Annotated in this window: 84 protein-coding genes, 1 tRNA gene and 1 other RNA gene (1 of these 86 running past the window's edge); 54 read left to right on the top strand and 32 right to left on the bottom strand. The window is 60.9% G+C overall.

All coding sequences use genetic code 11. The features are described from left to right. Nucleotides 1-1,007, bottom strand: the 5' portion of a protein-coding gene (locus tag O3675_RS02985) for a magnesium transporter MgtE N-terminal domain-containing protein (protein WP_049337302.1). Its footprint begins 322 nt before the window's first position; 1,007 of the gene's 1,329 nt are visible here — the first part of the coding sequence; its start codon is at nucleotides 1,005-1,007; its stop codon lies off the left edge, out of view. 130 nt (nucleotides 1,008-1,137) lie between these two features. Here O3675_RS02985 and O3675_RS02980 point away from each other — a divergent pair, with 130 nt between their 5' ends. Then, nucleotides 1,138-2,154, top strand: a complete 1,017-nt coding sequence (locus O3675_RS02980; protein WP_005505251.1) for a hypothetical protein — start codon at nucleotides 1,138-1,140, stop codon at nucleotides 2,152-2,154. Nucleotides 2,155-2,301: 147 nt separating this feature from the next. Here O3675_RS02980 and O3675_RS02975 read toward each other — a convergent pair whose 3' ends face one another. After that, a complete protein-coding gene (locus O3675_RS02975) occupies nucleotides 2,302-3,831 on the bottom strand; it encodes an aminopeptidase P family protein (RefSeq protein ID WP_005505257.1) in 1,530 nt (509 codons plus the stop codon). A 215-nt stretch (nucleotides 3,832-4,046) separates the two neighbouring features. On the opposite strand from O3675_RS02975, the gene O3675_RS02970 reads away from it, so the two are divergent. Continuing rightward, on the top strand, nucleotides 4,047-5,015 hold the full coding sequence (locus tag O3675_RS02970) for a PHP domain-containing protein (protein WP_371570879.1): 969 nt from the start codon (nucleotides 4,047-4,049) through the stop codon (nucleotides 5,013-5,015). Nucleotides 5,016-5,105: 90 nt separating this feature from the next. Here the strand turns inward: O3675_RS02970 and O3675_RS02965 are convergent, their stop codons facing one another. The 4 genes from O3675_RS02965 to O3675_RS02950 all read right to left on the bottom strand — a co-directional run bounded on the left by O3675_RS02965 (nucleotide 5,106) and on the right by O3675_RS02950 (nucleotide 10,323). Continuing rightward, the gene (locus O3675_RS02965) at nucleotides 5,106-6,377 is read right to left on the bottom strand and encodes a site-specific DNA-methyltransferase (protein WP_371570876.1); all 1,272 of its coding nucleotides are present in this window, start codon (nucleotides 6,375-6,377) and stop codon (nucleotides 5,106-5,108) included. Between the two features lie 8 nt (nucleotides 6,378-6,385). Continuing rightward, nucleotides 6,386-8,116: a DEAD/DEAH box helicase gene (locus O3675_RS02960; RefSeq protein ID WP_371570873.1), complete on the bottom strand. Its 1,731-nt coding sequence runs from the start codon at nucleotides 8,114-8,116 to the stop codon at nucleotides 6,386-6,388. A 517-nt stretch (nucleotides 8,117-8,633) separates the two neighbouring features. Continuing rightward, entirely contained in the window at nucleotides 8,634-8,861 is a 228-nt protein-coding gene (locus O3675_RS02955) for a DUF3107 domain-containing protein (protein ID WP_005505268.1), read from the bottom strand. A 199-nt stretch (nucleotides 8,862-9,060) separates the two neighbouring features. Beyond that, nucleotides 9,061-10,323 (bottom strand): glutamyl-tRNA reductase, encoded by a 1,263-nt coding sequence (locus O3675_RS02950; protein ID WP_371570871.1) that lies wholly within the window; start codon nucleotides 10,321-10,323, stop codon nucleotides 9,061-9,063. A gap of 221 nt (nucleotides 10,324-10,544) precedes the next feature. Here O3675_RS02950 and hemE point away from each other — a divergent pair, with 221 nt between their 5' ends. The 7 genes from hemE to hemB all read left to right on the top strand — a co-directional run bounded on the left by hemE (nucleotide 10,545) and on the right by hemB (nucleotide 19,127). Continuing rightward, nucleotides 10,545-11,726, top strand: a complete 1,182-nt coding sequence (hemE, locus tag O3675_RS02945) for a uroporphyrinogen decarboxylase (RefSeq protein WP_371570869.1) — start codon at nucleotides 10,545-10,547, stop codon at nucleotides 11,724-11,726. 138 nt (nucleotides 11,727-11,864) lie between these two features. After that, entirely contained in the window at nucleotides 11,865-13,415 is a 1,551-nt protein-coding gene (gene hemG / locus O3675_RS02940) for a protoporphyrinogen oxidase (RefSeq protein ID WP_371570866.1), read from the top strand. Between the two features lie 134 nt (nucleotides 13,416-13,549). Beyond that, on the top strand, nucleotides 13,550-14,371 hold the full coding sequence (hemQ, locus tag O3675_RS02935) for a hydrogen peroxide-dependent heme synthase (RefSeq protein ID WP_303937259.1): 822 nt from the start codon (nucleotides 13,550-13,552) through the stop codon (nucleotides 14,369-14,371). Then, nucleotides 14,368-15,807 carry a ferrochelatase gene (locus tag O3675_RS02930; protein WP_371570864.1) on the top strand — a complete coding sequence of 480 codons (1,440 nt, stop codon included), beginning with the start codon at nucleotides 14,368-14,370 and terminating at the stop codon, nucleotides 15,805-15,807. The genes hemQ and O3675_RS02930 overlap by 4 nt, the downstream gene beginning before the upstream one ends. 175 nt (nucleotides 15,808-15,982) lie before the next feature. Further along, on the top strand, nucleotides 15,983-17,131 hold the full coding sequence (locus O3675_RS02925; RefSeq protein ID WP_371570862.1) for a hydroxymethylbilane synthase: 1,149 nt from the start codon (nucleotides 15,983-15,985) through the stop codon (nucleotides 17,129-17,131). A gap of 5 nt (nucleotides 17,132-17,136) precedes the next feature. Then, a complete protein-coding gene (locus O3675_RS02920; RefSeq protein ID WP_371570860.1) occupies nucleotides 17,137-18,057 on the top strand; it encodes a uroporphyrinogen-III synthase in 921 nt (306 codons plus the stop codon). 68 nt (nucleotides 18,058-18,125) lie between these two features. After that, nucleotides 18,126-19,127, top strand: coding sequence for a porphobilinogen synthase (gene hemB / locus O3675_RS02915; protein ID WP_371570857.1), 1,002 nt, complete (start codon nucleotides 18,126-18,128; stop codon nucleotides 19,125-19,127). A gap of 91 nt (nucleotides 19,128-19,218) precedes the next feature. On the opposite strand, the gene O3675_RS02910 is transcribed toward hemB, so the two are convergent. The 6 genes from O3675_RS02910 to O3675_RS02885 all read right to left on the bottom strand — a co-directional run bounded on the left by O3675_RS02910 (nucleotide 19,219) and on the right by O3675_RS02885 (nucleotide 26,787). Next, complete coding sequence (locus O3675_RS02910; protein WP_371570855.1) at nucleotides 19,219-20,403, bottom strand: transcriptional regulator; 1,185 nt, start codon at nucleotides 20,401-20,403, stop codon at nucleotides 19,219-19,221. Between the two features lie 58 nt (nucleotides 20,404-20,461). Further along, nucleotides 20,462-21,655, bottom strand: coding sequence for a carboxylate transporter (locus tag O3675_RS02905; protein WP_371570853.1), 1,194 nt, complete (start codon nucleotides 21,653-21,655; stop codon nucleotides 20,462-20,464). A gap of 145 nt (nucleotides 21,656-21,800) precedes the next feature. Continuing rightward, a complete protein-coding gene (locus tag O3675_RS02900) occupies nucleotides 21,801-22,982 on the bottom strand; it encodes a sugar dehydrogenase (RefSeq protein WP_371570850.1) in 1,182 nt (393 codons plus the stop codon). A 32-nt stretch (nucleotides 22,983-23,014) separates the two neighbouring features. Continuing rightward, a complete protein-coding gene (gene hemL, locus O3675_RS02895; RefSeq protein WP_049327651.1) occupies nucleotides 23,015-24,364 on the bottom strand; it encodes a glutamate-1-semialdehyde 2,1-aminomutase in 1,350 nt (449 codons plus the stop codon). A 209-nt stretch (nucleotides 24,365-24,573) separates the two neighbouring features. Then, nucleotides 24,574-25,941, bottom strand: a complete 1,368-nt coding sequence (locus O3675_RS02890; protein ID WP_371570847.1) for a threonine/serine exporter ThrE family protein — start codon at nucleotides 25,939-25,941, stop codon at nucleotides 24,574-24,576. A 150-nt stretch (nucleotides 25,942-26,091) separates the two neighbouring features. Next, nucleotides 26,092-26,787, bottom strand: coding sequence for a 3'-5' exonuclease (locus O3675_RS02885; protein WP_070737546.1), 696 nt, complete (start codon nucleotides 26,785-26,787; stop codon nucleotides 26,092-26,094). A gap of 171 nt (nucleotides 26,788-26,958) precedes the next feature. Here O3675_RS02885 and O3675_RS02880 point away from each other — a divergent pair, with 171 nt between their 5' ends. Together O3675_RS02880 and O3675_RS02875 are read left to right on the top strand one after the other, a co-directional pair. Beyond that, complete coding sequence (locus tag O3675_RS02880) at nucleotides 26,959-30,828, top strand: PD-(D/E)XK nuclease family protein (RefSeq protein ID WP_371570845.1); 3,870 nt, start codon at nucleotides 26,959-26,961, stop codon at nucleotides 30,826-30,828. A 79-nt stretch (nucleotides 30,829-30,907) separates the two neighbouring features. After that, nucleotides 30,908-35,677, top strand: coding sequence for a UvrD-helicase domain-containing protein (locus tag O3675_RS02875; protein WP_371570843.1), 4,770 nt, complete (start codon nucleotides 30,908-30,910; stop codon nucleotides 35,675-35,677). A 1,048-nt stretch (nucleotides 35,678-36,725) separates the two neighbouring features. Here the strand turns inward: O3675_RS02875 and O3675_RS02870 are convergent. Continuing rightward, nucleotides 36,726-37,727, bottom strand: coding sequence for a phosphotransferase (locus tag O3675_RS02870; RefSeq protein WP_371570840.1), 1,002 nt, complete (start codon nucleotides 37,725-37,727; stop codon nucleotides 36,726-36,728). 327 nt (nucleotides 37,728-38,054) lie between these two features. On the opposite strand from O3675_RS02870, the gene O3675_RS02865 reads away from it, so the two are divergent. Continuing rightward, nucleotides 38,055-40,013 carry an ATP-dependent helicase gene (locus tag O3675_RS02865; protein WP_315355302.1) on the top strand — a complete coding sequence of 653 codons (1,959 nt, stop codon included), beginning with the start codon at nucleotides 38,055-38,057 and terminating at the stop codon, nucleotides 40,011-40,013. Beyond that, nucleotides 39,997-40,629 carry a M48 family metallopeptidase gene (locus tag O3675_RS02860; RefSeq protein ID WP_371570838.1) on the top strand — a complete coding sequence of 211 codons (633 nt, stop codon included), beginning with the start codon at nucleotides 39,997-39,999 and terminating at the stop codon, nucleotides 40,627-40,629. Before O3675_RS02865 ends, O3675_RS02860 begins: the two co-directional genes overlap by 17 nt. A gap of 155 nt (nucleotides 40,630-40,784) precedes the next feature. On the opposite strand, the gene O3675_RS02855 is transcribed toward O3675_RS02860, so the two are convergent. Next, on the bottom strand, nucleotides 40,785-42,248 hold the full coding sequence (locus O3675_RS02855; RefSeq protein WP_371570837.1) for a zinc-dependent metalloprotease: 1,464 nt from the start codon (nucleotides 42,246-42,248) through the stop codon (nucleotides 40,785-40,787). Between the two features lie 319 nt (nucleotides 42,249-42,567). Here O3675_RS02855 and O3675_RS02850 point away from each other — a divergent pair, with 319 nt between their 5' ends. From O3675_RS02850 to O3675_RS02820, 7 genes are all read left to right on the top strand, one after another. After that, nucleotides 42,568-43,791 (top strand): PDZ domain-containing protein, encoded by a 1,224-nt coding sequence (locus O3675_RS02850; RefSeq protein WP_303941225.1) that lies wholly within the window; start codon nucleotides 42,568-42,570, stop codon nucleotides 43,789-43,791. Between the two features lie 273 nt (nucleotides 43,792-44,064). After that, nucleotides 44,065-47,181 carry a UPF0182 family protein gene (locus tag O3675_RS02845; RefSeq protein WP_371570834.1) on the top strand — a complete coding sequence of 1,039 codons (3,117 nt, stop codon included), beginning with the start codon at nucleotides 44,065-44,067 and terminating at the stop codon, nucleotides 47,179-47,181. A gap of 333 nt (nucleotides 47,182-47,514) precedes the next feature. Continuing rightward, nucleotides 47,515-47,591, top strand: a tRNA-Met gene (locus tag O3675_RS02840). 654 nt (nucleotides 47,592-48,245) lie between these two features. Continuing rightward, nucleotides 48,246-49,481 (top strand): IS256 family transposase, encoded by a 1,236-nt coding sequence (locus tag O3675_RS02835; RefSeq protein WP_371570832.1) that lies wholly within the window; start codon nucleotides 48,246-48,248, stop codon nucleotides 49,479-49,481. Between the two features lie 98 nt (nucleotides 49,482-49,579). After that, nucleotides 49,580-50,173: a protoglobin domain-containing protein gene (locus O3675_RS02830; RefSeq protein ID WP_371570830.1), complete on the top strand. Its 594-nt coding sequence runs from the start codon at nucleotides 49,580-49,582 to the stop codon at nucleotides 50,171-50,173. Nucleotides 50,174-50,497: 324 nt separating this feature from the next. Beyond that, nucleotides 50,498-51,130: a site-specific integrase gene (locus O3675_RS02825; RefSeq protein WP_314684801.1), complete on the top strand. Its 633-nt coding sequence runs from the start codon at nucleotides 50,498-50,500 to the stop codon at nucleotides 51,128-51,130. 1,473 nt (nucleotides 51,131-52,603) lie between these two features. Continuing rightward, a complete protein-coding gene (locus O3675_RS02820; protein WP_371570829.1) occupies nucleotides 52,604-55,057 on the top strand; it encodes an S-layer homology domain-containing protein in 2,454 nt (817 codons plus the stop codon). A gap of 121 nt (nucleotides 55,058-55,178) precedes the next feature. On the opposite strand, the gene O3675_RS02815 is transcribed toward O3675_RS02820, so the two are convergent. The 4 genes from O3675_RS02815 to O3675_RS02800 form a co-directional block, all read right to left on the bottom strand. After that, on the bottom strand, nucleotides 55,179-55,943 hold the full coding sequence (locus O3675_RS02815; protein ID WP_298699053.1) for a PspA/IM30 family protein: 765 nt from the start codon (nucleotides 55,941-55,943) through the stop codon (nucleotides 55,179-55,181). Nucleotides 55,944-56,208: 265 nt separating this feature from the next. Continuing rightward, nucleotides 56,209-58,278, bottom strand: coding sequence for a TPM domain-containing protein (locus tag O3675_RS02810; protein WP_371570826.1), 2,070 nt, complete (start codon nucleotides 58,276-58,278; stop codon nucleotides 56,209-56,211). Nucleotides 58,279-58,531: 253 nt separating this feature from the next. Further along, the gene (locus O3675_RS02805) at nucleotides 58,532-60,910 is read right to left on the bottom strand and encodes a non-ribosomal peptide synthetase subunit (RefSeq protein WP_371570823.1); all 2,379 of its coding nucleotides are present in this window, start codon (nucleotides 60,908-60,910) and stop codon (nucleotides 58,532-58,534) included. 315 nt (nucleotides 60,911-61,225) lie between these two features. Further along, on the bottom strand, nucleotides 61,226-61,393 hold the full coding sequence (locus tag O3675_RS02800; RefSeq protein ID WP_005505344.1) for a hypothetical protein: 168 nt from the start codon (nucleotides 61,391-61,393) through the stop codon (nucleotides 61,226-61,228). Between the two features lie 379 nt (nucleotides 61,394-61,772). On the opposite strand from O3675_RS02800, the gene O3675_RS02795 reads away from it, so the two are divergent. Next, nucleotides 61,773-63,101, top strand: a complete 1,329-nt coding sequence (locus O3675_RS02795) for a S1C family serine protease (protein ID WP_371570820.1) — start codon at nucleotides 61,773-61,775, stop codon at nucleotides 63,099-63,101. A gap of 206 nt (nucleotides 63,102-63,307) precedes the next feature. Here the strand turns inward: O3675_RS02795 and O3675_RS02790 are convergent, their stop codons facing one another. Together O3675_RS02790 and O3675_RS02785 are read right to left on the bottom strand one after the other, a co-directional pair. Next, on the bottom strand, nucleotides 63,308-63,955 hold the full coding sequence (locus O3675_RS02790; protein WP_371570818.1) for a uracil-DNA glycosylase family protein: 648 nt from the start codon (nucleotides 63,953-63,955) through the stop codon (nucleotides 63,308-63,310). A gap of 1 nt (nucleotide 63,956) precedes the next feature. Further along, complete coding sequence (locus O3675_RS02785; RefSeq protein WP_005508556.1) at nucleotides 63,957-64,424, bottom strand: tRNA (cytidine(34)-2'-O)-methyltransferase; 468 nt, start codon at nucleotides 64,422-64,424, stop codon at nucleotides 63,957-63,959. A 180-nt stretch (nucleotides 64,425-64,604) separates the two neighbouring features. Between O3675_RS02785 and O3675_RS02780 the strand changes: the two genes are divergently transcribed. The 10 genes from O3675_RS02780 to secA all read left to right on the top strand — a co-directional run bounded on the left by O3675_RS02780 (nucleotide 64,605) and on the right by secA (nucleotide 78,417). Beyond that, nucleotides 64,605-65,852 carry a cysteine desulfurase family protein gene (locus O3675_RS02780; protein WP_371570816.1) on the top strand — a complete coding sequence of 416 codons (1,248 nt, stop codon included), beginning with the start codon at nucleotides 64,605-64,607 and terminating at the stop codon, nucleotides 65,850-65,852. Between the two features lie 190 nt (nucleotides 65,853-66,042). Then, complete coding sequence (gene mnmA / locus O3675_RS02775; RefSeq protein WP_303937321.1) at nucleotides 66,043-67,266, top strand: tRNA 2-thiouridine(34) synthase MnmA; 1,224 nt, start codon at nucleotides 66,043-66,045, stop codon at nucleotides 67,264-67,266. 101 nt (nucleotides 67,267-67,367) lie between these two features. Then, nucleotides 67,368-67,766: a chorismate mutase gene (locus O3675_RS02770; RefSeq protein ID WP_070634482.1), complete on the top strand. Its 399-nt coding sequence runs from the start codon at nucleotides 67,368-67,370 to the stop codon at nucleotides 67,764-67,766. A gap of 67 nt (nucleotides 67,767-67,833) precedes the next feature. Beyond that, entirely contained in the window at nucleotides 67,834-69,138 is a 1,305-nt protein-coding gene (locus tag O3675_RS02765; protein ID WP_005505358.1) for a hypothetical protein, read from the top strand. Nucleotides 69,139-69,193: 55 nt separating this feature from the next. Beyond that, nucleotides 69,194-69,895, top strand: a complete 702-nt coding sequence (gene mtrA, locus O3675_RS02760) for an MtrAB system response regulator MtrA (RefSeq protein ID WP_005505360.1) — start codon at nucleotides 69,194-69,196, stop codon at nucleotides 69,893-69,895. A 34-nt stretch (nucleotides 69,896-69,929) separates the two neighbouring features. Continuing rightward, nucleotides 69,930-71,681: an MtrAB system histidine kinase MtrB gene (gene mtrB / locus O3675_RS02755; protein WP_005505362.1), complete on the top strand. Its 1,752-nt coding sequence runs from the start codon at nucleotides 69,930-69,932 to the stop codon at nucleotides 71,679-71,681. A 234-nt stretch (nucleotides 71,682-71,915) separates the two neighbouring features. Then, complete coding sequence (locus O3675_RS02750; RefSeq protein WP_371570812.1) at nucleotides 71,916-73,622, top strand: LpqB family beta-propeller domain-containing protein; 1,707 nt, start codon at nucleotides 71,916-71,918, stop codon at nucleotides 73,620-73,622. A 40-nt stretch (nucleotides 73,623-73,662) separates the two neighbouring features. Beyond that, the gene (locus O3675_RS02745) at nucleotides 73,663-74,547 is read left to right on the top strand and encodes a ComF family protein (RefSeq protein WP_371570810.1); all 885 of its coding nucleotides are present in this window, start codon (nucleotides 73,663-73,665) and stop codon (nucleotides 74,545-74,547) included. Nucleotides 74,548-74,756: 209 nt separating this feature from the next. Further along, nucleotides 74,757-75,398, top strand: coding sequence for a ribosome hibernation-promoting factor, HPF/YfiA family (gene hpf / locus O3675_RS02740; protein WP_230457231.1), 642 nt, complete (start codon nucleotides 74,757-74,759; stop codon nucleotides 75,396-75,398). A gap of 403 nt (nucleotides 75,399-75,801) precedes the next feature. Further along, nucleotides 75,802-78,417: a preprotein translocase subunit SecA gene (gene secA, locus O3675_RS02735; RefSeq protein ID WP_371570807.1), complete on the top strand. Its 2,616-nt coding sequence runs from the start codon at nucleotides 75,802-75,804 to the stop codon at nucleotides 78,415-78,417. A gap of 128 nt (nucleotides 78,418-78,545) precedes the next feature. Here secA and O3675_RS02730 read toward each other — a convergent pair whose 3' ends face one another. Both O3675_RS02730 and O3675_RS02725 read right to left on the bottom strand, forming a co-directional pair. Continuing rightward, nucleotides 78,546-79,223 carry an Rv3235 family protein gene (locus O3675_RS02730; protein ID WP_371570804.1) on the bottom strand — a complete coding sequence of 226 codons (678 nt, stop codon included), beginning with the start codon at nucleotides 79,221-79,223 and terminating at the stop codon, nucleotides 78,546-78,548. A gap of 109 nt (nucleotides 79,224-79,332) precedes the next feature. After that, nucleotides 79,333-80,265, bottom strand: coding sequence for a LysM peptidoglycan-binding domain-containing protein (locus tag O3675_RS02725; protein WP_371570803.1), 933 nt, complete (start codon nucleotides 80,263-80,265; stop codon nucleotides 79,333-79,335). A gap of 208 nt (nucleotides 80,266-80,473) precedes the next feature. On the opposite strand from O3675_RS02725, the gene O3675_RS02720 reads away from it, so the two are divergent. Further along, complete coding sequence (locus O3675_RS02720; RefSeq protein ID WP_005505376.1) at nucleotides 80,474-81,142, top strand: hypothetical protein; 669 nt, start codon at nucleotides 80,474-80,476, stop codon at nucleotides 81,140-81,142. A 191-nt stretch (nucleotides 81,143-81,333) separates the two neighbouring features. Here O3675_RS02720 and O3675_RS02715 read toward each other — a convergent pair whose 3' ends face one another. Continuing rightward, nucleotides 81,334-81,567, bottom strand: coding sequence for a helix-turn-helix domain-containing protein (locus O3675_RS02715; RefSeq protein ID WP_005505378.1), 234 nt, complete (start codon nucleotides 81,565-81,567; stop codon nucleotides 81,334-81,336). A 362-nt stretch (nucleotides 81,568-81,929) separates the two neighbouring features. Here O3675_RS02715 and O3675_RS02710 point away from each other — a divergent pair, with 362 nt between their 5' ends. From O3675_RS02710 to O3675_RS02700, 3 genes are all read left to right on the top strand, one after another. Beyond that, on the top strand, nucleotides 81,930-82,622 hold the full coding sequence (locus O3675_RS02710; protein ID WP_303987085.1) for an SAF domain-containing protein: 693 nt from the start codon (nucleotides 81,930-81,932) through the stop codon (nucleotides 82,620-82,622). Beyond that, a complete protein-coding gene (locus tag O3675_RS02705; protein WP_371570796.1) occupies nucleotides 82,619-84,298 on the top strand; it encodes a CpaE family protein in 1,680 nt (559 codons plus the stop codon). Before O3675_RS02710 ends, O3675_RS02705 begins: the two co-directional genes overlap by 4 nt. 349 nt (nucleotides 84,299-84,647) lie before the next feature. Continuing rightward, entirely contained in the window at nucleotides 84,648-86,222 is a 1,575-nt protein-coding gene (locus O3675_RS02700; protein WP_070687513.1) for a sensor histidine kinase, read from the top strand. A gap of 154 nt (nucleotides 86,223-86,376) precedes the next feature. Here O3675_RS02700 and O3675_RS02695 read toward each other — a convergent pair whose 3' ends face one another. Continuing rightward, entirely contained in the window at nucleotides 86,377-86,625 is a 249-nt protein-coding gene (locus tag O3675_RS02695; RefSeq protein ID WP_005505386.1) for a WhiB family transcriptional regulator, read from the bottom strand. A gap of 475 nt (nucleotides 86,626-87,100) precedes the next feature. Here O3675_RS02695 and O3675_RS02690 point away from each other — a divergent pair, with 475 nt between their 5' ends. Continuing rightward, on the top strand, nucleotides 87,101-87,541 hold the full coding sequence (locus O3675_RS02690; protein WP_049337847.1) for a hypothetical protein: 441 nt from the start codon (nucleotides 87,101-87,103) through the stop codon (nucleotides 87,539-87,541). A 34-nt stretch (nucleotides 87,542-87,575) separates the two neighbouring features. Here the strand turns inward: O3675_RS02690 and O3675_RS02685 are convergent, their stop codons facing one another. Next, nucleotides 87,576-92,060: an FtsK/SpoIIIE domain-containing protein gene (locus O3675_RS02685; protein WP_371570793.1), complete on the bottom strand. Its 4,485-nt coding sequence runs from the start codon at nucleotides 92,058-92,060 to the stop codon at nucleotides 87,576-87,578. A gap of 619 nt (nucleotides 92,061-92,679) precedes the next feature. On the opposite strand from O3675_RS02685, the gene glf reads away from it, so the two are divergent. From glf to O3675_RS02595, 18 genes are all read left to right on the top strand, one after another. Next, nucleotides 92,680-93,867, top strand: a complete 1,188-nt coding sequence (glf, locus tag O3675_RS02680) for a UDP-galactopyranose mutase (RefSeq protein ID WP_005508581.1) — start codon at nucleotides 92,680-92,682, stop codon at nucleotides 93,865-93,867. Nucleotides 93,868-93,869: 2 nt separating this feature from the next. After that, on the top strand, nucleotides 93,870-95,876 hold the full coding sequence (locus tag O3675_RS02675; RefSeq protein WP_371570790.1) for a glycosyltransferase: 2,007 nt from the start codon (nucleotides 93,870-93,872) through the stop codon (nucleotides 95,874-95,876). Further along, on the top strand, nucleotides 95,873-96,754 hold the full coding sequence (locus O3675_RS02670) for an ABC transporter permease (RefSeq protein ID WP_005505397.1): 882 nt from the start codon (nucleotides 95,873-95,875) through the stop codon (nucleotides 96,752-96,754). Before O3675_RS02675 ends, O3675_RS02670 begins: the two co-directional genes overlap by 4 nt. A 4-nt stretch (nucleotides 96,755-96,758) precedes the next feature. Then, nucleotides 96,759-97,532: an ABC transporter ATP-binding protein gene (locus tag O3675_RS02665; protein WP_049327692.1), complete on the top strand. Its 774-nt coding sequence runs from the start codon at nucleotides 96,759-96,761 to the stop codon at nucleotides 97,530-97,532. Between the two features lie 466 nt (nucleotides 97,533-97,998). Beyond that, nucleotides 97,999-99,261 (top strand): ATPase, T2SS/T4P/T4SS family, encoded by a 1,263-nt coding sequence (locus tag O3675_RS02660; RefSeq protein ID WP_314363599.1) that lies wholly within the window; start codon nucleotides 97,999-98,001, stop codon nucleotides 99,259-99,261. Next, nucleotides 99,261-100,115, top strand: a complete 855-nt coding sequence (locus O3675_RS02655) for a type II secretion system F family protein (RefSeq protein WP_005505400.1) — start codon at nucleotides 99,261-99,263, stop codon at nucleotides 100,113-100,115. The genes O3675_RS02660 and O3675_RS02655 overlap by 1 nt, the downstream gene beginning before the upstream one ends. Beyond that, nucleotides 100,112-101,044: a type II secretion system F family protein gene (locus O3675_RS02650; RefSeq protein ID WP_049345773.1), complete on the top strand. Its 933-nt coding sequence runs from the start codon at nucleotides 100,112-100,114 to the stop codon at nucleotides 101,042-101,044. The genes O3675_RS02655 and O3675_RS02650 overlap by 4 nt, the downstream gene beginning before the upstream one ends. Before the next feature lie 106 nt (nucleotides 101,045-101,150). Then, nucleotides 101,151-101,378, top strand: a complete 228-nt coding sequence (locus O3675_RS02645) for a hypothetical protein (RefSeq protein ID WP_005505403.1) — start codon at nucleotides 101,151-101,153, stop codon at nucleotides 101,376-101,378. Next, complete coding sequence (locus tag O3675_RS02640) at nucleotides 101,378-101,833, top strand: TadE family protein (protein WP_371570786.1); 456 nt, start codon at nucleotides 101,378-101,380, stop codon at nucleotides 101,831-101,833. Before O3675_RS02645 ends, O3675_RS02640 begins: the two co-directional genes overlap by 1 nt. After that, complete coding sequence (locus tag O3675_RS02635) at nucleotides 101,799-102,305, top strand: pilus assembly protein TadE (protein WP_371570783.1); 507 nt, start codon at nucleotides 101,799-101,801, stop codon at nucleotides 102,303-102,305. The genes O3675_RS02640 and O3675_RS02635 overlap by 35 nt, the downstream gene beginning before the upstream one ends. Continuing rightward, a complete protein-coding gene (locus tag O3675_RS02630) occupies nucleotides 102,292-102,837 on the top strand; it encodes a pilus assembly protein TadG-related protein (RefSeq protein WP_371570781.1) in 546 nt (181 codons plus the stop codon). Before O3675_RS02635 ends, O3675_RS02630 begins: the two co-directional genes overlap by 14 nt. Nucleotides 102,838-103,099: 262 nt before the next feature. Next, on the top strand, nucleotides 103,100-104,227 hold the full coding sequence (gene prfB, locus O3675_RS02625; protein WP_049327697.1) for a peptide chain release factor 2: 1,128 nt from the start codon (nucleotides 103,100-103,102) through the stop codon (nucleotides 104,225-104,227). A gap of 19 nt (nucleotides 104,228-104,246) precedes the next feature. Continuing rightward, nucleotides 104,247-104,741 carry an SsrA-binding protein SmpB gene (gene smpB, locus O3675_RS02620; RefSeq protein WP_005508591.1) on the top strand — a complete coding sequence of 165 codons (495 nt, stop codon included), beginning with the start codon at nucleotides 104,247-104,249 and terminating at the stop codon, nucleotides 104,739-104,741. 129 nt (nucleotides 104,742-104,870) lie between these two features. Beyond that, nucleotides 104,871-105,326 carry a DUF4190 domain-containing protein gene (locus O3675_RS02615; RefSeq protein WP_049345767.1) on the top strand — a complete coding sequence of 152 codons (456 nt, stop codon included), beginning with the start codon at nucleotides 104,871-104,873 and terminating at the stop codon, nucleotides 105,324-105,326. A 239-nt stretch (nucleotides 105,327-105,565) separates the two neighbouring features. Continuing rightward, the gene (locus tag O3675_RS02610; RefSeq protein ID WP_371570779.1) at nucleotides 105,566-106,462 is read left to right on the top strand and encodes a DUF4190 domain-containing protein; all 897 of its coding nucleotides are present in this window, start codon (nucleotides 105,566-105,568) and stop codon (nucleotides 106,460-106,462) included. A gap of 290 nt (nucleotides 106,463-106,752) precedes the next feature. Beyond that, nucleotides 106,753-107,125: a transfer-messenger RNA gene (ssrA, locus tag O3675_RS02605) on the top strand. Between the two features lie 248 nt (nucleotides 107,126-107,373). Further along, nucleotides 107,374-107,553, top strand: a complete 180-nt coding sequence (locus O3675_RS02600) for a hypothetical protein (RefSeq protein WP_371570777.1) — start codon at nucleotides 107,374-107,376, stop codon at nucleotides 107,551-107,553. A gap of 875 nt (nucleotides 107,554-108,428) precedes the next feature. Next, on the top strand, nucleotides 108,429-109,034 hold the full coding sequence (locus tag O3675_RS02595; protein WP_371570775.1) for a hypothetical protein: 606 nt from the start codon (nucleotides 108,429-108,431) through the stop codon (nucleotides 109,032-109,034). Between the two features lie 113 nt (nucleotides 109,035-109,147). Here the strand turns inward: O3675_RS02595 and O3675_RS02590 are convergent, their stop codons facing one another. The 7 genes from O3675_RS02590 to O3675_RS02560 form a co-directional block, all read right to left on the bottom strand. After that, nucleotides 109,148-110,089 carry an inositol monophosphatase family protein gene (locus O3675_RS02590; protein ID WP_371570773.1) on the bottom strand — a complete coding sequence of 314 codons (942 nt, stop codon included), beginning with the start codon at nucleotides 110,087-110,089 and terminating at the stop codon, nucleotides 109,148-109,150. An 81-nt stretch (nucleotides 110,090-110,170) separates the two neighbouring features. After that, entirely contained in the window at nucleotides 110,171-111,298 is a 1,128-nt protein-coding gene (gene rsgA, locus O3675_RS02585; protein ID WP_012903240.1) for a ribosome small subunit-dependent GTPase A, read from the bottom strand. After that, entirely contained in the window at nucleotides 111,299-112,810 is a 1,512-nt protein-coding gene (gene aroA, locus O3675_RS02580; protein WP_371570772.1) for a 3-phosphoshikimate 1-carboxyvinyltransferase, read from the bottom strand. A gap of 247 nt (nucleotides 112,811-113,057) precedes the next feature. Further along, nucleotides 113,058-113,372, bottom strand: a complete 315-nt coding sequence (gene rsrA, locus O3675_RS02575) for a mycothiol system anti-sigma-R factor (RefSeq protein WP_371570770.1) — start codon at nucleotides 113,370-113,372, stop codon at nucleotides 113,058-113,060. A gap of 88 nt (nucleotides 113,373-113,460) precedes the next feature. Further along, entirely contained in the window at nucleotides 113,461-114,201 is a 741-nt protein-coding gene (locus O3675_RS02570; protein WP_371570768.1) for a sigma-70 family RNA polymerase sigma factor, read from the bottom strand. A 157-nt stretch (nucleotides 114,202-114,358) separates the two neighbouring features. Next, a complete protein-coding gene (locus O3675_RS02565; protein WP_095343185.1) occupies nucleotides 114,359-114,433 on the bottom strand; it encodes a 50S ribosomal protein bL37 in 75 nt (24 codons plus the stop codon). 230 nt (nucleotides 114,434-114,663) lie between these two features. After that, the gene (locus tag O3675_RS02560; protein ID WP_005505446.1) at nucleotides 114,664-115,263 is read right to left on the bottom strand and encodes a GDSL-type esterase/lipase family protein; all 600 of its coding nucleotides are present in this window, start codon (nucleotides 115,261-115,263) and stop codon (nucleotides 114,664-114,666) included. Nucleotides 115,264-115,343: the final 80 nt, after the last annotated feature.

The raw sequence follows: 115,343 nt of genomic DNA, 5'->3' as shown, positions 1-115,343 counted from the left end.
ACCATGACGGCAGCCGCCATCGCCGGAGGAATCTCCTCGGCGCGGATGTGCGCGAGCGCCTCCGCAACGGTCGCCTCCGGGGAGAGGATAATCGGCACCGGGTTCATGAGCGAACCGGCGGTACCTTCGTCGTATTCGAGCAGTCGACGCACGTCGTCTGCTTCGTCGGGTTCCATGAGCTCGAGCAGCTTTTCACGCTGGGCATCGTCCAGTTCGATGAGCAGGTCGGCGGCGTCGTCCGGTTCCATCTCTTCGAGGACCTGCGCGGCACGCTCGTCGTCCAGGTGCGACAGAATCTGCACCTGGTCCTCGGCAGGTAGCTCCTGCAGAACGTCCGCGAGGCGTTCATCCTGCAGCTCGGCGGCGATTTCGACCATGCGCTTATCGCTCATCTCGTGGATGGCGTCCGCAAGGTCGGCGGGCTTGGAGTTCTCGTGGTTCGCGACGAACGCGGTTGCCGCCTGCGGTTCCACGTCGGTGGAGAGCACCGCCTCGTCCCAGTCGACGATGAGGGTCTCCTTGGAACGGCGGCGCCACGTGCTGGAGGAGGAGCTGACGCGGGAAACGAACAGCTCGGTCACGCCCCAGTCGCCGTTGCGGCGCTGCTCAATCGCGACGTCCTCAATAACGGCGTCGCCGCTGCCGTCGAGCAGACGCACGCGGCGGTCAAAGAGCTCACCCACGATGAGAGTCTCAGAGTTGCGCTGTTCAAAGCGGCGCAGGTTCACCAGGCCGGTCGAAATGATCTGTGAAGCGTCGATACTTCGCACACGGGTCATGGGCATGAACACGCGTTTCTTGCCGAGCACCTCAACGATGATGCCGACAACAATGGGTTCGGTGCCCTTGGCGGGGCGGGCGCCCGCAATGGATGCGCCCAGGCCGCGTTTGAGCACGACGACGTCTCGGAGACGGCCGAGGCGGTCACCGAAGGGGTCAAAAACGTCGAGGCCCAAAAGGCGGGCAATGTAAATCTTGCTGGGGGTGCTGAACTTCGAATTGCTCACCTCTCTAGGGTACGCCCCGCCGCGGGGATTCGCACTTTGAGAAGCCGAATTGAACAGGTGTTTGCTACGCCTGTAGAAGAGCTGACTGCCCACCGGGTCCAGGGTTAGGGCGGGCGGTAGAATAGGAGCCATGACTTCTAACCTGCCGAATATTCCCTCGACCCCGCCTTCTTCATATCTGGCCTCGCGCCTAGCGCAGGCTCAGGGCAAGCCCCTGCCCGCCGGTGAGGCGATCGCCTCCTTCGTTCGTCACGATGATGCGCTCGCCGCTTTCGATGTGCTCAGCGAGCAGGATTATCCGGTCACGGCGCTGTACCTGGTCAATGACGGTATCCGCCAGGTGGAGTACCCGGTGCAGCCCGGTTATGGTCGTGCCCTGATTTCTGCGGCGATTCAGGGCGCGTCGATGGGCCTGGTGTTTTCGGTGCTGTTGACTCTGACCGGTGACTCTTTTACGTCGGTGGCGCTAAGGTACGTGCCGCTGTCGGTGGCTGTGTTTGTGCTGTGGCAGATGTATATTCTTCGTCGTAATCGCGGTGTTCGTTACCCGATGCGTACCGAGGCGATCCCCTCGCGTACCGTGATGTACGCTCTGCCGGAGTACGCTCAGGATGCGCGCCGCGTGCTGGGTGCGCACCCTCGCTTCTCGGCGGCGGTTGCGGCTGCTCGTGCGGCGGCAGCCCCGGAGGCTTCGCAGGCGCGTGCCGCTCAGAGTACCGTCTCGATGAATGGCGCACCGGTTCCGACCGGCGCCCCGAAGGCTCCCTCGTACCGTGCGCAGGCGGGTAGCCAGCCGGCGCCGAACCAGAACCTGCCCGAGCGTGATGCGACCGCGCAGAACGCGGTGGCTCAGAGCGCGGCGCAGAACATGCCCGCGCCCACCCAGCCTACGCAGACCGTTCAGCCCGCTCAGCCTTCTCAGCCTGCTATCCAGGAGCCGGCAACCACTGAACCGGCGACCGCCCTGAAGTCGGATGCACAGAAGTCGGAGCCGCAGAAGCGCCCGGCACAGCGGTACGGTCTGCGCGTGGACGACCCGGAAGAATACGCGAAGCTGATTCAGCCCAAGCCGCAGCGTCCGACCCCGCGCCCGCAGGGCCTGCACGATAAGTCCTCGCACGATAACTCCTCGCAGGACTCCGAATAACCGAACCTGCAATGGCGGTAGCCACCCACAACGGCGGGAAACCGGCATAGAAGACAGCACTTAGAAGACACGCGAAAGCCCCTCACCGAACGAATCGGTGAGGGGCTTTCCCTATAAAACGTTACTAACGTAACTGAGAGCTAGACGTTACTTCGCCAGCTTCGCCATCCACTCCTCAATGCCCTCAACGGTGCGGGGCAGTGCAGCGGAGAGGTTCACGTTGCCGTCCTCGGTGCAGAGCACGTCGTCCTCCAGGCGGATACCGATACCGCGGTACTCCTCGGGAACCGACAGGTCCTCGTCCTTGAAGTACAGGGCCGGCTCAATGGTGAAGACCATGCCCGGCTCCAGCTCAGCCCACATGTACAGCTCAGCCTTTGCCTGCGCGCAGTCGTGCACGTCCAGACCCAGGTGGTGGCTGGTGCCGTGCGGCATCCAGCGGCGGTGCTGACCGCCCTCAACGGTGAGCGAAACATCAGCGGAAACCGGCAGCAGGCCCCACTCTTCCAGACGGTGCGCCAGAACGTTCATGGCAGCTTCGTGAATCTCGTAGAACTTGGTACCCGGCTTAGCCACAGCGAATGCGGCGTCAGCGGCATCCAGCACAGCGTTGTAGACCTTCGCCTGAACCTCGGTGAACTTACCGTTCACGGGGAAGGTGCGGGTCACGTCTGCGGTGTACAGGGTGTCGTCCTCAACGCCTGCGTCCAGCAGCAGCAGCTTGCCGTCATCGACGGTGCCGTTGTTACGGATCCAGTGCAGGATGGTTGCGTTGTTACCGCACGCTGCGATGGTGTCGTAGCCCAGGTCGTTACCGTCGGTACGTGCCACGGAGAAGAACGCAGTCTCAACGACGCGCTCACCGCGGTGGTGCTCCTTAGCCTTCGGCAGTGCACGAATGACCTCTTCGAAGCCCTTGACGGTCATGTCAACGGAACGCTGCAGGTTCTCAACCTCGATAGCGTCCTTAATCAGGCGAGCCTCGGAGAGAGCCACAGCCAGCTCGGAGTCCAGCTTGTCAGCCTGCTCCAGCTCCACGCCGGTGTTGTAGCGGGAGGTGTCAACCAGCGCGTCAACAGCCGGGTCAACGTTGCGGACCAGGCGGATGTTCACGCCGCCCAGGCCCTGGTTACCGGCGTTCTTGGTGATAGCAACCTCAAGCTCGGACAGGTCGCGGGTACGCAGACCGAAGCGCTCGGAGAATTCCTTCAGGGTGGGGCGGGGACCAACCCAGAACTCGCCGTAGCGTGCATCCGCGTAGAACTCGGTGGTGTCGCGGCCAGCCAGCGGGCGGAAGTACAGGGTGACCTCGTGGTTGGAGCCGTTGTCGCCGGTACCCTCTTCGACGGGCTCGAAGATCAGCACGGCGTCAGGCTCGTGGTCGATGCCCAGGCCGGTCTGGTGCGCAAACGCCGAGTGGGGGCGGAAGCGGTAGTCGCAGTCGTTGGAGCGGACCTTCAGCGGGCCTGCAGGCAGGACGAGGCGCTCGCCGGGGAATGCCTTGGAGATCTTGGCGCGGCGCTCAGCTGCGTAGTCTGCTACGGGCTCGCGGGTGTAGCCGTCATCTTCGGCCTTGGCCCAGTCCTTAGCAATGAATTCGGTGAACGCAGACGCCTTAGGGGTGCTGCGGTGGTCAGTCTTCTGAGCTTCGGTGCTCTTCTCGTTGTTCTCAGTCATGGGTTAATCATATCGCCTTCACCACAGGTGGGCAGGTGTATTAGCGCTTTTGACCATAAGAGAGGGTGCGGTGGGACAGAATATATCTTTGACCTGCGACCGGGTGCCCGATATTGTGCCGCCGATATTGGTAGGGTTGAATCAGAAGAGTAGATGACATGCCTTAAACCCCGCTGAGGCGGCGATGAACTAGCAGGGGCGGGGAAGGAGAGAATATGACGCAGACAGAACACCGAAATAGTGCACCTAATGCGCAGCAGGCACCGCAGCCCGCTGAATCGGGCGCGCCTGAAAACCTGAACCGTGCCGGGCGTTACGATCTGCATATTCACTCCGCTATTTCTGACGGCACGCAGAGCCTGACCGAGCTGGTGCCGCTGATTGCTCGCGCCGGGTTGGCGGGTTTCGCGCTGACTGATCACGATACGACGGCTGGTTGGGCGCAGGCGGCTCAGCTGGCGGGTGAGTACGGTCTAGATTTTCTGCCGGGTGCCGAGTTCTCCTGCCGTTACCGGTACACCGACGGTGAGGGCCGCGCACGCACGAAGACTATTCATCTGCTCGCTTATGGTTTTGACACGGTGGGTTCGGAGTTGGCGCGCCGTGTGGAGGCGATTCGTGCCAGCCGTGAGGGCCGTGCGCAGGCTATTGTGGGCCGTCTTGCCGCCGACTACCCGCTGACCTGGGATGACGTGTTGGCGCAAGTGGGGGAGGGGAACACGGCGGTGGGCCGTCCCCATATTGCTGATGCACTGGTTGCTGCCGGTGTGGTTGCTGATCGTTCTGAGGCTTTTGCGAAGCTGCTGTACACGGGCAGCCCCTACTATGTGCCCCAGGATGCGCTGGACCCGCTGGAGGCGGTGCGTCTGGTGCGTGAGGCTGGGGGTGTGCCGGTGATTGCGCATCCGATGAGTACGATGCGTGGACCCGCGTTGAGCCTGGAGTATCTGGGTTTGATGGTGGATGCTGGCCTGGCGGGTGTGGAGGTGTATCACCGTGAGAACTCTCCGGAGGACCGGGCGCGTCTGCTGGAGTTCATTGAGCGTCAGCGTGCGGCGGGCCGTGAGGTGCTGGTGACGGGTTCGAGCGATTATCACGGCGCGGGTAAGCCGAACCTGCTGGGTGAGAATACGACGGATGCGGTGACGGTGGCGCGTATCCGCGAGCAGCTGGCGGCCCAGTAGTAAGACGAAAGAGTGTGGGGCGGGTTCCCGGTAAAGGAACCCGCCCCACACTCTTAACACGTGCTCTCACGAACGCGCAGAAAAGACAGCCTAGACGCTCTCACGCGACGCATGATGCTGCAACACCGCACCCGCAGCCGCCGCATCCATCTGAGCAGCCGCCCGCGCCGCACGAGCCTTAGCCCGCGCCTGATGCTGACGCTGACGACGCAACTCATCACGGCCATCAATACGCATCTTCTTATCCACCGCATCCATCGACCGGTGACGCACAAACCGGCACGACGCACCCTCAACCGGCTGCGTAGTCTCCGTGAGCGTATCCAACACAGCCTTCAGCGCATGACGGCTCGCCGCCGTCAACGCATCACGACTCGTACCGCCACGAACACCCACCGTACGCTTCGGCGTGAACAACACACTCGCCCCACGCGGCACACCGCGATACTCAGCGAACGACACCGGATCCACACCCAGACGCTTAGCCATCACCTCAATAGCCGGCGGATTCTGATCCACACACACGAACTTACGACCCAGCTGAGCCGCCGCCGCACCCGTAGAACCAGAACCAGCGAAGAAATCCAACACCCAATCACCCGGGCGGGAACTCGCCGCAATCATACGACGCAACAAACCCGTAGGCTTCTGCGTGGGATACCCCGTCTTCTCCTTACCCGTCGGCGACACAATAGTATGCCACCACACATCCGTAGGGAGCTTACCGCGAGAAGCCTTCTCCTCAGTCACCAAACCGGGAGCCATATACGGTTCACGATCAACCTCCGCAGTATTGAAGTAATAGCTGCGGTGATCCTTCGCGTACACCAAAATATTGTCGTGCTTCGTCGGCCAGCGGCGCGTAGACTTCGCACCGTAGTCGTAAGCCCAAATCAGCTCATTAATGAAGTTCTCACGACCAAAAATCATGTCGCACATAATCTTCACATAATGAACCTCACGCCAATCCAGGTGCAGGTACAGGGTGCCGTCCTGCGCAAGCAGACGATGCGCCTGCTCAATACGCGGCGCTAGGAACGCCCAATAATCCTCGAACGAGTCGTTATAGCTCGCCAGAGTCTGCAGGGTGCTCGAATAGCTCTTGCCCTTAAAACCGGTGCGGTCACCCTTCTCAGAAGCCTCCGCGCTCAACGTGCGGCGCGTCTGCTTCTTGCCCGTATTGAACGGCGGGTCAATATATATCACGGTGAACGCACCATCGGGTAGCTCACGCAGATACTCCAGGTTATCTGCCTGCACCAGCAGCGACGGGCCCTGCGGATCGAAAACCGTCGAATCCGTGCGGTTCGCCTCAGCAGCAGGGGAGGGCGCGGCGGGCGCCGGGGATGCTGAAATACCCAACCCCGGCCCTAGCCTTCAGAACCAGCACGGTCAGCGCCACGGCCCTTACCGCGAGAACCCTCAGAACGAGAACCCTCAGCACGCGAGCCTTCAGAACGGCGGCGGGTACGGCGGCGGCCCTCACTCTCCACGGGCTGGCCCTCAACACGGCGGGTACGGCGACGCTGACGAGGCGCACGCTCAGAACGCTCCGAAGAACGTTCGGCACGCTCGGATGCGCCCTGCTCGTTACGCTCCGCACGCTCAGAAGAACGCTCAGCGCGCTTGCGGCCCTCGGAACGGCTACGGCGCTCGCCGCGGCCCTCACCAGAACGACCCTCGCGGCCACCGTCACGACCGCCGCGAGAACGGCGCGAACCCTTCTCACCGTCACGACCGCCAGAACGGCCACCATCGCGGCCACCGCGAGAACGAGCCGAACGGCCATCACGCGAGTCGCGGGCGCTCTCAAAGAACTCGTCGCCCATACCCTCAGCCACACGCTCCTCGCGCGGCAGGCGGCCCTTAGTGCCAGCCGGAATGTTCAGGTCATGGAACAGATGCTCAGAGGAAGAGTACGTCTCAACCGGCTCAGGAACACCCAACTCCAGGGCGTCGTTAATGACCTTCCAGCGCGGCAGGTCATCCCAGTCAACCAGGGTCACAGCGGTACCCTCATTGCCGGCACGACCGGTACGGCCGGTACGGTGCAGGTAAGTCTTCTCATCCTCGGGAACGCGGTGGTTAATCACGTGGGTCACGTCTTCAACGTCAATACCGCGAGCCGCCACGTCGGTCGCAACCAGAATGTCGACCTTGCCGGTGCGGAACGCCTTCAGCGCCTGCTCACGCGCAACCTGGTTCAGGTCACCGTGCAGGGGAGCGGCAGCGAAGCCACGGTTCACCAGCTCCTCCGCCACGCGGGCAGCGTCACGCTTGGTCTTGGTGAAGATGACGGTGCGGCCGCGGCCGGTAGCGCGCAGAATGCGGCCAATCATCTCGTCCTTGTCCAGGTGGTGCGCACGGTAGACGACCTGGCGGATCGACGCCTTAGTCTTCGAGGCGTCCTCGGGGTCAGCGGCGCTAATGCGCATGGGCTTGGTCATGTACTGGCGTGCCATTGCAATGACCGGGCCGGGCATGGTTGCGGAGAACAGCATGCTCTGGCGGTCCTCCGGCAGGTAGCTGAGGATCTTCTCAACCGACGGCTGGAAACCCAAATCCAGCATCTCGTCTGCCTCATCGAGGACCACAATCTTAACCTGCTTCAGGTTCAGGAAGCCCTGCTGGTACAGGTCGATAATGCGGCCGGGGGTGCCCACCGCAACCTCCAGGCCGCGGCGCAGCAGCTCAGCCTGAGGCTCAATCGGCACACCACCGTACAGGGTGGCGACGCGGGCGTTGCGCAGCTTCGCGGCAATCGCCAGGTCCTCACCCACCTGAATAGCAAGCTCACGGGTCGGAACCAGAATCAGTGCCTGAGGTGCACCGGGGTACTCCAAATCAGCCCAACCCTCATCGTCGCGGCCGACCACACGCTGAATGGTGGGCAGACCGAAGCCGAGGGTCTTACCGGTACCGGTCTTTGCCTGACCAATGATGTCCTGGCCAGACAGAGCCACGGGAAGAGTCAGCTCCTGGATGGGGAAGGGGGAGGTAATGCCAACCGCCGCGAGGGCGTCGCTAATATCCTGGCGAACGCCGAAGTCGGCGAAGGACTTTGCAGTCTGAGTGGTTTCCTGCGTGTTCGTTTCAGTCACTGGACCGTATCTTTCTACCCCTGCTCGGGGTGTGTTTCTCCCCGAAACGGGGTGTACCAGCCAGCGCCTCAATGGTGGAGGCGGTGACGGGCGGGCGTCGAAAGCCGGCCGCGGGAAATTCTTACACGGGAAATTCTTACACGGGAAATTCTTACCGAGACGCCGCCTGCACGCATGATTAATACTCATGGTTCATTCATGATGAGAAAGCGGTGCAGCCTCGGGGTCTTGAAAGGGGTACGACCGGTCATTCACTTAACCCCTCAATATTAACCTGGATTTGCTTTCGGCGCACCCCCGACCGGTTGTGGTGTGCGCCCGTGATGGGCGATATACCGCCTCAAAACCGGGTACCGCGAGGTTTTTGTGCGGGCGGTTTAAAATGCAAACCCCCGCATTCGGCACGGCGTAACCACGTGGCGCATAAAGCGCACGCACACGGCGCATAAAGCGCGGTTACGCATCGTGACGGATGCGGGGAAAGCTCAAGCTAAAGGGTAAACAGCTACCGAACTAATTAGGCGCCGATACCGAAACCAACGTGACGCTTAGCGTCAGAACCCAGCTCAACGTAGCCAATCTGAGCGCCAGAAATCAGGGTGGTGTTGCCCTTATCATCCATAATCTGCAGCAGCGAGCCGTCCTCAATAGCCTTCGAGACCTTCTCCATGAGGATTTCCTTAGCCTCACTGGTCTCAACAACGATTTCACGAGCAATGTGGCGAATGCCAATCTTGATTTCCATGAGTCTCCTCGCAGAATAGTCCGGTGCAACCAAACGTGCGCCGGGTATTGGAACTGTCTTATCTAGCATCTACTCTAGCGTGAATACGCCCATCGGCACCGTGAACGGGCGGTACTTCGCCGGGGGCTAATAAAATACTCGCCGCCGGATGCGTGAAAATGCGCGTGAAAAACGCCGGGAAGAGGGGAGGGGGAGACTCCTAAGACTCCTCCACCTGAATGCCGTAGAGGGTCTCCAGCGCCTGCACGTAATCCTCTGCGCGGCCCTCCGACGCCAGCTTCTTGGCGCGCACTGTCGGGGTGTGCAGCAGGGACTTCACCATGCGGCGCATCGCCAGCTCGAACTGCTCCGTCGCCGCACCGCAACCAAACTGGTTACGTACCTTCTCCAGCTCAGAATCCAGCACATCCATAGTGTGCGAGCGCAGCGCAACAATCGCGGAGTCAATCGTGCGGGAACGCTGACGAGACACAAACGCCGCCAGCTCAGACTCCACAATGCGCGTAGCCGTCGCCACGGATTCCTCGGTCTCCTCGGGGGCGGCAAGGCGCACCGACTCGAGCGTAATCAGCTCAACATTCGGCAGGTCAGCGACCGAGGGGTCAAAGTCACGTGAAAGAGCAAGGTCAAGAATCGTGTGGTGACCAGCCGGAATCTGCTCGGGAAGCAGCGGGTCGGATCCGCCGGAGCAGCCAATAATGACGTCGGCAGAAGCCATGGCCTGCTCCATGCCGTCCACCGGCACCGCAGAAACCTCGCGCTTCGCGGCGAACTCGGCGGCACGACCCGAACGGGAATTGACCCAAATATCGGTGCAACCGCGCTCACGCAGAGCCGCAATGGTTGCACCCGCGTAGGCGCCGGTACCAAAAATCAGGGCGCGGCGGGTCGACCAGTCCTTCTCGGCAACCTCATCCGCAAGATCCAGGGCAACAGACACAATCGAGCGACCCTGGGCGCCAAGCGCCGTGTGCTGACCTACCTGACGAGCCGTATGCGCCGCATGCTCAAACAGCTGCACCAGCTCACCGGGAAGAGTCACGCCCTCCTCCTGAGCCTTCGCCTGCGCGGCAGCCAGGGCGCGGCGTACCTGACCGGCGATTTCGCGCTCGCCAACCACGGCAGACTCCAGGCCGGAGGCGACCGTCAGCAGGTGGCGTGCCGCCTCATCATCGGCGTACACATCGAAGCTGGAATTGACCAGTTCTTGATCCAAGCCGGAGGTGCGCGCAATCGAATCAACAATCAGCTCACGAACCATGTGCACATGCGCGGATACGTGTAGCTGAACATACATTTCAAGACGGTTACAGGTGGCAAGAACGACTGCACCCTTCACGCCCAGCTGGCGTGCCATATCGCCCGCCAGAACATCGGGTACGCCGGAGGCACCGGCGCTCAACGCAGCGACGGTGGTCAGATCAACGGTGTGGTGCGATGCCACAAATGCATAAGTACTCACTAGAGATTAATCATAACCACGCCGACTAAGCCCCTGTAAAGCTCACAGAACCTAAGTTCCATCATCGTAGGGGGCAAGAAAATCTGCACGGTGGGGGAGCGGGCACGAAGAGCAGGCACGAACTAAGGTTTCCCTCACCGCTAAGAAAGCCATCATTAGGTAAGAGTCACCATGACATAGTGTCGCAAAAACGCCCACATAAACCTGTCACACTAGAGACTATGAGCGAAAACCAGCACACTACCCCCGCGTCGGCACAGGGCACCGCACAGGCACTCTCCCTGCCCGCACACCCCACTGACGCCCAGCGACCCCTGCTCACCGACGAACAGCTCGCACACCTACCCGCCAACCACCCCCTGCGCGCAGGCACCACCGCCGACTCGCCCATGCTCCGCGCCCTCACCGGCCGCCCCTCCAGCCACCGACCCGTCTGGTTCATGCGCCAGGCAGGCCGCTCCCTACCCGAATACCGCCAGGTACGCGAAGGCATCCCCATGCTTGACGCATGCCTCACCCCCGACCTCGCCGCAGAAATCACCGTGCAGCCCGTCCGCCGCCACAAGGTCGATGCCGGCATCTTCTTCTCCGACATCGTCATCCCCATGAAGCTCGCGGGCGTCAACGTCGACATCGTGCCCGGTAAGGGCCCGGTCCTCGACCAGCCCGTACGCACCCTCGACGAGGTGCGCGCCCTGCCTGAACTCAAAGACAGCGACCTCGACCCCATCCGCGAAGCCGTCGCCGCCACCGTAGAAATGCTCGGCGACACCCCGCTCATCGGCTTCGCCGGCGCACCCTTCACCGTCGCCGCCTACATGGTCGAGGGCGGACCCTCCCGCGACCACCTGCGCCCGCGCACCATGATGCACGCCGACCCCGCCGCCTGGCACGAACTCGCCGCCTGGGCAGCCCGCACCGCAGGCCAGTTCCTGCGCGCACAGATCGAGGCAGGCGCATCCGCCGTGCAGCTCTTCGACTCCTGGGCTGGTTCCCTCGGCGAAGGCGACTACCGCCGCTACGTGCAGGCACACTCCGCAACCGCCCTCGATATGGTGCGCGAATACGGCGTGCCGCGCATCCACTTCGGCACCGGCACCACCGCCCTGCTGCCCGCCATGCACGAAGCCGGCGCAGACGTCATCGGCGTGGACTACCGCCTGCCGCTGTCCGCAGCGAACACCCTGCTCAACGGCGCCGTACCCCTGCAAGGCAACATCGACCCGGCACTGCTCGCCGCAGGTCGCGAAAACCTCTACGCACACGTAGACGAAGTGCTCGCAGAAGGCAGCGCCGCCCCCTCGCACGTGGTCAACCTCGGCCACGGCGTACCCCCGACCACCGACCCGCAGGTGCTCACCGACCTCGTGGCATATATCCACGAACGCACCGCGCAGGCATAGGATAAATAACGATAAATAGACGGCGCAGATGCCGGAAACCCTCCGGCATCTGCACCGAACATCTGCACCCCGAACCAACCACCACACCCGTTACCGCAATGGGCAACTCCACTGCACGCAGACCAAAGGAGAACCACCATGGGCCACACCAACCAGGCACCGCACCGCACCGCACAGGTCAGTTCCTCCGCCGCGCCCCAGAACGCACGAGCTTTCACCCGCAACGAGAAGGCACCCACCGCCATTGTCATCGGCGGCGGCCCCTCTGGCCTAATCTCCGCACGCCGCCTCGCCGCAGCCGGTATGCGCGTCACCCTGCTCGAACAGCGTCACCACCTTGGCGGTGCCGTTGGTGCCCATGAAGTTGGCGGACTGGTACTGGACTCCGGCGCAGAATCCTTCGCAACCCGCAGCCCCATTGTCAGCGACCTCGTCAAGGAACTCGGCCTGGGCGACCAGATCGTCACCCCCAACTCCTACGGCTCCTGGCTGTACCTGCCGCAGGGCGCCCGTCGCACCCCCAGCACCGGCATCATGGGCATCCCCGGCAATGTGAACGATAAGTCGCTAATCCCCGTCATTGGTAAGAACGGTCTGCGCCGCGCCCAGGTGGACAAGTTCCTGCCCGTCTCCGCAGGCGAGAACGCGAAGACCCTCGGTGAGCTCGTGCGCATCCGCATGGGCCAGAAAGTGCTCGACAACCTCGTCGCACCCGTAGTCTCCGGCGTGTACTCCACCCACCCCGACAAGCTCGACGTCGATGCGACCATCCCCGGTCTGCGCGAAGCCTTCCGCAAGCACCGCTCCCTCGCCGCCGCAGCGCACGCTTTCCGCTCGGCAGCCCCCGCAGGCTCACAGGTCGCCGGTATTGTGGGCGGCATGAACCAGCTGTCCGAACGTCTCGTCGAAGACCTGTACGCCTCCGGTGTTCGCATCGTCACCGGATTCGACGTCATCGCCGTTGACCGCGACGAATCCACCGGCCAGTGGTTCATCATCCAGCGCCACACCACCGACGGCGAAAACACCCCCCTCTATGCCGACTACCTGGTGCTCGCCACCGACGGCCCGACCGTGGCACGACTCATCGGCCCGCACGTCTCCACCGCCCTACCCGCCCTGGAACCCGGCCCCGAAGTCGCCCTCGTCACGCTCGTCGTCGATGCCCCCGCCCTGGACAAGCACCCCCGCGGCACCGGCCTGCTCGTCTCCGAAGAAGCCACCGCCGTACGCGCCAAGGCACTCACCCACGCCACCGCCAAATGGCAGTGGGTCGCCGAGGCCGCAGGCCCCGGACGTCACGTGGTACGCCTGTCCTACGGCCGAGGCGGCGAAGACTCCCGCTTCTCCGAAGTGGCACTCGCCGACGAGCAGCTCATCACCCTCGCCCTGCGCGACGCAAGCCGCATGATGGATGTAGCCCTCACCCACAGCAACCTCGTTGACGCGGACGTCGTACGCTGGCGCGGTGTACTGCCCGCCTCCACCCCCGGCCACCGCGACCGAGTCAAAGAATTCCGCGAACGCGCCAGCGAACTCGGAACCCTCAGCACCGTCGGCTCCTGGGCGGCAGGCTCCGGCCTGGTCTTAACCGTCAAAGACACCTACGAGCAGATCGACCGCCTCATCTACCACGCGGCACAGGACTGGGAGGGCGTCACCGCACCCAAGGCCGCAACCGCCAAGTAGACGGCGTAGCGGCGGCAGAAGCTCAGCCAATAACTCAGATCAGCCAGTAACTAGACCAAAAAATTGAGAAAACGCGCAGCTACGGAAGCCGCGCCTCCAGCACAGCGAACCCTCGCTGAAGAAAGGAACACACAATGTCTCACGATCACGCAGCACACGGCCACGGCGGCGCACACGGCGCAGGTCAGGGCGGCTACACCCACGCAGGCCACGGCTACGGCGGTGCACCCAAGGGCTACGCAGTCCAGCACTCCGCAGCTGACGAGAACCGCCGCGGCCGCGAAGAGGGCGAAACCCTGCACTACGCCCTGTACACTGTGTTCGCACGCTCCGGCGCACGCCCCGCAGAGTCCAACACCGACGAGGCACGCGCCGAATTCGAGCAGGTCGTTGAAGCACTGGCAGCCGAGGGCGTGACCCTGCGCGGCATCTACGACGTCTCCGCAATGCGCGACAACGCAGACGTCATGATCTGGACCCACGGCGCAACCCCCGAAAAGCTGCAGGCAGCAGTCCGCAAGATCCGCCGCACCGCACTCTTCGCAGGCACCACCATCGTCTGGTCCACCATGGGCGTACACCGCGAAGCAGAATTCACCCGCAACCACGCACCCGCCTACGCACGCGGCAAGGCACCCGAAGCGTGGGTCTGCGTCTACCCCTTCGTACGCTCCTACGACTGGTACTACATGAACCCCGAACGCCGCGCAGAAATGCTCAAGAACCACGGTATGAAGGCAATCGACTTCCCGCAGATTCTGGCAAACACCGTCGCAACCTTCGGCATGAACGACTACGAGTGGGTCCTCGCCCTCGAAGCACCCCAGCTCGTTGACCTCGTCGACATGATGCGCCACTTCCGCAACACCGAAGCACGCCTGCACGTACGTGAGGAAACCCCCTTCTACACCGGCCGCCGCATCGGCGCAGACGAAGTAGCAGAGGTTCTGGCGTGAGCCATCAGCCGCACAACGGCGTAACCCTCAACGGAACGCTCCTGCCGGACGACGTGGTACCCAACCGCACCGACCCGGCGAACACCGCCTCCAACGGCCCCGCCGCGCTCAACGAGCAGACCCTCGGTGACTACCGAAGCGAACGCAGCATCACCCGTGAACGCGCCGAAGAGGCGCGCCCCTACGACCTGGTGATCCTCTCCTCCTTCGGTGGCCCCGAGGGGCAGGAGGACGTCATCCCGTTCCTGCGCAACGTGACCGCTGGCCGCGGCATCCCGGATGAGCGCCTCGAAGAGGTCGCCACCCACTACCGCGCCAACGGCGGCGTCTCGCCGATTAACGAGCAGAACCGTGCCCTGCTCGCCGCACTGCAGCAGGCGCTCGCCGAACGCGGCCCGCACATCCCGATCACCTGGGCGAACCGCAACTGGAAGCCCTACGTGAAGGACGTACTTGCCGAAGCCTACGAGAACGGCCACCGCAACGTGCTCGTGCTGGCGACCAGTGCCTACCCCGGCTACTCGAGTTGCCGCCAGTACCGTGAAGACTACGGTATGGCGATCGAGCAGCTCGGCCTGGAAGGTCGCGTGCACGTGGGTAAGATTCGTCAGTTCTTTGACGTGCCCGGCTTCTCCCGCGCTTTCGCTGACGGGCTGAAGGACGGCCTCGCCACGGTGCGTGAGCAGCTCGCCGCACGCGATAGCGGTTCGCTGAACCCGCGCCTGCGCATCATGTTCTGCACCCACTCGGTGCCGACCTCCGCGGCGAACGAGGCAGGCCCGCGCGGCGTGAACTACGAGGGCGGCTCCGCCTACGTGGAGAAGCACCTGCAGGTCGCCCGCGCCGTGCTTTCCCTGGTTCGTGATGAGGCCCCGCAGCTTCTGCAGAACGTCGAATGGGAGCTGGTGTATCAGTCCCGTTCCGGCCCGCCGTCCATGCCGTGGCTGGAACCGGACGTCAACGACGCCCTGGAGACGCTACCCACCCCCGCCAACCCGGCGGAGGACGGCGAAGCCCCCGTGGAAGGCGTCGTGCTGGTACCCCTCGGCTTCGTCTCCGACCACATGGAAGTCAAGTGGGATCTGGACACCGAGGCGCTGGATACCTGCGAACGCCTGGGCGTGGTTGCCGTGCGAACCCCCACCCCCGGCACGCATCCGGCGTACGTGGAGTCGCTGCGCCGCCTCATTGAGGAGCGCGTGGAGAACGGCGTTTCAGCCGACCTGCGCCCCGACCGTGAGAGCGTCCTCGCCCCGAGTGCGAGCGGTCAGTACGGCTGGTTCGACGAGTGCGAACCCGGCTGCTGCAAGCCGGGTCGTGGCGCGCCGAAGCCGGTCATCGCCGAATACGCAGCCGGTGCTGATACCGCCGAGCCTGAGGAATCTCCCGCCAGCCGCTCCGGTGGATGCGGCTCCGGCGGATGCTGCTCCCACTAACACCACCTGTAGCTCCGGCTCGCCCCAACACCCCTAACCGGGGTGAGCGGGGCGGGTCGGAGCGCACGTGCCTACAAGCCCACACACAGCTGCAGTGCACACAGTTGCAGGCGCAGCTCAACGCACAGACACACGCACCTACGGGCTATCACACACATCACCGACAAGGAGAGATATGAGCCATCACGAGTACATCTTGGGCACCCGCGGGTCTGCCCTCGCCCTGACCCAAAGCCGTATCGCTGCTGAAACCGTCACCGCCCTCTACACCGAACACCAGGCACACCACGGCACCGCACAGCACGGCACTGAAAAGCCCGAGGTCGTGGACTTCACCCTGCGCACCGTCAAAACCGAAGGTGACGTGCTCACCGGCCCTCTGGCAACCCTCGGCGGTACCGGCGTATTCGCCGCCGCCCTGCGCCAGCGCCTGCTCGACGGCGAGAACGCCTCCGAAGAAAACCGCGTGGACATGGCAGTACACTCCCTCAAGGACCTGCCCTCCGCACCCTGCCCCGGCCTGGTGGTCGCCGCAACCCTCAAGCGTGAAGACCCCCGCGACGCCCTCGTGGCACGCGACGGCCTGACCGTCGACACCCTGCCGGAAGGCTCCCGCGTGGGCACCGGCTCACCGCGCCGCGCCGCCCAGCTGCGCGCCCTGCGCCCCGACCTGGAAATCGTGGACATTCGCGGTAACGTGGGCACCCGCATTGGCCGCGTGAAAGGCCTGGAAGAGCACGCCGGCAAGCAGGTCGTACTCCGCCAGAACGCTGAAACCTCCGAACGAGCCGACCACGGTGTAGGCACCGAACGCAGCGGCGACTGCGACGCCGTGGTGCTCGCCGTCTCCGGACTCAAGCGCCTGGGCAAGGAAGAACTCATCACCGAGTACCTTGACCCCACCCGCATGCTGCCCGCCCCCGGCCAGGGTGCGCTCGCCCTGGAAGTGCGCGAAAGCGAATTCGAGAACCCGGACCCCGCCGTGCTCGCCGACCCCGAGGTAGCGCGCCCGGTGCGTGCCCTCGGCCGTGCCCTGCTCGCCGCAAACCACCACGAAACCCGCCTCGCCGTCAGCGCCGAACGTGCCCTGCTGCGCCGCCTCGAAGCCGGATGCGCCGCGCCCATCGGCGCGTACGCGCACGTGGTTGAAGGCGACCTGGTGCTTAACGTTGTGGTGGCGTCCCCGGACGGCACCGACATGCTGCGCCACACCTCGGCAACCGCCGAACTGGATGTGCCCGGCGCCGAACGCCTGGGCGTGCGCGTGGCAGAAGACCTGCTGCAGATGGGTGCCGCCGCCCTGGCCGGATTGGACCTGAAGTAGGCGCCATGTCTGCCCCGCCTTCTGATACCCCGCGTTCTGAATCCCGGCAGGTTGATGCCCCGCAGGCTGATGTCCCGCAGGCTGATGTCCCGCGCACGGTTCTGCTGACCCGCTCCGCTGCCCAGGGCGCCGCCTTTGCACGAGCCCTCGCCGAAGAATGTGCACAGAATGGGTTGGGGGAGCCCCGGGTACTCTTCGCCCCGCTACAGCAGGCACGCACCGTCAAACCGGGCGCAGACCACGCCGCCGCGCTGGAGGCGCTCGCCTCCGGTCACTATGCGTGGGTGAGCTTCACGAGCGCCAACACGGTTCGCGCCTGCGCCGAGCTGTGGGGTACGGAGTTTGCCCGCGCCTGCGCGAGCGGGGGAGTGCGCATCGCCTGCGTGGGTGCGGCAACCGCCCGCGCCGTGCACACCCAGCTGGGGCTGGGCACAGATTTTCAGCCGCAGGTGCAGAGCGCCGCCGGTATGCTCGCGGAGTTTAAAAAGCCTGCAACCGAGCCCGCCGCCGTGCTGGTTCTGGAGGGTTCCAACGCCCGCCCGACCCTGCGCGAAGGCCTCAAAAACCTGGGCTGGGATAGCCGCCGCTGCGTGCTCTACGACATGGTGCCCGCCGAACAGGTAGCACCCGGCGAGCTGAGCCTCAGTACCGCCCGCGCGCTCGTACAGGGGAATGCCGTAGATGCCGCCGACCCGGAAATCACCGCCCCGGAAACCTCCGCGCCGGATGTGCTGGTGGTGACCGCCCCCTCCCGCCTGTACGCCCTGCTGGACGGCACCCCCGCGCTACCGCCTGAATCCGTGCCGCCGGTGGTGGCGATTGGGGCGAGTACCGCCTCCGCATGCCGCGCCCTGAACCTGCGCTACGTGCAGGCTGATTCGCCGTCACCGCAGGATTTGGCGCGCGCCGCTGCATCCCTCATTTAGGCGCATCCCTCATGCAGGTTCCCCACAGCTAAGACCACATATTTCTATCGAAGTTTTCAGGAGAGATCATGAACCTCACCCGCCGTCCCCGCCGCCTGCGCACCACCGCAGCCATGCGCTCCCTCGTCGCCGAGACCACCCTGCGCCCCTCGCAGTTGATTCAGGTGTTCTTCGTGCGCGACGGCATTGACGAGAAGCAGCCGATTCGCTCCATGCCCGGCCAGTACCAGCACACCCTGGAGAGCATCATCCCCGCCGTGCGTGAGGCGTACGAGGCGGGCATCCGCTGCATTGACCTGTTCGGCATTCCCCGCGATGAGGATAAGGACGAGATTGGTTCGACCGCGTGGGATCCGCAGGGCATCCTGAACCGTGCCATTGCGGTGTGCCGCGAGGAGTTCGGCGATGACCTGGTGGTCATGGCTGATACCTGCCTGGACGAGTTCACGAGCCACGGTCACTGCGGCGTGCTGGTTGATGACGGCTATGGCACGCTCGTGGTGGATAATGACGAGACCGTGGAGCTGTACTGCAAGATGGCGGTTTCGCAGGCGCGTGCGGGTGCGCACACGGTGTCCCCGTCGGGCATGATGGACGGCCAGATCGCGGCGATGCGTGCCGCCCTGGACGAGGCCGGCTTTGAGGATGTGTCGATTCTGGCGTATTCGGCAAAGTACGCTTCGGCGTTCTTCGGCCCGTTCCGTGACGCGGTAGAGTCGACCTTCAAGGGCGACCGTAAGACGTATCAGCAGGACCCGGCGAACCGCCGCGAGTCGCTGCTGGAGGTGCGCGCTGACCTGGAGGAGGGCGCGGATATGGTGATGGTGAAGCCTGCCGGTAGCTACCTGGATATTGTGCGTGAGGTGGCGGAGTTTTCGCCGGTGCCGGTGGCGGCGTATCAGGTGTCGGGTGAGTACGCGATGATTGAGGCTGCTGCGGCGAACGGCTGGATTGACCGTAAGGCTGTGGTGTTGGAGGCGCTGCGTTCGATTCACCGCGCCGGTGCGGACGTCATCCTGACCTATTACGGTACGGAGGCGGCAGGCTGGCTCCGCGAGCTGGACGCCTAACCCCCTCCCTCTTTGAACGCTGAGAAGCCACATGTGTTTCGAAAAGCCACGTCTTTGGTGGCTTCTCGAAACACATGTGGCTTTTCGCCGTTTATGGTTGTTCTTCGCTGACGGGTTTGTACCCGAGGGAGGTGCACACAACGTTGCCGTTGGTGAAGTATTCCCCGAGTTTCTCACGGTCGGCGGGGGAGCGCAGGTCCGCCCAGCGTTCCTGCTCCAGGTAGAACGCAACCTGGGAGGTCAGGCAGACGACCCGCTCATCGTGCACCGCCACAATGTGCCTGCGCAGCCACGGCATGCGCTTGGCAAGGTTCGGCGGAATCTTGGACGGCACCTTGATTTCTATCTGCCATTGCGAGGGCTCGTAGAAGGTCGGCTTGATTTGTTCGGGGTTCTTCGGGAAGACGCAGAACTCCTCAATATCGGGGTAACTGTACTTCTTCGCGGGGAGGAAAAGCCGCCCGACGTAGAACGAATCGGGGTTGAACAGCAGGTACCGCCTCATATAAACCCACCGAGTTACTACAGTTACGGTGGTAACAATTGCCAGCGTTATGGAAGCTCCACCAATGGGCATTGGCGGGGTGTACAGAATCTCTACACCGACCAGCGAGTAGAGGAAGACGACGATTGCCAGCACCAGCGCCACCACCACGGTCACGCAGAGCCCCATGTGGAGTCTAGGCGTCGAACGCACCGGTTTGGCTTGGGGATGTACATCCTGCGGAGCAAAGAACGCGTCAATACGGTTCAGCATTTCGCCCAGGACGCGGGGCATACCCGCGGTGTGGTTATCGAGGTTGAAGTAGCGGGAACTACGCCAAATGAAGCGGCTCCAGCACTCACCCAGGTAGACCATGTAGAACGGCAACACTAGTGCCGGTAGTAGGATGCCGTCACGGGCAATGTCCTTGTACAGCAGAAAGACGGACCGCGCGACAACGCAAGCCCACAGGTACATGACGGCGTGCATCCACGCCTCAAGCTTAGATACTCCAGAAATACTGTCGAGTTCTTTCCGGGCGCGCGTGAGGTTGGAACGCAGCTTATGTTTGGGGAGCGGGTCGCCGTCCAGGGAGCGGCGTTCGGCGTACCTCATCGCCTTGTCTACGGGGGAGCCTTTGTAGAAAACGTGCAGCCGCCTCGCTTCTTCCTTGCTCATGGTTGAGGAGTAGGCGATATCGATTGCTACGCACACCACCAGGTACAGCAAGAAGGCGATGAGCCATATGTAGCGTACTGGCTCTAGGGGTATCCCCAAAGCGCTTAGCTCCATGAGTTGTCCTCTCTACGGGTGTCGGTGATGGTGTGTGGCTGTGGCCTCGCGCCAGCCGCTAATCCACTGCACGGAAGGATGCGATACGCGCCGCCTTCTTCGTCAGCTCATTCGCCGGCTTGTAGCCCAGCGTCAGGCATATAGCGCGCCCCTCCACAAAATACAGGGGCAGTTTCTCACGGTCCGCCGGGGAATCCACATCTGCCCAGCGTTCCTGCTCCAGCTTGAACGCAATATGCGCCACCAAACAATCGATGCGGTAATCCCCGAACCCATAAGTCTGTTGGGAACCATTGGAGAAGGTGACGGCAAGACGCCAATCACTGGGCATCTGCTGATCAGGGTCTATATCCTCGGGATCGCCCGTGTACCACGGGTAAACCTTGAACCGCTCAATATCGGAGTACTGGTAGACCTTAGGCGAACGGAAAAACCGCCCACGCTTCACCACGGTCGGCGTGAACTGGTAGTACGAACGCACCGTACACCACAGGTACGGAATGGCTAGCGCGTAGACAACAAGAAACGCTATTGAGGTCTTACCGATGTAGGTGGGTACATACTCGAGCAGCTCGATGTTCGCGAGCGAATGAAGGTAGCAGAGCAGGAAGAAACCACCGACAGGAAGAGCCACAAAGAGGAAGATTCCCTGCCCCTTCCAATCAACTTGAATGGGCTCACTACTGGGCATGGCGACCGTGCCACGGAACGGGGCACTGAGCCGACCCAGCGTCCTGGTGTAAATAGTGGGCATGCCCAGGTGACGTTCATTGGGGCTGAAACCACGTGCGACGCGCCAGCCGCGGCGACCCCAGCGCGCCGCCCAATACACCATGAGGAACGGCAGAAGCAGCCCCGGAATTAGGATCCCGTCGTACGCAATATCCCAGTACAGAACGAACGTCGAATAGACGATGACACACGCCCAGCCGTACACGAGGATATGCCCGAAATCCATAATGATGTTCGAGCCCTTGATGCTTTCCAGCTGGGCGTCAGCCCTGCGGAATGCTGCTTCTTCCTGCTCGGGCGTGAGGTGAGTGCCAGCATCCGCGAGCTCTGTAATTGCCTCCTTCACATCCTCGACGGGGGAACCCATCACCGAGGTGTAGACTTCGCGCGCTCGCGAGGCGCCAATGAGCGTCGGGTAGGCGACCTCCACCAGCAGGCAGCATGCCAGGTAGATGAAGAACGCCACCAGCCATACGTTGCGCACCTGCTCCAGGGGCAGACCCAGGGCTGCAAGGTCCATGATTGTCCTCTCTAACGGTGTCTCTCTACGGGGTATCGGTGATGGTGTGTCTGTGATGCTCAGAAGCCACATGTGTTTCGAAAAGCAACATAAAACGTGGCTTCTCGAAACACATGTGGCTTCTCGTGGTATATAGGCTGCAGGTTTACTTGTACTGCGCCTTCTGGAAGGACGCGCGGCGTGCCGCCTCCTCCGCATGCTTACCGGCAGGCTTGTACCCCATGGTCGTGCAGATGACGCGGCCGTCCACGAAGTACTTCGCCAACATTTCACGGTCCGCCGGCGAATCCAGCTGCGCCCAGCGTCCCTGCTCAATATTGAACGCAATCTGCGCCACCAAACAATCAATCTGGTGATCATTCAGCGAATAGTCATGCTTGCGGCCGCCGGGGAGTAGAATCTCCAGCGTCCACTGGCTCGCGTCCTTCGGGTTCAGCTTGATAGCGTCCGGGTTCTTCGGGTACACACGGAACGCGCGAACATCAGAGTAGGGGCGGGACTTCGCCGGAAGGAACAGACGCCCAGCCTGGAACGAATCAGGGTTGTACAGCACATAATCGCGGTTGTACATCAGCAGCATGATAATCAGCGGAATATACGCCGCCGCCAAGAACCAAGACGCGTTACCAATATAAATCGCTTCCCAATCCTCACCGATGCTCCAGCCCGCAAGCGAGGTCAAGAAAACCAAAGCAAGCAGGAACGCAATACCGTTGAGCACCCAGTAGACGGTGCGGTCGTCACGAATCGGCTCCACACCCGGCACGGTGCCGCGCACACGGAACGGAGCGCTCAACTTACCCAGCGTCGCCGAGTAGATACGCGGCATACCCAGTGCACGGTCCTTCTCGCCGTAACCGCGTGCGACACGCCAATGGACGCGGCCAAGAAGCGCCCCCAGGTACACCATGAAGAACGGCAGAATCAGCGCCGGCAACAGGATACCGTCGTACACAATATCCCAGTACAGGGTGAAGATGGAGACCGCCACAATCCAGCCCCACAGGTACATGACTACGTGGAACCAGCCGCTTATCACACCGGCGCCTTCAATAGAATCCAGCTTCTTCTTCGCCTTCTTCGTGGCGCTACCCTTGCGGGAGGAGCTCAGCGGCGCACCCATCGCGGTGCGTTCCGCGGTGGCGCGGCGCGCCTCATCAACGGGCGAGCCGGACACCTCAAGGTACAGTTCGGCTGCCTTCTCCTTCTTGATGGGAACCGGGTAGGCGATATCCACCAGCAGGCACAAGCCCAGGTACACCATGAAGGCGATTAGCCACACGTCGCGTAGCTGCTCCATAGGCAGTCCCAGAGCGCTCAGATCCATGAGCGGCTCACCTCCTTACGTCTCTCGAACCCCTAAGCGGATGCGGCAGCAGCTGCGGCAGCCGGAAGAGCCGAGATGATACGGTCCATCGCCTCATCGTCGTGTGCGGCAGAAACGAACCACGCCTCGAATGCGCTCGGCGGCAGGTACACGCCGGATTCGAGCATGGAGTGGAAGAACGCGTTGTAGCGGCTGGTTGCCGAGGCCTTGATGTCGGCGTAGTTGTGCACGCCCTCCTGAGAGGTGCCGAACGCGACCGAGAAGAGGTTACCGGCGCTCTGGATGGAGTGGTCCACACCCGCGGCGTTGAACGCCTCGGTCAGAGCCTGCTGCAGCTGGGCGCTGCGCGAATCCAGATGCGCGTAGACGGCGGCATCAGCCAGGGTCAGGGTCGTAATACCCGCCGCGACGGACAGCGGGTTACCGGAGAGGGTGCCCGCCTGGTAGACCGGGCCGACCGGTGCCAGGTGCTCCATGACCTCACGCTTACCGGCCAGGGCAGCGATGGGCATACCGCCACCAATGACCTTGCCGAACGTGAAAATATCGGGAACCCAGCCGCCATCCTCGGGAGCCGCGTAACCCCAGTAACCAGCCGAAGACACACGGAAACCGGTCAGCACCTCATCAAAAATGACGAGCGCACCGTTCGCGTGAGCAATCTCGTGCAGGCCACGGTTGAAACCGGGCTCGGGGGTCACCACGCCCATGTTGCAGGGCGCCGCCTCAGTAATAATCGCGGCAATCTGACCCTCATGGTTCGCGAACGCCTCACGTACAGCGTCCAGGTCGTTATAGGGCAGAACGATGGTCTCCGCGGCGGTTGCGGCAGTCACGCCAGCAGAACCCGGCAGTGCCAGGGTAGCCACACCCGAACCAGCCTCAGAGAGCAGCGCATCCACGTGACCGTGGTAGCAGCCCGCGAACTTAATAATCTTGTCGCGACCAGTCACACCACGCGCCAGACGAATCGCAGTCATGGTCGCCTCAGTACCGGTCGACACCATACGCACCTGATCAATAGCGCCAGGAATCGCCGCGTTAATACGGTTGACCACCAGCTCAGCCAGCTCAGCCTCCGGCGCGCTCGCCGCACCGAAGGACAGGCCGCGCTCAGCCGCCTGCTGAACAGCCTCAACCACCTGCGGATGCGCGTGACCCAGAATCGACGGACCCCACGAGCAGACCAGGTCAACGTACTCGTTGCCGTCCGCATCGTACAGGTACGCGCCCTTAGCCTTCGCCGCAAACGCGGGAGTGCCGCCCACAGAATTGAAGGCGCGCACCGGGGAATTCACACCACCGGGAATCACCGCGCGAGAACGCTCAAAAAGCTTCTCACTGGTTTCATGATGCAGCGGGTGAGTAGAAGAGGAAGTCATCGTATCGGTGCCTTTCAAACGAGACGGCGAACTAAAGAATTACAAGGGACGACGTGCAACGGGCAACGGAGCCCGCACGCTATTAGCATCCCGTACCTAACCATCATAGGCGCTACAGATGAACCGCAGGTGACAAGCATCTGAACGTACCGAAAGGTGACGATAAAACACAACAAACAAGTTAGGGAACAGAGGGGATGCGCAACGCGCTAACGCAGGTGCCGGTCAGTGTCCAGACGGTTGAGCACCTGAGTGTCCTGATCGAACAGCCAGTTCTTATCAAAGAGCAGACGCACAAACGCCAGGCCCATACCCAACGCCATGAAAATCAGCAGGGACTGAACGAAACCGGTCGCCGCCGAGTACATGTCACCGCTAGCAAAATGCGACATCGAACGGTAGAACGGAACACCCGGAACCATCGTCACCACCGCCGGAACCGACAGGGAAATACGCGTGTACTTACGCTGATGCAGCGGAGCCACAATCTCAGCCAAAATACCCACACCAAACACGGCAATCGTCGCTGCCATATGCGCGGGCATGCCCGCCTCCACCATATGAATACGGACGGGGTTCGCCACCGCAGCAATCACGCCACCCCACACGCACGCCACCGGGGATGCGGCAAAAAGCATCGCGAAGCCAGCCGCCGCAACACCCGAGGAAAGCACCTGCAGAAGCAAATACAGGGTCGGATCCAGGTTAAGAGGAGCAGGAGCCGCCAACGGTAGATGGAAGAGCGAACCCAAAACCCACACCGCAAACGACGCACTCAGCAACAACAAACCCACATAGGTTAGACGCGAAATACCCGCCAAAAAGTCCATGCGGGAAATATCGAGCATGCCCGTCACCATGGGGAAACCGGGCACCAAGAACAGTACCGACGAAATGAAACCAATCATATGGTTCGGGCTAATCCAACCCACCGCGACCAGCACATTAACAATCGCAATGTACAGGCCCGCCGCCAGGAAGCCGCACGCCATCCACGTTGCCAAATGGCTCACCCCGCGCTTGAGCAGGGTCGAACGCAAAAACTGGCCGGCACCCGCCGCGAAGAACACCACCGTGCACTCCACCAGACCGCCACGGTTCAAGAACGCGAACCCGGCACACGCCACCGCCGACGCCAGCGCCAACATCCAGCGGGTGTACAGAGGCTTCGCCGAATCAATAAGGTCAAGCTCAGCATTCGCCTCCGCAGGGGTGATCTTTTCAGGAAGCTCAGAAATGAACTTACCCAACTGATCCAGCTTATGAGCGTTAATGCCCATCGTGCGCTGCTCAGCGACCTCGGTACGGAAATTACCCTCCGTGTACGAAGAGGTCGAAATCTCGGTGAAGGTCACCTGCGCGTGATGCTCCTTCAACCCCACAGCCTTTGCCAAACGCGCCATCGACGCCTTAATACGGTACGCGCTCGCACCCGACTTCATCAGGATGCGGCCCAGGCGGAGCACCACCTGAGACTGCGCCACCAGGTGCTCATGCGCCAGACGGGTAGACCCCAGATAGATACTGCGCGTATTAGTGTCAGGGTACGGCTCGGTAGTGCGGGGCTGATCATCCATGAGAGGCCTTCCGGGTCGTGCTATTCACGTGCTATTCGTGTAGGTGCGGTTACCTTCTAGCATAGGGGAGAAGCCCCTGCCGGGATAGTGTCAGCCCGTCAGTAAAGGAGAGATATGTTGGGAGGCTGGGGCGAGTTTAGCGGTGCAGTTTTATCGGCGCACCGGCCAGCGGCCGTCAATGACCTCAGATTCCTTACCCGGCTGAGTTCGCAACCACGCCTGGAAGCTCGCCGCCTGCTCCGCCGCCCACTGAATCTGCTGCTCGTGCAGCTGGCGCGCATCCACGTTGAGAACTTGCGGGAACTGCTCGGTCAGCTTCACCAGCAGACGCTCCGCCGCCAGGGCATCATCAGCGGAGGTGTGGGCGTTCTCCAGGGAGACACCGTACTCGGCGGCAAGAACCTCAAGGGTGCGCTTGCCGCGCTTACGGGGAATCACGTGCTTATGCAGAACGTACGGGTCGAGCACCACACCCGGCGGCAGCTCACCGTTGGCAATATTGTGGCGCAGCATCTCGTGGTGCAGCACCGAAAAATCGTAGGCGGCATTGAACGCAATAATCGGCACACCATCAATATTGAGCGCACCAATCGCGCCGGCAAGCTCCCACACGACCTCGCGAGCGGGACGGCCATGCTCACGCGCGTACTCAGTCGTAATACCGTGCACGGCGGCGGCACCGGCGGGAATCTCAACGCCGGGGTCAGCCAGCCACTCGCCACGGCGCACCACATTACCCTGAGGGTCCAGCAGGATCAGGGAAGCAGTCACGATGCGGGCGGTGGTGACGTCCACACCGGTGGTTTCAAGGTCAAAAGTGGCGCGCAGGCCGTTCATCCAGGTCATGCTATAAGACTAACCCAGCGGAGAAGGAGGCGCGCGCCCGGTGGTCACGCGGCTGTGGATAAGCCCTTGGCGGGGCGGCATATTAAGTCACCGAGGCGGCACATAAGTAGCTGACGAGCCCAAATGACCGCCGACAAGGTACAACCGCGCTACAGCCGATAGACTGAAACCATGACAACCCAACTTCTCACCGGCATCCCCGGAACCGGTAAAACCCACCACCTCACCGAACGCGCCCTACGCTACCTCGCCGACGGGAACGACCCCGCCCGCCTGCTCATCCTCGCACCCACCCGCACCGCCGCGACCCGCATGCGAGACACCATCGCCGCATCCAGCGACCGCAGCCTCTCCGTAGCACCCACCCGAGCCTGGGCCGCATACGCCTTCGACCTGCTCAAACGAGCCCAAACCCGCGGGCTACTCAGCGGCGTAGAAGGCAACCTTAAACTCCTCTCCGGCCCCGAACAAGACGTCATCATTGGCGAACTACTCGCCAACCACGCCCAAGGCATCGCGCCCGGACCCGCCTGGCCCGACGTACTCCGCGACGCCCTCGCAACCCGCGGCTTCCGCCACGAAATCCGCGACTTCTTCGACCGCATGGCAGAATACGACCTCACCGCCGAAGACGTACACGCCCTCGCCACCGAACACAACCAGCCCGCCTGGCACGCCCTCGCCCAACTGCACACCGAATACCGTGCCGTGCGAGCCCTCCGCGCCAAAAACGCCTACGACCCGGCAGTACTCATCAACGACGCCTGCCGGCTGCTACTGCGCGCCCCCGAATTCCTCGCCGAAGAACGCCGCCGCTACGACCTGATCCTCATCGACGACGTGCAGGAACTCAGCCCCTCCATCTACCGACTGCTGCGCCTCATCGCCGCAGAAGTTGCCCCCGCAGACGCCGCGCACCTGACCGAAACCCACCCCGACCTCTTCGCTGAAGGCCCCCAGGTTGTCATGACCTACAGCGACGAAGCCGTCGTCCAGGGCTTCCGAGGCGCCCGCCCCGACCTCGTCACCACCCTGCAAGCAAGCTTCCCCAGCATGCGCACCCGCACGCTCACCACCTCGTACCGCCTGCCCGCACTCATGATGCCGCTTGTGGCGGACATTCGCCGCCGCCTGCCGCGCTACACCCGGTTCGTGCCGCTCACCGCTGAGCAGGAGGGGGCGAAGAATGGTGCGCAGGGAGGTGTAAAGAACGGCGCGCCCGCGACCTTCGGACGCATCAACACCACCCCCGCCGACGAAGCCCTCACCTGGGGCGCCGCCGACGAACCGCTGCTGCATCTGGGTGCCGACGGCAAAATCCTCGACCCCGCACACTACCGCACCGCACCCGCCGGCGTGTATAAGTATGCGCTCTCCAGCTCTCAGGATGAGGCGAACCTCATCGCCCAAATGCTGCTCGAAGAACGCATCTACGGCAACCACCCCTACCGCGAGTCCGCCATCATCGTGCGTAGCAGTGCGGACGTGGCGCGCATCCGCCGCGTGCTCTCCTCGAACGGTATTCCCTCGCGTACCTCCGCGGCGCTCGTGCCGGTGCGCGATGAGCCCGCCGTACGCCCCTTCCTCGACGCGCTCAGCCTGCTCGTCTACGCCCGCAAGCGCGGCGAGAAGGCACTGAACCCCGCCGTGCACATGCCCGCAGCAGAAGGTGCAGAAGGCGTGGAGGCGGCCGAGCGCGGCGGCTACGAAACCCTCAGAGCCACCGAAGCTGAAGAGCTCATGCGCCGAAGCCTCGACGACGTCATCGCCGAAGAAAGCCGCGCCAACCCCCTCGGTGGCGCGCAGAGCGCCATCACCCTGCTCACCTCCCGGCTCGGTGGCGCATCCAGCATGGACGTGCGACGACTCCACCAGCAGCTACGATCCATCGAACTGCAAAGCGGTGGACACCGACCCAGCGACGACCTGCTCCTCGGCGCCCTGCTACACCCCGAAACCCTCCCCGAAGAGGGCGTAGGACGCGCCGTGCACCGCATCGCAGCCGTGCTCTCCGCCGGACGTAAAGCACTCGCCCGGCCCGAATCCACCAGCACCGAAGTGCTCTGGGCGCTCTGGGAAGCCAGCGGCCTCGAAAAAACCTGGGTCGCCCAGTCGCGCGGCGCAGGCCCCGACGCCGACGCAGCCCACCGAAACCTCGACGCCATGATCGGCCTCTTCGAAGCCGCCGACCGATTCGACGAGCAGATGCGCGGCGCCGGTGCCGAGCAGTTCCTCGACTTCATCGACGCACAGGACCTACCCATGGACACCCTCGCCGCCCGCGGCGTACGCCAAGACGCGGTCGAGATTCTCACCCCCGCACTCGCCGCAGGTCAGTCCTGGCGTACCGTATATGTATGCGGTCTGCAGGAAGGCACCTGGCCCAACACCACCGTGCGCGGCTCCCTGCTGAGCACCGGCGACCTTACGGACCTGTGCGATGCGCGCCTCCGCCAGCGCGCACAGCAGGCAGAACAACAGCCGGACGAGAGCGAGCAGCCGGTGCCGCCCGCCCGCATCCGCAGCTACCCCGAACGCGTGCGCGACACCCGCCACGATGAGCTACGCATGTTCGCCGTCGCCGCCACCCGAGCTAGCACCCGCCTCGTGCTCACCGCCGTGCGCAACGACGATCAGGCACCCGGCGAATTCTTCGATTTCGTGCTACCCACCGACGCGGTCGGCGACTCCACGGACGTGCCCATCACCCGCGTGCGCCGCCCCGCCACCCTGCGTTCCCTCGTGGCGGAGCTTCGCCGCACCCTCGTTGAGGAATCGATGAACGCGATGCGTGCCGAAGACGCTCAGCAGGAGGGCTCACAGCAGGACGGCGCGCCGATGCACAACGCACCGGAGGAAGAGGCGCTCACCCCGGAGGCTTCCGCGTACCGACTCGATGCCGCCTCCCGCACTCTGGCGCGCCTGGCGAACGCGCAGACACCCGGCGCCGCACCCGACGAGTGGTGGGGTCTGCTACCGCTTTCTAGCACGGAGCTGCTCTTTGCGCACCGCCCGGCAGGCCACGCTGAGCTGGACGAAAACCACGGTGAAGAGCCTGCCGAAAACCCAGCAGAAAACCCCGGCCGCCGCACGATTACGCTTTCGCCCTCGCGCCTGGAAACCATCCACAGCTCCCCGCTGGATTGGCTGGTTTCCGCCGCCCGCGCGGAAGCCCAGACCGACCTGTCCCGCTCGCTCGGAACGCTCGTGCACGCCATCGCCGAGGAGTACCCGACCGGCACCCTCGAAGAGCTCCAAACCGCCCTCGACGAGCGCATTAGCTCCCTCGGCGTGCCCGCCCGCAAGGAGGACGAAACCGACGAAGAGTACCGCGAGCGCGTGCCCTGGGAATCCTACGCCCTCTACGAGCGCGCCAAGCGTATGATTCTGCGCCTGAGCTACTACTACCGTCAGCACATGGGTGACGCCGGCTGGCAGAACCTCGGTGTTGAAGGCTCCTTCGCGGTGCGTGTGCCCGTGCCCTTCGACCCCGCCGGTGAGGTTGGCGAGCTGGATGCGCTGCTCACCGGTCGTGTGGACCGCCTCGAGGGTACCGCCCCGGCGGAGGACGGTACCCGCCGCTACGCCATTGTTGACCTGAAAACTGGTAAGTCTAAGCCGACCGGGTCGGAGATGGAGACGCATCCGCAGCTTGCCGCCTACCAGATTGCGGTGGAGGCTGGCGCGGGTGAGCAGCTGGAGGAGCGTTACCGCGCCGAAGCCGCCGCCTTGGAGGCGGGTGAACCGCTACCGGATGCCCGCCCCCAGGAGCTGGAGTACACCGGCTATACGGGTCATTCCGCAGGCGCGGCGCTTGTGCAGTTGGGTGCCTCGGGCGTGAATGACGAGAGCAAGACTCGCCTGCAGGTTCAGCCCGCTCTGACGGAGCACGATTCGTGGGCGGCTGAGCTGGTGCAGCACGCCGCGGAGCTGATTGCTGGCTCGCAGGTACAGGCTCGTCACCGTGAGGGCGGCTATGGGTGCCGTCTGCCGGAGATCTGCCCGATTTGTACGCGCGGCCGTCAGGTGACTCAGCCCTAGTAGCCGCGTACCCTACGTTTACTTTCGATATCACTCACCCCGAACCTCCCATGAGAATGATCCATGAGGAAGAGGAATCATGACTGACTCTGGCGCATATAGCGCTGATATGCAGGGCGCTACTAACCCGGGCGTTACTACCCCCGGCGCTCACCCCGGTTCTGGCACCGGCATGCTCACCCCCGCCCAGTGGTGCGAGCACAATAGCTGGCAGCTGCCCAACGGCGTGCTCTTCTCTGCTGAAGCCGCCGCGAACGACCCCGCGCTGAAGCCTGCCGACTACCGCAGCGCCCTCGATATTGCCGAGATGCTCAACGGCGCCGACGGTAAGAAGCCGACCCCCGAGCAGGTCCGCATGATTGAGGCGGGCCCCGCCCCGACCCTCGTCATCGCCGGTGCCGGTTCGGGTAAGACCGCGACCATGGTTGACCGCGTGATTTGGCTGGTCGATAACGGTTTTGTGCGCCCTGAAGAGGTGCTTGGCGTGACCTTTACCCGCAAGGCGGCAACCGAGTTGCGCAGCCGTATGCGTGCCGGCCTGAACACGCTGCGCCGTAGCCGTCGCGTCGCCCCGAGCGATGAGGAGCTGCGTGAGGGCATCGCTGACCCGACCGTGCTCACCTACCACTCCTACGCGAATAACCTCGTCAAGGAGTACGGTCTGCGCCTGGGCGTGGAGCAGGACGCGCAGATGCTTGGCGATGCGCAGAAGTGGCAGCTTGCCGCGCAGATTGTGCAGTACTGGGAGGGGGAGCTTCCCCTCGATAAGGACGGCGTGCCGGTGTCTGCGGCGACCATGATTAACCAGATGCTGCAGCTTTCTGACGAGTGCGCGGAGCACCTGGTGGAGCCGCAACAGGTTATTGACTTCTGCACCGAGCAGTTGGCGGCGTATGCGGCGGTGCCCGAACCTCGCCGTGAGACGAAGACTGAGAGGGACATTCAGAAGGTTCAGCGTCTGCTGCGTAACCGCCGAGTGTACGCGCGCATGGCGATGAGCTACGCCCGCGTGAAGGCGCGCATGCAGGTACTGGATTTCGGTGACCTGATGCGTTTTGCCGCCCGCATCGCGGAGGCTGACCCGGCGATTCGCGAGGGTGAGCGTGCCCGCTTCAAGGTGGTTCTGCTGGACGAGTTCCAGGACACTTCGCACGCGCAGATGAGCTTGTTCTCCTCAATTTACGGTGCCGATGAGGCGGCGGGTATTCCGGCGCATCCGGTGATGGCTGTGGGTGACCCGAAGCAGTCGATTTACGGTTTCCGTGGCGCTTCGGACGGTCAGATGTTCAGCTTCTACCGCCATTTCCCAACCAAGCATGTGCGGCCGCTATTCCTGTCTATCGCGTGGCGTAACGACATTTCGGTGCTGAACGCGGCGAACCACGTGGCGGAGAAGCTGAAGGAGGTTCCCGAGTGGGTGCGTGCCGCCGACGGCGATATTACCGCCGCTCAGGTTCCTGACCTGCGCCCGCGCTGCGCCCTGGTGGGGGAGCCTGGTTCACCCGCTTTTGAGCAGGCTGCCGCGGGCATGGTGGGGCGCGTTGATTTGACGTACCACGACTCTGACCGCGAGGAGGCTGTGGCTATTGCCGAGCGTATTGCGGCGATGCGTGCGCAGGCGGTGCGCGAGTATGAGCGCGCCTACGCGGCGCATCGTTCCGGTGATGGTTCGGTGCGTCCGCGTTTGAAGATGCCTGAGATTGCGGTGTTGGCGCGTGTGCACGGTCAGCTGGACCCGATTCGTGTGGAGTGCGAGCGCCTGGGCATTCCGGTGCAGCAGGTGGGTTTGGGCGGTTTGCTTTCCCAGCCGGAGGTTGTGGATTTGGTATCGGCGTTGCGTGTGCTGGCTGATCCGAACCGTTCGGATGCTCTGGCGCGCCTGCTGACGGGTGCGCGTTGGCGTCTGGGTGCGGCGGATATGTTGGCGCTGGGTGATTGGGCGCAGTCGCTGGTGCGTGAGCGTGAGCGTGCCCTGCGCGAGCAGATGGCGTTGCGTATGCTCGCCGAGGCGGAAGACGCTGACGACGCAGCTGCTATCAACCTGCAGACGGAGCACCTGCGTGCCGCCCAGGAGCGCCTGGACGAAACCCTCAAGGGCGCGGTGGAGGATTCTTCCGGCTACGCCTCCCTGATTGAGGCGGTGGAGAACCTGCCGCAGGACGGCGCGGACGGCGAACCTCTCTACGGTGAGCAGTACCGCGGCCGCTGTTTCTCCCCGGCGGCGCTGGAGCGTCTGCGTGCTTTTGCTGAGCAGATGCGCGTGCTGCGTGCCGGTTTGAGCGAGGACTTGGGCACGCTGCTGTACGAGATTGAGCGGACCATGCTGCTGGATATTGAGCTGGCGGTCCGCCCGGGTACCGACCCGCTGGGTTCACGGGCGAACCTGGACGCTTTCCACGAGGTGGCCGCCGCCTACGGCATGTCGGCGCCGCGTATTAACGCGATGATTTACGCCGGTTCTGACGGCGTGAGCGCGGAGGAGGGCGACCCGGGTGCGCGCCGCTTCCTGCTGTCTTCGGGCGGCGTGAGCTACGTGATGGGCTTCCTCGCGTGGCTTGAGCGTGCCGATGATGAGGAGAAGGGCCTGGCGTTGGGCGCTGTGGAGCCTGACCCGAACGCGGTGCAGCTGATGACCATGCACGCGGCGAAGGGCCTGGAGTGGGATCATGTGCTTCTGCCGGGTCTGTGCGGTAGTGCGACCGGCGGGCAGACCCCGAACCTGTGGCAGGTGTCGGCTAGCACGGCTCTGCCCTGGCCGCTGCGTGGCGACCGCGAGTACCTTCCCTCGATCCTTGAGACCCCGGAGGAGATTACCTCCTTCGAGAAGGCGAAGGACCTGGAAGACTACCTGGCCGAGCATAAGGATGATGCCGCCGAGCATGCCGGCATGGAGGACCGCCGCCTCATGTACGTGGCGATGACCCGTGCCCGTAACCTGCTGGCGATGAGCGCCTACCGCTGGAAGAGCGCCGCTATGCTCCCCCTGCCTGTGCAGCCCTTCTGGGAGGAACTGATGGAGATGCTTTTCAAGTCGCTCTTCGGCATGGGCACCCCCACGGTAGATGCGCCCTCTGTGCGCTTCGAAGAGACGATGGATACCCCCTGGGCGGCACCGCAGCTGGTGGGCATGGGCCTGTCGTACACGATGCCGAACCCTGCCGATAAGCGCAAGAAGGTGCACCTGAACCATGTGCGCCGCTGGGTTGAGCAGCTGGCGGAGTCGAAGTACCGCCTGGCGGAGCCGGTGACCCTGGTGCACGGTACGGTTGTGGACCCCTCGAACCTGCCGCCCGCCCCCGATGGGGCGGCGCTGCTGGAAGAGCTGGAACTCTACCCCGTAGACGCTGACGAGCTCACCCCCGTACAGGCGGAGGCGAGCGCGAACGCTCGGGCAACCTACGCCGAGCAGGTGCAACGCTACGCGTGGGCGCTGGTTGAGGTCATGGCTCCCGCCCTCGCTCAGGATTGGCAGCTGGCGGCTCCTTCCGTACGAGCACGCACGGTGGCGGAGAACTGTACCCGCCTGAACCTGCCGGTGCCCGAATGGATTATCGAAGCCACCGAGCGGGAGAAATGGCGTGAGGCGCAACCGCCTCAGCCCGGTTTCTCGCCCACGGTGGTGGCGGCTCTGCCGATTGAGGTGCGCGGCCAGTTCGCCCAGAAGAACTACGAGGACAGGAACCCGAATCTGGGTGCGGTGCTGACCGCCATGTGGCCTTTTGACCCGCTGGAGCGCCCCGTGATTTGGCGTTGGGCTTCTGACGATGCCCTCAACCGGGGCACGGAGGCGGTGCTTCGCCGCGGCCAGCATGAGCAGCTGGAACGTGAGATTGCGATTAACTCCTCGAGCCGTCGCGAGGCGGTGGAGCGTGCCGCCCTGGCGGTGGAGCTTGCCGTCGGCGCGGGGGAGGATGACCTGCACCAGAGCGGGGATATAGCGGGGGAGAGTGCAAACCACTCTGCACCCGCTGCATCTGCGGCACACGGCGAGTCCGCCATTCCCGAATCCCTGCGCCAGCAGGCGGTGGACTGGGAACGCGAAGCCGACCTGCTACTGCTCATGATGGGTCAGACCGACCCGGTGCTGAGCGATCAGCTGCCGGGGCACCTGTCCGCGTCCACGTTCATTCGCCTGAGTGAGGACCCGCAGGGCACGGTGCATCAGCTGATGCGCCCGGTGCCTCAGCGTCCCTCGCGTGCGGCAACGATTGGTACGGCGGTGCACGCGCTAATTGAGGAGCACTTCGGGGTAGCGCCGAGCGCCGACCCGCTGGAGGCACCCGACGCGGAGGACACGGTGGGCGTTGACCTGCCTGGTTCCGCTGCCGCCTCCGCCCCGCCTGCTGATTCTGTAGATCCGGCTGACCAGCAGGAACAGGACGAGTTCACCTTCGAGGACGACTTCGAGGAATCCGAGAGCGAACTGGACGCCTCCGTACAGCGCCTCTGGGAGCGCTTCGCCACCAGCGAGTGGGGCAGCGACGAGTGGAAGGACCGCATCTGGGCGGTCGAATACCCGGTCGAAACCCACATCGAGGGCGTAAGCCTGCGCGGCCGTATCGACGCGGTGTTCCGCACCAAGGACGAGAACGGCGAACGCTGGGTTCTGGTGGATTGGAAGAGCGGTTCCCGCCCGAAGATGGCGACCATGCAGTCTCGACGCTTCCAGCTGGGCCTGTACCGCATCGCGTTCTCCCGCATTATGGGCGTGGACCCGGAGCGTATCAGCACCGTGTTCGTGTACCTGGGCGGCAAGGGCGTTGCGGAGGTGTGGGACCACCAGATCCGCGGCGGCCTGCCCACGGAGGCGCAGCTGGCGAAGGTGATCCGCGAGGCGCGCAAGGGCTAGGCGGCAAGGCTAAGCGGCAAGGCTAAGCGGCGGAGGCATGCGCTCGCGTACTAGCGCCAGCCGTAACCGAATACAGAAAAGCAGCTCACGGAGGCGTTGCGCCTCGTGAGCTGCTTTTCTGCGCGGACTTTTACGGTTAATGGCAGAGGACGCCTCTTCACCCCACTGCATTAGGGTGATGAGGCGTCCTCAGCCGCTGAAGAACTATAGAGGTACTTCGTGCCCTCGCACGCTCCGGGAAAGAATCGCGCCGAACGACTGCCGCTCTCGCGGCCTCACTCGCGCCGCCGGCGCCCCGTGGGGTTTGCGTGCGTCTTTACTCTCAAACACAACCTCGAAAGTAACTCTATAGATTTCTGCCATCGGTGATTGGTTGCGCGGTGCATGAATCCGGCTCGGGTCTGACATGACCGGTCAGGGTCCCGTCCAATCTGTCTCCCCACTTTATCGCTGCCACGATATCAGCGCTGGTCAGTGCGCTATGGGGAGTGTGTCCGCTGGTATTCTCGCGGCACAGCAAAAGTATTCCAGGAGTTTTTGAAAAAATCTACAGGGTAAGTTTTTACCCTAAAATGCACTATTTTGAGCATAGTTCAAGGTGAAGTTGAGGCTCTGTGGACTCTCGGGGTTAAAAGTTGGTTCATGTGGGTTTGTGGCGTATTTGCACCCGGGAAATATTGTGAATGGCGCCTTTAGCGCACCTTCAAGTCTCAGCCTTAATCTGAGTCATTCATGCACAAAAATGCAAAACTGGCGCTCAAAAAGTGAGGGGAAACACTTAAAGAAATTTCGACAAAAAGCCCACTAAAGCCCCTCCACTAGCCCTTATAGGCATCATCCCGTCGGTTTGACAGACAGTTAGTGACAGACAGTCAGGAGAGCTAGTTTCACCGGGCGCGCGAGTCAGCGGATATACAACCCAGCGGATATACAACCCAGTAGATACAGTTCAGCCCCGCAGTGCAGTACTGCGGGGCTGAACTGAAAATCTAGCTGAACCGAAAACCTATGCGGTAAGTAGCAACCTAACAGCTACCCGACCCAATACCTACTCGGCGGGACCGACCAGCGGGCCGACCTCCTCCTGTCCGAGCAGTTCGCCGGAGGCACGCAGGTCGTCCTGAATGTCCAGGAGCATGGACACTGCGTGGGTTGCGCCGTCGCGGTCGCCCACCTCCACGGTGTGGGTGAGCCACTGGGCGATCGCGAACTCCGCGTAGAAGTTCGCGCGCTGCGCCAGGTAGGCGTCGGGCAGCTGAGGCATCTGCTGGCGGTACACCTCGATTGCCTCGTCGGTGAAGTCGATGTCCTGGCAGGAGTACAGCCACGCGAAGTCCTGCGCGGGGTCGCCCACGTGCACATCGGACCAGCCGGTGACCTCCACGATGCGCGCCGCCGAGGGCGTGACGTGCAGTACGAGGTTCTCGGCCCCCATGTCACCGTGGACCACGCGCGGGCGGAACTGCCACATGGGTCCGGGGGAGAGCACAGCACGCCAGTGCGCGAGCAGGTCGGCGGGCACCTTACCGGTTGCGGCGGCACGCTCGAGCTCGGCGTTCTTGCGCAGACGAATCTGCTCCGAAGAGTAGGAGGGCAGGTCGGCTTCGTAAATGATGTCTTCGGGCATCACGTGCAGGGTCGCGATGTCCTTGGCGATGATGGATGCCAGGGAGGGGCGGTTCGTCGCAACTTCGCGGCGGCTCAGCTCGGCGAGCTGGTCCACGTCGTAGATGGTGCCGGGGATGTGCGTGTACACGAACACGTTGCCGCCCGCGTAGGGTACGGTGCCGGCGACGGTGGGCACGGCGAAGGGCAGTCGGGCGCGCAGACCGGGGCTGAACGACTGCAGGATGAGGTGTTCAGCTTCCAGGCGCATGCTGGCGTCGGGGCGGCGCGGGGCGCGCACTCGCCAGCGGCGACCGGTGGAGTCGGCGATGATTGCCGAGTCGAAGTCGTCGCTGTCTTCGCGGACCGGTTCAGCGCCGACGGGGTAAATCCCGGGCACTCCGGCGGAGACGATGGCTGCTAGCTGAAGGGGAGATAAAGTCACGGGTTAAGGTTACCAAACCAATGTGTGCCGTTTAGTAGTTTTTGGGATCTTTATGCCAAGTGGTGAAGATACTTGTGGACAAGCCTAAACGTGCTCGCCTGCGCTGCCTGTTGAGCTTCTACTTGCCCACTCCAAAAGAGGCGGGTTCCTCACGCCCTGAACGAAAGCAGTAGCTAAGAAGCCGCGGCGGGTCTGGAGAACACAGTCTGGGAGAATACAATGGAAGACCGGCTATCACCGCCTCGCGCACCCGCATACACACATGTCCGTATGCCCGCGCGAGCGCACGCCGCCTGCCCGTACCGCCCGCCTTACTGATGGAGCATTATGACCGCCACACCTCAGCAGCCTCAGCATATGATCTCCGCAGACGATATCCTTGCCGGGCTTGACCCTGATCAGCGTGCGGTCGCCACCGAGCTGGACGGGCCCATGCGCGTGCTGGCGGGTGCCGGTACCGGTAAGACCCGCGCGATTACGCACCGCATCGCCTACGGTATTGCGATCGGTCGCTACCAGGGCCCGCGCGTACTCGCCCTGACCTTCACCCTGCGTGCGGCGGAGGAGATGCGTACCCGCCTGCATCAGTTGGGTGCGCACGGTGTGCAGGCGCGTACCTTCCACTCGGCGGCGCTGCGTCAGCTGGCGTATTTCTGGCCGCAGGTGGTGGGTGGTACGTTCCCGTCCATCGTGCAGAATAAGGCAGCGCTCATTACGGAGGCGGCGAACCGTCTGCGCATCAGCACGGATCGTTCCCTGCTGCGTGATTTGGCGTCGCTGATTGAGTGGGCGAAGGTTCAGCTGCTCACCCCAGACACCATCATGCAGCGTCTGAGTGAGAAGCAGCTGCCCTCGGCGGTTACCCCGCAGAATATGCAGCGTATTTTCCAGGCGTATGAGGATTTGAAGGATGAGCGTAACCTCATCGATTTTGAGGACGTGCTACTGCTGACCATCGCCATGCTGGAGGAGGACGAGAAGCTCGCCGCGACCGTCCGCAACCAGTACCGCCATTTTGTGGTGGACGAGTACCAGGACGTCTCCCCGCTGCAGCAGCGTCTGCTGGATGTGTGGCTGGGTGGCCGCGACGATATTTGCGTGGTGGGTGACGCCTCCCAGACGATTTACTCTTTTACCGGCGCAACCAGCCGTTACCTGCTGGATTTTGCGCGCCGGTACCGTGGCGCGCACACGGTGAAGCTGACCCGCGACTACCGTTCCCATTCGCAGGTGGTGGAGTTGGCGAACCGCCTGTTGGCGGCGCGTCGTCCGCATCCGGATTCGAGCCCGCATTCGTGGGCGCCGCCGCTGGAGCTGATGTCTCAGCGCGGCCCCGGCGTGGATGTGGAGTGGTTCGGCTATGCCGACGATGAGCAGGAGGCGGCCGGCATTGCCGAGGATATCCGCGACCTGATTGAGAAGGACGGCGTGCCGCCTTCGGAGATTGCGGTGCTGTTCCGCACGAACGCGCAGTCGGCGGCGATTGAGTCTGCGCTGGCTGCCGCCCACATTCCGTACCAGTTGCGCGGCGCGGAGCGTTTCTTTGAGCGCCCCGAGGTCAAGCAGGCGATGCTTGCCTTGCGCGGTTCGGCGAAGTCCACGGACGGTACCGAGGACGTCACCCGCTACACCCGCGATGTGCTCGGCGGCCTTGGTTATAAGGAGGAAGGCCCCCTTTCGGGAGGCGCCACCCGCCAGAAGTGGGAGTCCCTCGCCGCCCTGGTGCACATGGTGGACATGATGGCGCAGCACCGCCAAGAGCAGCTTCAGGAGCACCGCGCGAACCCGCGCCCGGGCGTGCCCGAGCCACTACCTTTGACCATGCACGAGGTCGTGGCGACCCTGAACCACCGCAGCGAATTTAATGACGCACCGCAGGTCAACGGCGTCACCCTCGCCTCCCTGCACGCGGCTAAGGGCCTGGAGTGGGACGCCGTGTTCCTGTGCGGCCTGAACGAGGGCCTCATGCCCATTACTTTTGCGACCACCCCGGACGAGGTGGATGAGGAGCGCCGCCTGCTGTACGTGGGCATTACGCGCGCCCGCAAGTACCTGTGGCTGACCTGGACGATGACCCGCACCGTGGGCGGTCGCGGTCAGCGTAAGCGTTCGCGTTTCCTGGACGATATTGATCCGGCGAAGCGCCGCCGCAGGGCAGAGAGCGCCGGCTCGTCGTATAGCCAGGCTCGCTCGGCGCAAGATCGTTCGGCTCGTTCGACTCAGTCCCGTGCCGCGCAGTCCCGCCGTTCGTCGAAGGGAAGAGGAGACTATGGCTCAGCGTTTTAAGCGTGAAATCCTGCCCGCCACCGAGGACCGCCCGCAGATTGAGCTGGTCCGCTCGGCGCGCCGCACCCGCACCGTCAGCATGCAGCGCGACGGCGTGGATGAGCACGGCAACCCCGCCTACCGCCTGCTCATTCCCGCCGCGAGTACGAGCGAGGAGATTGACGAACATATTGCCCGCCTGCTGCCGCGCATTCAGCGTCGTGCCGCCCGCCGTGAGCGTGCCACGCAGCTGACGGTCACGGACGAGTACCTGCGCTCCCGCGCCCTGCACCTGGCGCAGAAGAACCTGCCGGAGCTGGTCGCCTCGGGCAGGCTCGAGAAGCTGTCGATTCGCTGGGTGAGCAACCAGCGTCAGCGCTGGGGCTCGGCAACCTACGCGAACACGCAGATCCGCATCTCCTCGGAGCTGCAGGGCGTGCTCGAGTACGTGCTGGATTCGGTGATTCACCACGAGCTCTGCCACCTGCTGCAGCCGAATCATTCGGCGGCGTTCCGTGCCCTGGAGGCGCGTTACCCGCAGCTGCTGCGGGCGCAGGCCTACCTGGAGGGGTACGCGCTGGGGCGCTCGCGTGCTGAAGGTGAACGGGGCGAGCGCGGCGAAAACAGCGCCCACTAAAATCCCGCTGGCTAAAGCGCTTCCTGAAAATCAAAGAATCAAAAACCAAACGAAACACTCCAATCGAACACTTGAGCGGGGGTGGCTTGTACATTCACAAGCCACCCCCGCTCGAGGTGTCAGCTATTTACTTTCGCCGCTTTACTTTTTGGGCTTTACTTTTCTTCGGGCGCGTCGCCGAAGCCGCCGTCCAGCAGCTTCTGCAGCTCCGAGTCGAAGTCCACGTCGTCCAGGCTGATTTCGTTCATGCGCGCATCGTATGCGGTGAAGTCTTCCAGCTCGGCGGGGGTGGGCAGAGTCTCCGGGGTGTCCCAGAGGCCGTCGCGTGCCTCAATGCCGTGGGATTCTTCGTACCAGCGCCAGAACTGCTGTGCCTCACGCACCAGGCGCGGGCGCAGTTCCAAGCCGACCAGGTTCTCGAAGACCTGCTCGCTGGGGCCGCCGTCAATGCGGCGGCGCGCCATGATTTCGGTCAGCTGCGGTGCCTTGGGCAGGTTGCGGGTTGCGTCCTCGGTTACGACGGATACCCAGCCTTCGATGAGGGCGAGCAGACCCTCCAGGCGCTGTACCGCCAGTTCCTGGTCTTCGGTGCGCTGGGGGCTGAACATGCCGCCTTCGAATGCTTCCTGCACGGCGTCGGGGTTGCTCATGTCCACCTGGGATGCGGCGTCCTGCATACGGTTCATGTCCACGCGGATGCCGCGGGCGTAGCGCGCCACGAGCTGGACCAGGTCTTCACGCAGCCAGGGGTTTGCCTTGTGCAGGCGGATCAGCGCGGATTCACGCACGGCAAGGTAGAGCAGGACCTCCTGCGGGGGAACCTCGATACTGTCGGCGAGCTGCTGGTAGCCGTTGGGCAACAGCGCGGAGGAGCCCGGCGCGAGGGGGAAGCCCACGTCGGTGGATGAGTACACTTCACCGGCAAGCTGAGCGAGCGCCTGAGCCATCTGGGCGCCAAAGATCATGGCGCCGACGTTGTTCAGGAATCCGCTGTTGAAGATGGCGGCGATTTCTTCGGGCAGCTCGTCCGCGGGGCCGGGCATGACCATGGCCTGGGTGACCTCGGCGGCCACGGGCTCGACCATCTCGCGCCAGGAGTCGAAGGACTCCTCAACCCACTCGGCCTTGGACCAGGCCTGCACGGGCAGGTTGTGACGCTCGATGGAGGTGACCGCATCCAGCCACAGGTCGGCCAGGTTTGCGGCGTCCTCGACGGCGCGCTTGAGGTTTTCGGGAACCGCCGGGTCCTCGCCCATGGAGGCGAGCATCTGGCGGGTCTGATTCTTGACGTTGGTCCAGTTCACGCCGCTAGGGCTGGATTCGTCGGATGCGCCGGCAAACATGGCCTGCACCTGCGAGAACATGCCCTGCAGCATAGCGGGGTCGAAGCTCATGCCCATGTTCTTCAGGTCTTCGGGGTCGATGCTGATGCCGAAGGGGTTCTGACCGCCTTCGCCGAAGAGCGCGCCGAAGGGGTTCTGCGCGTTGGAGGAGGCGCCCTTACCGCCCTGGCCGGTTGCCCCTGCGGAGGGGTCGAAGCCCTGCTCCTGCATCTTCTTAATGAATTCTTCGAGGGGGTCGCGCTCGTTGGAGGCGCCGCCGGTGGGGTTCTCAGACATGTGAAGCCTTTCGTAATCCGGGGGTGGGCGTAGCTGGCCCGCTCGCTGTCCAGCCTACCGATTTTTGCTGAGAATTTCCCGCGCCACCGCTGTGGATGCGGCTTAATCAGCTGAGGGCTCACAAGCTTGTCTCTGTCGCCGGGGTTTGGGAGCTTTTTCGTGCCGCCGTCACTGTGCGGTGCTGACATAGCGCAGCGCGGGTCAGAGCGTGAACGCCTCCTGGTTGCTCTATTTTTAGCGGGTGACGGTGCCCGCCTGCGTGTTGTCACAGTGCCCGCCCGCGTGTTGAAAAGCAGGTTTATCCGGTACTGTAGAAACCATGACTAAGTCCACCCCCGATGCTGAGCAGCAGCCGAACGCCGCCTCCGCGAGCGTGAAGAGTAATGAGAAGGCGGCTAAGCGTCGTTCGCGTTTTGCGCCGCGCCGCGTGAACCTGCGTTCGGTGAGCGCTGTGGCGACGTGTGCCCTGCTGGCTGGTGCTTTTGTTCTGCCCAGTTCCTATGTGAAGGAGGGCCCCGGCCCGCTCTTTGACGTGCTCGGAACCTATCAGGAGAAGGACGTCATTGAGGTTTCTGGTGCGCCCAGCTATAAGACGTTCGGCAAGATGAACATGACCACGGTGTCGGTTTCGGGCGGCCCGTACACGGAGCTGTCCGGCGCGGAGGCGTTCTACGGCTGGTTGGCGTTTGACGGTAACCGCAGCCTCGTGGTGCCGACCGATGCCCTGTACCCGCACGTGAGCCATGAGCAGGCGACGGCGGCGACCGGCGCGCAGATGGCTGATTCGCAGACTCAGGCGAAGGTCGCGGCGATGCGCCAGCTGAAGATGGCGGTGACCGAGAAGGTGCAGGTGCTTTCCACGGTGGAGGGTTCCCCGGCGGCGAGCGCTCTGAAGGCTGATGACCGCATCGTGAAGGTGGGGGAGAAGCAGATTGAGACCCTCACCGATGTTCCGAAGGCGGTGAACGCCTCGAACGGTTCGCCGATTGACGTGACTGTGGAACGTGGCGGCAAGCAGCAGACGTTTAAGCTGACCCCGGTTCGTGCCAGTGACGATAGCCGCTGGATTCTGGGCGCGGGTTTGAAGCAGAGCTATGACCTGCCGGCACACGTGCAGTACAACCTGGACGGTGTGGGCGGCCCGAGTGCGGGTCTGATGCTGGCGCTGGGCACGGTCGATAAGCTCAGCGAGGGTACCCTGCTCGCCGATGAGGACGCCGGAGGCGACCCGTACCGCAGCTACATTTCGGGTACCGGCACGATTGATGCGAACGGTAAGGTTGGCGCAATTGGCGGCATCAAGTACAAGATTTTGGCGACGGGCCGTTACGGTGCGCGTTATTTCTTGGCGCCTAAGGAGAACTGCGATTCGATTGTGAAGATGCAGGCGCAGGACCCCGACCTGTTCAACTACTATCACGCCGGTCAGGTGCGCGGCACGATGGTGGTTGTGCCGGTGTCGACCCTGGATGAGGCGGTGAAGACGGTCGAGGCAATTAAGTCTGGCACCCCGGATGATTCCCTGCCTCGCTGCGGTTCCTAACATAACGTTTCTCTCCGCAAGGTTCTCGCCCGTATAGCGTAGAAGTCAGCCCCGGTACTTTACGGTACCGGGGCTGTTCTGCACCCTATTCTCTGTCCTCGTCTGCGTCTCCGTAATCCTCGCCAGCACCTCTCACCTCAGCATTTCGCGTCCCAAAACCTCTCAACCCGGTCATATTTCGCCCCGAGCTTCTACGAGGTTCTGCCCTTCTGCGTTACCTCTGAGATACTTAAAGGCAGTTATTTTCTCTGAACGTATGATGAGCGAGGAATTGTGTCTGAGTCGACCAATAACACCGCGCATCCCAAGCCGAAGAAGTCAACGCCTAAGCGTCGTAGCCCCCTGCGGGTGACGATTGCTGTGGTGGCGGTGCTCATTGCTGCTTTTGTGGGTGCGTCCCAGGTGTACACGGACTGGCTGTGGTTTGATCAGCTGGGTTATAGCACCGTGTTCACTACCCAGATTTTGTTGAAGGCAGCCGTGTTTGTGGTGGCTGCCGTGGTGATTGCTGTGCCGCTGTGGGCTTCGATGTCCTACGCGGTCCGTCATGCTGATGTGGCGCCGGCGTCCGAGAAGAAGCCGCAGGAGGCGCCGAACCCGAATCAGAGCGTGCCGACGAGCGGCACGGATGCTGCCGAGCAGATGCTGCGTGACGTGTTTGGTCAGCAGCGTGCTGAGGAGAGCATGCGTCGCTACCACGAGAGCGTGGATAAGGCGCGTAAGGTTCTGCTGATTGTGGTTCCGCTGCTGTTGGGTCTGTTCATTGCTTCAGCGACGATGACTCAGTGGAGCACCGTCGCGCTGTTCTTCAACCAGCAGTCCTTCGGTAAGACTGACCCGGAGTTTGGCCTGGATTACGGCTTCTTCCTGTTTGCGTTGCCGTTCTTCCGCATGGTGGTGACTTTGGTGACCTCCGCTGTGGTGCTGTCGGCGCTTGCGGGTCTGTTCATGCACTACTTCTACGGCGGTATTAAGGTGCAGCCCGGTGGTGTGAGTACTACCGTGGCGTTCCGTCGTCACGCTGCGATTGTGGTGGCTGTGTTTTTGCTGACTCGTGCGGTGAGCTTCTGGTTGGACCGCTATTCGTCGACTCAGCAGCAGGTGGGCCGTTGGGCTGGTGCGATGTACACGGATGTGAACTCGTTAATCCCGGTGAACGCTATTTTGGCGATTTCTGCTTTGCTGGTGGCGATCATGTTTGTGGTGGCTGCTTCGATGAATCGTTGGCGTCTGCCGCTGATTAGCACCGCGATGCTGGTGATTGTTGCCGTGGTTGCTGGCGGCCTGTACCCGTGGATTGTTCAGCGTTTCCAGGTGGTTCCGAATGAGCAGGGCGCTCAGTCGAAGTTCATCCAGCGCAATATTGATGCGACCCGTTACGCGTACGGTTTGGACAAGATTGAGACCACTCCGTATGACGCGACGATTGATACTCGTGCGGGTGCGTTGAGCTCTTCGAGCGCGACTATTGCGAATATTCGTCTGTTGGATCCGAATGTTGTGTCCTCGGCGTTTGCGCAGATGCAGCAGTTCCGCCCGTACTACCGTTTTGATTCTCAGCTGTCGGTGGACCGCTATGCGGTGGGTAACACCACGCAGGATACGGTGCTGGCGGCTCGTGAGCTGAACCCGGCACAGACCAGCGGCGATTCTTGGTATAACCGCCACGTGGTGTACACCCACGGTTACGGCGTGATTGCCGCGTATGGTAACCAGGTGGATTCTGCGGGTAACCCGAAGTTCTTGCAGTCCGGTATTAAGGCGACCGGTACTCTGAGCGAGGATTATGAGCCGCGTATTTACTTTGGCATGAGCTCGCCGGAGTATTCGATTGTGGGCGGTAAGGGCGACACCCTGGAGCTGGACCGTCCGCTCTCTGCTGACGAGACTAACGCCTCCGATGCGAAGTACACTTTCGCCGGTTATGGTGGTCCTCGCGTTGATTCGCTGCTGGCTCGCCTGTCCTACGCGATTAAGTTCCAGTCCTCTGACATTCTGCTGTCGGATGCGGTGCGTGAGGGTTCGCAGATTCTGTACGAACGTAACCCGCTGGATCGTGTGCGTAAGGTGGCGCCGTACCTGAGCGTGGATTCTAAGCCGTACCCGGCGATTGTGAATAACCGCGTGCAGTGGATCGTGGATGCTTACACGACGAGCGACCAGTTCCCTTACGCGCAGGGTAGCTCCCAGGATGCGGCGACCGCTGCGGGTGCTCAGCGTTCTAACTCGGTGAACTACATCCGTAACTCGGTGAAGGCTACCGTGGACGCGTATGACGGTTCGGTGACCCTGTACGCGTGGGATGAGGAGGATCCGGTGCTGAAGGCGTGGCAGGGTGTTTTCCCTGGCACGGTGAAGAGCTACCGTGAGATGAACGCTTCGCTGATGAGCCACGTGCGTTACCCGACTGACATGTTCAATGTTCAGCGCACCATGCTGAATAAGTACCACGTGACGAACGCGAATAGCTTCTACGCCGGTGACGATGTCTGGTCGATTCCGAACGACCCGACCAATGATCGTAACCAGCCGATTTCGCCCTACTACCTGTCCCTGCAGATGCCCGGTGATTCTCGTGCGCACTTCTCGTTGACGACCACGTTCATTCCTCAGCAGAGCGATTCGAACTCTCGTAACGTGATGTACGGCTTCCTTGCCGCTAATGGTGATGCCGGTACCGGTAAGGACGGCGAGCGTAGCCCCGATTACGGCAAGCTGCGTCTGCTGGAGTTGCCGCGTTCTTCGGTGGTTCCCGGCCCGGGTCAGGCTCAGAATATTTTCAACTCTGATGCTGAGGTGTCGAACCAGCTGAACCTGCTGCGCCGCGGTTCGTCTGAGGTTATTAACGGCAATATGCTGACTCTGCCGGTGGGCGGCGGCATGCTGTACGTTCAGCCGGTGTACGTGCAGTCGAGCGGTGACGCTAAGTACCCGCGTCTGCAGCGTGTGCTGGTGAGCTTCGGCGATAAGGTCGGTTTCGCTCCGACTCTGGAGGAGGCGCTGAACCAGGTGTTCGGTGGCTCTTCGGGTGCGAAGCTGGACGGTTCGGCGGCTAGCCCCTCGGCTTCTGCCTCTGGCTCCTCTGGTACTTCTGGTTCTTCGGGCGCTTCGACCGGCGGTTCGTCGGCTTCGCAGTCTTCGGAGCTGAAGCAGGCTCTGACGGATGCCTCGAAGGCGATGACCGATGCTGATGCGGCAATGAAGAAGGGCGACTGGGCTGCCTACGGTGAGGCTCAGAAGCGTCTGGAAGCAGCCGTGAAGAAGGCTCTGGAGGCTGAGGAGGCGCAGAGCGCGGCGTCCGCTAAGGCTTCTGCATCGGCAACGCCCAGTGCCTCGGCGGCTCCGAGCGCAGCGGCTAGCGCTAAGCCCAGCGCCTCGGCTTCTCGCTAAGCCTAAGAGACAGCGGGGGAGTAGCGCATACCGGATGCTCAGGGATCGGATGTCCACGGGTCTAGCGTCCTCGCTCTAGATCCGGGGCCTGCACTGGATACGGCTCCTACCGACTAGCTCTAGCGGTCTCTGCGGGAACATCTCTGCGGGAACGGGGTGGAAGTGATTCACTTCCACCCCGTTCCTGTATGTTCTACCCCTGGCACTGCCCCGTAGCCCCTATTCCTACCCAACTGCTTTCTACCCAACAGCCCCTATTTTTGTGTGCTTGGTTACAAATCGCGTTTTTGGCTTGCATGCCCGGTTTGGGGTCTGTATAGTTGTATGAGTCGCCGCGGGGTGGAGCAGTTCGGTAGCTCGCCGGGCTCATAACCCGGAGGTCGCAGGTTCAAATCCTGTCCCCGCAACCAGAAAAACCCGGTATCTCAACGAAAAGTCGCTGAGATACCGGGTTTTGTTTTGCCCTGACGAGACCGAATCCCTATGTTATTCCCTACCTTTCAGCCAAACTCAGGCCCGTCGTCGAGGTGGGGGGGGGGGGAGGGGGGACTATCACCCAACATCGAGGACTATCATCCAACGCCCCTTCGGGGCGTATGACTATCTTCGCTCGTGCATGATCTCGTGGGAGGGAGGTTGCAGAGGAGGATTTTCACCGCCTAATCGGCGTTGATACCGGCTGTTTACCGCCTGAAAATGCAAAAGCGGTATAGCATTTTCCCTCGTATCTCAACCGAATCCCAACCCTTTACCGCCTTCACCGCCTAAAACCGAAAACTTTTATATATACACACGCATATGTAGGAAGATGAACACTCGCGTGTACACTTTTTAGAAATTAGGCGGTAGAGGCGGCAACACACCATGTTTTGACTGATATACCAACGTTTTCGATATACCGCTTAGCCTCAAACAGGCGGTAACTAAGCGGTGAAAGAGTAGCGTCCCGCATAGTGGTGTAACCGTGTGGTGATCGGCCCGTTGCTTGTGATGGGTGCGGTCACCGTGTGATCCTTCGAGAAAGCTCTTCTACTTCTGACTCGAAACGATTTGGAGGCACAACGATGACCGCTCCTCATATTATCGACCCTGCTGGCATGCTTGGCGAGGCGTTGTCCCAGGCATCCCCAGATTTGATGCGTTCCTTGCTCCAGCACGTCATTAACGCGTTGCTATCAGCGGACGCTGATGCGGTGTGCGGGGCCCAGTGGGGTCAACAAGATCCGCAGCGTCACACCAGGCGCAACGGGTATCGCTACCGGCCCCTGGACACCAGGGTCGGCACCATCGACGTGGCGATCCCCAAGCTGCGCTCAGGCACCTACTTCCCAGAATGGTTACTGCAACGGCGCAAACGCTGTGAAACCGCGTTGATCACAGTGGTCGCTGACTGCTACCTGGCAGGAGTATCCACACGCCGTATGGACAAGCTCGTCAAAACCCTGGGGATCACAGGACTATCGAAGTCCCAGGTCTCACGTATGGCAGCCGACCTGGACGAACACGTGGACGAGTTCCGCCATCGCCCCCTCGACGACGCTGGGCCTTTCACGTTCGTCGCCGCTGACGCACTGACCATGAAAGTACGCGAAGGAGGACGCGTCGTCTCGTGTGCGGTCCTGGTTGCCACCGGAGTCAACAATGACGGACACCGCGAAGTGCTGGGGGTGCGCGTGTCCACCAGCGAGACCGCTCCAGCCTGGAAGGAGTTCTTCGCCGACCTGGTCGCCCGAGGCCTGACCGGCGTGCGCCTGGTCACCAGTGATGCGCATCTGGGCCTGGTTGAGGCCATCGCAGCGAACCTACCCGGAGCCACCTGGCAACGATGCCGCACCCACTACGCCGCGAATCTCATGTCCGTCACCCCCAAAGCACTATGGCCCGCCGTCAAAGCGATGCTGCACTCGGTGTACGACCAACCCGACGCGGCATCGGTCAACGCTCAATACGACCGGCTCTTGGACTACGTGAACGACAAGCTCCCCGCCGTGTGTGACCACCTCGATCAAGCCAGGGCAGACGTCCTCGCCTTCGCGTCCTTCCCCACCGGGGTGTGGACCCAGATCTGGTCCAACAACCCCAATGAGCGCCTCAACCGCGAAATCCGCCGACGCACCGACTCCGTGGGGATCTTCCCCAACCGCCAGGCCATCATCCGCCTGGTCGGAGCCGTCCTCGCCGAACAAAACGACGAATGGGCCGAAGGCCGACGCTACCTCAGCCTCGACATCCTCACCAAATCACGACTCACACCACAACCCACCGGGCAGGAGGAACCCCCACTCCAACTCAGCGCATAACCCAACCCGAAGGACACAAAACGATTACACCACTCCACAGGACTTGACCTGAGCAAGAGCACGTTCTACAATTGACGCATAAGTTCAAGGAGATTCGCATGACCGCTTACGACCACTCGTCGGGGTACACCTACGGCACCGATGCCGTCCCCACGTCTCCGCTCACACTCGAGGATCTACGCCAGATTGAGGCCGCCGCGCACGTCCAGCCCGGTGACGCAGAGCTGCTCGCGCGAGCAGAACCCATCCTGACGCCGCATGCCATGGAAATGGTCGACACGTGGCGCGGGATTTTGGCTCAAAAGACCTACCTGGCAGCACATTCCGCGCATCCGGATGGACAGCCGAACCCCGAGTACGCGCAGGCGTCAAAGCCCCGATTCGCCCAGTGGATCATCGACATGTGCACGCGCGAGCGGGATCAGGCGTGGTTGGACTACCAGTACCTGATCGGAGCTCGACACATGACCGCGGCGAAGAACGCGGCGGATGGGGCGGACTCGACGCCATTCGTGCCTCTGCGCTACGTGCTCGCCTTCATCGCGCCGACTGTGGAGGTCGGGCACCGTCTCCTGGCGGAGGGCTTCGAGGGCGCAGAACTGGACGCTGTCCGTGACGCGTGGACTCGCGCTGTGACTGTCGCCGTGACAGTGTGGGCGTATGCCTACCGCGATCACCCCGAGCAATTCTGATCCGGCGCTCGCCACCTACGACTCCCCCATCGGCCGCCTCACGCTTGATAGCGGTGTATTCGTCTTTCGCACTCTCTGACTGCTCTCCCTGGAAGCCTCAGTGGCTTCCAGGGAGAGCTTTCTTTCTGGGTTATAGGACACTACGTGTTGCTGGTTGGGTGACTTTTCGGCTTTCTGGTGCGGGAAAGTCACTCTTTCAGTTGGTCGTGTTTGCCTCGTTCCTGTGAATACTGCATCGTGCTCTGTGTGTGGCTGCCCCATGATCCGTCACGGTAAGAAGTCAACAGGAGGTCCTTTGAAGATCGCGGTGGTAGAAGTCCGCTCATCATCAAGGACCTCGACCTCTACCCACAACCCCCGACCAATACCTGGTCACCCACACTAGTACCACCCAAACGAGGCAGGTACACGCTAGAGGACCGCGTTGCCGTCCACCGCTGCTGCATCGACCTAACCCTGCTCCAAATGGCCACAGGGCTGCGCGTAAGCGAAGCAAGAACTCTCATGTGGGACGACATCATCACCGACGACCAAAACCGCCCAGCGTGCATTATTCGGGCTGAAAACGCCAAGACAGGCACCACCCGCGTCGCGGCTCTCGTCGAGCCTGCGGTCTATGAGCACCTTACCCGTAGACGAGATGAAGTCGGTGGAGCCTACGTTGTGGGCGCACCGCTCAACCCAGACACCGAGTGGGACAGATACAACGCTCAGAAGGCTCTCAAGGCGTTCTACAAGGATCTGGCTCGCGACTGCGGAGTGCCTCTGCTGGAGACCCACCGCACCCACGTCTGGAGAACCACCCTCAACACCATGTACCGCACGGACGTAGACGCGCTACTGCGTGCTCGAACGCTCGGCCACTCGGTCGATGTGAACGCACAGGCATACTCAGACCTGTCAGACCTCACAACGCTGTACGAGGCAGCCCGAGCACGGCGTAGGGAGGAAAGGTAGTCCCTACCTTATTCCCTATCTTTCGTGAGGATATGCCGGTAACTTCAAGTATCTTTAGGGAAGGATAAGGGGACGGTTACCGCACAATATCAACGATTACTTGGCTGTATCTCACTGTTTCATTAAAAAGAGATGCAGACCCCGGAGGTCGCAGGTTCAAATCCTGTCCCCGCAACGGATAACTCCCGATAGCTTTTAGCTATCGGGAGTTTTTTTATTCCCTAAAACCCGTACTCCCGCCGACCTGTCTCCTTCTGCTGTCCTCCCGTCACCTTCCGACCGCCGGTCTGCCTTCTTTCGCCACCTTCCTGCACCTTTCCTGTCGGCGACCTGTCTTCATTTGCCGCCTACTTTTCTTCTTCTTGTGCTACCTTTCTGCCGCCTGCTGGGCGGCTTTCTTTATATCTCCTGCCTCTCCGTATCTCCTGCCTTCTGTAATCTGCGGAGGGGGTCTTCTGAACCTTGTCGGGGCGGTGCTTCGGGGAGACTGATGGGGGGGCAGCCTGCTGCCCCTTCCGGGGTGCTTGAGGTGGATCTTTCGGCCTCTCGAAACCCCTCTTGAAACCTCCTCACGGAATTTCATAGAACCGTCGTGAAAGTACCCTGGACTGGTTTCGGAACGTCTCCCGATGCGTCTTTCGAGGTATTCCTCAGTCCGTCTATCGGGGCTTCAAGCGGGTGTGCCCATGGGGGTGGTGGAGTCACTTCCGAGCGGTTGCTGGAGGGTGGTTACGCCTTCTTGAGACGCTGCTTTTGAGCTCCTTGAAAGGGGATCTGAAAGGGGTCCTGAAGGGGGCTCTGGGGCGGGTCTCAAGAGCGTGATGAGGGGTCCGATAGGATGCCTGGGTGGGGGAGTGGCGAGGGGGCTGTTTTTGCCTCAAAGTGCATTCTCAAAGTGGAATATGCGAAAGGTGCCTATATTCCGGGCTTGGAAATCACCCGTTTTGCCCCGGAATTCCGTGGTTTTTGGCAAAAATTGGGCTTCGAGTGCAACAATTCACTCTGAAAGTGATTGTAGTCACATACGAAACATTCAAGTTAATTGTAGAGTTTTTTGAAACTCTTTCAAAAAACGCTCAAAAACCCCGGAAAATCAAGGAAAAATAGCCCATTCAACCTCTACTTGAGGGTGATTCAAGTTAAACTAGAAGCTTAGAAAAAGCTCTTGTTAAGATTGAATCTTGTTCGATACCCAAAAATAGCCCCAAAAAACCGCTGGAAAAGGCTTTTTGACCTGGTAGCTTTGAGTACGTGGTCACCGCGGTCCGCCGCGTAGCTCTCCGAAATGAATACTGCACCCCTCCATCACACAAGGAAACCCCCGCAACACACACGGGACGGTTACTGGACTTGCTCCATGCGGCATCACATTCGCAGGCCGACCGCCTATAGGCTTCTCACCTATAGACCACCTATCACTCAACCACTCTCGGGCGTCCGCGCCCCACGAAACACCAACAACGAGGACAACCCATGGCACTTCGCCCCCGCACCGTTAAGGCTGGCTCTCTCGCAGCCATCGCCGTACCCTCCGTGCTCGGTAGCACCCTGGTAGCACCCGCTTCCGCATTCGCACCCGTCGTTCAGGACATCCCCGGCGCAGCTACCCAGGCTCCGAAGTCCCTGTTCACCTCCACCGTGCAGCCCACCCTCTCGCAGGTTGCTGTGCAGATCCGCCAGCAGGCAGAACAGGCAAAGCAGACTCAGCAGGCTCCCGCAACGACCGCGGTTCAGCCCATCCAGAAGACCTACACTGCCCAGGCAACTCAGCAGACAACCCCCTCGGCTACCTTCCAGTCCGCACAGGCGGCACAGGCTGCACAGCCTTCCGCTCAGCCGACCCTGGCGCAGGTTGCACAGACCCCCGCAGCTACCCAGAATGTTGCCCCCACCGCTCAGCCTGCACAGGCTGCTCAGTCGGCATCCGGTGTGGCAGCAACCCGCACCAACCAGACTTTCCTGTCCTACACCTCCCCGGCTGGTACCACCTCGCAGTACCATGTCTACGCTGAGGGTGTGGACTTCTCCAAGCCCGTTGGTGTTGTCTTCTACTTCGACGGCGACTACTGGCGTAACGACCAGTCCAAGGTCTACGACCCCTCCGGTGAACTGGCTCAGATGGCTGCATCCGCAGCGGCACAGAACATGCTCTTCGTGCCCGTCATCTCCCCGGACACCAACCGTTACGATGCTGGCGTGAGCTGGTGGGAAGACATGGAGCGTAACGGCGAGTTCTTCCGTTCCTTCGCTTCCTCCTTCATCGCGGCTAACGGCGTGGACTCCTCCAACGTGTGGACCATGGGCTACTCCGGTGGCGCTGAGTTCATCACCTACGAGCTGAACACCAAGCCCCAGACCTGGCGCAATGGTGGCGGCTCCATCATGGTCGCCGGCGGTGGCCTGGACGAGGGCACCCCCTCCGCAGCGCTGAAGTCCCAGCCGATGTTCTGGTACGCAAACTCGAACGACGGCACCGGCGAGACCTACCCGCAGACCTGGAGTGCACGAGGCGCCGTTGAGGGCGGCTACAACGCCTACCGCAACGCCGGCTACACTAACGCTTCCGCGACTGTTCTGAACGGCTCGGGCCACTTCGACTACAACTTCTCGCAGATTCTGAGCAACTCGCTCACCAAGGGTAAGGCAACCGCCGCTCCCAAGGTCGAGCAGAAGGCTGAGCAGAAGAGCGAACAGAAGTCTGAGCAGAAGCAGAACACTCAGCGCGCCCGCACCATGAGCTCCGCAACCTACCAGAGCTACACCTCCCCGGCGGGCACCACCTCCCAGTACCACGTGTACGCGAACAACCTGGACTACTCCAAGCCTGTTGGCGTGGTCTTCTACTTCGACGGTGACTACTGGCAGCGTGACGAGTCCAAGGTCTACACCCCCGACGAGGGTATGCTCGCGGCAATGGGCAAGATCGCTAACGCCCGCAACATGGTCTTCGTGCCGATCATCTCCCCGGATACCAATGCATCTGGCGACGGCATCACCTGGTGGGAAGACATGAACACCAACGGGGAGTTCTTCCGCTCCTTCGCTTCTTCCTTCATCGGCCAGAACAACCTGGACGCTTCCCAGGTGTGGACCATGGGCTACTCCGGTGGCGCTGAGTTCATCACCTACGAGCTGACTGACCACAACACCTCCTGGCGTAACGGCGGCGGCTCCATCATGGTCGCCGGTGGCGACTCCGACGGCTCCGTGGACGCTGACGCAACCACCAAGGCATCCCCGATGTACTGGTGGGTTGGCGCGAAGGACACCTCCGGTAACACCTACCCCGTCACCTGGAGCGCACGAGGCGCCGTCGAGTCCGGCTACAACGCATACCTTGGCGCAGGCTTCTCTGACGCCCGCGTGAAGCTGATTGACGGCTTCAGCCACCACGACTACGACCTGCCGCACATCCTGGCGTCCTCCCTGGACTTCGCCGGCAAGACCCCCGCACTGGGCTACAGCGACCTGTCCGACTCGAACCCGAACTACAACGAGATCAGCTGGAACTCTGACCACCGCATCATGCTCGGCTTCGCGGACGGCACCTTCCGCCCGAACGCATCGGTCAACCGTGCGCAGCTGGCAACCTACCTGTACCGCGTGGCTGGTCGCCCCGCAGTGAACGCACCGGCTGTTTCGCCGTTCAGCGATGTTCCGGTCAACCACCCCGCGTACAAGGAGATTTTCTGGCTGAGCCAGCAGGGCATCAGCGGTAGCGACTTCCGCCCCCTGGAGGCTGTCACCGAGTCCACCATGGCTGAATTCATGTACCGTGCAGCTGGCTCCCCGGCACAGGCTCAGGGCGGCTACGCGTCCCAGGCTCTGGCATGGGCTGCCTCCAACGGCATCGGTACCGGCTCCACCTCCTCGGCAGCCATCACCCGTGACGCTATGGCAGGCTACCTGTACATCTACGCTAACTAAGGCGCACGGCCCCTAACGCATAAAGAACCGCCCCGCTCCTGAAATTCAGGAACGGGGCGGTTCTTTCTATAGGTTTAGCTCAAGAAGCTATGCGCTAGACCGGGCTTAGAGAGTCCCAAGCTTAGAGAGTCTGGGTGGGAGCTTCCACAGCCAGGGGAGCCGGAGCAGCCGGAGCGTTCTTGGCCTTCAGAGCTGCCAGGCGAGCGTCCAGCTCGGTGTCGCGCTCCATCTGGTCCAGGGTGTTGAACTGTGCGTCCAGGGAGGAAGCTGCCAGCTCCTGCTGACCGATGACGCGTGCCTCTTCGCGGCGAACCTTCTCTTCGAAGCGGCTCATCTCGCTGGTCGGGTCCAGAACGTCGAACGCCTTCAGAGCGTCGTTCACCTGGGTCTGAGCTGCTGCAGTCTTCTGACGTGCGGTCAGCTCATCGCGCTTGTACTTGACCTCTTCAAGCTTGGAGCGCATCTTCTCCAGGCCGTCCTTGAGCTGGTTGACAACCTGAGTCTGAGAAGCCAGCTGAGGCTCAACAGCCTGCGCAGCCTTCTCAGCCAGCAGCTGCTTGTTCAGAGCAATCTTCGCGAGGTTATCGAACTTGTCAGCGTTGGCAACGTCGCCAGCTGCGCGGAACTCATCAGCCTTGTTAGAAGCTGCCAGAGCCTTGGTGCCCCACTCCTGAGCGGTCTTGACGTCCTCAGCGTGGTCCTTCTCGAGCAGACGCAGGTTGCCGATGGTCTGTGCTACTGCAGCCTCCGCCTCGCGGATGTTGTTGGTGTAGTCACGAACCATCTGGTCCAGCATCTTCTCCGGGTCCTCAGCTGCATCAATCAGAGCGTTGATGTTTGCCTTAGCGAGCTGTGCAATACGGCCGAAGATGGTCTGCTTAGCCATAATCTCCTACTTTCTGTTCACGGGCTGCGGGGGAGCACTACGCTCCTCGTGAGCCGTGCCCGTATAACTAATTATGTGGCAGATTTCTGGGTGCATGCTGTGAAAATGATGCACGCCTGATTTCTGCAACCTAAACTTTTGGTAAATTACCTCAGGTGTTTTCCGACTGGGGAAGAAAGCGGTGAGGTAAGCTATCCACCCCGCCGGTCAGACTGTAGAAAAACCTACAGAAACCGACCGGCAGAATCGTTAGCATCGGAGGCGGTTAGAAGCTACCGCCGTCACCGCCGCCGCTACCCCAATCGCCGCCACCGCCGCTGAAGCCGCCGCCCCAGCTGCCGCCGCTACTACCGCCACTGCTGTGGCCGCCGCTGCTACCCCAGCTACTGGTGCCAGAGTTCATCGCGGTCATCAGAGCGCCCAGCAGCAGGCCCTTCGCCAGGTCACCGCCGAAGCTGCCGCCGCCGCGGTTGTTCTGGTTGTTGTAGTAGTTGCCGACCTCGCTCTGAGCGCGGTTCTGCGCGTCGGTCGCCTTCTGGATTGCCATGTTGGCTTCCTTCATGGCGTTCAGCGGATCCGAAGAAGCCAGACGCTGAGCCTGACCCAGGTGACGCTCCGCCTCAGAGACAGCGGTCAGGGTCATCGGACCCACCGCAGCACGGCGGTTATTGATGTAGCTACGCGCACCGTTCACCGCAGCGTAGGCAGAACGCATCGTACGATCCAGGTTCTGCGAAGCCGCACGAGAACGCTCGCGGGTAGCACGCATATTCGTCATTGCCTTATCCAGCTCGGCGGAAAGCTGACGCAGCTGGTTCGCCAGAGTCAGCGGGTCATTCGGGCGAGCCGAAGCGCTCTGATTGACCTGGTTGAGCACCGCCTCCATACCGGCAGCTACCGCACCCAAATCATCGCGACGCTGAGATGCAGCCAGGCTCTTCGCCTCCGCCACGTCGCGCTGAATGCTCAGCAGGTCGGTGCTCAGACCCAGCTGAGCCTGCTCCAGCTCCTGCGCGCGGGTATTTACAGCCGCACCCAGCGCCTGAATCTGCGAGGCGGCTTCCTCAGCGGTGCGCAGGTGAGCAACCGCCTCCGAACGAGCGGTCGCAACGGTCGCCTGAGCCTTCTCAACCTCCGCAGCGCACAGCACCATGTTCGACTCCAACAGGGTAGGAGTCTTAGAAATGGGCTCCAGGGCGCTGGGCAGGTAACGTTCCTTCAACGTGCGGTACTGGGCGGCAATCTCCTCCACCGAGGCACGCAGCTGCGGCAGACGCTGAGCCAGAGCCTCAATAGCCTGCGGTGCCTCCTGCTCCAGGTTACGCAACTGAACCAGGTTAGCGTCCTGCTCCTGAGCAATGCGGGTGACTTCCTGAGAGTTATCAATAATCTCAGTCAACCAGGCACGCTGCTCAGCCTCAGTATCCGGGATGCTATCGGTCAGAAGCTGCTGACGCTGGAAGGACTTACGCATCAGATCCTCAGCACGCGCAATCTCCTGAGCGAACTCAGCAACCTGCTGATCGCTGTACTGTGCGCGCGCAAAATCCAGTTCCTGCTTCGCGTGGCTCATCGTCGTATCAGCCTGCAGAAGGGCGCTACCGGCGCGAGTGCGCAACTCCTCCAGCGGAACCTCCGGAATGGGGGAGTAGTTACGAGGCGCACTGTAGGAACGCTGAGGCTGCTGCTGAGCGTTCTTCTTCTTGCGGCGGCGGTACATCGCGTAACCGCCAGCACCCACGGTCGCCGCAGCACCCACACCGAGCACACCGGTTACAACACCCGAAGAGCTACCGCCCTTCTGGGCCTCGATACCCTCAACCGCGGCCAGTGCCGCACCCGAATAGTCACTATTCTGCAGCTTCGGTTTGATGTAGTTCTGGTACACCTTCGTCTGCTGATCACTCGACAGGGTCTTCGTGCTACCCGCCAAGAAATACGCCTGGCGAGACTCGGTAGCAATCACCAGCACCACATCGGCAGAACCCCAATTGTTCTTCGTAGCAAGCGCCTTCGTCCAGCTCGAAGAAGTAGACGGGTTCTCAAACTTATCGATGACCACAACGTGCAAATCCACGTTGTGCTTCTTCGACAGAGCAGAAATCTTAGACTTCAGGGTAGCGGTATCACCCAAAGAGTTCGTGGAATCGTACACGGTGGTGCCCGTAATCTGCATCGGGTCAGCCGCCTGCGCCGAGGTGCTCAAAAATGCAGAACCAACCGGCAGAACTACCGGGGCACAAGAAAGACCGGCAGCCAGCACTGTGGCACCCAAGATAGTGCGCAGGCGAGGGCGTGCGGGACGAATCTGACGCGCAAAGGCGTGCTCGGTCATGGTCTTTCCTCCGTTGTCGTGAAGTATGAACGGACCTGCACTTCACGGCGTGCTTGTTCAACGCACACCTTAGTGCTGGTCACATTATTAGTGTAGCGGTGGCATAGCTACACAGACGCACAGATACGAGAATATTGCGCCGCTGTTTGCCACCCGTTTACCGACTTCCCAGGCTTTATACAGGAAAGCCGGTATACAGAAAAGCCAGGGTCTAGCCTCACGCCAGACCCCGGCTCACCGGCTATTCAGTCGATTAGCGCCGGCGCGCAATCTTCAGATTGCTCATCAGGTGCTCCACTACCTCAGCGGCATCAACATCGTGGATGCTCTGTGCTATGCCGTTCACCACCTGAACTCGCGAAGATGAGGCGAACATCCACCCTAAGAACTGCACAGTATTCAGCAACCTAGAACTGCGATCTGCCTGCTTCCGCATCTGCGACCACAAAAAGGGCGTAGTCGGCACGCCACGGCCCTTATACACCTGGGAGTTAGAACGGGCGTCCAGAAGCTCAGCGAGCGCCTCAATATTTTCGGTCAGCTCCTTCAAATCCTCATCCCCGGCAGAGGGACCGACGAAATACCGTTCAACCAGGCTCAAAGGCATGTAGCCGCTACAGCTACTCACCCACACCAGCTTCAACCGTAGATTCTGCAGACGAAGCACCTGCTGCAGAAGCCGCGAATGGGTGCGCAGCACCGACAGCGGCATGGAAGATAACCTTTTCTCCTCCGACAGTAGACCCTCGGCACCCTCCCCGGAAAACGCCTTATACGGATCCGAAACGCCCACCAGAAGCACCGGTCCCTCGTAGTGAACGAACGCCAGAACCTCGGGAACACTCGAGAGGGAACGGATGCGCTCGCCAATGGTCGGCAGATCCTCCCCATCCGGGGCGTACTGTTCGCGGCTGAACATCAACGTCTGGATAGGCTGCTCGGCAAGGTCGGGCGAGTCATGAGCAAGCGCCCGCAAATCGGTCACAACCTCCGCCAGAACGCCGTCCTGCTCAACCTGCAGAAGCTCCTGGAGAAGCTCAACGACAGAGCGAGCCTGCAGGGTCAAAACAGCGGCGCAGAACTCCGCATCCTGAAGCTCAAGACGCACCTTCTCCAGGCGCTCTTCCAGCGTGGACTGCACGCCCTTGAGCTCAAACTCGCTCAGCTGTTCCGGGCGGAGCATACGGTGCGTACCGTCCTCGCTGGAACGGTAGAAAAGCTCGCTAAACTCCAACGTAGACTGAACGCCCTTCAACGCCTGCTTTCGCAACTCGGGCAGAACGTCAAAGGCAACTTCCGCCATCTCATTCCAGACCTTGGCCTCATCGATCTTCGAATCCTTACGAATAGTCTTCTTCCAGGTCTCGGCAAGGTGCATTGCGCGATCAAAATCGCTCAGCTCCACAAAAGCCGCCAGCTTTTGCGCGTTCTCACGCAGATAACGCACCGCGTAGAGGCGGTCGCTCAAAGAATCCGGGAGGGTATCCTCCAGCAGACGCCAACGGAAGGTACGCTCAAAGCACTGCTCGGTCAGGCTAATGACGGTGGCGCTCAGGGAGAGCGCATGATCGCGAGCAAACGCGAAAGAACCCGGGGTATCCGCCAGACGAGGCAGGGACGAATAGAACTCCAACGCCCCGCTCAGCTTCAGCCGAGATACCCGGATGGTCTCTTCCAGCTCGGCGGCAAGCACCGTGCGGTCAGCCTGGGCAGTCTCCTTGAAGCTGTGTAGCGGAGACACCTGCGCACGCTCGAGCGTCTGCAGGTTCATGACCGCACGCATGAGGTAGTTCTCAAGAATATCGACCTGCTCCCAGCGCTGACGCTGATTCAGCGGAACATGATTCTCTTGGGCGCCAACCAATAGATGCTGCGGCACACCGCTAATCGACGGCAGTGCAATGACTTCATCCTCTGATGTACTGACAGAAAGCACCATGGGGTAGCGGCTGCGCTGCGCGTTCTCTAGAGGGGGAATGAGCTTGAAGTTGGTGCTCAAAGAGAAATGGTCGGAGGGCGCCGGGTTACTCTTGGGAGCCTGCGGGGTCGCTTCCTGCTGCGGGCGCTCTTCAGGCTGCGCCGGGGTGTTCTGGGTCATGCTCTGCTGCTCCTGGCTTTCTGCTGATGGGCTTTCTGCTGAATGGTTCTGCGCTGTAGAAGAACTAGACTCGCCACCTACCTGCATCGGCTCCAGCGGGGACGGTGCAGCCACCGGCTGCTGAGGAGGCTGAGGCGAGTGCACCTGAACCTGCTGATCCTGCTGAGCACTATTACCCGGCTGCGCTGGCTTCGGATGGTAGTGCATCGGGTAGCTCACCGCGCCCTGTACCTGCTGAGGGGGTACTTGCTGTGAAGGCCCTTGCTGCGGGGGAACCTGCTGAGGTGGTGTCTGCGGGGGCGGTACCTGCTGATTCATCGCCTGGTTCTGCTGCTGTTGCAATACCTGCCGCCTAATCTCACGCGCACGACGGCGCGAAGGGCTCAACGACGCGAAAAACGCTACCGCCGCGCAGATCAGAACAAATATAAGCAACGCATACAGGCGTGTTGCGCCGTCCAAAGAAGACGCCACCGCCGCAGGCATGACCGGCAGCGCGCCAACAAGAGCGAAAACAGCAGAAATAATCCTCATGACTTCACCATAACCCAGCTAAATCCCGGGTGCTCGCAACGCCGTTGCCTTACCGCATACTAAAAGGGAAGTAGCCGGGGTGCCGGGTGCTCTCCGACAGTGCCTCCCGCGCCCGCATCCGCATCCGCGCCAAGGATAAAAGACGATGCGGCGTGCGCCCTCATGTAGGGGCTCACGCCGCATCGATCATCACTCAACTCATTATCACACCCGGGCCGGTCCTCACACCGACCCTTCGGGACATACTGGGGATTCTCGCCCCTCCCGGTGCAGGGCTCTCATCTCCCGCCCCGGAAAACTATCAAACTCTATACGCTACCTACCGGCGGTCAGCGCCTGGGTAGCCATCTGCTGAGCCAGCTCGGAGGCCTTTTCCGCACGATGACGGCGGTACACCATTCCCGAGCAACACGCCACAATACCCGCACCAATACCGATGGAGCTTGCCAAGATCGCACAGAAAATCAGGGTGCCAATCATCATGGGTTTCTCCTTTGCCTTTGTCCTTTGCCTTTGTTCTCGGCTCTATGTGCCTTCAACATTACGGACTGACCCTGTGTTCAAGCTGTGTACCAAGAAGCGTCATGCTGTGTAAACCGTGGAGAAAAACTGGGCGCTTTAAAAGAGAAACCTGAGAGTGACGAAAAATCGCGAACAAAGCTCCAAAATAAACTAGCTGCCGGGTAAATCGCAGGGCATCTCAGACCAGCGAATCAGCTGCCGATGAAGGGTGCGAGGAAAATTCCCAGGGAACTCCCCGATAACCAACAGCAAAAAGATATAGAACGCAATGAAACACCATCTACAGTAGAAAGATAGCGTGTGCCCAGGGTGACGCATACGCACGACTCTAGGAGAACTCATGACTCAAAACAATGGATGGTCCTACGGCGGCAATGACGGCGTCACGGATGCAACCCGTCCCCTGCAGAACGTGAACGGACAGGCAAGCTACCAGCCCGCAAACCAGCAGCAGGGTCAGAACGCATACCCACAGGCATACGCCTCTCCCGGATACACCTACCCCCAGGCAGCCGCTGCTCAGGTAGCTTCGGCGCAGTCTGCACCCCAGAACACCAATAACAACAAGCGTTACGGTGCCGGCGTTGTGCTCACCGCAGCTCTGCTCGCCGCCCTCGTTGGCGGTGGCGTTGGCGCGGGTGTCGGAGGCGGCATCGCAGCATCGAATAACAGCTCCTCTAGCTCCTCTTCGCGCGGCTCCGTGAGCTCTAATATCAGCAACTCTTCCACCGTGGCAGGCGTAGCAGAAACCGCAAAGAAGGTCCTGCCCTCCACCGTGACCATCATGGCCTCAAGCGGCTCCACCTCCGGCGGCGGTAGCGGTGTCGTCCTCGATAAGGACGGCCACATCCTCACCAACCACCACGTGGTTACCCTCGAATCTTCCAGAGAAGCATCCACCATTGAGGTTCGCCTGAGCGATGGTACCGTGCGCACCGCAACCGTGGTGGGCCTGGACGCTGCTGCTGACCTAGCGGTCCTGAAGATTAACCCCTCCGGTCTGGACCTGCAACCCATCACCTGGGGCGACTCCTCCAAGCTGGTCTCCGGCGAGGCAGTGGTTGCCCTCGGCGCGCCGTATCGTCGTAGCGAATCGGTGACCGCCGGCGTAGTCTCGAACGCAAACCGCGTGCAGCCCGCTGATGCGAAGGGCCAGAACTACATCCCCATGATTCAGGTTGATGTGCCCATCAACCACGGTAACTCTGGCGGTCCGCTGGTGAACCTCAAGGGCGAACTGGTCGGCATCAACGCGCAGGGTCAGGCAAGCCAGGACGGTGGTGCCGCCGACGGTATGGCGTTCTCCATTACCTCCAACTACGCCAAGCGCATCTCCTCCGAAATTATCGCCAAGGGCAAAGCAACCCACGGCTACCTGGGCGCGAGCGTGAAGAACAGCCCCGCAGACACCGGTTCGGGCTCGTCCAAGCTCATCCCCGGTGGCGTTGAAATCACCTCGGTGGAATCTAACAGCCCCGCCGCGAAGGCAGGCCTGCGATCCGGCGACGTCGTGATTGAAGCCGACGGCCACGCCGTGACTAAGAGCGACGAGCTCAACGGTACCGTGCGTGCGGCAGCAGCAGGCTCTGATCTGAAACTGAAGATCAAGCGCGGCTCCTCCACCCATGACATCACCGTGACCCTGGGCGACGCCGACAGCCAGAAGTAAACAGCCAGAAGTAAAACGCACTCTGCCTCTGAACAGGTAGAAACGCGGTTGGGAAACACCCGCTCAGCCGGCTCTACCGTTCAGTAACTCTAACTTCAAAAAGAGTGCCACATGGTGTAACGAAAGAAAGCTCCCACCCCATATGGGGTGGGAGCTTTCTTTCGTTAGTACAGCAAACTGTATTGGCGTTGCAAATTAGGGGAGAATTAGACGTCCTCGAGAACCTCACCCACGCGCTTCTGCAAAGCCGGGACAACCTCCTGCTCGAACCACGGGTTCTTCGCCTGCCACCTAAAATTCAGCGGCGAAGGATGCACCAGCGGCAGAAACTTAGGAAGATAAGACTCCCACGCACGAACCGTCTCCGTCAGGTTCTTCTGCGCCTTAGGGGCGTGCACACCATCCAGGTAGTGCTTCTGAGAGTAAGCCCCCACCAGCAGAATCAGCTGCACATCCGGCATCAGCTCGAGCAGCTGCGGATGCCACTTCGGCGCGAAATCCTTACGCGGCGGGTTATCGCCGTGCGCGCCCTTACCCGGGTAATAGAAATCCATCGGTAGCAGCGAAATCAGGTCGGGGTCATAGAACTGCTCATCCGTCACGCCCATCCACTCGCGCAACTTCACGCCACTCGGGTCATTCCACGGGATGCGGCTCTCCTGCGCGGCACGCCCAGGCGCCTGACCAATCACCACAATACGGGCATGAGGCGACGCCGAATAAACCGGCTCCCAACCCTGCTCCGTGAACTCCCTATTCTGCGGGTCCTGGCGAATCTGCTCAGCCAGGGGAGGGGTGGTCTCCAGAATCTGCTGAACCAGAGGCTCTGGCAGATTATGGTGTGCTGCAACCATGCTAGATAGCGCCTCCCTCAAAACCGTTCTGACGCCACGCCTCAAAAATCGCAATGGACGCAGAATTAGCCAGGTTCAGCGAACGACGGCCCGGCTTCATCGGAATCTTCACACGCTCGGTCACGTGCGGATCCTGCTGAACCTCAGCGGGCAGACCCACCGACTCCGGACCAAACATGAACACGTCACCGGGACGGTACTCAATATCAGCGTACGAGGTCGAAGCGGTCGTCGTGAACGCAAAAACACGCTCCGGGGCGAGTGCCTCCCACGCATCCTCGAGGGTCTCGTGCACCGTCACCACCGCCAGGTCATGGTAATCCAGACCCGCACGGCGCAGATGCGCATCATCAAAGTTAAAGCCCAGCGGCTTCACCAGGTGCAGCTCAGCGCCAGTAATCGCCGCCAAACGGATAGCATTGCCGGTATTGCCCGGAATCTCAGGGGTATAGAAAAGAATCTTGAACACGTTCCTAAGTGTACCGCGCAGCCCCCGACCAGCCCGGAACAGCCCCCGACCAGCATTGAGCGTCCCGGGGCAGTGGCGCTCGCCAACCCAGCCGCAGATGAACACGCCTAGAAGAGCGCGGATAGAGCGCGATAAAATAAGCGAGGCGAAAAACCGCCGAACAACCCAGCAGGAGGAACCATGAGCGCAGAAACCAACCGTCAGAACGGCCGCGTCTACCTCGACCACGCCGCCACCACCGACGTACTGCCCGCCGCCATCGACGCCATGGTCGAACAGATGCGCAACGGCGGCAACCCCTCCTCCCTGCACGCCGTAGGACGCGACGCCCGCGCCACCGTCGAATACGCCCGCGAACGCATCGCCCGCGCCATTGGCGCCGACCCCGCTGAGGTTATTTTCACCTCCGGCGGCACCGAAGCGGACAACCTCGCCGTCAAGGGCATCTACTGGAAGCGCCGCGAAGAAGACCCTCAGCGCACCCGAATTCTCGTCTCCTCCATTGAGCACCACGCCGTGGAAGAAACCTGCGAATGGCTCGAAAAGGCAGAAGGCGCGCAGCTCGAATGGATCCCCGTAGACGAGCACGGTAGCGTCAACCCGCAGACCGTCCGCGAACTCATCGAAAAGAACCCCGAAGACGTCGCTCTCGTGACCGTCATGTGGGCGAACAACGAGGTCGGTACCGTACAGCCCATCCCCGAGATCGCTGCTATCGCCGCCGAATACGGTATTCCCGTGCACTCGGATGCGGTGCAGGCTTTCGGTGCGGTCCCCATTGATTTCCATGCCAGCAGGGTAGCGACCCTCGCAATCTCCGGTCACAAAATCGGTGGACCCATGGGTATCGGCGCGCTGGTTGCAACCCGCGCCGTGCAGCTGACCCCCGTGCTTCACGGAGGCGGTCAGGAACGCTCCGTACGCTCCGGCACCATCGATGCGCCCGCCATCGCAGGTTTCGCAGAAGCCGCCGTGCACTCGGTCGAGAACCTCCCCGAGGAATCCGCCCGTATCGCCGCACTACGTAACGAACTCGTTGCGGCAATTAGCGCGCTCATCCCGCAGGCGCACCTGAGCGGTGAAAACCCGCTCACCGAAGAATACCCGGGCCAGAAGCGACTGCCCGGCAACGCCCACTTCACCTTCGAAAACGCCGAAGGAGACACCCTGCTCTTCCTGCTGGACATGCAGGGCATCAGCAGCTCCACCGGCTCCGCATGCAACGCCGGGGTGACCCGCCCCTCCCACGTGCTCATGGCAATGGGAATGGACGAAGACACCGCCCGTAGCGCCCAGCGATTCACCCTCGGCCACTCCACCACCGGAGCCGATATCGCGCGCCTCATCGCGGCACTGCCCGCCGCCTACGAACAGGCTGCAAAGGCGGGACTGTCCTCGCAGCTACCGGACGCCTCCCGCTGGCACTAGAAAGCCAGAAGAAAAGATACCGAACCGCCCTCAGCCTGCAATCTCAGCGTTCGCTGAGGGCTGGCTGAGGGTGCACTGCCCAATATCCCGCCGAGCCCCTGCGTACAATGGGTAGCTACAGTAACGGAAAGTCCGCCCCCACCAACAAGGCGTACCTTTCTAGAGGCACAACACAACAGAAGGATAGGCAGTGAAAATTCTTGCAGCTATGAGTGGCGGCGTTGACTCCGCAGTCGCCGCAGCCCGCGCCGTAGAAGCAGGACACGAAGTAGTCGGCGTTCACCTAGCCCTATCCCGCATGCCCGGCACCCTGCGCACCGGCTCCCGCGGCTGCTGCACCCTCGAAGACTCCATGGACGCCCGCCGAGTCTGCTCCCAGCTGGGCATCCCCTTCTTCGTCTGGGACTTCTCCGAACGCTTCAAAGAAGACGTCGTCGACGACTTCATCTCCGAATACGAAGCCGGACGAACCCCCAACCCCTGCATGCGCTGCAACGAAAAGATCAAGTTCGCCGCGCTACTCGAACGCGCCCTCGCGCTCGGCTTCGACGCCGTAGTGACCGGCCACTACGCCCGCGTCATCACCACCGAAGACGGCAACCGCGAACTGCACCGCGCCGCCGACTGGGCTAAAGACCAGTCCTACGTGCTCGGCGTGCTCACCCACGAACAGCTCAAGCACGCCTGGTTCCCTCTGGCGGACACCCCCTCCAAGGCGCAGGTGCGCGCGGAGGCGGCAGAGCGCGGCTTCTCCGTGGCGAAGAAGCCGGACTCCTACGACATCTGCTTCATCCCCGAAGGTGATACCCGCGCCTGGCTGGGCGACCACATCACAATGCGCCCCGGACTCATCAAAGACACCCACGGCGAGGTACTCGGCGAGCACCCCGGCGCGCAGGCATACACCGTAGGCCAGCGCAAGGGCCTGGCGCTGGGCCGCCCCGCCGCCGACGGCAAGCCCCGCTTCGTACTGGAGGTGCGCCCCAAAGAAAACGAAGTCATCGTCGGCTCCCGCGACCTGCTTGCCGTGCACGAAATCCGCGGTATCCGCGCCACCTGGGCGGGCGTCCCCGTGGAACAGGCGGCACGATTCCTGGAAGAACCCGCGCAGCTGGGCGCCCGTAGCGAAGAGTTCGAGGTGACCGCACAGGTGCGCGCGCACGCCGACCCGGTCCGCGCCAAGGCGTACATGACCTGGGCATCCGACCCCGAAGCTAAAGAAGGAGGCACACTGCGCCTGGAAACCGTAGTGCGCCTCCTGGACCCACTCTCCGGCGTGGCACCGGGGCAGACCATGGTGCTATACCAGGGCACCCGCGTACTGGGCCAGTCCACCATCGCCCGCGCCTACTCGCTGGACCGTGAAGATATTCAGGAAACCCTGTCTGCCGGCGCCTCAACCAGCGCCGAATAGTTGCACCGAGTAGTTGCGCCACGGCTGATCCCCGACAGCTGCACTAACATCTTGCGTGAGCGGAACACGCAGAAGACCATATTTGATCCGAGGAGAAACCGATGACCGCCGAGAACACGTCCTGCGAATTTGACCCCCACGCCACCTCCATGGGCGATGAAGTCGCACCGGAGGTCTACGAGGAGCTCTTCGCCATGCGCCGCTCCATCGACAACTTCGATGCAGCGCTGGTGCACATCCTCGCAGAGCGTTTTCAGGCAACTAAGCGCGTGGGCATCCTGAAAGCTAAGCACAACCTGCCCGCCGGCGACCCCGGCCGTGAAGAGGCACAGATCGCTCGCCTGCGTGCCATGGCGAAGGAGTCCAGCCTCGACCCGGAATTCGCGGAGAAGTTCCTGAACTTCATTATTTCTGAGGTGATTCGCCACCACGTGCGCATCGCAAACGAGCAGGCTGAGCAGGACGGCGAGGCAACTGAAGCCGAGAAGTCCGAAGGCTAGTACCGCGCAACTTTCACATCATTGCGTTTGAACCTGTACTCCATCTGACCCCTCTGGACACACTCCTATGCCCGCTCAATCTTCCAACCGCCAGAACGTCCGTACTGAACCGATGCCGGAGCGCCTGCTGCTACCCGGTGAGTACCGTGCCCCCGAAGGGGACGAACTGACCGAACAGGACCTCGCCGCGCTCGCTACGGAGCGTCCGCTGGTACGTGCTAGCGGTCTGGGCGATTTTCCCGGCGATGACCTGGCTGAGGCGATGTCCCGTGTAGAAGGCGAGCTGGGCGCACCGCATCTGCCGTTCCTGCCGCATCTGCCTGCGCTGGGCTGGCGGAGTACCCCGCTGGCACGCACCCTGGCGGTGTGCGAGGGACTTGCCTTTGACGGTGCCTCGTTTGGGTGGCGCATGGTGCATAGCGGCGGCAGGGGAGCGCGCGAGTCTGCCCTGGCGCAGGACCGTCTGCTCTCCGATATCAATCTTCTCGCTGACCGCGTGGGCTCGCAGAAGAAACGTTTCGGTTCAGGGCAGGATACCGCCCCGGCGTATAAGATTCAGCTGGTCGGTCCGCTGACTCTTGCCGCCAGCATCTACCTGCCCGGCGGCGAGCGCGCCATCAGTGATGCAGGGGCGAGCCGTGACTTGCTGGAGTCGTTCCTGGAAGGCCTGGAACGCTGGATGGATTCTCTGCGCGAGGCTCTGCAAGCTCCGCGGGCGCTGATTGCCGTGCAGCTGGATGAGTCGGAGTTTCAGCGTCTGATGGAGGGTGCCATCCCTACGGTGAGTGGCTTCCGCTCCCTGTCGGCATTGCAACCTCACTACTATCAGCAGGTGTACCGCCGTATCTCGGAGCGTTTCGCCGAGCTGAATCTGCAGCTCATCCTGGACGTGGATGGCACCGCGCTCAAGCCTGTGCAGGAGCTGAAGCTGTTGAGCCAGCCCCGCCCCACCCTTGACGCGTTGGCTCTTGTGAAGGCGATGCGTGTTGAGGACGGCGCTCCTTGCGCTTTGCTGTTGCATCCTGATCGTGCCCGCCTCAAGGGGCCGGGCACGCTGCAGGTTCCGCCGCTGAGCGACCCTCGTTCCTGGGAACCTGTGGCGCAACTTTTGGAGGCTCAGGCTCAGCTGTGGCTGCCGGTGGTGACCTCTGCGCGGGTTCCTGATCAGGTGCGCCGCCTGTACAGTCTGTGGCGCGAGGTTGGTCTTGAGCCGACCCAGTTGAGCGCGGTGGGTTTGATGCCTGATGAGCGTATTCAGAGCGGTTCTGCACCTGCTGGGATGACTTCAGCCGCGGTAAGTATGCTGGATGCCACGGCTTCGCTGGCTCGGGTGACAGAGTGTGCCCGTGCATTGGCTGAGTGCGCGGTATGATTAGAGAATCAGCTTTTTTATGTAAGTATTTACGACATTTCTTTAGGGAGGTACTGTGAGCGCAAGCGACGCACACACCATTTTGGTGGTTGATGACGATGATGCTCTGGCTGAAATGATTGGCCTCGTGCTCGCGCAAGAGGGCTTTAACGCTGTTTTTTGCGAAAATGGCAGCCGCGCTTTTGAAACTTTTATGCGCTCCACTCCCGATTTGGTGCTTTTGGATTTGATGCTTCCTGGCATGAACGGTATTGAAGTGTGCCAGCAAATTCGCCGTTCTTCTAATGTGCCGATTATTATGTTGACCGCTAAAAGCGACACTGAAGATGTTGTTAAGGGTCTTGAAGCTGGCGCTGATGATTACATTGCTAAGCCTTTTAAGCACGCTGAATTGTTGGCGCGTATCCGTACCCGTTTGCGTCCGCGTGAGAGCCGTCAGCTGGTGGTGTCCATTGGCGATATTGTCATGGATATGGACGGTCGTACCGTCAAGTACCACAGCACTGAGGTTCCGATGACTCCTCTGGAGTTTGACCTGTTGGCTGCGCTGGTTCGTCACCCGGGTCAGGCGTTGAGTCGTCAGGAACTGCTGGACATGGTCTGGGGTTACACTGATGTGAGCGATTCGCTGGTAAATGTGCACGTCCAGCGTTTGCGCGCTAAGTTTGATGAGCTGGGTGCGGATCGTTTTATTCAGACGGTCCGTGGCGTTGGCTATAAGATTCCGACCGAGCTGGTGGGATCTTCCGGTAGCTAATCGGAACCTATTCATAGGCGAAGGGATAACCTGATTGTCTGTTGCGAAGTCGAGCCATGAGCACGGCGCTTTGACGGCGGAGGCGGTAGCCTCCGCCTCTTCGCGTACCCGCACTTCCAAGCCGCGTAAGGCACAGAAGCAGCGTAGGAACCTGATCCAGCGCGCTCAGCGTTTGTGGAAGGAATCTCTGCAGTTCCGTGCTCTGGGCACCGCGGGCATCATGATGTTCCTGAGCTTCTTGATGGTGGGTTGGTCCTTGTCGAGCCAGATTGCGACGAGTCTTTTTGAGAATCAGAAGGGTCAGGCGCTGGCGGAATCGGAGAGTGGTTTCCGTAACGTTCAGAGTGTGCTGGACTCCTCTGAAGCCCGTAGTGACAGCGAGATTCGTCGTAATGTGAGCCGTACCCTGACCGTCTTGGATGCGGGTAGTTCGGGTAAGCGCAATTGGATTCTTGTGCCTTTGGAAGGTCAAGGTAAGCAGGGTTTTATTCCTGAGCAGAGTAGTAATAATTCTTTGAATTCTTCGAGTATTCCGAATGATTTCAAAACAACTGTTCGCGATAAAGAAGGTATTTTCTGGCAGACGTCTACGGTGACCACTATTGAAAATAATCGTGAGCGTACCTATCCGGTGCTTATCGTTGGTACTCATATTTCTATTGCGCAGAACCCTAATTACGGTTTGTTCCTTGTGTACGATATGACGGATTCTTCCGCCACGATTGCGCATATTAACTTTGTTCTTTTTGGCGGTTTCTGTGCGCTACTTGGAGTGGTGCTTTCTGTGGTGTGGATTGTGACTCGTTTTGTGGTCCGCCCGATTACGCAGACTGCTATTACTGCGGAGAAGCTGGCTGCCGGTGACTTGGATCAGCGTGTGTCGGTGAATGGTGAGCATCAGGCGGCTCGTTTGGGTTATTCCTTCAACCTGATGGCTGACTCGCTGCAGGAGAAGATTGTTCAGCTGGAGCGCCTGTCGACTCTGCAGCAGCGATTTGTTTCTGACGTTTCGCACGAGTTGCGTACCCCGCTGGCGACGGTGCGTTTGGGTACGGAGCTTCTGTATGATTCGCGTGGAGATATGGAGCGGACGCTGAGCCGTACCGTGGAGCTTCTGCACGATCAGGTGGATCGTTTCCAGTCGATGCTTGCTGACCTGCTGGAGATTTCTCGTTTCGATGCTGGTAGCGCAATGCTGACCATCGACACTGAAGACTTCATGCGTGTGCTGTCGAATATTCTGCAGGAGGCTTTGCCGCACCTGGAGCGTACGAACACGAAGCTGAATGTACATACGAGCCATGAGAGCATCATGGTGGATATGGACCGCGTGCGTATTGAGCGTGTGCTCCGTAACCTGCTGTACAACGCGATTGAGCACGGCGAATCCCGACCGATTGACGTGTACGTGGGTGCGAACGCCACGAACCTGGGTGTTGCGGTGCGTGACCACGGTATCGGTCTGTCTGAGGATGAGGCCGTTCAGGTATTCAACCGTTTCTGGCGTGCTGATACTTCTCGTAAGCGCACTCTGGGCGGTACGGGTCTGGGCCTGTCGATTGCTGCTGAGGATGTGCGTCTGCACGGTGGCACGATTGAGGCGTGGGGCGAGAAGGGCCGCGGTGCCTGTTTCACGATGAACCTGCCGCTGATTCATGGCGCGCCTTTGGGTGAGTCGCCGGTTCTGGTGACGGGTGAGCCTGAGGCAATCTCGCATCGTTCGGCGACTGCGAAGGATACGCTGCCCAATATTGCTCCTCGTGTGAACGTTGAGGACGAGTTCTAAGGGGTTCGGGCGGGGAGAGGCTTACGCTTCTGCCGTATATCGGTGTGTTGGTGTTGCTCGGCTGTATTTACGCTTATCCTTGCGTATTTGCACTGTTCACCCAGTACAATCAATGCAGGTATATTTTCACGGTGTTGCTATTTCACTGTGGTTATCTTTTCACCGCGCTGCGATGGCCTGCAGCGTTAACAGGTGATGGTTTGTCTTTGTTCGTAGAGGAAGGTTAAGACCTCCATGTCTCACAGGGCTATTGTTTCTCGACGCGCCGTGCTGTCTTGGGGTGCGGTGTCTTTGGCGACGCTCGTGAGCTCTTGCGCGGGTCTTCCTTCGAATGACAAAGTGACTCAGCACAGTAGCGGTCTGGATGTGAAGAGCGTCAATACTTCTCCGGCGCGTGCGCCGGGTCCGCTGGCGGGTGCTACTCCCGAGGCGATTATTGAGGGCTTCGTGCGTGCTGGTGTGGATAGCATTGAGAATTATGCGGTGGCGCGCCAGTATTTGAGTTCTTCTTTTGCGGGTCGTTGGAATCCTATGGGTACGACTCGTGTGTACCGTAATACGGTGCAGCCTCGTAGTGACGATAGCGGAACTGCTGAGGGGATGTACCATGTGCGTTTCCAGCAGACGGCGACTGTGAATAGTCAGGGTATTACGAGCACCTTCCCTGAGGCTCAGACTGAGACTCAGGATTTTACGGTGATCATGGAGGATAACCAATGGCGCATTAACTCGTGCCCGGATGGTTTGTGGCTGGATAGCGCTGAGTTTGAGCGCGTGTTTAGCCCGTGCCGCCTGTATTTCTATGATCGTGCGTTCCGTTATGCTGTGCCTGATATCCGCTGGTTCCCGCATACGGACCGCTACTTTGAGCTGCTGGTGCGTACTCTGATGATTGGTCCGGCGTCCTATTTGAAGGATGTCGCGTTTTCGGCGTTGAATGAGTCGATGAGCCTTGAGACCGCTAACATGAGCGATAACCAGGATGTGCTGGTTCGCCTCTCGGGTGAGCACCTGGACGATAACCGTTTGGCGCGTGTGCGTGAGCAGATTATGCACGGCTTGGAGAACTTCTCGGGTCTGGGCAAGACTGAGGTTTTCTATAACGGCACTCTGATTCCTGAGAACGCGCCGAGCGGATTTTCTGCGGTGAAGCTGAACCCGGGTGTTCCTGCCCGCACGGTTGCTATTAACTCGAACGGCCAGATGGTGGCACGTGATGACTATATGAGCAATGCGGGTGAGCAGCTGCTTCTGCGTGGCGTGACCCAGTTGAGTTCCCCGGCGATGGGCTATTCTGCAGACGTTTATGCCTGCTTGGCGAATGATGCTGCGAGCCTGTACACGGTGTATCAGGGCACTGCCCGCCGCGTGTGGCAGAGTACCGCGCTGACTGCCCCCAGTTTTGATGCGTACGGCTGGGTGTGGGCTGCCGATGGTGAGGGTACTGTTCGTGCCTTCAAGCCGGATTCTGAGGATGCAACCGAGCGTGAGCGCGGTGTGGATATTGGTTTGTCCTGGCAGCGTAATTTGAGCTTTACGAGCGTGAATGTTTCTCACGATGGTGCCCGCATGGCGATTGTGGCGTCTACTGAGGGTGCGTCGGCTGTGATTATTTCCGGTATTGTGCGTGATGATGCCGGTAAGCCTCTGCGTCTGACGGAGATGGTGCGTCTGAGCTCTTCTGTGACTCCGCGTAATGCCCGTTGGGCTGGCGACCAGAGCGTCGTGGTGGTGAACGTGAAGAATGGTGAGTCTGAGGTGATTTCCCTCAGCGGTGAAGAGACGAAGCTGGATCGTCTGGATGGTGTGATGACCATTTCGACGGCGGATAATACGTCGAATATTATTGCTCACCGTTCTGACGGTTCGTGCTACCTGATGGAGGAGCGCGGCTGGATCCGTCTGGACACGACCCTGCACGAGATTAGTTACGCCGGTTAGCCCCTGTGGCGGGGTGCGGCGCGCGGAAAGGTTGTTTTTGGTGAGTTCAGTACAGCGTGGTTTGAACGATTCCGTGAATGGGTCCTGGAGCGAGTCTCTGGCCGGGCTTGCGGGCGCTCTCAAGAGCGCCAGCGGGGCTTTGGGCGAGGTATTGATGCCGCGTACCTGCCCGTGCTGTGCTGTACCGGTGGCGTACGGTGCCGGCTCACCGCTGTGTGAGAGCTGCCTGCCGCAACTACATTCGGCGTTGGCGCGTGTGGAGCGTGTGCAGGTTCTGCAGCCTCTTGATGGTGCGGTGGTTCCTGAGGTGCGTGCAGCATCCCGTTATGAAGGGATGATGCCGCGTGCCCTGTTGGCTTTGAAGAACGCTGGTCGCACCGATTTGCTGTCCCTGTTGGGTGAGGGTTTGGCGCGTAGCGTGTACGAGCTTCTCCGCGCTCACCGGGAGGGGCTTCAGCCGGAGTCTGCTTCTTCAGTCCCGGTTGAGGTTCTGCTGATTCCGGCGCCGTCCTCTGCCCAGAGCGTGCGCCGCCGCGGCTATGCGCCGGCGAATCTTTTGGCGCAGGAGGCGGCGCGTCAGCTTAATAAGCGTCTGCCTGCCTCGGTGCGGGTGCGCGCTGTGGACGTTATCGGGTACGTTCCTCGCAACCGGCGGGGGAGCGGCGCCTCCATTATTTCTGATGCGATTTCCGGTGCGCAGAATGAGCAGAAGAGCTTGGGTGCTGTGGGTCGTGCCGAGCGGATGCACGGTGCCTTGCGCGTTATGGAGCCTGCCCTGTGCGCGGGTCGGATCAGCATTATTTGTGATGATGTGGTGACCACCGGTGCGACCGCCTCTGAGATGGCGCGTGTGCTGCAGGAATCTGGTTCGCGGGTGCTGGGCGTGTGTGCTGTGGCGGCGGTACCGAAAAAGGCTCAGACATAGCGTTTCTTGTAGTTAGTTGCAAGAGATACACGATTTTTGGCGAATAAAGTTCGCAGACGGACGAATAGCTATTATTTGCGCTAAATATTTGTCATATCTAGTGATATGAAACATGTTTCGTACTAAAATATATACAAGGGAACGGCATTGAAGTCGAACCCCCGTACCGGGTCCAACCGGACGCGGTATAAGCCCCCAACCTGGAGGGAATGATCGTGGAAGTCAACATCTACGGCCGCAATATCAAGGTCACCGAACGCCTGGAAGAATACGTGAGCGACAAGGTTCAGAAGTTCGCTCAGCTCGGCGATAACGTGAAGGACATCGACGTCAAGTTCAGCAAGGACGGTCACCTGGGTGGCGAGTCCATCCGCGTGGAGATTACCGTTGTTGGTACCGGTCCTGTCCTCCGTTCCGAAGCCCAGGGTCACGACAAGTTCGCGGTCTTCGATGAAACCTACGGCAAGCTCCTGGAGCGTCTGCGCCGTGCACGTGACCGCCGCAAGCTGCACAAGCGCGGTGGCAAGCACCCCGTCTCCGTAGCGGACGCTACCGGCTCGATTCCTGTGGTTACCGAAGCAATTACCGAGATTCTGCTGCCGGATGTCCCGGTGGAAGAAGCAGCATTCGACAACAGTGAGGTCACCCTCGCCGACGAAGCCGCATCTCCCATCGAGATTCGCCACAAGAGCTTCAAGGGCGAGCGTCTGACTCCCGCAGAAGCTGTTGACCGTATGGAACTGGTCGGCCACGACTTCTACCTGTACATTGACAGCGAGACCGGCGCACCGGCTGCGGCATACCGTCGTAAGGGCTGGAGCTACGGCATTATTACTCTGGATAACGAGTAAAACCCAACGTACCTGCTGGCAGCTGAGGCGCAGGACCCTCTGAGGTGACATGCCCAGCGAGCAGGCTAAGGACCCGGGCGGTCTGGAAACACGCACTGTGAATCTCCAGGCCCCCGGGTTTTCTGCGCTCTCGTTCTGTGCTTTCCCTTGTCTGGGCCTTCCCCGCCTCGTGTGGAGCCAGTTCTGCTGCTCTCGGTGGTACCTGCATCTTAGCCGGAGGTCTCAACCGGAGGGTGAAAGATTCGAGTGTCACCAAATGTCACCTCGTGGGCGCAGAGCGTAAAAAAGAGCTCGGACGGGCGAATTAGGCGGCTCTGCCATACAATATGTAGGAAGGCCTCACCGCGCGCACTTTCGCGCGCCCTTGGTGAGGGTACCGAAACAAGCAAGGAGTAGAAGCTCAGTGGCATCTTTCTTGGAGAAAATCCTCCGAACCGGCGATAAGAGGGTTCTGCGACAGCTCGAAGCGTACACTAAGGCGGTGAACTCGCTCGAGGACAGCTTCGCATCGATGACCGATGAGGAACTGCGAGCAGAGACCGACAAGTTCCGCGAGCGCGTCAAGGACGGCGAATCCCTCGATATTCTGCTGCCGGAGGCCTTTGCGGTGGTCCGTGAAGCGTCCAAGCGTACCCTGGGCAAGCGTCACTACGATGTGCAGCTCATGGGTGGTGCAGCGCTGCACCTGGGCAACATTGCCGAAATGAAGACCGGTGAGGGTAAGACCCTCGTCGCGACCCTGCCCGCGTACCTGAACGCGCTCAGCGGCAAAGGCGTGCACATTGTGACCGTGAACGACTACCTGGCTGAGTACCAGGCGAACCTCATGGGTCGCGTGTTCCGCTTCCTCGGCATGGAGTGCGGCGTGATTCTCTCCTCCATGGAACCTGACGAGCGTCGTAAGCAGTACGCCGCAGACATCACCTACGGTACGAACAACGAGTTCGGCTTCGACTACCTGCGCGACAACATGGCATGGACCGTGGAGGAGCAGGTTCAGCGCGGCCACAACTTCGCCATTATCGATGAGGTGGACTCCATCCTGATTGATGAGGCGCGTACCCCTCTGATTATTTCCGGCCCCGCAGCCGGTGAGGCAAACCGCTGGTATGCAGAGTTCGCGCGCATTGCCGCAACCCTGCTCAAGCGCGGTGAAGACTACGAAGTAGACGAGAAGAAGCGCACCGTCGGCATCCTCGAATCCGGCATTGATAAGGTGGAAGACCACCTGGGTGTGAAGAACCTCTACGAATCCAAGAACACCCCGCTCATTGGCTTCCTGAACAACTCCATTAAGGCGAAGGAGCTGTTCACCAACAACAAGGACTACGTGGTCATTGACGGCGAGGTCCTGATTGTTGACGAGCACACCGGTCGTATTCTGCCGGGCCGCCGCTACAACGACGGCATCCACCAGGCGATTGAGGCGAAGGAAGGCGTCGAAATCAAGCCTGAGAACCAGACCATGGCGACCGTGACCCTGCAGAACTACTTCCGCATGTACGACAAGCTGTCCGGTATGACCGGTACCGCGGAAACCGAAGCGGCAGAGTTCATGAACACCTACGAGCTCGGCGTGGTGCCCATCCCCACCAACAAGGGTGTGCAGCGCATCGACAACCCCGATAAGGTGTACCGCGACGAAATCGCCAAGTTCAAGGCGGTCGTCAAGGACATTAAGGAACGCCACGAAAAGGGCCAGCCGATTCTGGTGGGTACCGCAAGCGTGGAGAACTCCGAGTACCTTTCCCGCCAGCTGGCGAAGGCAGGCGTGCGCCACGAGGTGCTGAACGCAAAGAACAACGAGCGTGAGGCTGCTATTGTTGCGCAGGCGGGCCGTAAGGGCGCCGTCACCGTGGCAACCAACATGGCTGGTCGCGGTACCGACATTATGCTCGGCGGTAACCCCGAATTTGAGGCCGTCGAGAAGATGCGTGAGCTCGGCCTGGACCCGAACACCAACTCCGAGGCGTACGAGGCACGCTGGCCTGAGGTTCTGAAGGCCTGCGAAGACGCCGCAGCCGAAGAGCACGAGGAAGTCACCGAGCTCGGTGGCCTGTACGTGCTCGGCACTGAGCGTCACGAGTCCCGCCGTATCGACAACCAGCTGCGCGGTCGTTCCGGCCGTCAGGGCGACCCGGGCGAGTCCCGCTTCTACCTGTCGCTGACCGACGAACTGATGCGCCTGTTCAACACCGGCATGGCAACCCGCCTCATGGCAGCAGCCCCCGAGGACTCCGCACTGGACTCCAAGATCGTTAGCCGCGCCATCGCTACCGCCCAGGCAAACGTTGAGGGCCGTAACGCTGAGCAGCGTAAGAACGTGCTCAAGTATGACGATGTGCTCAACCGCCAGCGCGAAGCGATCTACAAGGACCGCGGCCGCATCCTGCACGGTGACGACCTGAAGGAACAGATTTCCGGTTTCGTGGACGAGGTGCTGACCACCATCATTGACGCCCGCGTCTCTGAAGGCCACGCCGAGGACTGGGACTTCGACGAGCTTTGGGACGCACTCAAGCAGGTGTACCCCATCTCCATCACCGTGGAGGACCTGGCAGAAGACGCCGGCGACCGCACCAAGATCACTCGCGACCAGATTGTGAAGGAAGTCTTGGCGGACGCGCACCTCATCTACGATGAGCGTGAAAAGAGCGTCGGCGAAGAGAGCATGCGCGAAATTGAACGCCGCGTCATGCTGTCCGTCATTGGTGAGCGCTGGCCCGAGCACCTGTACGAGATGGAATACCTCAAGGAAGGTATCGGTCTGCGTGCGATGGCTCAGCGTGACCCGCTGGTCGAGTACCAGCGTGAAGGCTACGACATGTACCAGTCGATGCTCGGTGCGGTCCGTGAAGAGACCGTGACCTACCTGTTCAACCTGGACCTGTCCAAGCAGCGTACTCAGGCTTCTGCCGTGCGCCTGGCTGAGCCTTCACGCCCGAAGTTCCTGCAGTACTCCGCCCCGGATGAGGACGGTCACGAGCAGGTTCACGTGGAACGCTCGAAGGAGAAGTAGCCTCGGCGTAAACCCGAAAATGCTATAGACGCAACAGAGAGGGTGCGAATCCAATACCGGATTCGCACCCTCTCTGCGTGTCTGTGCGTTATTCTGTGGGCGATTTATCCAATGGGCGATGAGGAAACCTAATCTTCCTCGACCCGGCTCTGCGGCTGCTCAATCGCGGTAATCAGCCACATACCGTGAATCAGACGCATCTGCATGGTCACCACGCGAACCTTATCCGCACAACGCAGTAGCGCCACCGCTTCGTAGAGCTCCTCGTGCACCTTCTGCGCTCGCACCCGCAGCAGAACCGGAGGAATAGTCAACAGCATCTCTTGGCGCACCTGACGCGGATTCTTAGGGAAGAACGGTAGCAGACGGTGGAAGCAATCCGCTGACACCCACTGCGCCAGCTGCTGACGCGAACGACGAGCCGACATGATCTCCAGGTAAGCAATCGCCACACCCGCGCAACGGCCCTCCAGCTGGCGAGCTAGCGCATCCGCCGGACGCAGCGGGCGGCCCCTCTTCGCCACCTTCGGGCGCTGCGCCGAATGCTGCTCATAACGCGGAAGCGGCAACAGCGAATAGATCGACGGGTTGTTCCTCCTCTGCACCAGAGCCATCGTGCCCTGCCCCTGCTCCGGTAGCGGAGCGACCTGCTCGGCACTCGCGGGCTGGGGCACCGACTGAGCCACCGGCTGGGAGGTGCGTGCCGCCTGACGCTTCGAGTACGGGCTGGCAGACTGGTTGTCGCGGGAGGCAGGCTGATGCGGCGGGGTCCACGGGGAACGGGGGAGAAGGTTGGAGAAGCTCATGACGGCTCCTTTCGGTGCAGAGGCTTTCGGTGCAGGGGTATGTGAGGTGAGTCGAGCCAACGAAAGACTGTTGGGATGAGGTGGAATGGGGTGGAAGGCGCGGGTGAGGTTAGTGAACGGGCTGTTCGGGGATCTGCAGAACCTGCCCCTCGTAGAGCAGCTCGGCGTTCTGACCCAGAGCGTCCTTGTTCGCCTCGTAAATGTCGAGGGTGTAGTCGTAAATGGTGGAGGCGTCGGTGCCTTCGCCCAGCTGGTCGGCGGCAATCGACCAGAGCGTATCGCCCGCCTGAACCGTGTAAGAGTAGGTGCCCGCCTCGGTGCGGGGAGGAGAAAAGAAGGGGCTACGGTCCTGCAAGTAGCCTGCCGCCTCCGAAGGCTCGGGAGCCAGGGGAATATTGGGAACCTCAGCAGAAAGGGCCAGGGGAGTAGCGGACTGATTCGGGGTGGTATCGGAGAGAACCGCATCTGAGCTGGCGTCTGCCGCCGCGGTAATCGATGAATCTGCTGCCATAACTGCTGAAATGGGTGTCTGCGGTATGCCCTCCGCGCCGTTCAGCCCGGCGTTGCTGGGCGTAGCCACCGTAGCTTGCGCGGGAGCCAGAACCGCCCCCACTCCGAGCGCCGTGCCGCCGAGCGTCAGAACGATGCGGCGCATAAAACGCGGACGGAAAATCGCCGGAACCTGCAGCACAGCGCGGTCAGCGTTGCGGCTCGAAACTCGCAGGGAACGAGCGTAGAAGAGCGCGTAGATAAAACTGATGAACCACCAGGCGGTAATGAGGGCTGCTACCGCGCCAGCGCAGAGCAACGAAGCATCTGCCAGCGGGTGTGCCGAGGGGATGCGGTGCAGATTCACGCTTAACGCGCCCAAGACCGCGGCGGAAAGTAGGGGAGGGGCGATGAAGAGCAGAGCATCCTGGTAGCTAGCTTTGGTGCTGGTTTCGTGACCTGCGTCAGCGCCGGATGCCAGAGGAGCAACGGATGCAAGGGGATGCGAAGCGAAGGCTGCGGGCGCCTGACCCGGCGTGGAAAGATGGTCCACAATGACCTCCAAATGGTGTGTTTGATGTGTTTTGGTATTGCTTTATTTATACAGGAAGTCACGCTAAAAATGAAGCAAAAAGCATCAAGATATATGAAAAACATGTAATTTGGTGGAATTTGCTTCAAAAACCAGGTTCAAGAAGCATCATCCGATTAGAAAGCACCCCGGTTAGTGTCTGCACCCGCTACTCGGGTAGGGTCATAGCATGAGCATGGAAAAGTTCCTACGAGACATTGAGGCGCGCCTCGCCTCCGAACGCGCCTGGGATATGGAACAGGACGCCCGCCAAGTCGCCCGCGTCCAGTACTCCACCATCACCCTCGACGACCGCCTCCTCGCGCAGGTCGGCGGACCCATTCGCATCTGCGCCACCGACATGCAAACCTACGAAGGCAAACTCGAAATGGTCGGCGAAGAATGGGTCAGCATCGAAGCGCGCGGCGAGAACATCATCATCCCCCTGCGCGGAATGCTCTGGTGGGAAGGTGGCATCGCTCCCGGGCGCGCTGATATTCGCCCCGAACGCTACCGCATGAAAATTCAGCTCGCCCTCCGCTCCCTCGCTATGGCACGCGAACCCGTCCGCCTCTCCCTCGAAGGTGGCACCGTCAGCTACGACGGCGTGATCGAGCGAGTCGGTGCCGACTTCCTCGAATTGCGTCTGCTCAACGGCGGCCAGTACCCGCGCATCTACGAACGCGACCAGTACGCGCGTGCAGCCTACGGCGCGCAGGGAACCTACGGGCAGGGTGGTTACGGTCAGGGTGGTTATGGGCAGGGCGCCTCCGGCTACTCCCGTGCACCTCGCGGCGCCGGCGTGCGCACTATTCCGCTGGCTCGTATTAGCGCAGTCATCGCCCGTATTTCACGCTAAAAGCACGGGGAAATAGCGAGCAATACCGTTCGTGGGTACGCTCGCAAAAAACGCCTCGACAACTATAAATACCCTTATGAAAGCAGTAATAAACACAAAAAGGTCCGCCCCTCTTCATTGAAATCTCAACGAGAGGAGCGGACCTTTCTAAAACACTCGAGCATTACGCCCGCGAGGTGCACGTCGAAATACTAATCGACCTTAGCCTTTGCAGTGAGCTTGCCGGAAGCAATCGCCTCCAGAGTCTGCTCGTGGCGCTCGGTAATGTACTCTTCAAAGCGAGAGCGTTCAATACGCCACTGGTTACGTCCACCAATCTGAATGGCGGGAAGTTCGCCGCTACGCACCAGAGCGCGCACCTGCGAAAGCGAAACCTGCAGCTCCTCGGCGACGTCGCTCAGAGTGAGGAAACGAGGTGCAGTCATCGAATTGAATCCTTTCCGTGAGTGAAATCCTGGGCCCCTAGCTACCGTTAGTAGCCTTTTACATAGAGTCCATACAGAACATCTATTGAGTACTTTCAGTATATGCCATCACCGTGAAATTTGCTCACAAAAAGCCTTATATGAGCTGAAAAGTTATCTAATCGCCCCTTCAAAAGGGGCGAAACCCAAAAATATTTCATAAACACGACTCTTGTTGAGAGAGAATACTAAATGAAATATGCTGTTAGGGTTAGTGCCAGAATTCAGTCAAAGCACTAACGAATACACACCACTCGCTCATCGGTCAGTTGAACAACACCGGAATCACCGCCGGCTTCCGCACCGAAAGGCACAACCACATCATGCGCATACGACAGAACGCGACGAAGCGTTCCACCCTCACCGAGCCCCACGCCAAACGCCTCAAAAGGCCCACCGTCAAAGACTGGCGATTCATTCTCGGTGTACTACTCGTGCTCGTTTCCATTACCGGCGTGCAGCTCTACGTGCAAGCCAACAACAGCAAAACCGAGTACTACACCGCCAAAAGCGAAATCCGCCTCGGCGAGAAAATCACCGAAGACAAACTAGCCCGAGTCGAAGCGAACATCGACTCCGCCAAAGATAAGTACTTCACCCGCGCCGATGCCGCACAGATGAACGGCAAAATCGCTACCCAGCGCATCCCTGCCGGCAACCTCATCAGCAAAGAATCGGTAGGCACTGAAACCTCCCCAGGGCGCCGCCTCGCCACCGTCAGCATTGACCGCACCGCCGCCTCCGCACTGAAGGCTGGCGAGCGCGTGGACGTGTGGACTTCCGGCCCGCGCAACCCCGACACCAAGAGCGATAACCGCGCCGAAAACGGTGCCCGCGCCATCGTCACCAATGCCGAAATCGTTGCCGTAACGGTCGATGAAGGCGTGCTTGGCGCCAACGGCAAAGCAACCGTGCAGCTGTGGGTCAAGGAAGAAGCCCTCGCCGCCCTCGTCAAGGAAAGCAACAGCGACTCCAAGATCAGCCTCATCCCCGGCACCTACGGGGAGGGCCAGTGAATATCCCCGTCATCCTCTACGGCGATGACGGTTCGCTCCTGAGCCGCATCGAATCCCAGCGCGGCCGCGTCTCCGTGGCGCGCACCGTGCAGGACTTCAGCGAAGCCGTCGGTATGGCGCACACCGGTATCGCCCGCGTGCTGCTCTGCGTCCACGTGCCCGCCGAAATGAGCGTCTCCACCGTGGACGCGCTCGCCGCCTCCGAAGTGCTCCTGGCGGTTATCGCCCCGGACACTCTGCCCCTGCCCACGCAGGCGCACCGCATCCGCCCCGAAGCGGCCCTCGATGAGATCCTGGGCTCGCTCGAACAGGCGGTGGATGCGGCGCTCGCCCGACCCGCCGCAGGCTACGGCGTGCCCGCGCAGATTCCGGCTCAGCCGCCCGTTCAGCCTGTCGCCCACCGACCGGAGGGCGTCTACGGTCAGGACGCCGGTTACGGCTACAATGCAGGCTACGGCTACGACAGTGGATACGGCGGCTACGGTTACGATAACGGAGCTACTGGCTATGGGGCGGGCGGCTACGGCTACGACCCCGCCGCGGGCACTGCATCAAATACCGCCGCACCCTACGGAGCCGACTACGGAAGCTACGGAATCGACCCCGCAGCCCCCGCCGGAAACGCACCCGGTGCACCCGGCGTACACGACCCGGCAGCAGCCTCCTCCGTTGCGCCCAGCAACGAAGAATCCGTGCTCAGCCAGGCCGCCGCCATCGTCGACTCTTTCGCACCCGGCAACGACTACGCCCTGCACGTGCAGAACGAGAACAACGACGGCACCCTGCCACAGCACCCAGACATCAACCAGGATCCCGCCGCGCCCTCCCGCTACCAGCCCGGCCACCGCCTCGGCAAGATTGTGACCGTCTGGGGCACTCACGGTGCACCCGGCCGAAGCACCATCGCATTCAATCTCGCCGCTCTCGCGGCGCAGCAGGGTCAGCAGGTTTGCCTCATCGACGCAGACACCTACGCGCCCAGCCTGGACGCGCTCATGGCGCTCGAGGACACCGGCTCCGGCCTGGCGATTCTCTGCTCGGACGCCGACCGCGCCCAGCTCGACGAGAAGAAAGCCGGCGCCATCATGGAGCGAGTGCCCCTCAAAAACGGCACCTTCGACTTCTTGAGTGGCATCACTTCCTCCTCGCGTTGGCCCGAGGTGCGCGCCCGCGCCTTCGCCGAGGTACTCGAATGGCTCAAGCACCGCTACGACCTGGTCATCTGCGATGTTGCCGCCCCCATTGAGGTCGATGAGGAACTGACCTTTGACGGCCCGGCACCGCGCCGTAATGCCGCGACCCTCACCGCGCTCGCCTGCTCCGACCGTGTGATTGCACTCGGCGAAGCGGACGTCATCGGCCTGCCGCGCCTGATTAACCTCGCCCGCGAGGTGCAGTCGCGCCCGGATCTTTTCGCCCCAGAAACGGATGTGCAGTACTGGCTCAATCGTAGCCGCCGCGAAGCCGCCGGATTCAATCCCGAGGCTAAGATGAGCGATAACTGGGCGCGCTACCTGTCGGTTCCGCTCACCGGCGTGATTCCGTACGAGCGTAAGGTCATGGACCGGTTGCGCCGCAACGGTGAAGCGCTGCTGGAGGTCGCACCCCGCCACGCGGTCGTGCAGTCCCTGGAGGCGATGCTCGAGGGTATGTACGCGGTACGCCCCGGCGCTTAACTTCAGCCCCGGCGTACAGGTCCGTCAGCTACAACTAATGCCCGCCAGAGGCGGGCGAACGAAACCCCGGCGTATCGGTGTTTCTCTCGGTTTCTTCTAGGAACTGCAGAGCGCCGATACGCCGGGTTTTTGCGCCTTCACACGGGGGTCGAAACGGGGGAGTAGTGCGAATGCCTCACTGTACAACTGAGGGGTGCATCTCATTGCGCTGCGTCATATATGCGATTAAAAAGCGCGCTCCAAGAAATGCTCTGTAAACTATTCCACGTATTGTCGTTTGAATGGGATTTGCGGCGAACAAACCGTAAAATGGTTGAACACACCCGAACTTAGGGAAGCACACAAACATATGTCTTTTGCAGAAGGAATTATGAGCGCCTGCGACTTCGGTCCCGGCGACACTGAACGCGTTCACCTCATCATGGGCGAATGGCAGGTCATCTCTGACATCGCCCAGAGTGACCTGGTTCTATGGTTCCCCACCGACTACGTTGTTGCCGACGGCAGCTCCCCGGACGCCGTATCCGGTCCCAGCGTAACCAGTACTTTCCGTGCCTTCGCGCACGTGCGCCCCTCCAACGTCCGAACCCTCTTCCACCACGACATCATCGACCACGACATGGAAGACGGAATCCGCGACGAAGCATACCGCGTCTGGATTGACCAGAACATCAGCACCTACACCGACGAAGGAAGCGGTGAAGGCGTTGGTGCCCGCCCGCGCGTACACGTAACCTTCGTGCCTATCGTGCGCAACAACCGCACCATTGCGTTGCTGACCAGCCACAAGATTGCCACACCCAGTGGCTACCCCTCCATCAGCGACGAGGTCTACGAATATACTGCCGACACCATGCTCTCCATGGTGCACTCCGGCCTGTGGCCCGACCCCCTCGCCCAGGGAAACAACACCCAGGGCAACCCCCGCGTGATCGACGGCATTATTGTGCTTGACCCCGCCGGCCGCGTGGTGGTTGCCTCCCCGAATGCGAACTCCATGTACAACCGCATGGGCATGACCGGCTACCTCGAAAAGCAAAACCTTGCCGACGTCACCCGTGCGATGCTTCCTGCCGGTGAACAGGCAGACGAAACCCTGCAGCTGGTCCTTGCCGGTCGTAGCGACCTGCGCACCGAATTGGTTATTGCCCGTGCTCGCGTGACCATGCGATCCATCCCGCTGCTGGTGCAGAGGCGCGCCCGCATCGAGCGTGAGGGCGCCGTGATTCTCTGCCGTGACGTGACCGAGTTGCGCCGCCGCGAACTGGAACTTATGACCAAGGACGCGACTATCCGCGAAATCCACCACCGCGTGAAGAACAACCTGCAGACCGTGTCCGCTCTACTGCGCCTGCAGTCACGCCGTATGACCACTGATGAGGCACGTCAGGGCCTGGAGCAGGCGATGCGCCGCGTGGCAACGATCGCTACCGTGCACGAGGCGCTCTCGCAGGGCCTGACTCAGAACGTCGACTTTGATGAGCTGATTGAGCGTCAGTTCCACCTTGCCGCTGAGCTTGCTTCCCCCGGCCAGCACGTGTCTACCAAGCTGATTGGTTCCTTTGGGTCTTTGCCGAGCCAGTTCGCTACCCCTCTGGCACTGGTTATCAACGAGGTTGTCGCGAACGCTGTCGAGCACGGCCTGGACGGCGAGACCGGCACCGTGACTCTCGAGGGTATTCGCGGCACCAACGATGAGGGTGAGAACATCCTCACCGTCGTGATTACTGATGACGGTAAGGGCATGGGCGATAAGAAGATTGAAGAGTCCGGCCCGAACGCCTACCGCCCGGTGACCGGTAAGGAAGGCCTGGGCATGCAGATTGTGCGTACCCTGGTGGCGAGCGAGCTGAACGGCTCGATTCGCTGGGAGGCTAATGAACCGAAGGGCACCCGCGTGGTGATTACCGCGGTGCTCGTCTAAGCCCTTCTCGTATGACATGTAGAACTGCCGCCGCCCCGAGTACGGGGTGGCGGCAGTTTGCTGTCTAGATAGGTTCTGTATATGGCAAAAGCGTGGTGCAGTGACTTTATATCACTGCACCACGCTTTTGATGCCCTATTGAATACTCCGGAAGTTAGGATGCACGGCGGGCACGAGCTGCGCGACGCTTCATCGCACGACGCTCGTCTTCACTGGTGCCACCCCATACGCCGGAGTCCTGGCCGGTCTCGATGGCCCACTTCAGGCAGACGTCTACAACCTCGCAAGAGCGGCAGACAGTCTTAGCCTCTTCAATTTGCAACAGGGCAGGTCCGGTGTTTCCTACGGGGAAGAACAGCTCCGGATCCTTGTCCAAACAAGCTGCACGACTACGCCAATCCACGGTGGACCTCCTTCATGATTTACGGTCTCACGCGGTGGCAAGACACATCTATTTTCCTGTGTGCGTGTCAAATACATCCGCTGAGGGGATGCTCACCCAGCGTTAGGGTGAAAATTGACTTATCAACTTTCGCATGTTGGAGCGGATGTGACAAGTACTTTTCTCTAAAAACTTCAGTATTACGCTGAGGCATCTATCACTTAGGCTAACCTTTGTCTAATTGAGAGGGTGGGGAATCGCATGCTGACACACATATCCTGCGTCTCGTCTCATGGGCGAGACGCAGGCGGTTGGGTGAGCGGCACCTCAGGCATAATATAAAGCGGTACCTACCCCTGAAATACCGCACCGACGACGAGGCGGTGAACCCGAGACGGGGGGGCAATGCCACCCGCTAACGCACCAGCACATCGACCAACACATCGGACCAAATACACCCCGGTCTGCCGCCAACACTACCCATGAGGAGCCCACCGTGCCGTCACGCCCGTTCAACGTCATCTATGCATTCGCCCTGACCGAAACCTTCGCGGCATACATCCTGATTCGCGGTATCCTCTACCCCTTTATCGTCAGCGGAATGTCTACCGCCCAAGCGATTGTGGGCGGTGTGCTCCAGGTGCTCATTGCCGCGGGCATGACCTACTTTGGCCTGCGTTTCTACCGCGGCCGCTTCGGTTCGCGCCTGCCCATGATCCTGATTACCCTCTGCGCACTGTGGGTCACCGCAAGCACCCTCGTCATGAACGTGAGCGCCTACGGCCTGAACATTGGCCAGGTCATCACGATTGCGGGTGTTATTGGTGCGGCGGCTGCCTTCATCTTCGTGCTCATGCCCAGTAGCCGCCGCTATATTGAGGCGGTCACCGAGGCATCGGGCGAAGAAGCAGAGAAGTACAGCCGCCGACGCCGCTAAACTCCCAGAGCAATAAACCCGAGATTGTTCAGTTCTAGACCGCTACCGGAACCTTCTGCGCGGCTGTTACAGCCTGCGCTGCCGTGGTCAGAGCCAGGGGAACCTGCGCCGCGCACACGGAGGCGCCATCCACCACCACAAGACGGCCGGCGGGCTGCTCACCCTGCGTGAATCGATCCAGAGGTAGCGCGGTCACCGTGCACATGTCGGCATCCGCCAAGGATGCGGGCGCGAGCAGAAGCGCACGCGAGCATCCCATGAGCGCAGCCAGCAGGGGTGAGGAGGCACGCCTCGGCCAGGGCGTGTAGGCGACCAGCATGGCGCGGAACTCACCGCGACGCTCCAGAAGTAGCTGCTGAACGGCGGGCTGTAGGTACTGCAGATCGTCAATGAGCACGAGCGTGTGCGCGGGGTTCTTCACCGAGTCCAGGAGCGCACGGGTACGCTCCACGCTTGGCGGCTCACCGGTGCTACCTCCAGAACCTTCAAGGACGAGGGCGCTCAGCTGCGGGTTGAGCTGAGCAATGCTTTCCAGCAGGGTACTTTTACCCGCCGACCGGGAACCCTGCACCGGAACTACCGCGCCAGCCGGGGCGCTCATCCACACCGGCATCTGCCGGCGGTCAAACGCGACCAACAGCTTAGCGCCCTGAGGATTGCAGGTGGCGTGGGCGGCGGTTACGTACTCGGTCGAGGGCATACGATAGTACTCGGGGAACTGCCGCAGAAGAGTGCCGGGGTGAGCGCTCGACCCGCTAGAAGCGCTCGCGGCGTTACCCCGCAGAACCTGAATCAGCTCCCGGAAACCCGAAACACAGGGCGAAAGAATCGACGCGCTCAGCGGCTGATCCCCGATTAGCTCCTCGTTGATGGCACCCTCCACGCAGTAGTGGCTCTGCGCCGGGGTCGGGTAGTCCTTGCTTGTCGAACGCATCAGGTCGGCGTCCAAGAAGCGGCGGCTCAACAGCGTAGAATGTGCCGCCGCCGCGAAACGACCGCGCGGATTCAACGCGGAGGTGAACACCACCGAATAGCCGCGACGGCACCCCTGCGAGAGCAGGTCGTAGAGCAGGTTCTCCGTGTCGGGTTGGCGAACCAGCGCCTCCAGCCAACTATCCAGACCGTCCACAATGATGAGCGGGCGGGCGGTGGCCTCAGCACCCCACAGGTTCGGGGTGCGTAGCTCCTCCAGACAGAATCGCAGATGCGAAAGTTCCTGCGCGCCCACGAGCGACTCAAAGGCACCGGCGTAGGGTTCCAGGTCGCGGTAGAGCGCGCCGTCAGAGGTCAGCAGAACAACTGGCGTGCGGGCGGCGAATGCCTGAGTTAAAAGCCCGTAGAGCATCGGGGCGCGTTCGGCGCTCTGAGCCAGCAGCGCCAGAGCCTGTTGACCCGACCAGCTGATCGGGCGGCGCACACCGTAGCGGGCAATCTCCAGCTCACCCAGCAGATAGCCTTCGGGGGCGGTGTTGGGCTCGACATGTTCCTGAGAGGTAGCCGCCGGGTCAATGCCGTACGCTACCGGTTCGCTCACCGGCGCCTCCACCACGGGCAACGGGGTGTTCTCGGGAAGCTCCGGCGGAATCGGGCAGTACTCATCCTGAACTGCCTGAACTGCCGCATTCTTCTGAAGATTCTTCGGCGCGTACTCGCGTTCATAGAGCGCACGAATCTGCTGAGCCGAACGAATCAGCAGCTCATCCTCATTGCCACCCAACGTCTGAACGGCAGAAACGGCAGTCAGCTCACGCCAGCCGCCCTCCTCAAGACCCAGCACCTGCACCGGACGGGCATCGCTGCTCGAAGGGACCGCATCCACCAGCGGGGCGCGGAACGGCAGGGAACGACCATCCGGCAGGCGCACATACCCGGCACCCGGATGCGCCGCCGAAATATACGCCGCAGACTCATGCTCCAGCAGGTTATAGGAATCCTGCGCGCTCGCCACACGCAAGCAAATGCTCGTGGCAATATTGGCGCGAATATCCTGCGAAATAGCGCCCTGCGGACGCTGAGTCGCCAACACCAGGTGCAGACCCAGCGAGCGGCCAATCGTGGCGATGCGCATCAGCTCAGCCATAGCGTCCGGCATGGAATCGATGAGCATGCGGAACTCATCCACCACAATCAGCAGCTCGGGGTAGCGCGGAGTCGTACCCGCCGCTTGGCAGGACGCCAGGTAGTCGCGGTAGGAGTTCACACCGAGCGCCTGCAAATCCACCTCGCGGCGGTGAATATCGGCGCGCAAAAATTCGAGCGCACGCTCCACCGCGGACACATCAAAATTACTCAACACGCTGAGCGCATGCGGCAACTGAGCCAGAGGACCCAAACCAGCCGAGCCCTTGAAATCCACCAGAATCAGGCCGAGGCGCTCGGGCGGGTAACGTAGCGCAGCGCTGAGCACCAGCGAACGCAACAGCTGCGATTTGCCGGCACCGGTCGTGCCACCGAGCAGCCAGTGCGGGCCGTGCTCAGACAGACCAATATTCAGCGATCCACCCGAAGAAACACCCAGGTAGCAGCGAATATCGGAGGCGTAACGCTGAGCGGACCAGCGCTGCAGAACAGACTCCACCGCCATGTCATCGGTGCGGTTCTTCTGCCGCGCGCTCTGCGCCTGCAGGGAAGAGAATAGATGCGCCGACTGGTGCACCTGTGCCTCACCGAGCGCACCCTGCTCCTGCTCGCATCCGGCGCGGTACAGGTTCTCAAGAGCGGCACAGAACGCCTCAACGCTGAGCCCATCGGCATGCTGGCACAGACCCTCACACGCCAGCGGATGCACCTGGTAGACACCCTCGGTGGGCTGCACCGGCGGCGCCGCATAACCCTGCGCGCGGTAGCGAATGCTCTGACGGTGGCTACCCTCACTCGTACACTCAACCCAGGCGGCACCAAAAAGCGCACCGGGGGCATGGGTGGAGCTATCACCCTCGGCACTGCCCAGCACGCAGAGCGCCGGGGCGTTCATCTTCTGCTCACGCGGGGAGGCGAACGCACGGGAGTGCGAAGACTCCGCGACCGCCCCAGAGTTCAGTGCGGTCAGCAGGGGAGCGTAGATAGCGCTCACCACCTGCGGCATGAGAACCAGCGGCGGAACAGAAGCGGAAAGCTCCGACTGCAAGCTACTCTGCAGGGAATGCAGATACTTCTCCTGCTGCGCGCCCGGCAGACAATGCACGCTCACGCCCGGCACCACAGCCAGAGTTTGCAAGAGACTATTAGTGCGTTGCTGCTCAGCGCTCTCAGCACCGGCCAACAGAACATGCACCGAACCCGGATAACCCGCCACCAGCTGCACCAGGTAGGCACGCAGATGCGCCTCCTCCAGCTTCAGATAGTGCCCGAGAATCGGGGTGGGTAGCGGCAGATAGTGGGGCGCATCCTGCTTTTCCAGAGCGCCCAGCGGGAGGTTGCGGCCGCGCAGGTAGGGCTGGCGGGGACCGCACCCGAGCACAATAGCCGGGTAGGCGGCATCATACAGAGCAGAGGGACCCGAAATCGCCAGGTCGCCCGCGGTCGGCAGGGCGAGGGCACGTTCCTTTTCCTGCAGTGCCGCCTGATGAGTTTGCTGCGATGCGGCACGGTTCTCCGCCCGACCGCCAAAGAAATGCAGAAGCATCAGCAGCGAAGACGCCGCAGACATCAGCAGAAGGAACCACATGCCGGTCACCAGCGCAATAATCAGACCCACCACAATCGGCAGGCACACGCTCAACAGAATCTGCTTGAGCTTACGCGGCGCGGGAGGGTTCACCACCACCGGCTCAAAGGGGTTGCCGGCATCGCCCAGGTGAGCGAGCATCTGCTCGGGCTCGCCAGGGGTCGTGGTGGGCGTGCTCGCCTTTTCTACGGTGTGTTCGCCGTCTGCGCTGGGGGAGGTGAGCATGCAGAGTGAGGAGCCGAGACGGAAAGGCTCGTCCCAGCGCAGGATGCGCGGCTCGGCGCCCTGCACCTTCTTGCCGCCCTGTGCTTTCATACTGCCCTGTGCCTTCTCGCTGCCCTCGCTCGCGGCGGGGCGTTTTTCGATCCAGCGGATGCCGGAGCTGTCGGCGTAGAAGTTGCCGTGCACCGGCTTGAGGAAGGGGTCCTGCAGGTGAATGTGGTGCGGCTGTTCTCCTCCACGGGCAGGTAGTGCTGCCCTGCCGAGGCTGGTGCGGCCGCGGCTGATGGGGAAGGTTGCGCCCGCGTCGGGTCCGCGCAGAATGTGCAGGAGGCTGACGGCGGGCGCGCCCGGAGTTTGAGATTTGTTCGGAATGCGGCTGTTCGGTGTAATCGAGGCGCCGGCGGGGTCCTTATCATGCGCGGGGCGTAGCTGGAACGTCGTTTCCTGCGCCTGAGCGTGCGTGCCGGGTGCAGGGTGTTGCAGGGCGTGGTTGAGTGCCCGCTCTAGAGCCTGCTGGTTTGCACTACCGGGGTTGAGTTGTAGTCCGTTGGGTACCGCCTCGCCGTCGAGTCGGAGTACGCGGGGGTAGGGGAGTGCGGTGTTGTGGTGGTCGAGAAAGAAGAGAGTCATGCCCTTAGAAAACATTAAAAAGCATTAAAGCTCAATAAATTATCTGTAGATAAACTAAAATGTTCGTATTTTTTGAATTTTTCGCCCTATTTTTCAAAAAATTGTGGATAAACCACCTCAATTGCTTCTCGCATACGTCAGCTCACATCCCTAAATGCGCTGATAGGTGCGCTTTCTTGTAACGCGTGAAAGCCTTGAAGCATCCGCTACAATCTGCCCCTTGTAGCTGCGGCTCTGGGTGGCGGCTAATTACCGCCGCAACTAGGGCGGGTGAATATTTACCCGTAAATAAAATTCCTTCACCATGAGCGGGTCGTAAAAATACGCAGAAGAAAGAACTATCTCAGACCGGCGTGACCTCGGGGTTCGTGAAGAATATTCACTCGGGGAAAGAGTGCGCGAACAATAGTCCAAAAGCCCCTAAAAGCACGTCATAAGTATGCGTAGTGCTTGATAAACAGGTATCTTAGATTATGACTATATCCATCACGGGTGAGGCTTTTTGCCTCCACCCGTGCGGATTGCGGCGCGACTGAGAACCCTCGGATGTGTCCAATCTGGTAGGTGAATACCGCCCTCGCAGAAGCGGCGGTGCGCCGTGATAATACAGGAGAAAACATTGACCGCTGACCTCGTAGTAGTCGGTTCGGGCCTCTTTGGTCTGACCATCGCAGAACAGGCTGCCACTGAGCTGGGCCTGAAGGTTGCCCTGCTGGACCGCCGTTCCCACATCGGTGGTAACGCATACAGCGAGAAGGAGAAGCAGACCGGTATTGAGGTGCACCGCTACGGTGCGCACCTGTTCCACACCTCCAATGAGCGTGTCTGGGAGTACGTGAACCGTTTCACCGAGTTCACCAACTACGTACACCGCGTGTACACCCGCCACAACGGCATCGTGTACCCCATGCCCATTAACCTGGGTACCATCAACCAGTTCTTCAACGCAGCTTACTCTCCCGCAGAGGCAAAGGCGCTCATTGCTGAGCAGGCTGGCGAGCTGGCTGGCACCGACCCGCAGAACCTGAACGATAAGGGTATCTCCCTGATTGGTCGCCCCCTGTACGAGGCGTTCATCAAGCACTACACCGCTAAGCAGTGGCAGACCCCGCCGGAAGAGCTGCCCGCATCCATCATTTCCCGCCTGCCGGTTCGCTACAACTACGACAACCGCTACTTCAACGACAAGTACGAGGGTCTGCCCGTTGACGGCTACGCAGCATGGCTGGAGCGTATGGCGGCGCACCCGAACATTGAGGTGCACCTGAACACTGACTTCTTCGAGCCCGGTCACCAGTACTCTCGCGAGAACGTCCTGGGTCAGATTCCCGTGGTCTACACCGGTCCGGTTGACCGCTACTTCGACTACGCTGAGGGTGACCTGTCCTGGCGTACTATCGACCTGGAAGAAGAAGTCCTGCCGATTGAGGACTTCCAGGGCTGCTCCGTGATGAACTACCCGGATGCTGATGTTCCCTTCACCCGCATCCACGAGTTCCGTCACTTCCACCCCGAGCGTGACTACACCAAGGACGCAACCGTCATCATGCGCGAGTACTCTCGCTTCGCGAACAAGGGCGACGAGCCGTACTACCCGGTCAACACCTCCGTGGACCGTGAGAAGCTGCTGGCGTACCGCGACCTGGCTAAGGGCGAGAACAACGTGCTGTTCGGTGGCCGCCTGGGTACCTACAAGTACCTGGATATGCACATGGCTATCGGTGCTGCACTGTCCATGTTCGACAACAAGATCCGCCCGCACTTCGCTAACGGTGCGAAGATCGAGTCCGGTGGTGTTGACGCATAACCATGGCTGATAAGACTTTGAAGAACCTGCAGCGGGTTATTTTCCCGAGCGCGGTTGAGACTGACGTCGTGCCCCTGTACGTGGATGCGAGTGTCGCAACCGGCGTTCAGTTGCCCACCCGTATTGACGGCGACGCTTCCACCTCCATTGCGGAGGCGATGAACACCTCCGGCCAGTCTGTGTCGAGCGCCAGCGCGAACCGTGATGCCGCGAACAGCCTGAACAGCCGCCGCTCCATCACCGTGAACGCGGGTCAGAGCCTGTCTTTCGGCACGTACTTCAACGCGTTCCCCGCCTCGTACTGGCGCCGCTGGACTGACCTGCAGAAGGTCGTGCTGAGCGTTCAGACTCGCGGTGAGGGCATGGTCATTGTGTACAAGTCCAATGGCCGTGGCGTGATTCAGCGCGTGGATGCGAAGCTGCTCTCCGGCGAGGAGACCAACACCTTCACCCTGCCCCTGGCACCGTTCGGTGACGGCGGCTGGTACTGGTTCGACCTGGCTGGCACCGGCGACCTTGAGCTGGTTGAGGCGAACTGGCTGGGCGACATTGAGCCCCGCGCAGACGTGAAGGCTGGTCAGGCGACCGTGCAGATTACCACCATGAACAAGGTGGAGTACTGCATTAACAACATTCGTGCTCTGGGTGAGAGCCCCGAGATTTTCGATGCTGTGCACGAGTTCCTGATTGTGGATCAGGGCACCCAGAAGGTGCAGGATCACGAGGATTTCGAAGAGGTCGTCAAGCCTCTTTCCGGTAAGTTCCGCATTATCAACCAGGGCAACCTGGGCGGTTCCGGTGGCTTCTCGCGCGGCATGTTCGAGGCTGTCAACAACGGTTCCGATTACGTGCTGCTGCTCGATGACGACGTTATCGTTGAGCCCGAGTCGATCCTGCGTATGGTGACCTTCGCGAACTACTGCAAGGAACCCACCATCGTGGGTGCGCACATGTTCGACATGTTCGACCGTTCGGTCCTGCACGCATTCGGTGAGGTTGTTGACCCGTGGCGTAACTTCTACGCTAAGCCGCACGATGACATGGCTATGGGTCACAACCTGGGCCACCACAACCTGCGTAACACCCCGTGGCTGCACCGCCGCGTGGACGTGGACTACAACGGCTGGTGGATGTGCCTCATCCCGACCGCCGTCATCAAGGAAATCGGTCTGTCCCTGCCTCTGTTCCTGAAGTGGGATGACGCTGAGTACGGTTTGCGCGCTAAGGCTGCGGGCTTCGCTACCGTGTCCTTCCCCGGTGCGGGCGTGTGGCACGTGTCCTGGACCGATAAGGATGACTCCGTCGGCTGGCAGGCATACTACCACGAGCGCAACCGCCTCATTACGGCGCTGCTGCACTCGCCCTTCGATAAGGGTGGCCGCGTGCTGCTGGAGTCCCTGTTCTTGGACGTCAAGCACACCCTGTCCATGCAGTACTACACCGAGGCTGGCCGCCTGATGGCGCTGGAGGATCTGCTCTCCGGCCCCGAGCACCTGCACCCCTCGCTCTCGCAGCGTCTGCCGGTGATTCGTGCGATGGCTAAGGAGTACCCGGAGTCTCAGGTGAAGCCGAACGTGGATGACTTCCCGGCTATCCAGACGAAGAAGCCTCCGTTCCGTGGCCGCCGCGCGTTTGCGTCCCCCGGTTACAAGAAGCTCGCTTCGTGGACCGCGAAGACTGTTGCTCGTCAGCTGTTCAAGCCGGTGAGCGAAGAGGCGAAGGCTCACCCGCAGATTCAGCTGAACTACGGTGAGACCAACTGGTGGACCCTGTCGAAGTTCGATTCGGCTCTGGCTACTAACGCTGAGGGTACCGGCCTGTTCTGGTACCGCCGCGACCCCGAGCAACTCAAGTCGAAGCTGGCTCAGGCCGCTAAGCTGCACGTTCAGCTGGTGACCGGCTGGGATAAGCTGCGTGAGCAGTACCGTTCGAAGGCTGCTGAGGTTGCCTCCTACGATGCGTGGGCTAAGACCTTCGCTGAGCATACGGATTCTGAGCTGACCCGATGAGCGATTTGAAGTCTGTTCCCCTGAAGGCGCCCGGTCGCGGCCGCGGCATCCTGGATGCGATGAAGAATCGCTACCTGCTTCGACTGCTGGTCGATAAGGAAATCCAGGTCCGCTACCGCGGCTCGGTGCTGGGTATTCTGTGGTCCTACATTAAGCCGGGTGTGCAGTTCCTGGTGTTCTACATTGCCATGGGCCTTTTCCTTGGCCTGGAACGCGGTATGCACAACTACGCTGTGTATCTTTTCTCGGGCATGATTGCTATTAACTTCTTCTCGGAGGGGTTCGGCAATGGTGCTCGCGCCATGGTGGTTAACAGCGCTCTGATTCGCAAGATTTACCTGCCGCGTGAGCTGTTCTCGCTGTCGACGGTGTGGGTGGCTCTGGTGCATTTTGTGCCGCAGATTGTGGTCATGCTCCTGGCGTGCTTTGCGGTGGGCTGGCATCCGTCCTTGTTGGCTTTTGAGTCGATTCTGGCGGGCATGCTCATCGTGATGCTGCTGTCCTATGGTCTGGGTCTGATTTTCGGTGTGGCTAACGTGTTCTTCCGAGATTCGGAGAACATCGTGGACATGCTGCTGATGGTGGCTACCTGGTTCTCGCCGGTGCTGTACTCCTGGACCATGGTGCGTGACACCCTGTACCCGTGGGTGTTCAACGTGTTCATGATTAACCCGCTGACCGTTGCGGTGGAGCTGTTCCACTATGGCTTCTGGCATCCGACGCTCCGTCCTGAGGATTTGGCGCTTCCTGCGTCGCAGGTGGTTCCGCATCTCTTCAGCTTCTGGACTCCGATTGCCATTGGTATTTCTCTGCTGACCGTTTTGATTGGTGATTTGCTCTTCCGTAAGTTTGAGGGCAACTTCGCCCAGGAGCTCTGATTCTGTGGATATTAAGAAGCTTGAGTTCCCGCCGGTGAGCCCGGACGCTCCCGTGGTGATTCACGTGGAGAATTTGGTGAAGCGCTTCGTTCTGCGCCACACCCGTTCGATGAAGGAAGCTTTTGTGTGGCTGATTAAGGGCCGCAAGGGTGATCTTTCGGAGAAGTTCAATGCGCTCAACGGCGTGAGCCTGGATATTCGTCAGGGCGAGCGTGTGGCTCTTCTGGGTCTGAACGGCTCGGGTAAGTCCACGCTGCTGAAGATGATTTCTGGTGTGATGCGCGCCGATGAGGGTGAGGTTCTTACTCGCGGCAATATTGCGGGTCTGATTGAGGTGGGCGCTGGTTTCCACCCGGATCTGACCGGCCGCGATAACGTGTACCTCAACGGCGCAATCTTGGGTATGACCAAGGATGAGATTGAGGCTTCCTTCGATTCGATTGTGGATTTCGCTGAGATTCACGACTTTATCGATACCGAGGTGAAGTTCTACTCTTCGGGTATGTACCTGCGTCTGGCGTTCTCGGTTGCGGTTCATACGAACCCGGATATCTTCCTGGTGGATGAGATTCTTGCGGTGGGCGATGAGCCATTCCAGAAGAAGTGTATTGCGAAGATTCAGGAGCTGTGCTCTGCCGGTAAGACTCTTGCCGTGGTGAGCCATGACCTGGATTTGGTTTCTAAGATTTGTGACCGCGGCGTGGTGCTGGAGCACGGTAACCTGCGTTTTGACGGTCCGATTAAGGAAGCTGTGAAGGTGATTCGTGGCGGCAACTAGCCGCTAGGTGATTGCTGGTGATGGGGCGTGTATTCCCGATGGGGGAGTGCACGCCCCTTTGCTGTGCCCGAAAGTTATGCCCGAAAGTTGCGCCCGGGAAGGCGCTGCTGCTGGGTAGGGTTCTTGCGTTTTAGCAGGGGAGGCAGCGGCTTCTAAGACGAAATGTTACGTGTGCACCGAGTGCAATATGGCGGTGATTAATGGTGAGCGGTTCGAGGGGCGTACCTGCAACTGTTCTGCAAGTCACAGCTGACTAGGCGTTTTGAATGTTGGTGCACGTTAGGTAACAATGTATGCAATTCTATGCATCAAAAATGCTCAAATACTATACTCGTAAATATTAAGGGGTGTTTTATTACATTTTGATAAATTTGATGCGCTGAGGGTAGGGTGATGGTGGCATTGATGTATCAATGCTTCACCGTATTCCACACAACCACACCACACACAGCATCGGATCATTTCAATGGAGAACACCGTACTGGATACCCGGGCGGAGCATCTAACTCTGCTCGAGGAAAATATCCGTGAGGCAATGCGCCACCGCAGCCTGGATCCGCACGAGGACCAGCATGCGGTGCGTGGGCTCATTGACGAGCACCTGAACGATTATGAGCAGCGGCGCACCCGCATTTCCCTGCCGGATTTGGGTGACCGCGAATCCGTGATTCAGCGCCTGCACGATGAAATCTGCGGCTTTGGCGTGATTCAGCCGTTTCTCGATGACGAGAGCGTTGAAGAAATCTGGATCAACTCTCCCGACGAAATCTTTATCGCCCGTAACGGCGAAAGCGAGCTGACCGGTCTGCACCTGAGCGCCGAGGCGATCAATAGCTTGCTGGAGCGCATGCTCAAGCCTTCGGGTCGTCGTGTGGACCTTTCCTCCCCGTTTGTTGATGCATCCCTGCCGGATGGCTCCCGCTTGCACGCGGTGATTCCGGATATTACTCGCAGGCACACGAGCATCAATATCCGTAAGTTCGTGGTGCGTGCCCGCCGCCTGCCCGACCTTGTGCGCATGAACTCGCTGAGTGCCGGCGCAGCGTCCCTGCTGCATGCGGCGGTGGAGAGCGGCATGAACATCCTCGTTTCGGGCGCAACCCAGGCGGGTAAGACCACGATGCTGAACTGCCTGTCGGCATCCATTCCGCCGCGTGAACGCGTGATTACGTGCGAAGAAATCTTTGAGCTCGCGGTTCCACTACGCGATGTGGTGGGTCTGCAATGCCGACAGCCGAACCTTGAAGGCACCGGCGCGATTGAGCTGCGCCGCCTGGTCAAGGAGGCTCTGCGTATGCGCCCGGACCGCATCCTCATTGGTGAGGTGCGTGAGGCGGAGTCCCTGGATATGCTCATTGCGCTCAACGCGGGTCTGCCGGGTATGTGCACGATTCACGCGAACTCGGCGCGTGACGCGGTGACCAAGATTTGTACCCTGCCGCTGCTGGCGGGCGAGAATATTTCCTCGGCGTTCGTGGTGCCGACCGTGGCGTCCTGCTTTGACATTGTGGTGCATTGCGGCCGCGATTCGCGCGGTCAGCGTCAGGTCGAAGAGATCAGCATGCTGGGTGGCCGCGTTGAGGACGGCGTGATTGAGATGTCCCCGCTGTTTGTGCGCCGTGACGGTCAGATGATGTGCGTGGCGTTGGAGCTGCCGAACCCGGACCGTTGGATTCGTGCCGGTCACCGTCCTGAGCAGGTGCTGGCCCTCGCGAAAGCGGGTCAGTAATGCCTCTGTTTCTGAGCCTGATTTTGGGGTTGGGCGTCTGCCTGATTTACCTTTCCTGCTTTCCTGATAATGGCAAGCCGCCGAAGCCGAGCAACGACCCGGCGCTGGTTGTGGCGTTGCGTAAGGCGGGTATGCATTCGCTGACTCCTCGTACGTTCATGTGGGTGAGTGTCGCCAGTGGTGTGAGCGCGTCGGTTCTGCTGCTGATGCTTACTCAGCTTTTGCCGCTGGGTCTGCTGGGCCTGATTGGTGGTTTTGCGGCGCCTCGCGTGATTGTGAATCATCGTGCCCGCGCGGCGGATGCCCGTATTTGGCAGTTGTGGCCGGATGCGGTGGACCACCTGCGTTCGGCGATTCGTGCGGGTCTGTCCCTGCCGGAGGCGCTGATTCAGCTTTCGTACCGCGGCCCGGAAGAGCTGCGTGATGCCTTTGCCCATTTCTCGCGTGATTACCGTGCGTCGGGTGAGTTTGTGCCGTCGCTGAACCGTTTGAAGGAGTATCTCTCTGACCCGGTGGCGGACACCATTATTGAGGCGTTGAAGATTGCTCGTGAGGTGGGTGGTTCGGACCTGGGTAAGCTGCTGGGCACGCTGAGCGATTTTCTGCGTGAGAATGCGCGTACCCGTTCCGAGCTTCTGGCTCGCCAGTCGTGGACTGTGAATGCGGCTCGCCTCTCCTGCGTGGCGCCCTGGTTTGTGCTGTGTCTGATGGCGACTCAGCCTGCCGCGCGCATGGTTTATAACTCGTTTGCCGGTGCGATGCTGATGATTGCCGGTGCCGCTATTTCTTTGGCGGCGTACCGTCTGATGCTGCGTATTGGTGAGTTGCCGCGTGAACGGAGGGTTTTCGGGTGAACCTGCCTCTGATTTTTGGTCTGCTGTTGGCGACCGGCGTGGGTCTGATTCTTTCGTCGGTGCTGAATACTCGCAGTATTTCGTTTTCTGATCGTGTGGCGTCGCAGCTGCGCGGTGAGACTCTGCGTGAGTCGCTGTTGAAGGAGCAGGAGCGCCGTGAGCCGAGCCTGCTGGAGGCGATTTCGGCGTTCTGCGCGCCGCTTCTGCGTTCGCTGTCTTCGTCGTTGAGCGGCTCGTCGCTGAGCGATAGTTCCGTGCAGGAGCGTCTGCGTCGTGCTGGCTCTTCGCAGAGTGTGAGCGCGTTTCGTGCTGAGCAGCTGCTGTGGGCTCTTGCCGGTGTGACCGTCATGAGTGCCCTGACCGTCATTGGCGTGGTGCAGGAGCGTTTCTCCATCTTGGTGGCTCTTGTGCTGGTGTTGGTGAGCGGTTTGAGCGGCTTTCTGGCGCGTGACTGGTGGCTGGGTGAGGCGGTGACTAAGCGTGAGAAGCAGCTGGTTGCTGAGTTCCCGGCGCTGGCGGAGATGATGGCTCTGTCGGTGACGGCGGGCGAGTCGGCGCTGGCGGCTTTGGAGCGTATCTGTCTGACTTCGCGCGGCGAGTTGGCTCGCGAGTTTTCGGAGATTTTGGCGCAGACCCGCACCGGTGTTTCTCTGTTGAGCGCGCTGCAGGAGTTTGCGGAGCGTACTCGCGTTCCGGCGTTGAGCCGCTTCGTTGAGGGTATTGCTGTTGCGATTGAGCGCGGTACCCCTCTAGCCGATGTGTTGCGTGCGCAGGCTCAGGATGTGCGCGATAACGCAAAGCGTGAGCTGATGGAAACAGCCGGTAAGAAGGAGATTGCGATGCTCGCCCCGGTGGTGTTTTTCATTCTGCCGCTGACGGTGATTTTCGCGGTATTCCCGGGCCTGTCGCTCATGCGTTTGAACTTTTAGATTTTGCGGCGGGTACACACCGTACCGGCTGCACCGCGGTGGGCTGGGCTGATTGCCCGGCGCGCCGCACCAACCACACACTACACCCTTCGATAAGGAGAAAATCATGTTCCGTCGTTTCCGCACCACCCTCACCGTGCTGATTGCCCTGGCTATCGCATCCGTGCTGGCTCTGCGCCTGAAGAACAAGCAGGATGACCCCGAGCGCGGCGACGTGCCCGGCTGGGTCATGATCACCATGATGAGCGCCGTGCTGGTTGCAGCTATCCTGGCGATTGCTCAGCCCGCTCTGACCAAAATGTTCAACGACGCGATTGCTCTGGTTCACCAGTAATGCGTAAGCCCCGCATCGCTTCTGAGCTGACTGCCGCTGAGCTTTCCTCCGCGGAATATTCTGTGGAGGAGAGCGAGCGCGGTGACGCCAGCACGGAATTCGTCATGGTCGGTGCACTGCTGGTGTTGCTGACCATGGCGATTCTGCAGGTTTCTTTCGCCCTGTACACGCGAACGATGTTGGTGGATGCTGCGGCGGCTGGGGCACGTTACGGTACGATGCGTGACCGCACCCCGCAGGAGGGCATGGAGCGTACCCGTCAGCTGATTGAGGGTGTTCTTCCATCCTCGTATGCGGAGAACATTTCGTACCGTCAGAGTAGTGATTCTACGGGCGTGCGCACTTTGGAGGTGACGGTGAAGTCTCCGTTGCCGGTGCTGGGTCCGTGGGGTTTTCCGGATTCTATTGAGGTGAAGGGGCATGCGATTTATGCGGAGCATCGTTCCGGTGATTAGTGGCTTTTCGCTTCGGCAGGGTGCGAAGGCTCGCTTGAAGAGCCGCTCTGACCGGCACAATCCTGAAGAGGGTAGCGCCATTGTGGAGTTCCTGGGCCTGGGTATTACTCTGCTCATCCCGGTGCTCTACGGCATTCTGACGATTTTTAGCCTGCAGTCTTCGGTGATGGCGGCTCATGCGGCGAGCGCCCAGGTGGTGCTGTACGTGCAGGAGCAGCCGCAGGATTCCTCGGTGGGCCCTGATTTGGCTCAGCGTCTGGCGGCGCATGCCGCAGCGGATTACGGGGTTGACCCGTCCGATGTGAGCGTGTCGTTGAGCTGTTCGTCGGGGGAGTGCGTCTCGGGTACGAAGGCGTACGCCACGGTGACGGTTCAGGCGCGTTTGCCGCTGCTGCCTTCGTTTATGGGCGGCGGCGTGATTCCGGTGAGTTCTCATGCGACGAGTTGGGGGTCTGGTCATGTCGAATCCTAATGGTTCCCCGGCACACCTGTTTCCGACTGCTCACCTGTTCTTGGCTGTACGGGAATGGTATGCCCACGCTCGTGCCCGCGTGCAGAGCCGGGCGCTCGCCTCTGACCGCCTCGCCTCAGACCCGGAAGAGGGTAGTATTGCCCCGTTGATTGTGGGCATGGTGGCGTTGCTTCTGCTCATTGGTTCGGTGACGGTGGCGATTACCGGCGCGTATCTGCAGACTCAGCATCTGCAGGATATGGCTGATGCTCAGGCGAACTCGATTACCCGCACGATCCGCACTCCGGATGAGGCGAGTGGTTCGGCGGCGTGGGAGTATGCGAGTGCGTACCTGGCTGAGGTTCAGCCGGGGCAGGATTTTCATGCGTTGCGCCTGGAGAACGTGTCCGTGGATTCTGATCACGGTGTGCACGTGTACCTGTCGGCTCGTATTCGTCCGCCGCTGCTGTCGATTCTGGTGCCTGATGGTATTGAGGTAACCGCTCATGGTTCGTCGCGTTTGAAGACGAGCCAGGGCCCGTCCACCGATTAGTGCGTCCATCAACGGCGCACGGGCGTAACGGCGCACGGGCGTAACGGCTCACTCGCTTATTGGTGTGTTGTGAGCCCCCTAGACTGCGAGGGCGCATCCGCAAGGTAGTGTAACGGCTAGCGGATGCGCCCTCGTTTTATGCCCTTTTTATGTCTTCGTTGCGCGGATTCTTCCCTCTGCCTGCCTTATCCTTCTGCGCTGTGGGCTGTTGCGGACTGTAACGGCGGGACTTTCTGGCCGTTTCGCGATAGTGTTAAAAGCTATGGCATCCTTCGACTTTTCTGCTGAGATTAAAGAGCTTCGCGCGATTTTCACCTCTATTGCTGCTGTGAGCGATATTGAGGGGATTGAGCGCGCCATTGAGGACCTGTCTGCGCAGGCTGCCGCACCCGATTTGTGGGATGACGTGGAGAACGCGCAGAAGGTCACGAGCGCACTGTCGTATAAGCAGTCGGAGCTGAATCGTCTGCGTTCGCTGTCTTCTCGCATTGATGATGTTGAGGTGATGGTGGAGCTTGCCGAAGCTGAGGATGAGGAGACTGCCGCCGAGCTGCTCGCTGATGCTGAGCGTGAGTGCGGTGAGATTCGCGCCAAGCTGGAGGAGCTTGAGGTGCTGGTGCTGCTGTCGGGTGAGTACGATCAGCGTGAGGCTGTGGTGACGATCCGTTCGGGCGCCGGCGGCGTGGATGCTGCTGATTTCGCGGAGATGCTGCTGCGCATGTACCTGCGGTGGGCGGAGAAGAACGGCTACCCGACGAAGGTTCTGGACACCTCCTACGCTGAGGAGGCGGGCCTGAAGTCGGTGACCTTTGAGGTGAACGCGCCGTATGCTTTTGGCCGCCTGTCGGTGGAGGCGGGTACTCACCGCCTGGTGCGTATTTCGCCGTTTGATAATCAGGGCCGCCGCCAGACCTCGTTCGCGGCGGTTGAGGTGATTCCTCTGATTGAGCAGACGGACGCTATTGAGATTCCCGAGTCTGAGATTAAGGTGGACGTGTTCCGCTCGTCGGGCCCGGGCGGTCAGTCGGTGAACACGACGGATTCGGCGGTGCGTATGACTCACTTGCCGACCGGTATTGTGGTGTCGATGCAGAATGAGAAGTCGCAGCTGCAGAACCGTGCGGCGGCTTTGCGTGTGCTGCAGTCTCGCCTGTTGCTGTTGCGTAAGGAGCAGGAGGACGCGAAGAAGAAGGAGCTTGCCGGTGATATTAAGGCGAGCTGGGGTGATCAGATGCGCTCCTATGTTCTGCATCCGTACCAGATGGTGAAGGATCTGCGTACCGGCTATGAGGAGGGTAACACCTCTAATGTTTTGGATGGCGGTTTGAACGCCTTTATTGATGCTGGTATTCGCTGGCGTGCTTCGGGGCGCGCGGCTGAAGAGAGCTAAGACGTATAAGGAATGAGTGATGGCTCAGAAAAAGAAGAAAGACGCGAAGAAGGACCCGAATAACGCGATTATTGCTCAGAATAAGAAGGCTCGCCACAACTACAACATTGTGGATACCTATGAGGCGGGTATTGTTCTGCTGGGCACCGAGGTGAAGTCTCTGCGTGATGGTGGGGCGTCCATTGTGGATGGTTTCTGCCAGGTGACCGATAACGAATTGTGGCTCGAGGGTATTCATATTGCGGAGTATGGTTACGGTACGTGGACGAACCATGCGGCTCGTCGTCGCCGTAAGCTGCTGCTGCATCGTTCTGAGATTAATAAGTTGGCGCAGAAGCTGAAGGAGACCGGTTACACGGTGGTTCCTTTGAAGCTGTACTTCTCGAATGGTCGTGCGAAGGTTGAGATTGCCTTGGCGACCGGTAAGCGTGAGTACGATAAGCGTCAGGCTTTGCGTGAGCGTCAGGATGACCTGGAGGCGCGCCGCGCGATGCGTTACCGCAACCTCGGCTAGGGCAGCGGCAACGGCCGAGGTGCACGGTTGCTCCAAGAACTTGCCGGTAGGGGCGGGGCGCGGTTCCTCGCGTATAATGGTTGAAAATTCGCGGCGTACCGCGAGCACCATACTTTTATGAGGAGACACATGTCTGAGAACCCGAACTACCAGCAGAACCCGGGCGAGTTCATTCCCGCACCGCAGCAGGCACCCGCATACAACATGCAGGGCGGCTACCCCGGCTACCAGCCGACCCCGAGCTCGGCTCTGGCGATTGCTTCGCTGATTCTGGGTATTATTGGTCTGCTCACTGGCTTGATGTTTTTTGGTGCTGTTCTGGGCCTGGTCGGCGTGATCCTGGGTATTGTTGCTCTGGTGAAGGTGAAGAACGGTACCGCATCCGGTAAGGGCATGGCGATTGGTGGTATTGTTACCGGCGCGCTGGGCATGATTGCTGCCGCTGCTATGATGGTGCTCGGCATTGTTCTCGCGAGCCAGTGCGTTGAGAACGCGGTGCAGGATTCGAACGGTAACTACGTGTGCACCATGGCCGGTCAGACCATGACCCTGACTCCCGAGGACTACGACGCTGCCCGCCGCTAAGCCGCGTTGAGCATATAGAGATGTGAAGGGACCGAATAGTGTTGAACTATTCGGTCCCTTGCTCTTTTTCTGCGCTGAATCTGCCCGATTGGTGGATTCTGGGGGATGATTCTGGAATCTTGGACTTCATAGATGACCCCAATGACGGCTTATTTATATAATGGAACCGAACTCAGCGCGCAATGGTGCGTTGGGCGAGTATAAATTGTTCGCTGCAACTGTGAAGGAAAGAACGACGGATGTCTGAGAATAACTACGGAAACAACCAGGGGAACGCACAGAACCCCTACGCTGCTCAGCAGCCTAATTCTTCCGCCCAGAGCTCGTACGGTCAGGATTACGGCCAGGCTCCTTCGGCACAGAACACCTACGGCCAGGATTACGGTCAGAGCGCATCCGCTCAGAACACCTACGGCCAGGCACAGCAGCAGAACGCTACTCCGCAGAACTCGACCCAGCAGAACCAGTACGGTCAGTTCGGTGCGCAGCCTTCTTCGCAGAATGCTTACGGCCAGAACGCTGCTCAGGGTACCTCTGCCCAGGGCGTTGCTGCTCAGGGCGCTTCGGCTCAGAACACCTACGGCCAGCAGCAGTACGGCTATGGTCAGGACGCTTCCTACCAGGCGCAGCCCGCTCAGCAGAACCAGTACGGTTACGGCCAGGACGCCTCCTACCAGGCGCAGCCCGCTGACTACAACTACCAGCAGAACTCTTACCAGCAGCAGCCTCAGCAGGATGCTTACGGTTACGGTCAGCCCGCGGGTTACCCGTATGCGGCTCCCGTGACGAAGAAGGCTCCCGGCATGGCGCTCGCGGCAATGATCCTTGGTATTGCGGCTGTACTGACCGGTTTCCTCGTGTTTGGTGCGCTGCTGGGTATTGCCGCGATTATTCTGGGTGCGCTGTCCCTGAAGAAGACTAAGGAAGTTGGCGCGGGTAAGGCATTCGCACTGACCGGTATTATCACCGGTGCGGTGTCTGTCCTGATTTCGATTTGCATGCTTTTCGTATACATTTCTTTCTTCCAGACCGCTGAGAAATGCCTTGCGGTTGGTACCGAGGACGGTCACGGTAACGTGGTCTGCCAGATTGGTGACAACCCGAACAACCGCATGACTGTTCCGGCTCACCGCTAAGGTTTGACCGCCTAATTTTGACTGCCTAATTTTGGCTACCCAGTGCGGTACGCGAACGGGGTGGGGCTCCTAGATATTCTGGGGCGCCTCACCCCGTTCGCTGTGCCCGTGATTTTCTGCACCGATTTTCTGCGCCCACCGTTGATCCGGGTGTGTGTGGGGTGGGGGACTTGCACGCCGTTAAACATCTTAGATATACTGAATCTCTACCGTGTTTGAATGGCACCGCGGCGTCAAGGTATGTCGAGGAAAACTTTCAGAAGACGGTGGGCTTTTTGATAAAAGCATAGGGGGATGATCGGTTTCGACGATGTGAGTTGAGATGGGTGAAGCGTGCCGAGGATGCAGGGTTATCTCGTTAACGCCCTCTGCAAAAAATTAAGTGCAGAATCTAAGCGCACTGACTTCGCACTCGCTGCCTAAGCGCGAGTTGCCGTCTGTCGGCCTGAGCATGCCTTTGGCTCAGTTACCGGCATCGACTTAAAAGGCCACTGCTGCTAGCCCTTGTTGCGGGGGTTAGCGGGACTTTTACGTGACTAGGTTCGTCGGTATATGTGTTTATGCAAGTACCGGAGCCGAAAAGTAGCGTTCGCATAAACTGCGCACGGAGAAGCCCCGTTGACGCCACATCGGACCGGGGTTCGATTCCCCGCATCTCCACGATCTCCCAGCCGTCCGCTATCCCGTATGGGGTGCGGCGGTGATTATCGGTTCCAATCCAGAGGAAGAACCGCGGTAGGTTTCTACCACCCGGCAGGACGCCCCACGGCGTCACCTGCCGGGTATTTTTATGCCCAATTGTCGGTCTGTATTGTCGGTCCTGTTCTGGGGTGTACCGGCGTGCTTGTGGGTTGGGCGTCAAAAGTTTTGGGCTAACGTCAAAAAGTATGGGCTGGCGTCGAAAGGTTTAGATGGGCAACATCTTCATCCGCACCGACCCTGCCGGGAACACCAAACCCGACAAAGAAAAATCCACCGAGAAGATCGACGGCGTGGTGGCCACTATCATGGGCCTCGACCGCGTGATTAGATGCGGCAGCAGACCCGCCACTGAGAGCGTGTATGACAGAAGAAGCATATTTTTCATGTAATGTCAATTTACGTGGTGCATCTGACGAGACTCTCTGATAGACTGCTGAGTAGTAACGTAAGATACATCACTATGTGACGTGGGAATGTAAACACAACCGCAATTTCTGCTTGGAATTGGGGGCTAGCTGCTTCCACGATTGCAAGAGCTTTAGGGCCAGCATTTGTTGGTGGTTTTGGAAAAGCCCTTGGAGGTCCGGCAGTAATTGCCGCTGCGCTAGCTGTTGCAGCAGTGTCCTGCACTCTCACTCTTTAACCTGGGAGAGGTCCAATGCGTACGAAGAATATATTTACACTAGGATTTTTTCTCACTATTGTTCCGGTGTTCTGGGTGATTATCTCATTTGCCAGAGACGGGGAGTTCTTTAATCCAGTATCAATTCTAAGTGCAATTTTAGGAGGTCTTTTGGTCACTTTTGCAGCCAGAAGGACGCTTGAGAGTGATTCAAAGTTCCCTAAGGGACCCCCTAAAGGACCTAGTGTGTAAAACATCGCTTATAAGTTTCTAAGAGGAAGAACCGCGGTAGGTTTCTACCACCCGGCAGGACGCCCCACGGCGTCACCTGCCGGGTATTTTTATGCCCAATTGTCGGTCTGTTCTCGGGTGTACCTGCGTGGGTGTATCGGCGTGCCCGAGGGTGCTCAGGTGACCGCATTGTAATGAGAACGCCATCAGAGAAGACGAAAACGCACCCTATGGCGTAGTATCGAAGGGTAGATATCGTTGTTCGGCGTTGATTGTTCTTCAATCTCACCGGCAACATTCGAGAACAACCACAGAGCCACCAAACGAGCCACAGGTTAGCCGGTCATAGGGATGCCGCCGCTACGATGCGGTAGCTACATGCCCGCTATGACGACCACTCAAGGACACACCATGGAAAACCAGATTCCCGCCCCCTCCTTCCCGGAGCAGAACAACGCAAACTCCCCGCAGCCGGTACCTGCAGGCGTAGCACCCAGCGCTCCCCTCGGCGCAGCACCCGCTGGCCCCGCCCTGGGCGTGGCACCCGCTAACGTGCGCGACCGCGACGACAGCTACCAGCGCATCCCGGACATCTACCGGGTACCGGCTGAGTACCGCCGCCCCTACGGCGAGACCACCGGCGACTTCCGCGGCCCCGGCTACTTCTACTCCATCGGCGCGTTCGGTGCCTCCCTGGGTGCCCTGGCGCTGACCCTCTACGCGTGGGTTCAGGTCGCGGCACTCCACGCTGAGGCAAGGACCAGGTCCGGCGATTACAGCTCCTCTGCTTATAGCTCCAGCCTGAGCCTGAGCCCCAACATCATGGTGATTGCTCTGCTGCTCGTGGGCCTAATCCCGGTAGGCGTGTCTATCTGGCTTGCCATCTACTCGGCGAAGGTGAACGCCGGTCACACCACCAAGTACACCTCGAAGATGACGACCTTCAACATTCTGGCGTACATCATCTCGGGTCTGAGCCTGCTGGGTCTGCTCGGCACCCTCACCATGCTGTCCTAAAACAGGCAATACGTGCTCTCAAAGCGATAACAGCGAGGCGGCGGCTTTCCACTATCGGAAAGCCGCCGCCTCGCTGTATTGTCACCGCCATCGGGGGGGGGGGGGGGCGCAGGCTAGGGTTGGGGTGCGAGCGCCTCCAGCACCTGCTGCTGGACCGCCGCCGTATTACTTGCCACCAGGGACACCGGGCGCACACCGGCGGCAGAAACGCCCGCGTGCTCGGGCAAATCGCCCTCCAGGGTGGAGGCTACGCCGCCAGCCTCACGAATCAGCGGCAGTAGCGCCGCCACCTCGTAGAAAGACAGGGATGCGTCCACGACGGTATCCACCGCGCCCTCAGCGAGCATACACGCCGCCCAGAACGAACCGTACGCGCGAGAACGACCCACGCAGCTCAGAAGCTGTACAAGCTCGCCAGAGCGGTCCACAGCGCCTTCAGAGGCAGCCTTCCAGGAGGAGAGGTCGGTGTACGCGGCAGACAGCTGATCCAGCTGAGTCAGCGAAGACACCTCAAGACGAGTTGCCTGCGCCAAAGACTTACCCGTGTACGCACCCGAACCGCGAGCAGCCCACCAGCGGCGACCCAGCGCGGGTGCAGACACCACACCCACCACCGGCTCACCCTGATCCAGCAAAGCAATCAGAGTCGCCCACACCGGCACGCCGCGGCGAAAATTATCCGGCTCAGCAATCGGCGCAATCACCCACTGGCGCGCCGCCTGACCGTTATAGCCGGCATGCGCACCGGCAATACCGTCACGAGTACGCACACGCGACAGCTGCGCGCGCAGAAGCTCCTCAACCTCCTGAGCCACACCCGAGGCGTAATCGTCAGGCTCCTGCACCGGCACCTGCGGTTCTACGGGCTGCTGAGCAGCCTGCTGCCACGGCGCCAACGGTGCCGCAGCGGGTGCCGCCTCGGCGGGCTCTACCACCTCGGAAGCGGGGGAGAAGACCGGGCGGTCACGAAAACGCATAGCGCTCACACGATCGACGCTATCGGCAAGAATATGCGCAAGACGCAAATCGTCGGTGTACTGCTGGGGACGGCTCATAGTAATGCTCTTCTTCAGTATTCGGTGATGTAGTCAGCAAAAATGTGTGTGTAGTGCTGTGTGTAATACAGGGCAGAGAACCTAGACGAGAGCGCCCAGTTCCTTCTCCGAATCGCCCTCTTCAGGAGTCAACAGCAGCAGCTTACGCAAGGACTCCAGGCGGGCGGGACCGCTCTCACCGGCATGACCGGCAGCAACGTACGCCTCCAGACCGCACTCGGGAGCCTGCGCCGCGTGAGTACACGCCTTCGGACAATCCGCCGCACCCGGTGCCAGATCCACGAACGCCTCCACGACGGTCTCCGGCGGCACATGCGCCAGACCGAAAGAACGAATACCCGGAGTGTCAATAATCCAGGTGCCCGGCTCCATCGGGTCGCCATTCGCATTCACCGGACGCAACGCCAACGCCGACGAGGATGTGTGGCGGCCACGGCCCGTCACCGCGTTCACATGGCCGGTCGCACGCTCAGAGCCGGTCAGCGCATTCACCAGGGTTGACTTACCCACACCCGAATGGCCCAGAAGCACCGACACCTGCCCCAGCAGCTCCTGCAGAAGCTCCTGAACCGGTGCCGACTCCAAACCGGCAGCGCCCTCCTGACTCGGCGCCAAACCATCCGAAGACGAAGACAGCACAATCTTCAAACCGCTCGCCGCATAGTAATCCAGCAGGTTCTGCGGGTACCGCACATCGGTCTTGGTAATGCACAGAATCGGTTCAATCCCGGCGTCAAACGCCGCCACCACGGCACGGTCAATGAAGCCGGTGCGCGGCTCCGGGTTCGCCGCAGCAACCACAATCACCAGCTGCTGAGCATTCGCCACGACCACGCGCTCCGACGGGTCGGTGTCGTCGGCGCTACGGCGCAGAATCGAGGTGCGCTCGCCCAGACGCACAATGCGCGCCAGGGTATCCTTCGCACCGGAGGTGTCACCTACCAGGTCCACAAAGTCGCCGGTTACAATCGCGGTGCGGCGCAGCTCCTTAGCACGCGCCGCAATGAGGGTACGCTCCTTCTCGGTACCCTCATCAACGACGACCGACCAGCGGCCGCGGTCCACCGTAATGACCCTGCCACGAATCGCTTCTTTGAAGGTCGGGCGGTCCTTCGTGCGGGGGCGGGAGCCCTTCTTGTTCGGGCGCACGCGCACATCCGACTCGTCCCATTCGGAGAAATCGCGCACGTTCATGCGGGAAGAACCCATTTAGAAGACCTCCTGGTCGGCGGTAACGTCAGAGGCGGAAGCGCCGGTCTGCCATTGCGCCAGCATGTCCTCCCACATTGCGGTAAATTCGGGCATGGTCTTAGCGACGGTGGCTACGTTCTGCACCACCACATTGGGGCGGCGCAAACCAATAATCGCCGCGAAGGTTGCCATACGGTGATCGTCGTAGGTGCGCGCCAGAACCGGCGCAGCCTCAGCGGTAGCGGGGATGGGCGCCTCGATCACCAGCGAATCGGCGGTGTCGTGGGCGGTACCTCCCAGGCGGTTAATCTCAGCGGCGAGCGCGGCGAGGCGGTCCGTCTCATGACCGCGCAGATGCGCAATGCCGGTCAGCTCAACGCGGCCCTTCACGAAAGCGCAGGCAGCCGCCATGGTCGGTGCCAGCTCGCCACCTGCAGACAGGTCAAAGGAGAAGTCCCCCTCGGGAAGCTGCGCCGGACCGGTCACGGTCAGACGGCCCTCAGCGTAGCGAACCTGCGCACCCAGCGCGGGCAGAAGCTCACGCCACATATCGCCCACCTGGGTCGTACCCGCCGAAGAATCAGCCGCGGGTGCCGGCCAGTGAGGAATAGTCACCGACTCGCCGGTAACCACGGCGGCGGCAAGGAAAGGACCGGCATTCGACAGGTCCGGCTCAATGGTCATCTCAAAGCCGGGGAAAGAACCGGGGTGAACCGTCCAACGGTACTCGCCGCCCTCTGCTTCGTTGCCTTGGTTCGGGTAGTGCTCCTGAACCTCGATACCCATCTGGCGTAGCGCCTCTACGGTCATCTGAATGTGCGGGATGGACGGCACCGAAGAGCCCTCGTGCACCAGCACCATGCCCTGCGGCAGGCGAGGCGCCATCAGCAACAGCGCCGAAACGAACTGGGACGACGTCGAAGCATCAATACGAACCACGGGTGCCTCAGAAACACCCTCTACGCTCGCCAGACCGGGGGAGCGCAGCACGAAGGGCAGAGCGTTTTCGCCCTGCTCACACTCCACCTGCACACCCAGCTGACGCAGACCCTCCAGAACCGGACCCATCGGACGCTGACGAGCGTGCGGGTCACCGTCAAAAGCGAACTCACCCGGCAGCAGCGCCGCCAGGGCGGGCACAAAACGCATCACGGTACCGGCAAGACCGCACTCAATCGACACGGTGCGCGACTGAGCGGAATCGGACTGAGCCTGTGCGGAATGCGCTTCCACAAAGCTCAGGGGAGTAACCTTAACATCCGGACCGAACGGCGAATCGGTCGGAACCAGCTCAATACCCGCACCCAGCTGGCGCAACGCCTCAATCATCAGCGCCGAATCGCGCGAATGCAGCGGCGCACGCAAATACGAGGGGGAATCAGCCAGAGCAGCAAGCAACAGATAACGGTTCGTGAGCGACTTAGAACCCGGAATATGCACCAGCGCGTTCTTGCCAGCGGCTTCGCTGGAGGCGGGTGCCAGGGGAGCGGGCCAATCACCGGGGGAAAGCTGCACTGCTACGTCGCTCATACATCCTCTTCTGGTTCAAATCATGGGGAGGGCGCAGACTCAGAGACGCTGCGCCGGTTGATGTCTACCCCTATTCTACCGGTTGAGGGTTTGCGAGCCGCTGAGGGCTCCAGCGATGAGATAGGCAGCGCGAACCAAGCAACACGAACCAATCAATACGCGTAAAGGCGGTGCACCGTTATTGGTGCACCGCCTTCACTCATCATCAGATTTCTGTACCCCCAGCGGGGCAACAGCTTGGGGCAGCTTAGAGGTTAGCCTCGGCGCAGAACTTCTGCACATCCTGCAGCAGACGCGCCTTCAGCTGCTCGGGCGCCTGCTGAGCGCACGAAGAACGCATCTTCTCACGAATCATCAGCTCAAAGTCCTTCACATCCGCGCATTCGGGGCAGGCATCCAGATGCGCCTGAACCGTGCGTAGCTGCTCGGGGCTCAGCTCCCTATCGAGGAATTCGTAGAGGCGCTTGAGGGTCGCCGAGCAGGGCTGGCCACCGCAATCCTCCAGCGGCTCAGAAGCCGCGGAGGCATCGGGGACAGAAGAATTCTTGTCTGTGGTTGACATCGGGGTTCCTTTCACACGGAAGGTATAAAGCGTTAGGGGAGTCTAGCCCCAACCTCATGGGGGCTAGCTCACGTGTAGAAGAGCGAAGCTAAGAATCCGCAGGCGCCTCGGAGCCAGAGCCCGCCGGAGGGGACTTTACGCTCTTGGCCGCCTTAGCGCCCTTAGTAGCCTTTGCCGGCTGTACCTTAGCGCTCGCCTTCGCTGCAGCTTTCGCCTCAGCCTTCGCTTCTACCTTTGCGATGGTTGACGGGCGCAGACCGTTCTCACGCGCATAATCGAGCAGCTTCTCACGCAGAATACGGCGGCCACGATGCAGGCGAGACATTACCGTGCCCAGGGGGATATCCAGAATCTCCGCAATATCCTTGTACGCGAACCCCTCCACATCGGAGTAGTACACCACCATGCGGAAATCCTCAGACAGCTCGTTCAGAGCCTCACGAACCTCCGTATTCGGCAGGGCACTCAGCGCCTCCGCCTCGGCAGAACGCAGACCCACCGCATCATGCTCACCGGCCTGAGCCAGCTGCCAATCCTCCACCGTCTCACCCTGAGACTGCTGCGGCTCACGCTGACGCTTACGGTACAAATTGATGTACGTATTCGTCAGGATGCGGTACAGCCACGCCTTCAGGTTCGTACCCTCGGTGAACTGGTGGTACGAAGCAAAAGCCTTCATGTAGGTTTCCTGCACCAGGTCTTCAGCATCGGCAGAGTTGCGGCTCATCCGCAGGGCGGCAGCGTAGAGCTGATCCACGTACTGCATAGCGTCCGCGGTAAAGCGTTCGCGTAGCTCGCGGGTATCTGCCGCGGTGTTGGTTTCAGCCATGTTTCTCCTCTACAGGAACGCGCCAGGCGTTCACTTCCATAACGTAGAATTCTTCTCTTTATTCCGCAGAATGTGCACAAACATCTGCGGGTAAAGCAAAACCCCGGGTCCGAATAATATCCGAAACGCCGGGGTTTTAAAGTGTATGCAAGATACCTTATGCGTTGGGGCGCTTACCGTGGTTTGCGCCGCCCTTACGACGGTCCTTGCGCTTACGACCGCGCTTGCTCATCAGAGCCTCCTTATAGTGTTCATGGATGCACGCCCCACCTTCGCGGTGCGTGCCCCCTATTACCTGCCCTAGCAGAGGCGGTCACCGAAAACCGGTGGCCCACGCTATAAGGGCAACGCCGTCTATTTTTTCATAGAAACGGCATGATTGCATCTTGGAACCGGGATATGAGCTAAAAAACACGAACTTTCTTCGCATCAGCTCACAACCCCAGCGGGGAGAGCGGGCTCTTAGCCGTGCTCAGGAATGTTCAGCCAGTTGTACCAGCCTCGGTGCAGAACCAGCCACGCCATCAGACCGTAACCGGACTGACCCGGGCGGCCGTCATTAGCGGCAAGGTCGTTGCGCCACTGCTCGTGGTGAAGCAGCGGGTTGAACGTATCCACGTACACGTGGTTACGGCGGGTCACCACATCTGCGTACGCCGCCGACAGGTCAGCGATACGGCGGTTACGCTCAGCGTCCAGGGTCGGCGGCGGACCAACAACCAGAACCTTAATGTTGTTCTGCGACGCCATGTCCACAATGTTCGCCAGGTTCAAACGCGAACGAGCGCTGGTCAGACCCAAATCAATGTCAAAGGTCGACGGAGCAATAATGAGGCGGTTATCAGCACCGGGAACGAAGCGGCGGCGCGCCTCCTCGAACCAGCGTGCATTCAGCTGCTCGCTACCTTCATTGGGGGCGGCAAGATTATATGCCGCAATGGATGCGGTGGTCTGCGGGGTGCGCGCCATAACACGGCCAAACCAGCCGAGAGTACGGGGATCGCCAACACCGGCGAGCAGGTCATCGCCGACTGCCACAATTCGAATATTGCGTTGCTCCACGGAATTCTTTCTTCTGCAGTATGCGCCCGCCGTGAGAGGCGGCAAGGCACGTGAGTAATAGTCTTTATATCTAGGATAAG

The organism is Rothia sp. 27098_8_27, from assembly GCF_041432805.1.
Taxonomy (GTDB): domain Bacteria; phylum Actinomycetota; class Actinomycetes; order Actinomycetales; family Micrococcaceae; genus Rothia; species Rothia mucilaginosa.
Note: the sequence above shows the minus strand (reverse complement) of the source record. Positions and strands in the feature narration are given on the sequence as shown.

Coding starts and splice junctions, on each gene's coding strand:
- O3675_RS02980 (WP_005505251.1), top strand. CDS start 1,138: ATGACTTCTAACCTGCCGAATATTCCCTCGACCCCGCCTTCTTCATAT.
- O3675_RS02975 (WP_005505257.1), bottom strand. CDS start 3,831: ATGACTGAGAACAACGAGAAGAGCACCGAAGCTCAGAAGACTGACCAC.
- O3675_RS02970 (WP_371570879.1), top strand. CDS start 4,047: ATGACGCAGACAGAACACCGAAATAGTGCACCTAATGCGCAGCAGGCA.
- O3675_RS02955 (WP_005505268.1), bottom strand. CDS start 8,861: ATGGAAATCAAGATTGGCATTCGCCACATTGCTCGTGAAATCGTTGTT.
- hemE (WP_371570869.1), top strand. CDS start 10,545: ATGAGCGAAAACCAGCACACTACCCCCGCGTCGGCACAGGGCACCGCA.
- hemG (WP_371570866.1), top strand. CDS start 11,865: ATGGGCCACACCAACCAGGCACCGCACCGCACCGCACAGGTCAGTTCC.
- hemQ (WP_303937259.1), top strand. CDS start 13,550: ATGTCTCACGATCACGCAGCACACGGCCACGGCGGCGCACACGGCGCA.
- O3675_RS02925 (WP_371570862.1), top strand. CDS start 15,983: ATGAGCCATCACGAGTACATCTTGGGCACCCGCGGGTCTGCCCTCGCC.
- O3675_RS02920 (WP_371570860.1), top strand. CDS start 17,137: ATGTCTGCCCCGCCTTCTGATACCCCGCGTTCTGAATCCCGGCAGGTT.
- hemB (WP_371570857.1), top strand. CDS start 18,126: ATGAACCTCACCCGCCGTCCCCGCCGCCTGCGCACCACCGCAGCCATG.
- O3675_RS02910 (WP_371570855.1), bottom strand. CDS start 20,403: ATGGAGCTAAGCGCTTTGGGGATACCCCTAGAGCCAGTACGCTACATA.
- O3675_RS02905 (WP_371570853.1), bottom strand. CDS start 21,655: ATGGACCTTGCAGCCCTGGGTCTGCCCCTGGAGCAGGTGCGCAACGTA.
- O3675_RS02900 (WP_371570850.1), bottom strand. CDS start 22,982: ATGGATCTGAGCGCTCTGGGACTGCCTATGGAGCAGCTACGCGACGTG.
- hemL (WP_049327651.1), bottom strand. CDS start 24,364: ATGACTTCCTCTTCTACTCACCCGCTGCATCATGAAACCAGTGAGAAG.
- O3675_RS02890 (WP_371570847.1), bottom strand. CDS start 25,941: ATGGATGATCAGCCCCGCACTACCGAGCCGTACCCTGACACTAATACG.
- O3675_RS02885 (WP_070737546.1), bottom strand. CDS start 26,787: ATGACCTGGATGAACGGCCTGCGCGCCACTTTTGACCTTGAAACCACC.
- O3675_RS02880 (WP_371570845.1), top strand. CDS start 26,959: ATGACAACCCAACTTCTCACCGGCATCCCCGGAACCGGTAAAACCCAC.
- O3675_RS02875 (WP_371570843.1), top strand. CDS start 30,908: ATGACTGACTCTGGCGCATATAGCGCTGATATGCAGGGCGCTACTAAC.
- O3675_RS02865 (WP_315355302.1), top strand. CDS start 38,055: ATGACCGCCACACCTCAGCAGCCTCAGCATATGATCTCCGCAGACGAT.
- O3675_RS02860 (WP_371570838.1), top strand. CDS start 39,997: ATGGCTCAGCGTTTTAAGCGTGAAATCCTGCCCGCCACCGAGGACCGC.
- O3675_RS02855 (WP_371570837.1), bottom strand. CDS start 42,248: ATGTCTGAGAACCCCACCGGCGGCGCCTCCAACGAGCGCGACCCCCTC.
- O3675_RS02850 (WP_303941225.1), top strand. CDS start 42,568: ATGACTAAGTCCACCCCCGATGCTGAGCAGCAGCCGAACGCCGCCTCC.
- O3675_RS02835 (WP_371570832.1), top strand. CDS start 48,246: ATGACCGCTCCTCATATTATCGACCCTGCTGGCATGCTTGGCGAGGCG.
- O3675_RS02830 (WP_371570830.1), top strand. CDS start 49,580: ATGACCGCTTACGACCACTCGTCGGGGTACACCTACGGCACCGATGCC.
- O3675_RS02820 (WP_371570829.1), top strand. CDS start 52,604: ATGGCACTTCGCCCCCGCACCGTTAAGGCTGGCTCTCTCGCAGCCATC.
- O3675_RS02815 (WP_298699053.1), bottom strand. CDS start 55,943: ATGGCTAAGCAGACCATCTTCGGCCGTATTGCACAGCTCGCTAAGGCA.
- O3675_RS02810 (WP_371570826.1), bottom strand. CDS start 58,278: ATGACCGAGCACGCCTTTGCGCGTCAGATTCGTCCCGCACGCCCTCGC.
- O3675_RS02805 (WP_371570823.1), bottom strand. CDS start 60,910: ATGAGGATTATTTCTGCTGTTTTCGCTCTTGTTGGCGCGCTGCCGGTC.
- O3675_RS02800 (WP_005505344.1), bottom strand. CDS start 61,393: ATGATGATTGGCACCCTGATTTTCTGTGCGATCTTGGCAAGCTCCATC.
- O3675_RS02795 (WP_371570820.1), top strand. CDS start 61,773: ATGACTCAAAACAATGGATGGTCCTACGGCGGCAATGACGGCGTCACG.
- O3675_RS02790 (WP_371570818.1), bottom strand. CDS start 63,955: ATGGTTGCAGCACACCATAATCTGCCAGAGCCTCTGGTTCAGCAGATT.
- O3675_RS02780 (WP_371570816.1), top strand. CDS start 64,605: ATGAGCGCAGAAACCAACCGTCAGAACGGCCGCGTCTACCTCGACCAC.
- O3675_RS02770 (WP_070634482.1), top strand. CDS start 67,368: ATGACCGCCGAGAACACGTCCTGCGAATTTGACCCCCACGCCACCTCC.
- O3675_RS02765 (WP_005505358.1), top strand. CDS start 67,834: ATGCCCGCTCAATCTTCCAACCGCCAGAACGTCCGTACTGAACCGATG.
- O3675_RS02750 (WP_371570812.1), top strand. CDS start 71,916: ATGTCTCACAGGGCTATTGTTTCTCGACGCGCCGTGCTGTCTTGGGGT.
- hpf (WP_230457231.1), top strand. CDS start 74,757: ATGATCGTGGAAGTCAACATCTACGGCCGCAATATCAAGGTCACCGAA.
- O3675_RS02730 (WP_371570804.1), bottom strand. CDS start 79,223: ATGAGCTTCTCCAACCTTCTCCCCCGTTCCCCGTGGACCCCGCCGCAT.
- O3675_RS02720 (WP_005505376.1), top strand. CDS start 80,474: ATGAGCATGGAAAAGTTCCTACGAGACATTGAGGCGCGCCTCGCCTCC.
- O3675_RS02715 (WP_005505378.1), bottom strand. CDS start 81,567: ATGACTGCACCTCGTTTCCTCACTCTGAGCGACGTCGCCGAGGAGCTG.
- O3675_RS02710 (WP_303987085.1), top strand. CDS start 81,930: ATGCGCATACGACAGAACGCGACGAAGCGTTCCACCCTCACCGAGCCC.
- O3675_RS02700 (WP_070687513.1), top strand. CDS start 84,648: ATGTCTTTTGCAGAAGGAATTATGAGCGCCTGCGACTTCGGTCCCGGC.
- O3675_RS02685 (WP_371570793.1), bottom strand. CDS start 92,060: ATGACTCTCTTCTTTCTCGACCACCACAACACCGCACTCCCCTACCCC.
- O3675_RS02675 (WP_371570790.1), top strand. CDS start 93,870: ATGGCTGATAAGACTTTGAAGAACCTGCAGCGGGTTATTTTCCCGAGC.
- O3675_RS02670 (WP_005505397.1), top strand. CDS start 95,873: ATGAGCGATTTGAAGTCTGTTCCCCTGAAGGCGCCCGGTCGCGGCCGC.
- O3675_RS02660 (WP_314363599.1), top strand. CDS start 97,999: ATGGAGAACACCGTACTGGATACCCGGGCGGAGCATCTAACTCTGCTC.
- O3675_RS02655 (WP_005505400.1), top strand. CDS start 99,261: ATGCCTCTGTTTCTGAGCCTGATTTTGGGGTTGGGCGTCTGCCTGATT.
- O3675_RS02645 (WP_005505403.1), top strand. CDS start 101,151: ATGTTCCGTCGTTTCCGCACCACCCTCACCGTGCTGATTGCCCTGGCT.
- O3675_RS02640 (WP_371570786.1), top strand. CDS start 101,378: ATGCGTAAGCCCCGCATCGCTTCTGAGCTGACTGCCGCTGAGCTTTCC.
- O3675_RS02635 (WP_371570783.1), top strand. CDS start 101,799: ATGCGATTTATGCGGAGCATCGTTCCGGTGATTAGTGGCTTTTCGCTT.
- O3675_RS02630 (WP_371570781.1), top strand. CDS start 102,292: ATGTCGAATCCTAATGGTTCCCCGGCACACCTGTTTCCGACTGCTCAC.
- prfB (WP_049327697.1), top strand. CDS start 103,100: ATGGCATCCTTCGACTTTTCTGCTGAGATTAAAGAGCTTCGCGCGATT.
- smpB (WP_005508591.1), top strand. CDS start 104,247: ATGGCTCAGAAAAAGAAGAAAGACGCGAAGAAGGACCCGAATAACGCG.
- O3675_RS02615 (WP_049345767.1), top strand. CDS start 104,871: ATGTCTGAGAACCCGAACTACCAGCAGAACCCGGGCGAGTTCATTCCC.
- O3675_RS02610 (WP_371570779.1), top strand. CDS start 105,566: ATGTCTGAGAATAACTACGGAAACAACCAGGGGAACGCACAGAACCCC.
- O3675_RS02600 (WP_371570777.1), top strand. CDS start 107,374: ATGGGCAACATCTTCATCCGCACCGACCCTGCCGGGAACACCAAACCC.
- O3675_RS02595 (WP_371570775.1), top strand. CDS start 108,429: ATGGAAAACCAGATTCCCGCCCCCTCCTTCCCGGAGCAGAACAACGCA.
- O3675_RS02590 (WP_371570773.1), bottom strand. CDS start 110,089: ATGAGCCGTCCCCAGCAGTACACCGACGATTTGCGTCTTGCGCATATT.
- rsgA (WP_012903240.1), bottom strand. CDS start 111,298: ATGGGTTCTTCCCGCATGAACGTGCGCGATTTCTCCGAATGGGACGAG.
- aroA (WP_371570772.1), bottom strand. CDS start 112,810: ATGAGCGACGTAGCAGTGCAGCTTTCCCCCGGTGATTGGCCCGCTCCC.
- rsrA (WP_371570770.1), bottom strand. CDS start 113,372: ATGTCAACCACAGACAAGAATTCTTCTGTCCCCGATGCCTCCGCGGCT.
- O3675_RS02570 (WP_371570768.1), bottom strand. CDS start 114,201: ATGGCTGAAACCAACACCGCGGCAGATACCCGCGAGCTACGCGAACGC.